This window comes from Pseudomonas baltica, assembly GCF_014235765.1.
GTDB classification, from domain to species: domain Bacteria; phylum Pseudomonadota; class Gammaproteobacteria; order Pseudomonadales; family Pseudomonadaceae; genus Aquipseudomonas; species Aquipseudomonas baltica.
On the sequence record NZ_JACMYH010000005.1, the window covers coordinates 1 to 111,794 of the forward strand.

Sequence of the window (111,794 nt, forward strand, 5' to 3'; positions counted from 1 at the left end):
AATAGACGGCAGGCCCGCTGAGCGACGTTTGTAAGCGATATCTGCGGCCGTATTAACCATCTTCGTCTCCTGCTCGCTCAGGCTGCTGACAAAGCCGCTGGGTAGGTACCGTGATTGGTTCATCCCTTCCTCCAGACATCCAAATGATCTGCCCAATCCTGCATCATCAGGCGGCGCTCGTCGAAGTACGTCGCATGATTATAGGCTCGACGGACGTTATTCTGATCCGCGTGAGCAAGCTGAGCTTCGATGGCGTCTGGGCGGTATCCGAGCTCGTTCAATCGAGTGCTACCAGTAGTTCGTGTGCCGTGGGGGCTGTATTTACCGCTCCACCCTATAACTTTCAAAGCTTGGCGCATCGATGCAACTGCCATCGGCATCTGTCTGTTGTCTCGGCCAGGGAATAGATGGTGCCGGGTGCCAGTGATGGTGTGGAGCCCCTTGAGCATCTGGATTGCCTGGCGGGGGAGGGGAACTACGTGCTCCTTGCGCGCCTTCATTCTTCGCGAAGGTATTCGCCAAATCGCTGCTTCAAGATCAAATTCCTCCCATTCGGCTTCGGCTACCTCGCTCGGTCGGCCTAGCGTCCACCACATCAGCTGGATGCAATAATTGAGCTGGAAGCTGCAACGGTGGTTGTCGAAATCACGTAATAGCTTGCCGATCTGATCCGTGGTTAGGGCAGTCTTATGCTGCGTTTTGTTGGTGGGCAGTGCTTTACGAACTGGCCAGACTGGATCGCTATCGGCTCGGAGCGTGGCGACGGCATACTCAAACACCGCAGACATGGTGCGACGAGCCTCTGCTGCTACGCTCGGAGCGCCGCGCTTGAATGTGGACTGGAGGATGCTGAGTATCTGAGCTGAGGTAACCTCGCGAACAGGAAGTTTTCCTATGTTGGGAAACACCACTCGCTCCAACATATCGAGGCGTCGATTTTTGGTGATGTCTTCCCAGTCTTTGGTCTGTAACCACTCTTTGGCTATGACATCAAATGTATTGGTCGCCTCGTTTGCTTGCCTAACCCGGTCTAGCTGCCTTTGCTGGGCTGGATTCACGCCCTCCTTGACCAGCTTACGTGCCGCTTCGCTTCGTTCTCGTGCTTCTGACAGTTTCACGGCCGGGTATTCGCCGAGTCCGATCATGCTGGACTTGCCATTCAGCGCGAAGCGATACCGCCATGCTTTCACGCCTGTAGGTTTGACCTCCAAGTACAGACCACGTTGGTCATTGAGCCGATATAGCTTTTCCTTCGGCTTGGCGCTGCGGCAGTGGGCATCGGTTAGCAATCTCAAGTCTCCGTGTGCTGTAAACCCACTGTACTCACCACTCTAGCGCTTAGCAAATTCACGTACTCAAAAACCTACTCACCTCTTGGATGAAAGCGGCAGAAACAAGATGCGACTTTCTGAAACAGAAAAACCGCGCAAAGGCGCGGTTTTAATGGGTTTTGGTCAGTTTCACAGTGTTTCAAAAAACACCGTGAAACTTAATATTCCGATCAGACGTTGAAGCGGAAGTGCATCACATCACCGTCCTTGACGATGTATTCTTTGCCTTCCAGGCGCCATTTGCCCGCTTCCTTGGTACCGGCTTCGCCGTTGTACTGGATGAAGTCGTTGTAGGCGATGACTTCGGCGCGAATGAAGCCTTTTTCGAAGTCGGTGTGGATCACACCGGCGGCCTGTGGCGCGGTGGCGCCGATCTTCACGGTCCAGGCGCGGACTTCCTCGACGCCGGCGGTGAAGTAGGTCTGCAGGTTGAGCAGTTCGTAGCCGGCGCGGATCACGCGGTTCAGGCCGGGCTCTTCCAGGCCCAGGGCCTCGAGGAACATGTCCTTCTCTTCGCCGTCGTCGAGCTCGGCGATCTCGGCTTCGATCTTGTTGCACACCGGCACCACGATCGCGCCTTCTTCTTCGGCAATCACCCGTACCACGTCCAGCAGCGGGTTGTTCTCGAAGCCGTCTTCCGCAACGTTGGCGATGTACATGACCGGCTTGGTGGTCAACAGATGGAAGCCGCGCACGACCGCCTTCTCGTCGTTGCCCATGGTGCGCATCAGGCTGCGGGCCGGTTTGCCCAGGGTGAAGTGGGCAATCAACTGCTCCAGCAGGCCCTTTTGCACCACCGCGTCCTTGTCGCCGCCCTTGGCGTTGCGCGCAACCTTCTGCAGTTGCTTCTCGCAGCTGTCGAGGTCGGCGAAAATCAGCTCAAGATCGATGATCTCGATGTCGCGCTTGGGGTCGACGCTGTTGGAAACGTGGATCACGTTCTCGTCTTCGAAGCAGCGCACCACGTGGGCGATGGCGTCGGTTTCGCGGATGTTGGCGAGGAACTTGTTGCCCAGCCCTTCACCTTTCGAAGCGCCGGCCACCAGGCCCGCGATGTCGACGAACTCCATGGTGGTGGGCAGCACGCGCTTGGGATTGACGATGGCAGCCAGTGCTTCCAGGCGCGCATCGGGCATCGGCACGATGCCGCTGTTGGGCTCGATGGTGCAGAACGGAAAGTTCTCGGCCGCGATCCCGGATTTGGTCAAGGCGTTGAACAGGGTGGACTTGCCGACGTTGGGCAGGCCGACGATGCCGCAGTTGAATCCCATGGTGAATCCCTCTTCGAAGAGTCAGGCCTTTTGGCTGTGCAGGTTTTTCATCGCGCGATTCCACTCGCCGGCGAAGATATCCGGCAGCACACCGAGGGCAAAATCGATACTGGCATCCAGCTTTTCCTGTTCGGCGCGCGGGGCGCGGCCAAGAACGAAATTGGACACCAACTTGCTGTCACCCGGGTGGCCGATGCCAAGCCGCAGACGGTGAAAGCCATTGTCATTGCCGAGCTGCGCGATGATGTCGCGCAGGCCGTTGTGCCCGCCGTGCCCGCCGCCCAGTTTGAGCTTGGCGACGCCGGGGGGCAGGTCGAGTTCGTCGTGGGCCACCAGGATCGCTTGCGGCGGTATGCGAAAGAAATTCGCCATCGCTGCGACGGATTGACCGCTGCGGTTCATGTAGGTGGTGGGGATCAACAGACGAACGTCATGGCCCTGATGGCTGAAACGCGCCGTCAGGCCGAAATACTTGCGATCGGCTACCAGGTTCACACGGTGTGCCTGGGCGATGCGCTCAACGAAAAGAGCCCCTGCGTTATGCCGGGTCTGTTCGTATTCGGGGCCGGGGTTACCCAGGCCAACGATCAGTTGTATGGCGGTCACGGCAGGGGCTCTTCCTTGTCGAGTCGTGGACGCCACCCGAGGGTGTCATCCACAGCTCGGCGTGCGAGTAAGATTACTCGGCAGCGCCTTCTTCGGTTTCTTCGTCGGCAACGATACGCGGAGCGTGGACGTTGGCAACTGCCAGGTCGGTACCATGAGCCAGTGCGACGAACTCGACGCCTTGCGGAGCCTTGAGGTCGGACAGGTGGATGATGGTGCCGATTTCAGCGTCAGCCATGTCGACTTCGATGAACTCGGGCAGGTCTTTCGGCAGGCAGGTGACTTCCAGCTCGGTCTCGGTGTGCGAGATCTCGCCGCCTTTCTTGACAGCCGGTTCCTGGTTCATGAAGTGCAGAGGCACGATGGCGGTCAGTTTCTGGCCGGCGATCACGCGTACGAAGTCAGCGTGCAGGACGTGACCCTTGGCTGGGTGACGCTGCAGTGCCTTGATCAGGACGTTCTGCTTGGTGCCACCAACGTTCAGTTCGATCACGTGGCTGAAGGCAGCCTCGTTTTCGAGCAGCTTGGCAACTTCCTTGGCCAGCATGCTGATCGACTCAGGGGCTTTTTCGCCACCGTAGACAACAGCTGGTACCAGGCTGGCGAGACGACGCAGGCGGCGGCTCGCACCTTTCCCCAGGTCGGAACGCGCTTCGGCATTCAAAGTGAAATCGTTCATGTGTTTCTCCAAAATAACCACGTTCGCCCAGCGTTTGCGACCAGCGCCAAGGCGATACGGGCAAAAAAGCCCCGGCCCGACAGAGTGTCGGGCCGGGGCGCTTTTCGTCAGAACGGTGCTCGCGAAGGGCAGAGCCCTCAGCGGAACATCGCGCTGATCGATTCTTCGTTGCTGATGCGACGCATCGCTTCGGCAACAACCGGGGCGATATCCAGTTGACGGATACGCCCGCAGGCTTGTGCGGCTGCGGAGAGCGGGATGGTGTTGGTCACCACCAGCTCGTCCAGCACGGATTTCTCGATGTTCTCGATCGCACGCCCCGACAGGACCGGGTGGGTGCAATAGGCGAACACCTTGGCCGCGCCATGTTCTTTCAAGGCCTTGGCCGCGTGGCACAGAGTGCCGGCGGTATCGACCATGTCGTCGACCAGGATGCAGGTACGGCCTTCGACATCACCGATGATGTGCATCACTTCGGAGTGGTTGGCCTTCTCGCGACGCTTGTCGATGATGCCCAGGTCGACGCCCAGCGACTTGGCCACGGCGCGTGCACGCACCACGCCGCCAATGTCGGGGGAAACGATCATGAGGTTCTCGAAGCGCTGGTCTTCGATATCGTCCACCAGAACCGGAGAACCGTAGATGTTATCGACCGGGATATCGAAGAAGCCTTGAATCTGGTCGGCGTGAAGGTCGACGGTGAGGACACGGTCGATGCCCACGACGGTCAGCATGTCGGCGACGACCTTGGCGCTGATTGCCACACGGGCAGAGCGCGGACGGCGGTCTTGACGAGCGTAACCGAAGTAGGGGATCACGGCGGTGATTCGCGAAGCCGAGGAGCGGCGGAAGGCATCGGCCATCAGCACCAGTTCCATCAGGTTGTCGTTGGTAGGCGCACATGTAGGCTGGATAATGAAGACGTCTTTACCGCGAACGTTTTCATTGATCTCGGTGCTGATTTCACCATCGGAAAACTTGCTGACGGAGACATCACCGAGAGGGATATGCAGCTGACGCACAACGCGTCGAGCCAGATCGGGGTTTGAGTTCCCCGCAAAGACCATCATCTTGGACACGCGCAGTACCTGCCGGCTGAGGGTATACCTGGATGAGTATAGGAAAATGGCAGGGGCGGCTGGATTCGAACCAACGCATGGCAGGATCAAAACCTGCTGCCTTACCGCTTGGCGACGCCCCTGTAGCTTGAAACTTCCGAGTGCCCAGCACTCGTTTCCTGTTACAGACTCTCTGTTACAGACTCTGCAGCTTGCGATGCAACATCGAAACGTTGCTTCCCTTGGCCACGAACCCTGTAAGGGTGTCTGCAAGAAGGTGCGAAACTCTATCAGCTTCCGCTTTGCTTGGGAAGGCCCCAAACACACAACTTCCAGTGCCTGTTAGCCGAGCTTCAGTGAATTTGCCAAGCAAATTCAGTGCGTTACGTACATCAGGGTAACGACGCTCTACTACTGGCTGGCAGTCATTACGACTGTTTCCCTCAAGAACGGGGCGCACTTTAATGGGCGCCGAGTCACGTGTCAACAACGGATCCGAAAAAATTTCCGCTGTACTTACAGAGACTTGCGGTACAAGCACGAGATACCAGGGCTGTGGCAGTTCGACCGGGGTCAGTTTCTCGCCCACGCCTTCGGCGAACGCCGCATGGCCGCGCACGAACACCGGCACATCGGCGCCCAGGGAAAGCCCCAGCTGCGCGAGCTGATCTTCACTGCAGCCGGTCTGCCAGAGGTGGTTCAGGGCGAGCAGGGTGGTGGCGGCATCGGAGCTGCCACCGCCGATACCACCGCCCATGGGCAGTACCTTGCGCAACCAGATATCGGCGCCCAGCGCCGTACCGGTCAGTGCCTGCAGCTGCCGCGCGGCCTTGACGATAAGGTTGCTGTCGTGGGGCACGTCGGCTATCTGGGTGTGCAGGCACACCACGCCGTCGTCGCGCAGGGCGAAATCCAGCTCATCACCGTGGTCGAGAAACTGGAACAGCGTCTGCAGCTCGTGATAGCCATCCGCGCGCCGGCCGAGGATGTGCAGCATCAGGTTGAGCTTGGCCGGCGCGGGCAGGGTCAGTACGGGGTTCATGGAAGTGCCTGCGCTCATGTCACTGCCCCAGCCGGCGCGGCTGCCAATCCTTGACCACCAGGGTCACGTCCAGGTCCTGGCCATGCAGCTTGATCCGCTCGGGCAGCCAGTAGCCATTCTGTTCGGTGTAGCTCAGGTATTCGACTTTCCAGCCGTCCTGGGAAAGTCCCGCGAGGCGGCTGTCGCCATCCAGGGTCAGTTGGCTCTTGCTGTCGGGGGCCGGCAGGCCGCGGACCCACCAGGACAGATGCGAAACCGGCAGTTTCCAGCCCAGTTGCTGTTCCAGCAGTTCTTCGGGGGTCGTGGCCTGATAGCGGCCCTGATTGGCCACCTCCAGGCTGACATCGCCCGGGCGTCCGGTCAGGCGCGCCGCACCGCGCCCCAGAGGGCCGGACAGGCGGATGTCGTAGTAATCCTGACGCTGCAGCCAGTACAGGGTGCCGGAACCGGAGTCCTTGGGCGCACGGATGCCGATCTTGCCGTTGATCTCCCAACCGTCGAGCTGGGTGAGTTGCTGTTTGTGCACTTGCCACTGTTGCGGGTTGCCCTGACCCTGCAGGGCTTCGTGGGAGCCCATGCCGGCGCAGCCGGTGAGCACGGCGATGAAAGTGGCAACCAGCAGGTGACGCATCATGTAGGAGGTAGGACGCAAAGACATGGATTAAAGATTCTCTGAACCGGTCAGGCGCAGGATGGTGCTGCGCAGGACAGGGCTGTCGGGTTGTTCTTGCAGGGCCTTGCCCCAGATTTTGCGCGCCTCGCGCTGCTTGCCGCTGGCCCACAGCACTTCGCCCAGGTGGGCGGCCACTTCGTGGTCGGGAAAGCGTTCCAGCGCGTCGCGCAGATAGCGCTCGGCGGCGTCGAGGTTGCCCAGTCGGTAATTGACCCACCCCAGGCTGTCCAGCACGGCTGGATCTTCGGGGTTGATCTGGTGGGCCCGCTCGATCAGGGTGCGGGCCTCCTCGAAGCGAGTGGTGCGGTCGGACAGCGTGTAGCCCAGGGCATTGAGCGCCATGGCATTGTCCGGCTCGCGCGCCAGAATGGCCCGCAGGTCCTTTTCCATCTGTACCAGGTCGTTACGCTTTTCAGCCAGCATCGACCGTGTGTACAGCAGGTTCAGGTCGTCCGGATTCTGTTTGATGGCGTTCTGCAGCACCAGCCAGGCGGCTTGGGTCTTGTCGTTGTTGGCCAGGGTTTCGGCTTCGATCAGGTACAGCTGGATTGCGTAGTCGGGCTGGGCATCGCGTGCCTCGGCCAGGCGCCGTGAAGCCTCGTCGGCGCGGCCGTTGGCGATCAGGATATCGGCTTGACGCAGCTGGGCGGGCAGGTAGTCGGTACCGACATCCACCTGGGCGTACTCATCGAGCGCTGTCTGTGGATCGCCGCGTTCTTCGGCGATGCGGCCCAGGTTCAGGTGTGCGGAGTCGACGTGACTGCCGCGCTCCACCAGTTGCTGGAGGTAATTGTAGGCTTCGTCCCAGGCCTTGCCTTCGAGGCACACCAGGGCCAGCGAATAGCGCAGTTCGTCGTCGTCCGGGTATTGCTGAACGAGAATCGCGAACTGCAGCTTGGCGTCGTCCATGCGGTTCTGTTCGACCAGCATGCGCGCGTAGGTCAGGCGCAGACGCTTGTCGTCGGGGATTTTCTTGAGGTTTTTTTCCAGCAGTGGCATGGCTTCGCTGCCGCGATCCAGCGCGGCGAGCAGACGGGCGCGCAGCAGGATGGGGGCGATTTCACCTTCCTGGGGTGGATTGCCTTCCAGCAACGCCAGGGCGCCTTCGGTATTGCCATCCTGTTGCATCAGCAAGGCCTTGCCGAAGATCAGCTGGCCGTTGCCGGGGTACTTGCCCAGCAGGCGATCGAAACTTTGCAGCAAGCCGCGCCGGGTACTTTCGTCGGTGTCGGCCGCCGACAGCGCAAGAAAGTCGAAATGGGTGTCACCCTGGCCCTGCAGGACCTTCTCCATGTACACCAGCGACTCGTCGTACTTGCCATTGCGCGCCAACTGAATGGCAGCAGCACGCTGCGCGTCGAGGTCGGTGGGGGCGTTTTTCGCCCACAACTGCGCGGTCTCCAGCGCTGGCTGATCGGCGCCCAGGTATTCGGCGATGCGGAAAGCGCGTTCGGAAATGCCCGGATCCTGCGTCTTGCGGGCCTGGGTCACGTAGTTGCCCAAGGCAAGATCGAAGCGATCACGCTGCCCGGCCAACTCTGCACTGAGCAGGCTGAACACGGTTTCCTCGCTGAACGAGCCGTAGACCTTGGGCGTCTCGTCCGGCGCAGGCGCCGGCTGCGCCACGGGAACCGGAGTCGCCTGCTCTTTGGGTGGCCATGACTGGCAGCCCTGCAGCAAGGCGAAGGCGAGGAGCAACGTGGAGGTTCTATTCATAGAGGGGATTTTGGCGGCTTACCTGCGGTCGGATCATCATGACACAAGCCACAGGTCAAACCCATAACTCGAGGTTGCCTATTAGGACAATAGATAGCGGTGGTTGTTCTGGGCCGGACGAAGTAGGACAATTACCGGCTTCTCGACATCATCAGCGACCTTGAATGGCCTTTCTCGCCCTCGGTATCAACCATAAGACTGCTTCGGTAGACGTGCGCGAGCGCGTGGCGTTTACCCCGGAGCAGCTGGTAGAGGCCCTGCAGCAGCTTTGCCGGCTGACCGACAGCCGTGAGGCCGCGATCCTCTCGACCTGCAACCGCAGCGAGCTGTACATCGAACAGGATCACCTGGCTGCCGATGCCGTGCTGCGCTGGCTGGCCGATTACCACCGTTTGAGTGTGGAAGAGCTGCGCGCGAGCGCTTATGTGCACGAAGAAGATGCGGCTGTTCGTCACATGATGCGCGTGGCGTCCGGGCTCGATTCGCTGGTGCTGGGCGAGCCGCAGATTCTCGGGCAGATGAAATCCGCCTACGCCGTGGCCCGCGAGGCCGGCACCATCGGGCCGCTGCTGGGGCGTCTGTTCCAGGCGACCTTCAGCGCTGCCAAGCAGGTGCGCACCGACACCGCAATCGGCGAGAACCCGGTTTCGGTGGCGTTTGCCGCCGTCAGCCTGGCCAAGCAGATCTTCAGCGACCTGGCGCGCAGCCAGGCCTTGCTGATCGGCGCCGGCGAAACCATCACCCTGGTCGCACGTCACCTGCACGAGCAGGGGGTCAAGCGCATCGTGGTGGCCAACCGCACCCTGGAGCGCGCCAGCACCCTGGCTGCGCAGTTCGGCGCCCATGCCGTGCTGCTTTCCGATATTCCCCAGGAGCTGGTCAACAGCGACATCGTCATCAGCTCCACCGCCAGCCAGTTGCCGATCCTGGGCAAGGGCGCGGTCGAGAGCGCGCTGAAACTGCGCAAGCACAAGCCCATCTTCATGGTCGATATTGCCGTGCCGCGCGACATCGAACCCGAGGTCGGCGAGCTGGACGACGTCTACCTGTATACCGTCGACGATCTGCACGAAGTGGTTGCCGAGAACCTGAAAACCCGCCAGGGTGCCGCCCAGGCCGCCGAAGAACTGGTAAGCGTGGGTGCCGACGATTTCATGCTGCGCCTGCGCGAGCTTGCGGCGGTGGACGTGCTTAAGGCCTACCGCCAGCAGGGCGAGCGCCTGCGCGACGAGGAGCTGCAGAAGGCCATGCGCCTGCTGGCCAACGGCGGCAACGCCGAAGAGGTGCTTGCGCAACTGGCCCGGGGCCTGACCAACAAGTTGCTGCACGCACCCAGCGTGCACATGAAAAAGCTCTCCGCCGAAGGCCGCGTCGATGCGCTGGCCATGGCCCAGGAACTCTTTGCCCTCGATGAGGGCTCAACGGATAAACCGCCGCAATGAAAGCGTCACTGCTCAACAAGCTGGACACGCTCCAGGACCGATTCGAGGAACTGACCGCCTTGCTGGGCGACGCTGAAGTCATTTCCGAGCAAACCCGCTTCCGCGCCTATTCCAGGGAATACGCCGAAGTCGAGCCCGTGGTGCTGGGTTACCAGCAATGGGCCAAGGTGCAGGCTGACCTGGAGGGCGCGCAGGCGTTGCTCAAGGACAACGACCCGGACATGCGCGAGATGGCTGCCGAGGAAGTGCGCGAAGCCCGCGAGCAGTTGGTGCAACTGGAGGGCGCGCTGCAGCGCATGCTGCTGCCCAAGGACCCCAACGACGGTCGCAACGTTTTCCTCGAGATCCGCGCCGGTACCGGCGGCGATGAAGCGGCGATCTTTTCCGGCGATCTGTTCCGCATGTATTCGCGCTATGCGGAACGCCGTGGCTGGCGCCTGGAAATTCTTTCCGAAAACGAAGGCGAGCATGGCGGCTACAAGGAAGTCATCGCCCGCGTCGAAGGCGACAGCGTCTACGGCAAGCTCAAGTTCGAGTCCGGCGCGCACCGTGTCCAGCGCGTGCCGGAAACCGAATCCCAGGGCCGCATCCACACCTCGGCCTGCACGGTGGCCGTATTGCCTGAACCGGACGAGCAGGTGGCCATCGAGATCAACCCGGCCGATCTGCGCGTGGACACCTACCGGTCCTCCGGTGCCGGTGGCCAGCACGTCAACAAGACCGACTCGGCGATCCGCATCACTCACCTGCCGACCGGCATCGTGGTGGAATGCCAGGAAGAACGCTCGCAGCACAAGAACCGCGCCCGTGCCATGAGCTGGCTGTCGGCCAAGCTCAACGACATGCAGAGCAGCGCGGCGGCCAATGCCATCGCCAGCGAGCGCAAGCTGCTGGTGGGGTCGGGCGACCGTTCCGAGCGCATCCGCACCTACAATTTTCCGCAGGGCCGGGTAACCGACCATCGTGTCAACCTGACCTTGTACTGTCTGGATGAAGTGCTGGCCGGCGGCGTCGATGCAGTGATAGAGCCGCTTCTGGCTGAATATCAGGCCGATCAGTTGGCCGCGTTGGGTGAATAGAACATGACCATCATTGCCAGTCTGTTGCGCGCTGTCGAACTGCCCGATTCCCCGACCGCACGCCTGGATATCGAGCTGTTGCTGGCCGCGGCACTGGGCAAGTCGCGCAGCTACCTGCACACCTGGCCCGAGCGCATCGTGCCCAGCGAAGCTGCCAACGCCTTCGCCGCCTTCATAAAGCGTCGCCAGGCGGGCGAGCCGGTTGCCTATATCCTGGGCCAGCAAGGGTTCTGGAAGCTCGACCTGGAAGTGGCCTCGCACACATTGATTCCGCGTCCCGAAACCGAGCTGCTGGTAGAGGCTGCGCTGCAATTGCTGCCGACCAGCTCGGCGCGAGTACTGGATCTGGGCACGGGTACGGGAGCGATTGCCTTGGCCCTGGCCGGCGAATGCAGTGCCTGGCAAGTCACCGCAGTCGACCGCGTCGCCGAAGCGGTGGCCCTGGCCGAGCGCAACCGGGTGCGCCTGAACCTGGGCAATGCCCGGGTGCTCGAGAGCCACTGGTTCAGCGCCCTGCAGGGCGAGCGTTTCGACCTGATCGTCAGCAACCCGCCGTACATCGCCAGTGCCGACCCTCATCTGCGTGCCGGCGACGTGCGCTTCGAGCCCGCCAGTGCATTGGTGGCCGGCGAAGACGGCCTAGACGACCTGCGCCTGATCATCGGCCAGGCACCTGCACACCTGCATCCGGGCGGCTGGCTGCTGCTCGAACACGGCTACGACCAGGCGCCAGTGGTGCGTGAGCTGCTGGCTCAGCATGATTTCGAGCAGATCGAAAGCCGCATCGATCTCGGCGGTCACGAGCGCATCACGCTGGGGCGGTTGCTGTGCTGACCGATCAGGAGCTGCTGCGCTACAGCCGGCAGGTGCTGCTGTCGCAGGTCGACATCCAGGGCCAGCTGAGGCTCAAGGGCAGCCGGGCACTGATCGTCGGCTTGGGTGGGTTGGGCTCGCCGGTGGCGCTGTACCTGGCTGCTGCGGGCGTCGGCGAGCTGCATCTGGCAGACTTCGATACGGTCGATGTGACCAACCTGCAGCGCCAGGTGCTGCACGACAGCACCTCGGTGGGTATCAGCAAGGTCGATTCGGCCATTGCCCGGCTGGGTGCGATCAACCCCGAAATCGCCCTGGTGGCGCACCGCGCCGCGCTGGATGAAGACTCGCTCAGTGCAGCGGTTGCTGCCGTCGACCTGGTGCTCGACTGTTCCGACAACTTCGCCACGCGCCATGCGGTGAATGCCGCCTGCTTTGCCGCCGGCAAACCGCTGGTCAGTGGTGCCGCGATCCGCCTGGAAGGGCAGTTGTCGGTGTTCGACCCACGGCGTCCGGAAAGCCCCTGCTATCACTGCCTGTACGGCGAGGGCAGTGATGCCGAGCTGACTTGCAGCGAAGCCGGCGTGGTGGGTCCGCTGGTGGGGCTGGTAGGCAGCCTGCAGGCGCTGGAGGCGTTGAAGCTGCTGGCGCAGTTCGGCGATGTGCTGGTCGGTCGGCTGCTGTTGATCGACGCACTGGGCACCCATTTCCGCGAAATGCGGGTCAAGCGCGATCCCAAGTGCCCGGTCTGTAGCATGCGGCATGTCTGAAGCGCCTGTCGGCGTGTTCGATTCCGGCGTCGGCGGCTTGTCGGTGCTTGGCGAAATCGAACGGCTGCTGCCTCGCGAGTCCCTGCTGTACGTGGCCGACACCGGCCACATTCCCTATGGCGAAAAATCCAGCGAATTCATCCGTGAGCGTTGTGCCACGGTTGCGCATTTTTTTCACGGCCAGGGCGCCAAGGCATTGGTGCTGGCCTGCAACACGGCCACGGTCGCTGCAGTGGCGGATCTGCGTCGAGGCTATCCCGACTGGCCCATCGTTGGCATGGAGCCAGCGGTCAAACCTGCCGCGGCAGCGACCCGCAGTGGTGTCGTCGGTGTGCTGGCCACCACCGGCACCCTGCGCAGCGCCAAATTCGTGGCACTGCTCGATCGTTTTGCCAACGAAGTGCAGGTCATCACCCAGCCGTGTCCCGGACTGGTCGAACTGATCGAAACCGGCGATCTGGACAGTCCGGCGCTGCGTCTGTTGCTGCAGGGGTACGTGCAACCGTTACTGGACGCTGGCTGCGATACCCTGATTCTGGGCTGCACGCACTATCCGTTCCTCAAGCCCCTGTTGGCCACCATGGTCCCGGCCAACGTGGCGCTGGTCGATACCGGCGCCGCAGTAGCGCGTCAGCTACAGCGATTGCTGAGTGCCGGAAACCAGCTGGCTGATGGGCCGGCGCGGCCCGCGCAGTTCTGGACCAGCGGATCGGTAGATATTTTTCGAAATGTCCTACCGAAGCTGTGGAATTTTTCTGACAATGTGCAAGTATTCACGTTGTAAAAAAAATGTGAAAAAAACGGGGTGTAACACTGAACTTACGTTCCAACTCCGATTCCATAGCATGTCCATTTTTTCGACAAAAATTCTTACAACTGCATTCGGTAGGATGTTTCTCATGAAGAGACTGTTCAGTTTGGCTGCGCTTGCGGCTTTGATGTTGGGGCAATCGGTGACCGCGAACGCGGCCGACCTATCGTTTTCCGCGGGCGAAACGGGCGAATCGTCCCAGGTCTATCGCATTGGCTTGCAATCCAACTGGGACAAGAGCTGGTTCCAGACCGACATCGGTCGCCTGACCGGCTACTGGGATGCCGGCTATACCTACTGGGATGGCAAGGACTTCAAGGACAACCACAGCCTGTCGTTCGCGCCAGTATTCGTCTACGAATTCGGCGGCGGTTCGATCAAGCCCTACATCGAGGCCGGCATCGGTGTCGCCGCCTTCGCGCACACGCAGATCGAAGGCAACAAGCTGGGTTCCTCGTTCAACTTCGAAGACCGTATCGGCTTCGGTCTGCGCTTCGGTGGCGGTCATGAGCTGGGTGTGAGAGCGATCCACTACTCCAACGCCGGCATCAAAGAGCCAAACGATGGTATCGAAGCCTACACCCTGAACTACCGCATGCCGCTGTAAGCTGTCCCTCGGCCAGCATTGGCCGTCGCGCGGGCAGGTTTCCCTGCCCGCGATTGCTTCAATCCTTCTTTCCTATTTGGCTTTGCGTGGCAGGTTCTTGAATGCCGCCAAGGCGCGTGCGCGTCCTTCCTTCAGATCCACGATCGGCCGGGGATAGTCGCTCTGCTTGAGTGCGTCACCTGACGGCGCATGGACCTGCTTGCGATCCAACCCTTCCAGTTCGGGCAACCATTGCTTGAGAAACACGCCTTGCTCGTCGAAACGCTGCGACTGGCTTACCGGGTTGAAGATCCGGAAATAGGGCACCGAATCGGTACCCGTGGATGCACTCCACTGCCAGCCGCCGTTGTTGGAACACAGGTCGCCGTCGATCAGATGCTGCATGAAGAAACGCTCGCCCTCGCGCCAGTCGATCAGCAGGTTCTTGCTCAGGAACATGGCGGTAACCATGCGCAGGCGGTTATGCATCCAACCGGTGGACACCAGTTGACGCATGGCTGCATCGACGATGGGGATGCCGGTGCGTCCTTCTTTCCACGCCTGCAACTCGCTGGGCGCCTTGCGCCAGGGCAGGGCGGCGTATTCCTCGCGAAACGGCCGGTGCATCGAGACGCGCGGATAGCCCACCATGATATGCCGGTAGAACTCGCGCCAGATCAACTCGCCGATCCAGGTCACGGCGCCGACGTTGCCGCTCTCGAACTCACCGCGATTGCTGTTGAGCGCCGCATGCAGGCACTGGCGTGGAGAAACCACGCCGGAAGTCAGGTAGGCGGAGATCTGGCTGGTCCCAGGGTGGGCGGGTAGATCGCGCTCGACCTTGTAGTCTTCGATCGGTTGGTCGGTGAAGGTGTCCAGGCGCTTGTGCGCCTCTTCCTCACCGGCCGGCCAGAGCTTGATGAGCGCCTTGTCGGGGACGGCGAAGCCCTTCACCTGATCGGGCACTGTGTCGGCGGCAATGTGCACCGGTTTCTGCGCGTGGGGCTTTTTCACCAGCGCCGGGACGGACTGGTGCAGGCGTTCGTAACAGACCTTGCGGAACTGGCTGAAGACCTGGAAATAAGTGCCGCCTTTGGTCAGTACGCTGCCGGGCTTGAACAGCGCCTGATCCAGATAACGATGCAGGGGAATGTCCACCTTGGCCAGGGCCGCTCCTACTGCCTCGTCGCGGCGGTTCTCGTTGACACCGAACTCGTCGTTGCAATGCACGGCCTCGATCTTGTGCTCGGCGCAGAGCGCGCTGATGACCTTCGGTGCCTTGTCCCAGGTATCGGCTTCACGCAGCAACAGGGGGATGTGCAGGGACTTGAGGCTGGCGCTCAGTTCCTTGAGATTGCGCAGCCAGAAGTCGACCTTGTTCGGTGAGTCGTCGTGCTCCAGCCATTGCTTGGGGCTCAGCAGGAACACGGCCAGGGTCGGGCCCTGCTCGCAGGCGGCCGCCAGGGCGGGGTTGTCGTGCACTCGCAGGTCGCTGCGCAGCCAGATCAATTGCATGAAAGCCTCGTCATTCGAATTCAGGGTTGCCGGTCGGCCAACACGCCAGACGCCTGCAGCAACTGCTGGGCGTGCAACGGATCGGTCGCCAGGTGCAGATCGGCAATGGGGGAAGGGCCGTCGCCTGCGGCGGCGCGGTGAATGAGCACGGCCGAGCCCACCAGCCATTTGGGGCACGTGCAACCGACCAGCAGCCGCCTCAGCGTCGCGAGGTTGAGGGCCTTGTCGGCGTACAGCACCAGAGCGCGTGCCTCAAGCTTGTCGCAGGCCAGGGCTAGCTCACCCGCCGGCAGCGGCGCGTCGAACACCTGCACCGGGCAATCGCTGCTGCTGATTAGCCAGGCGCCGAGCCACAGATAAGGGTCCGGAGTGACGTCGGCCTGATTGACCAACACCACGGGCGCGCCGTTCAGCTGGCGATTGTTGTGATAGAGGCGCGCACCCAGTTTGCTGCGCAGCCAGCCATGGAAGAACACACGTTGCATCTGCGCCCCGAACTGGCCGGCCCAGCGCTGCTCCAGATCGGTCAGCAGCGGCAGCAGCAAGTGCTCGCACAGGGTGGCGGGTGGATACAGGGCCATCGCTTGATTGAACAGATCATCCAGTTGACGCTCGGCCGTGTCGGCGATGGCCTGGATCAATGTCTGGCGCAGCTGCTGCCAATCGCTCTGGACTTGCGGCCGGGCATCGCGAGGAGCGTCGAGCAGTTGCTTCACCTGGCTGACGGCCACGCCCCGGTTGAGCCAGGTCAGCACGTGCTGGATCCGTGCGATCTGCGCGGCGTCGTACAGGCGATGGCCCTTGGCGGTGCGATGAGGCACGATCAGGCCGTAGCGCCGCTCCCAGGCCCGCAGGGTGACCGGGTGCACGCCGGTTTGCCGGGTGACTTCGCGGATCGGCAGCCAGTCGGTGCCATTGGCGTCAGATGGCATTGCGCAAGCTCAGGTTTTCCGGGTGCGGCTGAAGGTAGGTCTGCTGGGCGATGTACGGGTCCGGATGGATGCGGAACAGGTGCTTGAGCAGCGTCATCGGCACCACCAGCGGAACAATGCCCTCGCGGTACTGATTGATCAGTTGTTGCAGTTCTTGCTTGTCCTGCGCATCGATGTCGCGCTTGAGGTAGCCGCTGATGTGCTGCAGCACATTGCTGTGGGTGCCGCGAGTGGCGCAGCGCTTGAGCGCCTGCATCAGCTCACTGAAATACTGCGGGCCGATCTGCGCGGCATCGCCGCGGCCCATGCTGCCCAGCAGCTTGCCCAGAACCTTGTACTGCAGCGGGTTGTTGGCCATCAGCTGGTATTTGAAGCGCGAGTGGAATTCGGTCAGGGCGCGGCGCGTCAAGCCGTCCGCCAGCAGCGCTTGCCACTGGGCATAGGCGCCGACGCGCACGAGGAAGTTTTCCCGCAGCACCGGATCGCACAGGCGACCTTCCTCTTCCACTGGCAGATCGGGGTGGCGCGCACAGAACGCCTGGGCATAGATGCCTCGGCCACCTTCGCGCTGGGGAGCGCCGTTGTCTCGATAGATCTTCACCCGCTCCAGGCCACAGGACGGCGACTTCTGCATGAAGATGTAGCCACAGAGATCGGTCAGCTCGCCGGCCATCCGTTCGCCGTAGGCGGCCAGAGGCGCGGTGACGTTGATGTCGGGGTGTACGGTACCCACGGCCTGGGTGTGATCCTTGTCGCCGACCAGGCGAATCGGCTCGCGTGGCGTACCCAGGCCGATGGCGACCTCGGGGCAGACCGGGACGAACTCGAAATGCTCGACCAGGATCCGACTGCACCAGCGCGATTCCTTGTGCCCGGCGTTGTAGCGCACGGGTGCGCCGAGCAGGCAGGCGCTGATTCCGATCTTGGGTTTGCTGACGCTGGGCTCTTGCATGACGGACCTCTTCTGAAACCTGTACATACTGACAACGCTGTACAGCATAGTTTCATCTTAGGTCCGTATTTGTACAGGTCAAATGCTTTGTACAGAAATACAGCTCTTGGCAGGGTGTCACTGCCAGCCCATTTTCCAGTTCTGCATATCCTGCAAAGCCTGCCAGGGCATGCGCTCGGCACGGTGTGTGAGAACCGCCTGCAACTCGACCTCCAGCACGACGCCTTCGTCATCGCAGAACACTTCGCTGACCAGGAAATGCTTTTCCCGGTTCAGCGGACGCACGGCGGTCCACTTCGACAGCAACAACTTGCGCGGATTGAGCCGATGCCGGGCATTCATTGCAGGTGCTCGAGCAGGCGCCGCGCGGCTTCCTGGCCACTGAGCCAGGCGCCTTCGACGCGGCCTGACAGGCACCAGTCGCCGCACACGTACAGGCCCAGGTCGGGGTCGGCCAGCGCACCCCATTCATGGGGCTGAGCCGGGCGCGCGTAGAGCCAGCGATGGGCGATGCTGAAGCTTGGCGCAGGCATCGGGCAGTTCACCAGCTCGGCGAAGGCGCCATGCAGCTGTTCGATCACCGCCTCGCGGGACAGGTCGATGTGCTGCTTGCTCCACGCGCTGGTGGCGTGCAGTACCCAGGTGTCGCTGCTGTCGTCACGGCCGGGCTTGCTGCCGCTTCGCGCCAGCCAGTCCAACGCACTGTCCTGCACGAAGCAGCCCTGCATCGGCGTGTCCAGCGGCGTAGCGAAACTCAGCGCCACCGACCAGGTAGGGTCCATCTTGACCCCGGCCACCTGCGTGGCGAGCTTGGGCGCACTGGCCAGCAGCGCCGTGGCCTGGGGCGCCGGCACAGCGAGCACGACGTGGCTGAAGGGTCCATGGCTGGTGCCCTCTGCATCCAGCAGCTCCCAGAATTCCTCGCCCTTGAACACCTCGGCGATGCGGCAGGAAAAAGCGGCAGGCAGGTCGACGGCCATGGTCTTGGCAATGGCGCTCATGCGTGGTGCGCCGACCCAGCGTACCTGCTCGTCCGGCGACGGGCTGAGGCGACCCTGCTTGGCGTTGTACAGCGATGGCGACCACGGCTGCACGCAACCTTCGGCCTGCCATTGCTGGACCTGCGCCACGAAGCGCCGGTCGCGGGCCGTGAAATACTGCGCGCCCAGATCGATGGAACCGACCTCGCTGCGTTTGCTGGACATGCGGCCGCCCACACCGCGCGCCTTGTCGAACAACTGCACGGCATGGCCAGCCTTGTGCAACGCCTGGGCAGCGGAGAGGCCGGCCATGCCGGTACCGATGATTGCAATGGATACGGTCGCTGCAGGTCCAGTCGTCGTAGATGAAGTCGGCGTAGGTAAACTCGGCGTAGGTAAACTCATAGTGCCCTCGTAACAGCTTCGTAAGCGCTATGCGCACGTGTGTTCGGAAAAACAAACCTGTACAAAAGACTTAATAAGTATAAGTTAACGGGATCCTTTTTGCTCAGGTGTCCTATGGTTCATGAGAGAGGCACGCGGATGGAAAGTGCCTGTCTCATGAAAATAGACTAGCGCTGCAGACGCAACGCCACATTGGAGAAACCTTATGCACATATTGCTGACCGGCGGCACCGGGCTCATCGGCCGCAAGCTTTGCCAGCACTGGGTAGGGCAGGGGCATCGGCTGACGGTGCTCAGTCGCCAGCCGGGACAGGTCAAGCAGCTGTGCGGAGCCAGCGTGCGTGGCGTGGCGCAGCTCGAGGAAATCGGCGACGAAACCGTGGATGCAGTGGTCAATCTGGCCGGCGCGCCGATTGCCGACCGTCCGTGGACGGCGCGGCGCCGGGCGTTGCTGTGGAGCAGTCGGATCACCCTCACCGAGCGCCTTCTGGCATGGCTGGAAAGCCGTGCGCAGCGGCCCGAAGTGTTGATTTCCGGCTCGGCGGTAGGCTGGTATGGCGATGGTGGCGAACGTGAATTGAACGAGACTTCGCAGCCGGTCAAGGAGGACTTCGCCAGTCACTTGTGCATTGCCTGGGAAGAGACGGCCCTGCGCGCCGAAGCGTTGGGCGTGCGGGTGGTGCTGGTACGCACCGGGCTGGTGCTGGCAAGTCAGGGCGGCTTTCTCAAGCGCCTTGTGCTGCCGTTCAAGCTGGGGCTGGGAGGCCCGATCGGCAGTGGCCGGCAATGGATGCCGTGGGTTCATATCGACGATCAAATCGCCTTGATTGATTTTCTCTTGCACCAGACCCAGTGCCGCGGTCCCTATAATGCCTGCGCGCCGGAGCCGGTGCGCAACCGTGAATTCGCACGACAACTGGGACGTGCCCTGCATCGCCCGGCTTTCCTGCCGCTGCCGTCGCTGTTGCTCAAGGCGGGGCTCGGCGAGCTGTCAGGGCTGTTGCTCGGTGGCCAGCGCGCACGCCCGGTGGCGCTGCAGGCCGCAGGTTTCAATTTCCGCTACAGCGAACTATCCGCCGCCCTGACCGAACTGTCGCGGCGCCTCTGAGCTCTAAACGACGAACCTGAAATAGGACGCTGCATGACCGATCACGCCCTGCTGCTGGTCAACCTGGGGTCGCCCGCATCGACCCAGGTGGCCGATGTACGTAGCTATCTCAACCAGTTCCTGATGGACCCTTATGTCATCGACGTGCCGTGGCCGCTGCGGCGTCTGATCGTGTCGCTGATTCTGGTCAAGCGCCCCGTGCAATCGGCACACGCCTATGCCTCGATCTGGTGGGAGGACGGCTCGCCGCTGGTGGTCCTGACCCGGCGCCTGCAGGCGGTCATGGCCGAGCAGTGGCGCCATGGTCCGGTGGAAGTCGCCATGCGTTATGGCGAGCCTTCGCTGGATACGGCGCTCGCGCGCCTGGCCGAGCAGGGGGTGCAGAAAGTCACCCTGGCTCCGCTTTATCCTCAGTTCGCCCAGAGCACCGTGACCACGGTGATCGAGCAGGCACGCAAAGTGGTGCGCGAGCGCAAGCTGGCCATGCAATTCAGCGTGCTGCAGCCCTTCTATGACCAGCCGGAATACGTGGATGCCTTGGTGGCCAGTGCCAAGCCCTACCTGGCGCAACCCCATGACCACCTGTTGATGAGCTTCCACGGACTGCCCGAACGGCACCTGACCAAGATCGACCCTACCGGCGGCCACTGTCTGCGTTCCGCCGACTGCTGCCAGAATGCCCCGCCTGAAGTGCTTGCCGTCTGCTATCGCGCGCAGTGCCTGCGTACGGCCAGTGCCTTCGCCGAGCGCATGGGCCTTGCCGACGGTAGCTGGTCGGTGTCCTTCCAGTCGCGACTGGGCCGGGCCAAGTGGATCGAGCCCTACACCGAGGCGCGTCTGGATGAACTGGCCAAACAAGGGGTGAAGAAGTTGCTGGTGATGTGCCCGGCGTTCGTCGCCGATTGCATCGAGACCCTGGAGGAGATCGGCGACCGTGGGCGCGAGCAGTTCTGCGAGGCGGGGGGCGAGGAGTTGGTGCTGGTGCCGTGCCTGAATGATCACCCGCAATGGGGTGAAGCGTTGAATACCCTGTGCGAGCGGGCACCCTTGATGCTTTGACGCTGAATCTGCCAGCAGGGAGCGCCGCCATGGCGCTCCCTGACGGCTTCAGGCCTGCGAGTCCTTTTTCCAGTCACCATGCCCCGGCAGCAACAGGTTCAGGGCAATCGCCACCACGGCGCACAGGGCAATGCCCTTGAGGCCGAAGTCATCGGGCCCGGTTCCGGTGCCGACCAGCACCCCGCCGATACCGAACACCAGGGTTACCGAGACGATCACCAGGTTGCGCGCCTCGGCCATGTCGACCTTGTGACGAATCATCGTGTTCAGGCCCACCGCTGCGATGGAACCGAACAGCAGGCACAGGATGCCGCCCATCACCGGTACCGGAATGCTCTGCAGCAGCGCGCCGAACTTGCCGACGAACGCCAGGCTGATCGCGAAGATCGACGCCCAGGTCATGATCTTGGGGTTGTAGTTCTTGGTCAGCATGACCGCGCCGGTCACTTCCGCATAAGTGGTATTGGGCGGTCCGCCGAACAGGCCGGCGGCAGTGGTGGCAATGCCATCGCCCAGCAGGGTGCGGTGCAGGCCGGGTTTCTTCAGGTAGTCACGACCGGTCACGCTGCCCACGGCGATCACGCCACCAATGTGCTCGATGGCCGGTGCCAGCGCCACGGGCACAATGAACAGGATGGCCTGCCAGTTGAACGCCGGCGCCGTGAAGTGTGGCAGGGCCAGCCAGGAAGCTGCGGCGATCTTGGCCGTGTCCACCACACCGAAGACGAATGCCATGGCGAAGCCCACCAGTACCCCGGCGATGATCGGCACCAGGCGAAAGATGCCCTTGCCGAACACGGCGACGACGATGGTGGTGAGCAGCGCCGGCATGGAGATCCACATGGCTGTGGCGTAGGGGATCAGTTCGGTGCCATCGCCGGCCTTGCCCATCGCCATGTTGGCGGCGATCGGCGCCATCGCCAGGCCGATGGAGATCACGACCGGGCCGATTACCACGGGCGGCAGCAGGCGATCGATGAAGCCGGTGCCCTTGATCTTCACTGCAAGCCCAAGGAAGGTGTAGACGAATCCGGCCGCCATGATCCCGCCCATCGTCTCGGCCAGGCCGAACTGGCCCTTGGCGAGAATGATCGGTGTGATGAAAGCAAAGCTCGATGCCAGGAATACCGGCACCTGACGACCCGTCACCAGTTGGAACAGCAACGTGCCCAGGCCCGCAGTGAACAGCGCCACGTTCGGGTCCAGGCCAGTGATCAGCGGCATCAGTACCAGCGCGCCGAACGCCACGAAGAGCATTTGCGCGCCTGACAGCACCTGCCGCCAGAGCGGATCGTTGAACTCGTCCTGCATGGGTCAGGCGTCCTTCTGCTTGGTGCCGAAGATCTTGTCACCGGCATCGCCCAGCCCGGGGATGATGTAGCCATGCTCGTTCAGGCGCTCGTCGATCGAGGCGGTGTAGATCTGCACGTCGGGATGTGCCTTTTCCACGGCGGCAATGCCCTCGGGGGCAGCCACCAGCACCATGGCGCGGATTTCCTTGCAGCCGGCCTTCTTCAACAGGTCGATGGTGGCAACCATGGAACTGCCGGTGGCCAGCATCGGGTCGATGATCATCGCCAGGCGCTCGTCGATTTCATCGACCAGCTTTTCCAGGTAGGTGTGCGCCTGCAACGTATCTTCGTTGCGCGCAACGCCGACGGCGCTGACCTTGGCACCCGGGATCAGGCTGAGCACGCCGTCGAGCATGCCGATGCCGGCGCGCAGGATGGGCACCACGGTGATTTTCTTGCCCGCGATCTTTTCGACCACCACCGGGCCGGCCCAGCCTGCAATTTCGTAGTTTTCCAGGGGCAGATCCTTGGTGGCCTCGTAGGTGAGCAGGGCTCCCACTTCCTGGGCGAGCTCGCGGAAGTTCTTGGTGCTGATGTCGGCACGGCGCATGAGGCCGAGCTTGTGGCGGATCAGCGGGTGGCGGATCTCACGGATAGGCATGGGGAAAGGCTCCGAACGGGCAAAAAAACGGCGGTAGATTAATCTATTGTATCGGGCTGTCCTATAGACATACTGCACGTTAGTGCATGAAAGCCTGGATTGTGCTTGATTCATGCCAGGTGTGTGCGTACCTTTGCCCGCTTTTCTTCCACCGCCCCCCTTGGAGAGCGTCATGTCCGCTGATCTCGAGCACATCCGTCAAGTCATGCGAGAGGCCGACTGCCTGTACACAGAAGCCCAGGTCGAGGCTGCCATCGCCAAGGTCGGCGCGCAGATCAACGCTGAACTGGCTGACCGCAACCCCGTGGTGTTCTGCGTGATGAACGGCGGGCTGATCTTCTCCGGCAAGCTGCTGACCCATCTGGATTTCCCACTGGAGGCGTCGTACCTGCACGCCACCCGCTATCGCAACGAAACCCGCGGCGGCGATCTGTTCTGGAAGGCCAAGCCGGAAATCTCTTTCATCGACCGCGACGTGCTGATCATCGATGACATCCTGGACGAGGGCCACACGCTCAGCGCCATCATCGATTTCTGCAAGCACGCCGGCGCCCGCGCCGTGCACACCGCCGTGCTGATCGACAAGGACCACGACCGCAAGGCCAGTCCCGACCTCAAGGCCGACTTCGTGGGTCTGCCGTGCATCGACCGTTATATCTTCGGTTACGGCATGGACTACAAGGGCTACTGGCGCAACGCTGCGGGTATCTTCGCCGTCAAGGGGATGTAAGGCCTCCCTCCCGAGACCGACCCCGGGTTTATTGCATTCCTCCAGACCCATGGCACGCACCGCCGACGCGGCTCGCGCCGCTGCTACAGGGATTGCGGGCGCTGTCGGACGTGGCTTGCGCCGCTGCTACAGGGGTCGCGGGCGCTGTCGGACGCGGCTTGCGCCGCTGCTACAGGGATTGCGGGCGCTGTCGGACGCGGCTTGCGCCGCTGCTACAGGGGTTGCGGGCGCTGCCGGACGCGGCTTGCGCCGCTGCTACAGGGATTGCGGGCGCTGTCGGACGCGGCTTGCGCCGCTGCTACAGGGATTGCGTCGTTCTTGTAGCAGCGGCGCGAGCCGCGTCCGGCCTCGCTGCAGACCCGCCCTCCTTACAACATGCTAAAGTCCGCGGCTCTTCCACAAGGAGCCGCCCATGCGCCTGACCGTTGCCGCCATTGCTTTGCTGACCTGTCTGCCGCTGGCCGCAGCGCCTGTGCATGGACTCGTACATGAACAGTTCCTGCCGCCCGATGAGCAGTCCCTGCGCGAAGGCGATCCGCAGCAGCAACTGGTGCAGGTGACCAGCTACTCGGTGGTCATGGGCAATCAGCGCCTTTCCAACCAGCAGCCCATACCGGTGACCGCGCCCATGCTGTTGCGCTTGAAGGGCAAGGCATTGAGCAAGGACGCGAAACTGGCCGAAGTGCTGATCACCTTCGATGGCGAGAGCAAAAGCCTGAAGCGGCCAGCCTTCGATGCGGCCACTGGCACCTTGGCCCTGACCTATCCGCTGAGCCAGTACCGGATCCTGCTCGACCTGCTGCGAAACGACACCGTCTACGTGCAGTTCCTCAGCTACCCCAATGGGCATGTCTGGGCCGATCTGCACACCGGCAGCCTACGCGCGCGTTGAGCCCATCGCCAAGCCGAGGGTAAACTGCCTGCCCCGTGAATGACCGTGATAGCGAGTTGGAGTCGGTAATGCGTAAAGACAAGAAGCAATTGATTGGCGACGAGATCGGCGATGAGCAGATCAAGCTGTTCCTGAATTTCGAGCCGGTCGATGCCACCTCGCCGTCGCTGCACAAGCTGATCAAGGCGTACCGTGGCCTGCGCGTCGATGATTTCGCACGCTTTCTGGTGTTCTTCAAGGAAGCCGGTTACGAGCTCGACGGCAAGGACGAGCACGGCAACGATTTCATCACCTTGATTCGCAACCAGCGCAACGCCCAGGAATACATCGACCTGATCCAGCGAGCCTGAAACGACCCCTGTAGCAGCGGCGCAAGCCGCGTCGGCGGCACGCGCGGTTGTCTGTAGAAACGCGGTGAGCCCGGACGCGGCTTGCACCGCTGCTACAAGGGCGGTGTGCACGGACGCGGCTTGCACCGCTGCTACAAAGGCGGTGTGCACGGACGCGGCTTGCACCGCTGCTACAAGGGCGGTGCCACCGGACGCGGCTTGCACTGCTGCTACGGGAGCGATGCAATTCCCTGTAGCAGCGGCGCGAGCCGCGTCGGCGGTACATGCGGTGTATCAGGCGTAATGCTGCACGCCGTCCGCTTTTTCCGCGAGCTCGAGCGCCACGTCGCTGTCATGGCTGACGCGACGGTAGGTTTCGGCATCGTTCGCCAGCACCTGTTCACGTGCAGGGAAGATCTCCGACAGCTTGGTCGCCCACGCCTGTGATCGGGTCTGCTCGGGGAAGCAGCGTTCCAGCAGGTCGAGCATGATCGACACGGTCACCGAGGCACCTGGTGATGCACCGAGCAAGGCCGCCAGCGAACCGTCGGCGGCAGACACCAACTCGGTGCCGAATTGCAGCACGCCGCCTTTCTTCGGATCCTTCTTGATGATCTGCACGCGCTGGCCAGCCACCTCCAGGCGCCAATCCTCGGCCCGGGCCTGCGGGTAGAAGCGCCGCAGCGAATCCAGGCGCTGCTCCATGGACTGACGCACTTCGCTCATCAGGTACTTGGTCAGGTCCATGTTGTCGCGGGCCACGGCCAGCATCGGGCCGATATTCGCCGCGCGCACCGACAGCGGCAGGTCGAGGAACGAGCCATGCTTGAGGAACTTGGTAGTAAAGCCGGCGTAAGGGCCGAACAGCAGCGACTTGTTGCCATCGACCACGCGAGTGTCCAGGTGGGGCACGGACATGGGCGGTGAGCCCACCGCCGCCTGGCTGTAGACCTTGGCCTGGTGCTGCTTGACCACTTCGGGATTGTCGCAGCGCAGCCACTGGCCGCTGACCGGGAAACCACCGAAGCCCTTGCCTTCTTCGATCCCGGACATCTGCAGCAGTGGCAAAGCAGCACCGCCTGCGCCGAGGAATACGAATTTGGCGTCGATCTCGCGGGTATTGCCGGTGTTGACGTCCTTGACGCTGACCGTCCAGCCAGTGCCCTTGCGCGCCAGGCCGGTGACCTTCTTGCAGTACTTCACCTGCGCGCCGGGTGCGCTGGCCAGATGAGCCAGCAGTTTGTTGGTCAAGGCGCCGAAGTTGACGTCGGTACCGCCCATCACACGGGTGGCACTGATGTGCTGGTCGGCGGGACGCCCCGGCATCATCAGCGGCATCCACTCGGCCATCTTTGCCTTGTCTTCGGTGTATTCCATGTCGGCGAAGGCATGGTGGGCCTTGAGCATTTCATAGCGCTTCCTGAGGAAGGCCACACCCTTGTCACCCTCGACATAGCTCAGGTGCGGGACCGGGCTTATGAACGAACGTGCCGAGCCGAAGCTGCTCTTCCTGCTCAGGTAGGCCCAGAACTGCTTCGAGACCTCGAACTGAGTGTTGATCTGTACGGCTTTCTTGATGTCGATGGAGCCATCGGCGGCCTGCGGCGTGTAGTTGAGCTCACACAGGCCGGCATGGCCGGTCCCGGCGTTGTTCCACGGATTGGAGCTCTCCGCGGCACCGGAGTCCATGAGCTCGACGACTTCCAGCTTCAATGCCGGGTCGAGTTCCTTGAGCAGTACGGCCAAGGTGGCACTCATGATGCCGGCCCCTACCAATACCACGTCGACTGCTTCGTTTTGCGCCATTTAACGCGTCTCCAAAATCTTCAGCACCCATTGACAGCATGGGACCCCGGTACGTCTGTGCAGGCCTGGGTCGCCATGTCCGAATCTTCGCAACTGCATCGCTGAAATGGCCTGTGCCGACAAGTCTGCCGGGCATTGCCCATGAACTCACGTTCGGCCCGCCAACGCCATAGGACCATGGTTGATACGTGCGTTCAGCGAACTGGAGCCATCATGCGAAGCGTTCGATCCTTTCTCGTTGGGCTGTTCGGGACGCAGATAGTGCTGGTACAGATCCAAGACTTTTCATTTGCTCGCCACACTCTTGTGAAGTTGTGAAACCCGTTTATTTCACGCTCTTTTGGAGTCGTGAACCTCAAGAAGGCTGCTTGGAGGATCGGCAGCGGCAGGGTGGCACGAGCGAATGGAAACGCCAGCGCGTGACCTGCGTGGGCGGCTCTCTGTGGGCGGTGCGGAGGCCAAGACGAGTGTGTTGGCAGTGCTGCGAGGCCCGATCAGGAGACGTCCTTATAATCGGGGGAAGATTATAGCGATGAAACGCGGCGAGTTGATCGTTATTTACAGGCTTTTGGTGACCGGCCGGTCAGGCGTGCACGGCCCGAATCCCGCCAGCCCCCGTGGCACGGGAGCTGACGCGGGCATGGGCAGGCAATGGCTGGCCCAGCCATTGTGGGCGAATATCGCCAACCTCGACCCAACCCTCGCCGACGGGCGCCTGCTGGCACTGCTTGAAGGCGCGGCACAGGCCCTGCTGGTCGAGCGCGACGTAGCAACGGTAGGGCTGGCTGGCGCTGAACAGAGACTTGAGAAAACCCATGAGCGATTCTCCGTGCGGTGGCGTGCGGTGGACTGTAGACGCGATACTGCCCGCCGACGGTGACAGGCTGATGACACGGACCGCACCGCACTGGCCTGCACGCGTTTCATGGCTGGTCCATTGCCCGCAGGCCCCGCTATACTCGCGGCTTATCCACTGCCCGTTGCCGGAGAGATGCGCATGTTGCACCGCCTGTTGTTCGCTATGATCGCTGTGACCAGTCTGACGTTGGTCGGTTGTGCCAACAGCCCGCAACAACTCAGCCCTCAGCCGCGCCTGACCTCGCAGTTCGCCGCCGTTGGCCAGGGCCAGGCAGTGGCCGTGCGTGTGGTCGACGGTCGACCTTCGCCGACCCTGGGCACCCGTGGCGGCCTGTATCCGGAAACCAGCGCGGTCAGCGTTGCCGCCAACGACGTGCTGCCCAAGCTGCAGGCCCAGGCCGAAGCGGCCGTGCGCCTGCTCGGCTTCACGCCCACCGGCAACAACGGCAGCGCACCCACGTTGACCATCACCCTGGCCGAGCTCAAGTACCAGTCGCCCAAGGACAAGATGTACGTCACCGAGGCCAACATCGGCGCCACGTTCAAGGCCGACGTGACCAACGGTGGCCGCCACTACAGCGGCCGCTATGGCGCTTCCTTGAACCAGCGTTTCGGCATGGCGCCGAACCAGGAAACCAACACCAAGCTGGTCAGCGATGTGCTGAGCGATGCGCTGACGCGCGTGTTCAAGGACGCCACCATCGGCCAGACCCTGTCCCAGAGCAATTTCTGACAGCCTCTGCCAGCCATGAAAAAGCCCGCGATGTTCGCGGGCTTTTTCATGGGCCGGATTCGACTGCGTGCAGGCTTCAGGCCGCCTGCATGTGAAAGTCGAGCACGCTGATGCCCGTGCCCAGGTCCAGATCGGGCCAGTCACCGTGCTGATGACCGCCCAAAGCGCAATACACCAGCCACTGTCGGTCCTGGACATTGAACGCCAGCGCGTCGATCAGGGCTTCCTGCTCGTCGCTGGCGGTAATGTGGTAGAGGCGATCCTGGTTCAGGGCGTGCAGCATGACGGGCATCCGAAGCGTGTTGGGTGAGGGTGCAACACGATGCCTGTTTTGTATGAAGGGCTAATGACGGTGCCATGACGGCCGCATTACATCCTGCACGCTGGCTGACCCTAGAGCGGCAGCCCTGCCTTGACGCGATACTGGTTGCGCACCGGCGTGGCGTATTGCACCACCAGGAACGGTCGTTGTTCCACCGGGCACTCGCGCAGCCGTCGCAGCCATTCGGCACGCGCCTTTTCCAGCTCGGCGGCCGGAAATACATCGGCTGCGACAGGCACCTGCAGTTCGGGATCAGCATCCGCCCACTGCGCGTAGGCCAGGTAGTGCACCGGGAACAGGCGATAGCCGCCCAGGATCTGCCGATCGATCTCCATGGCCAGCTGCTTGGTGTCTTCGAACGACTCGGTGATGGGCGAGGCAAAGTTGATGTGCACGCGGCCCTTGTAGCCGGTAATGCCCTGGGCAATGCTGACGTCGTCTTCGCCAGGTGCCTTGTTGTAGGCGCCCTTGGTTGCACGGATGTACAGCTCGCGCGCCTTGGCCTGATCGCAGGGGTCGTATTCGTAGCTGATCGACACCGGCGTCAGGTTCAGCGCCTTGATGGTTTCGCCGAAAGGCTCATCCTTGCGGCTCATGTGAAACATCTTGAGGATCGCCGAGTCGGTGCGGTCGTCGCCGTCCTTGGCGCGGCCTTCGGCCTGGGCAATCCAGATCGAGGCGCAGTCGTGGCGGATCGAGTGGTTGATGTAGGCCGAGAGCAGCTGGTAGGACGCCAGCTTTTCACGCCGCCCAACCAGCGAGCGATGAACGATGAAGCTTTTGTTCAGGCGCATCAGGTCGCTGACGAAAGGCTTCTGCAGCAGATTGTCGCCGATGGCAATGCGCGGCGTCGGCAGGCCTGCGTGGTACACGGCGTAGTTGACGAACGCCGGGTCCATGACGATATCGCGATGGTTGGCCAGAAACAGGTACGCACTGCCGGACTTGAACTGCTCGACACCGGTGTAGGTCACACCGTCGGTGGCGCGGTCGATGGTGTGGTCGACGTAGAATTCGACCTTGTCCTGCAGAGTAGCGACGTTGTTGACATCCTTGAACTCGCGGCGCAGGCGCCGTGCGATCAACGGCTTGAGCAACCAGCCAAAGGTCTTGGCCTGACGCGGGAAGCGGAAGTGGGTGAGGATATCCAGAAATGCCGGGTCGCTGAGCAGCCGTGCCAGAACGGCAGGTACTTCGGCGTCGTCGTACGGTCGGATGGCATCGAATTCGCCCATCATGCTCTCTTGTTGGAAACGGCTAAGGTAAAGGTACAGGCGCAAGGTTGTGGGCAAAGGGTAGGGGCCCATGTAGCCAACGGCCTGCAAACAGAGTGGCGATTATACGCACAAGTGAGCCGTGGAGGCCGCGATGCTGGAAACCCAAGATTACGATTGCCCCTATTGCGGAGAGCCGGCCGAAGCGGTGCTCGACCTGTCGGGTGGTGATCAGCACTATATAGAAGACTGCCCGGTGTGCTGCCGCCCCATCGTGTTCGCGTTGCACACCGACGGCGAGCAATGGTCGCTGCACGTGCGCAGCGAGAACGAGTGATGCAGCGCATCTACGAGCCTGCGAGCCTGCTCGAAGCGCAGATGCTTTTGGGCATGCTGGAGAACGAAGGAGTGGGTGTGCATCTGGCTGGCCGGGATCTGGTTGGCGGCATGGGCGACCTGCCCGCGATGGGCCTGCTGGGTTTGCTGGTGGCCGACGAGCAGGCCGATTACGCACGGCAGTTGATCGGTGAGTACAATGCCGCGCTGCCCATGTCGGGCGACGAGCCCGACAGTTTCCCCGGGGTTCTGCTGTGCTAACCCCTCAAGAGTTTTTGCCTGATGTGTGGACGTTTTGCCTTGTTTCGCTGGTCACCCGGTTTCGCCGCACAGGAGGGCTTTCCCGAAGGCCAGCAGGCGCAGTGGAATATTTCCCCGGGTGATTCGGTGCTGATCCAGCGTCGGGAGGGAGAACGCTCGACCCTGGCCAAGGCTCGTTGGGGGCTGACCCCGCCGTGGCTGACCGATCTGTCGCGAACCCCCGCCCATGCACGGGCCGAGACGGTGGCCGAGCAGCCGATGTTTCGCGAGGCCTTGCGTCTGCGGCGTTGCCTGATTCCGGCCAACGGCTTCTACGAGTGGCGGGGCAATGTGCGCAAGCGGCCTTTCTGGCTGACGCCAGGGGAGGGTTCATCATTGTTTTTCGCGGGTATCTGGGAAGCCTATCCGGTGCAGGAGCAAGTCTGGTTGAGCACTGCAGTGGTGACTCAGCCGGCCATGAGCCAGCGCCGGCCGTTGATCCTCGATGCCGCCGGGCAGGCAGCCTGGCTGGACCCGGAAACCCCCTTGGCTGCCCTGCAGTCGTTGCTCGCCGCACCTCAGGCCGCCCTGCGCGAGCGTCCGCTGGCCAATCTGGTCAACGACCCCAAGCTCAATGCCCCGGAGTGCCTGACCCCGGCGTGAGTCTTTGCACAGACCGCGTCGCCTGTTCGCGGCCACGGACCGCTCCTACGGGCGCGCGCGGGGTACAACTGTACCGACCGCGTCGCCTGTTCGCGGCCACGGACCGCTCCTACGGGCGTGCGCGGGGTACAACTGTACCGACCGCGTCGCCTGTTCGCGGCCACGGACCGTTCCTACGGGCGCGCGGGGTGCAACTGTACCGACCGCGTCGCCTGTTCGCGGCCACGAACCGCTCCTACGGGTTCGCGCGGTGCAACTGTAGGAGCGGTCATCGGCCGCGAAACAGGCACCGCGGTGCATCGGCCGGACTGCTTGCGCAGGTGTCGTGTCCGATACTCACCGTGTAGGATACCCGCCAGGTTTCCCAGGAGAGTCCCAATGGGCAAGTTCTTCATTCCGGCCACCTTGGCCGTCAGCCTTCTGCTGGCCGGTTGTCAGGCCGTCAACACCACCAGCTCCGGCGCCGTGGGTGTCGATCGCAAGCAATACATGTTCAGCATGTTGTCCACCGATGAAGTGAACAAGATGTACGCCCAGTCCTACCAGCAGACCTTGACCGAGGCCAGTGGCAAGGGCGTGCTCGACAAGACCAGCGCCGAAGCCAAGCGCGTCCAGGCGATCGCCGATCGGCTGATCGCCCAGGCGCCCAAGCTGCGCCCGGATTCGGCACAGTGGCAATGGGAAGTGAACCTGATCAAGAGCGACGAGCTCAACGCCAACTGCGGTCCCGGCGGCAAGATCATTTTCTACACCGGCCTGATCGACAAACTGAAACTCACCGACGACGAGATCGCCGCCGTGATGGGCCATGAAATCGCGCATGCCTTGCGTGAGCACGGCCGCGAGTCGATGTCCAAGGCCTACGGCATCCAGATGGCCCGCAACGGGGCAGGGGCGCTGCTGGGGCTGGGCGAAGACAGCCTGAAGCTGGCCGATACCGTGGTCAACTACAGCCTGACCTTGCCCAACAGCCGCGGCAACGAGAACGAAGCCGACCTGTTCGGGCTGGAGCTGGCGGCGCGTGCAGGGTACGACCCCAATGCCGCCATCACCCTGTGGAACAAGATGACGGCGGCAGCAGGCAGCAATTCGCCACCGGAATTCATGAGCACACACCCGGCTTCAGCCAGCCGGATATCGTCACTGCAGGCGGCCATTCCCAAAGTCATGCCGCTGTACGAGCAGGCGAAGAAATCCTGATGGATCGCGGCGCCTGATTCGCGGGCAGAGACCCGCTCCCACAGGGGACTTCCCATACAAGAATCCCCTGTAGGAGCGGTCAGCGGCCGTGAAAGCCGCGCCGCCGCTCCGAGCACCTTACACCCAGCCGCTGACCTTCATCGCCTGATACACCGCAACGAACGCCAGAATGAAAAACGCCCCCGAGGCCAGCCGGCGGATCAGCGTCAGCGGCAGCTTGTCGGCGGCAAAATTGCCCGCCAGTACCACCGGTACATTGGCAATCAACATGCCCAGCGTGGTGCCGATGATGACCATCAGCAAGTGCGGGTACTGCGCAGCCAGCATCACCGTCGCGACCTGGGTCTTGTCGCCGATCTCGGCAATGAAAAACGCGATCAGCGTGGTCATGAACGGCCCGTAGCGCCGCGCGGTGTTGGCTTCGTCGTCGTCGATCTTGTCCGGTATCAGGGTCCACAGAGCGGTCGCGGCGAAGCTTGCCGCCAGGATCCAGTGCAGGGCGGCGTCGGAGAAGAAGCCGCTGAACCAGGCGCCTACTGCACCTGCCGCCGCATGGTTGGCCAGGGTTGCGGCGACGATGCCGGCGATGATCGGCCAGGGCTTGCGAAAGCGTGCCGCAAGGATCAACGCGAGCAACTGGGTCTTGTCGCCAATTTCGGCCAAGGCCACCAGCCCGGTAGGGACAAGCAGGGATTCCAACATCAGGAGCGTTCCTATGGGGGCGGGTCGACACGGCTATGACACGAACAGCCTCCCCGCCCCGGGTAAGGTGTGCGTGTCATAGGTCTTGTCAAACCCGGGCCGTCTGTGCGGCCGCTGGGTCGCACGCGCCATGGCCTGAGGGCCAAGTATGTTGACGCGTGCCATGCGAGCTGGCGCTCGCGGGAGACTACTCCCCTAGGACGGTGCGGATTCTGCCTAGGCAATCACGATAGGGCAAGCGAAGATTTGGCTATTTGATGGCACGATAGACCTTGAAGCCGCGCCCCTCGGACAGCGTCTGGCAGCGCCCGAAAGCGCCCTCGATCAGCGGTTGATAACGCAGGAAACTATTGGCAACCAAGCGAAGTTCGCCGCCTTTTTTCAGATGTTGGCTGGATTTTTCCAGCAGATTCTCTGCGGCGTGGTAGCTGGTGTGCACCCCGGCATGGAACGGCGGATTGCTGATGATGGCATCCAGATGCAGCGGCGCGGCGTCGATACCGTCACCGGTAATGACATCGGCATCCAGCCCGTTGGCCGCCAGGGTCAGACGGCTGCTGGCGGTGGCGAAGGCATCGACATCGAGCAAGGTCAGCTGGTTGTCCGGGTAGCGCCGCTTGAGACTGGCGCCGACCACGCCGGCGCCGCAGCCGAAGTCCAGCAGATGGCCGCGAGGAAGGCCACCGATGTGATCGAGCAGCAGTTCGGTACCACGGTCCAGCCGACCATGGCTGAATACCCCCGGCAGGCTGATCACGGTCAACGGCTCACCGGCGATCTCCAGCTCATAGCGCTGCGCCAGGCTTTCCAGGTCCACGGCCGCTGGTGCCTGGTCGACAGTCACCTGCCACAGCTGGCAATGCCGTGCGCTGTCCAGCTTGCGCGGTTTGCCGAAGGCATGCAGCAACTTCGCCGCGCCCTCGATGCCGCCACGCTTCTCGCCCACCAGGTACAGCTCACGCCCCTGCAACCGAGCGGCCAGGGCATTGAGCAGGTAGCTGGTCAGGTCGCGGGACTTGGGCAGGAACAACACCGCGCCATCGAACGGCGTCTCGGGGACGTTGACGCCGAAATGGCTGCGACCCTCGAAGCGCGCGTCCAGCGCTGCCTGGTCGCCGGCATGCCAGCACCAGCCGGCGGCGTTCGGCAACTGGCCGAAGAGGTCGTCGGCAGGCAGCCCGGCCAGCAGCAGTTGCCCTTGAAACAAGTTGGCCTGACGAAGCAGCACTTCACTGCGCGGGTCCATGGGAGGGCTCCTGGCAAAAGCGCGGATTCTAGCAGACCAGGGCCGGTTTCAGACGCTGCGGATGGGCTGGCCAGCGAAGAAGGCCGTGGCATTTTCCGCCAGTTGGCCAATGATGCGCTGGCGCGCCTCGACACTGCCCCAGGCACTGTGCGGGGTAATGATCAGGCGTGGGATATCGTCGGCCAACAGGGGGTTGCCGTCTACCGGTGGCTCGACGCTGAGCACGTCGGTGGCCGCACCGCCCAGGTGGCCACGACGCAAGGCATCGGCCAGGGCCTGCTCGTCGATGATGCCGCCGCGCGCGGTGTTGACCACGAAGGCGCTGGGCTTGAGCAGCGCCAGCTCGGGTGCGCCGATCATGTGTCGGGTGTGCTCGTTGAGCGGGCAGTGCAGGGTCAGCGCGTCGATCTGCGGCAGCAGTTCATGCAGCGGCAGGCGATCTGCGCGTGCCGGGCGGCCGGGAATCTGCCCCGACAGCACGCGCATGCCGAAGGCTTCGGCCAGCCTGGCAACCGCGCCGCCCAGCTCGCCATGGCCCAGCAGGCCGAGGGTCTTGCCCTCCAGTTCGACGATGGGGAAATCCAGCAGGCAGAACTGCTTGGCTTGCTGCCATTTGCCGGCCGCGATGGCGCGCTGATAGTCGGGCAGTCGGGTCGCCAGGGCGAGCAACAGCATCAAGGTGTGCTGGGCCACCGATGGGGTGCCGTAGCCCTGACAGTTGCACACGGTGATACCCAGCTTGCGCGCGGCCGCAAGGTCGACGTTGTTGGTGCCCGTGGCCGACACCAGTACCAGCTTGAGGTCCGGGCAGGCCTGCAGGGTCGCGGCATTCAGGGCGATCTTGTTGCTGATGACCACGTTCAGGCCGCGCAGGCGCTCGGGCAGTTGCGCAGGCGTCGTGCTGGGGTAGAACTGCAGGTCTTCGAAGCAGGCCTTGAGCGCGGCAGGGTCCAGGTCACCCAGGTCCAGGGAGCTGTAGTCGAGGAAGGCGGCACGGGTAGCGGGCATGGGTGAACCTCTTGAAGGGGATGTGGATGTTCTACCATAGCTGCTGGATGAAAATCTTGTGGCCCTGGCCTGCTGACCTGAGGTAGCGTCCGGGGCTGTTTTTTGCAATCACCGTGTTTGCATCTGCCGCGCCTGGAGCCTGCCGTCATGTACTGGACCGAATTTCTCACCGTTGCCTTCATCCACTTGCTGGCGGTGGCCAGCCCGGGTCCGGATTTTGCGGTGGTGGTGCGCGAAAGCGTCAGCCACGGACGCCGGGCCGGTCTGTGGACCGCGCTGGGGGTGGGCACGGCGATCTTCGTCCACGTGGGCTATTCACTGCTGGGGATCGGCCTGATCGTGTCCCAGTCCATCGTGCTGTTCAATGTGCTGAAGTGGGCCGCTGCGGCGTACCTGCTCTACATCGGTTTCAAGGCCCTGCGCGCCAAGCCGGCCGCGGTCGACGTGCAGGCCAGCAGCGCGGCGCCGGTCCAGCGCACGCCCAAGGGCGCGTATGTGGCCGGGTTCATGACCAATGGCCTGAACCCCAAGGCCACCTTGTTCTTTCTTTCCCTGTTTACCGTGGTCATCAGTCCGCACACGCCGCTGCCGGTGCAGGCCGGTTACGGCGTGTACCTGGCGCTGGCCACGGCGCTGTGGTTCTGCCTGGTCGCCATGCTGTTCAGCCAGCGCCGGGTGCGCGAAGGCTTCGCGCGCATGGGCCATTGGTTCGACCGCGCCATGGGCGTGGTGCTGGTGGCGCTGGGGGTGAAGATCGCCCTCAGTGAAATACGCTGAAACCTGCCGCGCGCTGGCGTCGGATAGCGCTTCTGGCTGGCTATAATGGCGGCGCAGTGCCCCTTGCCAGCACCCTAACGAACAGAGAACAGCGGAACATGGATCAGCGTCGATGAACTCAGTACACCTGTCCTGTCGCCGGGCCAGATTACCCCTGGCAGTTGGTCTGGCGACGCTTGCCGGGCCGGCGCTTGCCGTCAGCTTCAACATCGGCGAAATCGAGGGGCAGTTCGATACCGCGCTGTCGGTCGGCGCCAGCTGGTCCACGGCCGGGGCGAACCGCAACCTGATCGGCGCCAACAATGGTGGCTCGGGCCTGTCGCAGACAGCCGACGACGGTCGCTTGAACTTCAAAAAGGGCGAAACCTTTTCAAAGGTCTTCAAAGGGCTGCACGACCTGGAACTGAAATACGGCGACAGCGGCGTGTTCATTCGCGGCAAGTACTGGTACGACTTCGAACTCAAGGACGAAGGCCGTCCCTTCAAGGACATCAGCGACGTCCATCGCAAGGAGGCCGCGCAGTCCTCCGGCGCGCAGCTTCTCGACGCGTTCGTCTACCACAACTACGCCATCGCCGATCAGCCAGGCGGCGTTCGTCTGGGCAAGCAGGTGGTCAGTTGGGGCGAGAGCACCTTCATCCAGAATGGCATCAACGCCCTCAACCCGATCGACGTCTCGGCCTTGCGCCGACCCGGTGCCGAGATCAAGGAAGGGCTGGTCCCGGTCAATCTGTTCTACGTCTCGCAGAGCCTGACCGACAACCTCTCGGCCGAGGCCTTCTACCAGCTCGAATGGGACCAGACGGTGGCTGACAACTGCGGCACGTTCTTCGCCCGGGCAGACGTTGCCGCCGATGGCTGCAGCGACAATCTGCGCCTGCTGAGCAAGCGCTCGGGCCTGCCTGCCGCTGATCTTCCAGCGCTTGCCGCTGCCGGTGTGAATGTCAACGAGGAGGGGGTGCTGGTGCGCCGCGGTGCGGACCGCGATGCGCGCGACAGTGGCCAGTTCGGCGTGGCGCTGCACTACAACTACGACCCCCTGGACACCGAGTTCGGTGCCTACTTGATGAATTACCACAGCCGCCTGCCGCTGTTCAACGCCACCGGCGCATCGACCGCGACCTATGCGTCAGCGTCGCGCGCCGGGGCCTTGGCGCCGTTGCTGGTGGCCGGCAATTCCAGCTACTTCTACGACTACCCCGAAGACATTCGTCTTTACGGGCTGAGCTTTTCCACCACGCTGCCTACCGGCACTGCCTGGAGTGGCGAAGTCAGCTACCGGCCCAATGCACCGGTGCAGCTCAACACCACCGACATTCTCTATGCCGGTGCGCGCCCGCTGGGCGGCACCTACAGCAATGCGTCGCTGCTCGACGGCACGCCCGGCCAGGACTTGAAGGGCTACCGCCGCAAGGAAATCACCCAGCTGCAGACCACCCTGACGCATTTCTTCGATCAGGTCATGGGCGCAGATCGGTTGACCGTGGTGGGCGAGGTAGGCGTTACCCATGTCGGTGGCCTGGAGAGCAGTTCGCGCAGGCGCTACGGTCGCGACGCGGTGCATGGTCCCGGTGCGTTGCCCGCCACCAATGGCCTGGACACCTGCGCAACCCTGCTCAACAGCGCTACCCTGGCCGCTGCGGGTCCAGGTGCCTCGACCAGCAATCGTTCGCGCAACTGCACCGACGGCGGTTTTACCACCAGCACCGCATGGGGCTATCGTGCCCGCGCCATCTGGGACTACAACAGCGTGCTCGCCGGGATCAACCTGCGCCCCAGCGTGGCGTGGTCGCACGATGTGTCCGGCTATTCGCCGAGCCCCGGCGGCAACTTCGAGGAAGGTCGCAAGGCGGTCAGCCTCGGGCTCGATGCCGAGTACCAGAACACCTACACGGCGAGCCTGTCGTACACCAACTTCTTCGACGGCAAGTACACCACGGTGGATGACCGCGACTTCCTCGAACTCAGCTTCGGCGTGCATTTTTAAGCGGCTCTTTGCAAGCTGCAGGCGTCGAGCCTGGTCGGCCCGGTGTGGGGAATCTTTCCCGGGGTTTGCCGTCCAAAGCAGTCATAGGTCCATGACCCGCCGTATTTTGTTTTGCAGATTTCCGCCTTCTTGTAGTAGGAGTTGCCCATGTTTACCTCGCGTCGCTTGATCACTGCCGCCGCTGCCATCGCCCTGTTGTCCGGGTGCGCGTCGCAGAATCCGTATGAAAACCAGGGCCAGGCCCAGGGTTCGTCGGGCATCAGCAAGACCGCCAAGTATGGCGGGCTGGGTGCACTGGCCGGTGCCGTGGCCGGTGCCGCCATCGACCACAACAACCGCGGCAAGGGTGCCTTGATCGGCGCTGCCGTGGCGGGTGCCGCTTCGGCAGGCTATGGCTACTACGCCGACCGCCAGGAAGCCGCGCTGCGTGAAAGCATGGCCAACACCGGGGTCGAAGTGCAGCGCCAGGGCGATCAGATCAAACTGATCATGCCGGGCAACATCACCTTCGCCACCGACTCGTCGAACATCTCCAGCAGCTTCTACTCGCCATTGAACAACCTGGGCAATTCGTTCAAGCAGTTCAACGAGAACAACATCGAGATCGTCGGCTACACCGACAGCACCGGCAGCCGCCAGCACAACATGGACCTGTCGCTGCAACGCGCCCAGGCGGTCAGCAACTACCTGACCTCCCAGGGTGTCGATGGCTCGCGCCTGTCGGTCCGCGGCGCAGGTCCCGACCAGCCGATCGCCAGCAATGCCGACGCCAACGGCCGCGCCCAGAACCGCCGTGTCGAAGTCAACCTCAAGCCGATTCCAGGCCAGCAATACCCGCAGCAGTAATCACTGCTTCGGCCATGAAAAATCCCGCTCTGACAGCGGGATTTTTCATGGGTGATCAGTGTGTCTCGAGTCGCTCGAGCGTCGCGTCCTTCTGCGTCCACAGCGCGTTGACCCATGCCTGGAAGCGAGCCCGGTACTCGTCGTCCTGATCGTAGCTGTGGCCGATGAATTGCGCCGGAATCGGCAGCTCTTCGAACAGCACATGAATCTCGCCCACCCGACCGCACAGCAGATCCCAGAACCCGGGGGCGCCCTTGGGATAGAACACCGTCACGTCGACCATCGACTGCAGTTGCTCGCCCATGGCATCGAGCACGAAAGCAATGCCACCGGCCTTGGGCTTGAGCAGGTGGCGAAACGGTGATGCCTGGGCCGCGTGCTTGGCCGGGGTGAAGCGCGTGCCTTCGGCGAAGTTGAAGATGGCGGTCGGCTTGCCGCGAAACTTGGCGCAGGCGCGCCGCGTGGTGAGCAGGTCTTCGCCTTTCTTTTCCGGGTGCCTGGCCAGGTAGGCCTTGGAGTAGCGTTTCATGAACGGGAAGCCGAGCGCCCACCAGGCCAGGCCAATGACCGGCACCCAGATGAGCTCGCGCTTGAGGAAGAACTTCAGCGGGCGAATGCGCCGGTTCAGCACGTATTGCAGCACGAGGATATCGACCCAACTCTGGTGGTTGCTGGTCACCAGGTAGGAGTGCTGGTAGTCCAGGCCCTGCAAGCCCTCGACTTTCCAGCCGATACCGCCGAGCAGGTTCATCCAGGCCTTGTTGTTGCTGATCCAGGCTTCGTGGATGTGGCGCATCAGTTCGTCGGTCACACGCTGCGCCGCCGCGAACGGCAGGCACAGCTTGATCAGGCTGACGATGAACAGCGGCGTGCAGCAAACGAGGGTGTTCAGCGCTAGCAGCAGCGCGGCGCACAGGCCGGTAAGCGTTTTCAAGAGAAGGGTCCTAGAGGTCGATGGTGCGGTTGGCCTGGATGGCAGTCAGGGCAATGGTGTAGACGATGTCATCGACTTGAGCGCCACGCGGCAGGTCGTTGACCGGTTTGCGCAGTCCTTGCAGCATCGGCCCCAGGCTCACGCAATCGGCGCTGCGCTGGACCGCCTTGTACGTGGTGTTGCCGGTGTTCAGGTCGGGAAACACGAACACCGTCGCGCGGCCGGCGACCCGGCTGTCCGGGGCCAGTTGGCGCGCCACGTTTTCATTGGCGGCCGCGTCGTATTGCAGCGGGCCGTCGATCAGCAGGTCGCGCTGGATCTCCTGGGCCAACTGGGTGGCCTCACGCACCTTCTCGACTTCTTCGCCACTGGCCGAGTTGCCACTCGAATAGCTGATCATCGCCACTCGCGCGGCAATGCCGAAGGCTTCGGCGGAGTCGGCGCTCTGCAGGGCGATCTCTGCCAGTTCCGCAGCGCTGGGGTGCGGGTTCATCACGCAGTCGCCATACACCAGCACCTGATCGGGGAACAGCATGAAGAACACCGAGGACACCAGGCTGCAGCCGGGCGCGGTCTTGATCAACTGCAGGGCCGGGCGGATGGTGTTGGCGGTGGAGTGGACGATGCCCGACACCAGACCATCCACTTCATCCAGGGCCAGCATCATGGTGCCGATCACCACGTTGTCTTCCAGCTGCTGCTCGGCCATGGGCGCGTTCAGGCTTTTGCTCTTGCGCAGGGCAACCATCGGCTCCACATAGCGACCGCGGATGAGGTCGGGGTCGAGTATCTCGAGCCCTTCGGGCAGCGCGATGCCGTGGGCGCTGGCGACCGCCTGCACCTCGTCTGGCTTGGCCAGCAGCACGCAGCGTGCAATGCCGCGCGTCTGGCAGATGGCGGCCGCCTGGATGGTCAGGGGGTCGTGACCTTCGGGCAGCACGATGCGCTTGTCGGCCTGTTGCGCGCGTTGGATCAGCTGATAGCGGAATACCGCCGGTGACAGGCGCAGTTCGCGCGGGGTACCACAGCGCTGGTGCAACCATTGGGCATCCAGATGGCCAGCGACGAAATCGGTGATGATCTCCGCGCGCTCGCGGTCATCAATGGGGATTTCCTTGTTCAGCTGGTTCAGGCGCGTGGCGGTGTCATAGGATCCCGTGCTCACCGACAGCACCGGCAGGCCGGCCTGCAAGGCGCCCCGACACAGCTCGAGAATGCGCGGGTCGGGCAGGGTGTCGCTGGTCAGCAGCAGCCCGGCCAGGGGCATGCCGTTCATGGCGGCCAGGCTCACTGCCAGAATGATGTCGTCACGGTCGCCTGGGGTGACCACCAGAACCCCCGGTTTGAGCAGCTGCACGGTATTGAGCACCGTGCGCGCGCAGATGATGATCTTGTTCATGCGCCGCTGCTCGTAGTCACCGGCGTTGATCACCTGGGCGCCGAGCAGCTCGGCCACGTCGCGCGTGCGCGGGGCGTTGAGGTCGGCCTGATAGGGAATGCAGCCGAGCAGGCGAAAATCGCCGCCACGCAGCAGGGGCGAGTGTTCCTTGAGACGGGCGGCGAAGACGTCCATGCCTTCATCGGTGCGGACCTTGTTGAGGATGACGCCCAGCACCTTGGGATCACGCGGGCCCCCGAACAGTTGCGCCTGCAACTCGACCCGGCCGGAAAGCTCGGCGAGCACTTCGTTCTCGGCACTCGACACCAGAATCACGTCGGCATCCAGGCTTTTCGCCAGATGCTGGTTGACCCTGGCCGCATAACTGGCGTGGCGCGTGGGCACCATGCCTTCGACGATGACCACATCGTTGCCGACGCAGGCCTGCTGGTACAGCGTCAGGATCTCTTCGAGCAACTCGTCGAGCTGACCGTCGCCGAGCATGCGTTCCACATGGGCCAGGCCCAGGGGCTTGGGAGGTTGCAGGCCATGGGTACGGGCGACCAGTTCGGTCGAGCGTTCGGGGCCCTGATCGCCGGGATGTGGCTGGGCAATGGGCTTGAGAAAGCCGACTTTCAGGCCGGCGCGCTCCAGGGTGCGCACCAGCCCCAGGCTGATGGAGGTCAGGCCGACGCCAAAATCGGTCGGCGCGATGAAAAATGTTTGCATGCGAGCTTCTCGGGTGAGCTTCGGGCTGCACGCTACAAGCATCACGCCACGGCCCGCAAGTAGAAACGAATCGCGCCGCGGGCAGTCATAACCTCAAGATGCGTGCAGAAGGCCCAATGGCCGCGCGCATCGTGTCCGGTCGACCACTGGCCGAGTGGGTTCGCTTTCACGCCATCCCTTGGTTACACTTGGTCGTTCTACATTCTTATGCAAAAGGTCTTACCTCATGCTGATCGCCGCCAACAAGGCTGTCTCCATCGAATACACCCTGACCAACGACGCCGGTGAGGTTATCGACAGCTCCGCCGGCGGCGCGCCGCTGGTCTATCTGCAGGGCGCTGGTAACATCATCCCCGGCCTGGAAAAGGCGCTGGACGGCAAGCAGGTCGGCGACGACCTGGACGTCGCCATCGAGCCTGAAGATGCCTATGGCGAGTACGCGGCCGAGCTGGTCAGCACCTTGTCGCGCAGCATGTTCGAAGGCGTCGACGAGCTGGAAGTGGGCATGCAGTTCCACGCGTCCGCGCCTGATGGCCAGATGCAGATCGTGACCATCCGCGATCTGGATGGCGACGACGTCACCGTCGACGGCAACCACCCGTTGGCCGGTCAGCGTCTGCACTTCAAGGTCAAGGTCGTCGACATCCGCGACGCCAGCCAGGAAGAAATTGCCCACGGCCACGTGCATGGCGAGGGTGGTCATCACCACTGATCTGGGCAAGGCGCTCTTGCGAGCGGCCAGGCGCAGATGCAACAAGGGGCACGTCAACGACGTGCCCCTTTTTTTGCCCCGCCACATCGCTACCCCTGTAGGAGCGGTCAGCGGCCGCGAAGGGGCGCTGCGGTGTTGGCCAGGGCCACCGGAGACGTCACGTAGCACGCACCGCTCAGCTGCTTCTCGAACTGCTCGACGATGGCCGCCCAGCCCTGACGGCTGGCATGTCGGCGCGCATTGAGGCGGACCCGCCGCAAGTTCTCTTCATTTTCCAGCAACCAGCCCGCCGCCTCGAGAAACGCCGCCTCGTCGCCCGGCATGGCCAGGGCGCCACTGTGCCCGTGGCGAATGTGCTGCGCGGCGGCGGCCTCATCGTAGGCCACCACGGCCAGCCCTGATGCCTGTGCTTCCAGAACCACGTTGCCGAAGGTTTCAGTGAGGCTGGGAAACACGAAGATATCGCCGCTGGCGTAGTGTTCAGCCAGCACCTCGCCGCGCAATGCCCCGCAGAATATCGCTTCGGGCATTTTTTGCTGAAGGCTGCTTCGCCGCCCCCCGTCACCCACCACGATCAACTTCATCACGCGCTGTGGATACTGCGCCTGCAGGTGGCTGAAGGTGCGCGCGAGCAGGTCCAGATTCTTCTCTCGCGCCAGGCGTCCGACATGGATCACCGCCAGGTCGCCCTCCGCCAGTCCCCAACTCTGGCGCAACGTCAGGCTGCGCCGCGCAGGATGAAACAGCTGACCATCGACGCCGCGCGCCAGCAGATGCAAGCGCTCGAAGCCGCGTCGTTGCAATTCCAGGCGTTGGCCGTGGCTGGGCACCAGGGTCATGTGCGTACGGTTGTGAAACCAGCGCAGATAATGCGTCACCACACGCGTCAACAGCCCCAACCCACTTTGTGCTGCGTATTGCTGGAAGTTGGTATGAAAGCCGCTGACCACCACGATACCCAGCAGCCGTGCCGCGCGCAGTGCGCTCAAGCCCAGTGGACCCGGTGTGGCGACATACACCACATCGGGCCGCCTCGAGCGCCAGTGCCGCACCAGCCGTCGCCCGGACGACTCGCCCCACTGCAGCCCCGGATAGCCGGGTATCGGCCAGCCGCGACACAACATCACATCGTCGCCGAGGCCTCTGTCCTGTGCCTGTCGCGGACGCACCACATCCACACGGTGCCCGCGGCTGCGCAACCCTTCGCACAGATACTCGAGCGTACTGGCGACCCCGTTTATCTCGGGGGCGAAGGTTTCGGTAACCAGGGTGATATGCAGAGAGGGAGCTGTCATCAGCTTAGTTTCGAAGCGTTGTGTTGCGCGAGTGTGGCGCTTTCATGAGGTTTTTATGACTTCAAGTTTCCAGTCGAACAGTATTTCGCGTAATTCCTGCCACGGATGTTGTGGCTCGCAACTGTCATTAGCGCATTTCGCCATGTGATTCGAATTGAAAGGCTGAGAAGAGGTTGAATACGTTTGCAATCCGCCGCACTCGACGCAAAAGATTTCACGTTCCATGATATGCCAGGAAACATGCCAGTGCTTCAGTCGTTTATCAGCGGAAAAAGTCGGAATCATCACAGCCTCGCGATGGTTGCAATTGCGACGTGGGAGCAAGCGTACAGTATCTTGATAGAGTTTCATGACGAAGCGACCGAGCCTACACATGAGCGGGAATCTTCAGATCATTTTTCTCGCCCATGGCTCTGCCCACCCAGCCTCCGATCAATCCGCCCATGATCGGCGCGAGCCAGAACATCCAAAGCGCTGCTGCCGCGGCTCTCGCTCCAGCAACCTGAGCCAGTACGTAGGGCAATACTTCACTGGAAGAGATCCTGCCACCGGCCCACAGTCCAACGGTGACGGCAGGGTTGAAGTGCCCCCCCGAGATAGGCCCTACCGCATACGCCATGGTGAGCACGGTCAAACCGAACGCCAGCGATACACCCGCGAATCCAATACCCAGTTCCGGGAATTTGGCGGCGAATATGGCACTTCCACACCCCCCGAACACAAGCCAGAATGTGCCCAGGAACTCAGCTGCCAGTTTCCGATTCATATTGATGATGCTCCAGTAGTTCAAGGTGATAGTTGCAAATCAACCTGACTACTGGAATGCACAGGTTACATCTTGAAGGCGCGATGTAAGGCAGTGGGATGTTACCGTTGCCAACCGCTGTGCGCGGCGTGGCTGGAAAGAACTGAAGAAACGTGTCAGGCGTTTGTCAATGACGCAAACGTTTCTGGGTAGAGGTAGAATAGTCGATTATGAACTGGCCGTAATCATTAACGACCAGTGGTTATCGCCAAAGACTTATTGTCGCTCGCGCACCCAGAACAATGTCGCGCCTGCCACCGCTGCAGGCATCATCAAAACGTTTACTCCCGGGATCAGCAGTGCCAGGTAAACGATGCCGCCGAAACTGAGGCTGCGCCAGCGCTTCTGCCGCAGCCAAGCGAGCATGTCCTGCCAACTCATCTTGTGGTTGTCGGCGGGGTAGTCGATATATTGAATAGCCATCATCCAGACCCCGAACAGTAACCACAGAGGGGCGGCGATGATATTGAGCATCGGGATGAACGACAGCACGAACAGCGCCAGTGCGCGCGGCAGGAAATAGCCGAGCTTGCGCGCTTCGCGGGCCAGCGTGCGCGGGATCATTTCGAACAGTTCGGTCCAGCGGAAGGCGGGGAAATCGTCCTTGCCCCGCGCAACTACCTCGACCTTCTCGGAGAGAAACCCGTTGAAAGGGGCAGCGATGATGTTGGCCAGCATGGTGAAGCTGAAGAACACCATGAAGGCTACGAGCACCGCAAACAGCGGCCAGAGTATGAAGCTGAGGAAACCCAGCCAGTTGGGCAGGCTTTGGATCAAGTGGTCGACCCACCCGCTGAACAGGTGGCCGGCGAAGTAGATCAGGCCAACGAACAGCACCAGGTTGATGCTCAGTGGCAACAGTACAAACAGCCGCAGCCCGGGAGACAAGACCATTTTCAGGCCCTCGCGCAGGTATTGCGGGCCGGACAGTGCAGGGACAGGCATGGACAACTCCGAGACAGGGGAAACGTGCTGACAGTACCGGCTTTGCCGACGCTCGGGAACCACGGCAATGACCGGTAACAACCTTGCGTGCTCTGCACGAATGGCCCGTTCGCGTATAGACGAGGGCTATGGGTTGGATTGCCAAAGGGTATTTCCCTAATCGGGCCCACCTCGTTAAGCTTGGACACATCGAATTTCAACCCTTTCCCATCTTCGCTTCCAAGGAGTTCTTCATGAGCATTCTGGTCAACCGCCAAGCCCCTGACTTCGACGCCGCTGCCGTACTGGGCGACGGCTCGATCGTCGACAGCTTCAAGTTGTCGTCCCTGCGTGGCAAGTATGTGGTGCTGTTCTTCTGGCCATTGGATTTCACTTTCGTGTGCCCGTCGGAAATCATCGCCCACAACAACCGCATCGCCAAGTTCCGCGAGCTGGGTGTCGAAGTGGTCGGGGTGTCCATCGATTCGCAGTTCACTCACCACGCCTGGCGCAGCACGCCGGTGGAGAAGGGCGGTATCGGTGAGGTCGAATTCACCATGGTCGCCGACGTCAAGCACGAGATCGTCCGCGCCTACGGCGTCGAGCACGAAGATGGCGTGGCTCTGCGTGCCTCTTTCCTGATCGACCAGCAAGGTGTCGTGCAGCACCAGGTGGTGAACAACCTGCCGCTGGGTCGCGATGTCGACGACATGGTACGACTGGTCGAAGCGCTGCAGTTCACCGAACAGCATGGTGAAGTCTGCCCGGCCGGCTGGCGTCCGGGCCAGAAAGGCATGAAGGCCGATGCTCAGGGCGTCGCCGACTACCTGGCTGGAAATGCCAAGAGCCTGTAAGCGCTGACCCTGCCTGGATTTCACGGGCAAGTTTCTGGGCTGGCGGCGTTGAACCTTCCCCAAGGTGCCTTGCCAGTCCTTTTTATTCCAGCCGCACCGGATCGGCGCCAACGTCCGGCAGTCAGGAGTTAGTCATGTCTCAAACCCGTCATTCCCGCGTGATCATCCTGGGCTCCGGCCCTGCCGGTTACAGCGCTGCCGTGTACGCTGCGCGCGCCAACCTCAAGCCGCTGCTGATTACCGGCATGCAGGCAGGCGGTCAGTTGACCACCACTACCGAAGTCGACAACTGGCCGGGCGACCCCCATGGCCTGACCGGCCCGGCCCTGATGGAGCGCATGCGCGAGCACGCCGAGCGCTTTGAAACCGAAATCGTCTTCGACCACATCAATGCCGTTGACCTTGCTGCCCAGCCGTTCACCTTGACGGGTGACAGCGCAACCTACACCTGCGACGCGCTGATCATCGCCACCGGCGCCAGCGCGCGGTACCTGGGCTTGCCGTCGGAAGAGGCGTTCATGGGCAAGGGCGTTTCGGCCTGTGCCACGTGCGATGGCTTCTTCTATCGCAACCGTGAAGTCGCGGTAGTGGGCGGTGGCAACACGGCGGTCGAAGAGGCGCTGTACCTGGCCAACATCGCCAGCAAGGTGACCCTGGTCCATCGTCGCGATACCTTTCGCGCCGAGAAGATCCTGATCGACAAGCTGCACGCTCGCGTGGCCGAAGGCAAGATCGAACTCAAGCTCAATGCCACGCTGGAAGAGGTGCTGGGCGACAACATGGGCGTGACCGGTGCGCGCTTGCGCAACAACGATGGCATTGCCGAAGAGCTGAAGGTCGATGGCGTGTTCATCGCGATCGGTCACACGCCGAACACTTCGTTGTTCGACGGGCAATTGGCTCTGAAGGACGGCTACATGGTGGTTCAGGGCGGGCGTGAAGGCAACGCCACCGCGACCAGCGTCGAGGGCGTATTCGCTGCCGGCGACGTGGCTGACCACGTGTACCGCCAGGCAATTACCTCGGCCGGTGCCGGCTGCATGGCAGCGCTGGATGTAGAGCGTTATCTGGATGGGCTGGCCAACGCTTCGTTCTGATCCAGAACCGCAGCGCGGCTTTCGCGGGTAGAACCCGCTCCCACCGGGGGCAGTGTCCCTCACTGGCCATGCAAGACCTGGTGGGCCAGGGGCAGTGCCCTTCACGGGTCATGCAGTTCCTTGTGGGAGCGGGTTCTACCCGCGAAGAGGCCCCAAAGCCGGGCACAAAAAAACCGACCCCTGCAGGTCGGTTTTTTCATGCCTGCCCGTTAGCCCCGCCGGGTCAGCGGCAGTTCGGAAAACTTCACCCCTGCCAACCCATGCGCCATCAGGTTGCGGATATTACCGTGATCACTGCCCTCGGGCGTCGCCACCACCGAACGGTAGTGTTCGCCAAACGCCAGCAGTGCCTCTTCATCGCTCAAGCCTTCCAGCAGTGCCAGGCCCAGGGTCTTGCAGGACCCTTCGTTCTGCCCGGCAGCATTGTCCAGAGCGCCGTTGCTGAATGCCTGTGGCTCATAGGCATAGTGCTCGGCGACGAAGGCCAGCGTCGCGGCGAACTGATGTTCACCGCTGGCCAGGCTGGTGCGCAGCGAATTCACATCACGCATTGGGCGTCCCCTTGGCGAAGGCCGCCTGCTGCTCGGCGCTGGCTTCCTGCTGGTATTGCGCCTTCCACTGCGCATAAGGCATGCCGTAGACGACTTCTCGCGCCTCATCGAGGCTGACCTCGACCTGCTGCTCGTCGGCGGCCGCCTTGTACCACTTGGACAGGCAATTGCGGCAGAAGCCTGCCAGGTTCATCAAGTCGATGTTCTGCACGTCCTTGCGTTCGTCCAGGTGCTTGACCAGGCGGCGGAAAGCCGCTGCTTCCAATTCCAGGCGTTGTTGTTCGTTCATGTCGCTCTCCTGCTGGGCGGCAACCGGTCAGCGGCTGCCGGCGAGGGTGATCGAAACCGATTCGGCGAAGCGCAGCGCATGGGGCTTGTCGACTTCCACTTCGGCATAGCGCACGGCGGTGTTCTGCATGACCAGATCGAGAATCTCCTGGGTCAGGCGTTCGAGCAGGGCAAACCGGTTGCCCTCCACATGCTGGATCACCGCCTTGGTGATGGTGCGGTAGTTCAGGGCATGCTCGATATCGTTGTCGCGCACCGCTTCGAGCGCCGGATACAGGACGGTGAGGTTGATCAACACATCCTGCTTGTTGACGATTTCGTCTTCGTTGATACCGATGAAGGTGCGCAAGCGCAGGTCCTTGACCCGGATGCGTGCCATTCCTGGCTGCAGTGGTGCCATCGTTGTGTGCTCCGCAGAATGTTCGGGGCCAGCGTCGTGCCGAACCGACGCAGGCATGCCTATTTTACGTGTCTGCCGCCGTTGACGGTCAAGGTCGTGCCCGTCACGTAGGGGTTTTCCAACAGGTAGCGCAGGCTCTGGTAGATGACCTCGGCACCCGGCTCGATGCCCAGCGCCGACTTGGCCAGCGATTTGTAGCGATAGTCGGCATCGTCATCCGGGTTGAACAGAATCAGCGCCGGGGCAATCCCGTTCACTTTGATCGCGGGCGCGAACCGCGCCGCGAACGACAGCGTGAGGTTGTCCAGTCCCGCCTTGCTCGCGCAATAGGCCATGTGCTTGGCGCTGCCCTTGCGCGTCACGTCATCGCTGATGTGCACGATGTCGGCAGGTTTCGACGCGCGCAGCAGGTCGGCGCAGTGCAAGTTGATCAGATAGGGCGCCAGCATGTGCACATTGACCATCTGCTGGAACGCGGCGGCTTCGTCTGCGGCGCTGTCCGCGATCCAGGCCGAGGCATTGTGCACGATGGCGCGCAGCTGGGTGGTCTGCGCCTTGAGTGCGTCGATGAAGGCCAGGATGCCGGCTTCGCTGGCGAAGTCGGCATGGATGGTCACCGCGCCCATCTCGCGCAGGTGCGCAACGGTTTCGCGCTCCTGGCGATAGCTGATGATGACCGGTTGGCCTTCGCCCAGCAGGCGTTCGGCACAATGCAGGCCGATGCGCTGGCTGGCGCCGGTAATGAGGATCGGGTGAGGCATGGGGCGAGCTCTTCGTCGGCAGGTTGCTGCGCCGATTTATATCACAAAGCGCAGCAGGTCCGGCCGTTCACGCCACCTTGGCCTTGGGCAGCGGCGCCCGGCTCGGCGTGGCGTGCAACCAGCCGCGCAACAGGCGCGTCGACAGCGGAATGAAAAAGAACACCATGAGCGGGGTCAGGGCCAGGGTACTGAGCATGACTCTGGGCACCAGGCTGATCTCGTTCAGCACGTGACCGAACAGGAAGTTGAAGATCAACGACACCGGAAAGAACGCCAGCCAGATGGCCACCGCCTGTTTCCAGCGCGGCGGGCGCTGCAGGCCACTGTCACCGAACCAGCCTTCGGTGCCGCTGACCCGGTGCACGTGTGGCTGGGCGAACAGTTCACTGCCACGGCCAAGCCAGGAGCGACGGGAGGCAGAATGCTCCCATGCATGCAGCGTGGTTTCATCGGCAAAACGGAAGATGATCTGGAATTCGTCATCGCCCGGCGCGGGCGCCAGAACGCCTGAACCCAGGTAACCTGGAAAATCGGTCGCCAGTTGTTCGCCCTCATGCAGCCAGGCGATCAGGTCCTGATATTTGCCATCGGCCACGCGGCGCGCAACCATCAGGGTAACGGGGGAGGTAGACATCGTGTATCTCCAGGCAGTCTGGCGCTCCGGGTAGGAGCCTCCATCGAATGCAGCGCCGGGGTGGTGGCGTGCATCTGAAATCAAGCAAGTATTATTCCCGAAAACCGCTGCGTGCACATCTACCGTCGGTTGGATCATCCACAAACCCCAAGCCTCTGCCAGCGGTTACACTGTGCGTTCCTGTTCCTGGCGGCGGTTGACTAGCAATGAGCGAATCCGGCACCCGATTGCCCGGCGTGCAAGACCACGCGCTGGACGAGCTGTACCCCATTCGCGAGGTGGCCCGGTTGACCGGTATCAACCCGGTCACGCTGCGTGCGTGGGAGCGCCGCTATGGTCTGGTGCAGCCTACCCGCACCGAAAGTGGGCACCGCTTGTACTCCCTGGCCGATATCGAAGAGGTGCGCAGTATCCTGGGCTGGATAGAGCGGGGCGTGGCGGTGAGCAAGGTGGGCAAGATCCTGGCGCGCACCCAGCAGGCCAGAACCGCTCTGCCCGGACCCTGCGACGAGCACGGTGAATGGCAGCAGTGGCAGGAGCGGATTCGCCAGTGCGTACGTGAGTTTGCCGAAGCTCGGCTCGATCAGGTCTACGGCCAGGTGTTTTCCAGCTATCCGCTGGCCGTGGTATTCGAACAGGTGCTGATGCCGGTCTGGCAGGAGCTGCTGGTGCATCAGGGCCACTTTGGCCAGGCCAGCGAATGGTTGTTCCTCGACACCTTCCTGCGTGCCCGCACGCTGCAACGGCTGCGCCTAGCTTCCGATCAGGGCCAGGACAGCCGGGTATTGCTGGTGGCCATACCAGAGCAGTGTCGGGAACTCGAGCTTCAGGTCACAGGCCTGCTGCTGGGCGGACCGCAAGTCGAAGTGCAACTGCTCGGTCTGGGCCAGCCGCTCGAAGAGCTGAGCCTGGTCTGTGAAAAGCTCGCGCCCCAGGCAGTGGTGCTGTTCTCCAATCGCCCAGCGCCACCGGCACTGCCACGGCAGCTGGCCAGACTGAACAACGCCCTGAGCTGCCCGTTGCTGTTGGCCGGAGAGCTGTCCGAAATCATGCAGGACAGCCTGCGATCCACTGAGATCGCCTGCCTGGGCAGCGATGGCCGTTTGATGCAACGGCGTTTGCAGCAGTACCTGGCCGGGCATCTGGACAGCTGATTCGGCGCATTCAGGTGTGCAGTTGCGGATGCACCAGTTGGTGGTGCATCAGAATGAACTGGCGCAAGGACTCTATCGCCTTGGCGTTGTTCTGGCTGAGCCGGTAGGCAAACAAGCCGTGCTCGGCCTCGCGAATCATCGAACCGCGCAACGGGATCGGTGCGCACCCTTCGGGGGTGAACCACAGCTGGAATTGCGAGGGGGCCTGTGCCCCATTGCGGACCTCGAGCAAGGCGCCCTTGAAGGAAATGTCACGGACCCAGAAGTCGCTGTCACGCCCTTCGCCGTCGCGCAGCACGATCGGCTGCGCGAGGCTCAGCCGCCACGGGCGCAACATCGGTCCGTCCTCATAGATGCTGGGTGCCCCCAGCTCCAGGTGCGCCGCCTGGAACTCGTCTTCCACGACCTGCAGCGGAAAGCTGATCTGCTGGTTTTCCAGGTGTGCTTCGATGGTGACCTGTTCGTGGGATGCCAGGCGCATCAGCAGATCGCGAACCTGCGGTCCACCCTTGATGGAAAGGTTGAGCAGGGTATCGCGAACATTGAGCTGCGGGTTGGCCTGCATCGCCCGCAGAAACTCCAGTTCGTCCTGGGTCAGCAACACATCAGGCGGCATGGCGTGCACTCGCGGCAAAGGGTGACTCGAAGCAACATTGGAAAACGCCCATGGCGGTCATACCGCACCGGGCGGGGCAGGGGTTTCGAGTTCGACGATGCGCTGTTGCAGCGCCGCCACCTGCTGCTCGAGCGCGACGATGCGCTGCTGCGCTTCGACCTCGCTGCTGACATCCTTCTGGATGCCGATGTAGTACATCAGTTGATCGCTGTCGTTGTGTACCGGGGTGATCGACAGCTCATTCCAGAAGAAACTGCCGTCCTTGCGGTGGTTGCGCAGCACCTCACGGCACGCCAATCCCTGGTCGATCGCCTCGCGCACGCGCTGGCGCGCAGGCTGGTCGCGGTCGTCACCCTGCAGCAGGCGGCAGTCCTGGTAGAGCATTTCCAGTGACGTATAGCCGGTCATGCGCTCGAACGCCGGATTGACGTAGATGAGGATGTTGTCCTCGCCTTCCTGTTCGGCGACGACGATGCCGTCGTTGGACGCATCGATCACCAGTTGCAGCAGCTTCGCATTGATCATGTCAGGGTTCCCTAGCGTGCAGCGTAGTCTAATTCATACGGGCTGCGGGAGGGATCCCAGTACGTCAGATCCTGTCTTTCAATGCGCGGTCGGGCTGGTAAGATCAGCGCTTTCAACGGTCCGAGACAGTCATCATGAAAGTTGCCATCCTCAGCGGTTCGGTCTATGGCGCGGCCGAGGAAGTCGCCCGGCATGCCGAGCAGCTGCTAAAGCGACAGGATATCCAGGCCTGGCACAACCCGCGAGCCACTCTGCAGGACGTGCTGGCATTCGCGCCCGAGGCTGTTTTGGCGGTGACCTCGACCACCGGCATGGGCGAACTGCCGGACAACATCATGGCGCTGTACGCTCAGCTTCGCGATGAACTGCCGGCGGCGCTGCGTGGCCTGCCCGGTGGTGTGATCGCGCTGGGTGACTCCAGCTACGACACCTATTGCGGCGGCGGCGAACAGTTGCGCGAGTTGTTTGCAGAGCTGGGCGTGCACGAGGTTCAGGACATGCTGCGCCTGGACGCCAGCGAAAGCGTCACCCCGGAAACCGACGCAGAGCCCTGGCTGGCCGAGTTCGTGCAAGCGCTGCAGGCCTGACGATCAGGCCTGCTCGGCGGGGTCGGCCGTCGCCGTGAGCAACTCGTTCAGGGCATCGGGCTGACTCTTGAATGCCTTGGCGAAGATGTCGCGGTTTTTCGCCATGTAGATACCGGCGTCTTCGACCTGTTTGTCATCGAGTGACGGCACGGCTTTTTTCAGTACGTCTGCCAGCAACTCAGCCAGCTCGAGCATTTTGTCGTGACGATCGGCTTCAGCTTTGTCCATAAACAGGCGCTCCAGATCTCGGCTGCTGCGGTATACCACTTCGACGGCCATTGACCACCTCATTTGCCTAGGGAATGGTTTCAGTACAACTACTGTTCGTTTATACAGTGCCAAGCATAAGGCAAATCGGCAGGCTTGAACAGAGGTGCCGACGAGGGGCCCTGCGACAGTCTGGCTGCTTCTCACCCGCCATGCCTGGCCCTTATGCTGCATGCCCTGAACGAGCATAGGCGTTCAGGCGCATCTCACCATCGGTTGGCAAAAGGAATACAGGCAATGAAATGGGCCGAAAAACTTCGCGGGAGTCTGCACGCCCAGGCCGATTCGCTGGGCAATCTGTGCGTCGAGGCGTTCCACTATCTGGCGCTGTTCGGCATTGGCGCCATCACCGCCTGGGCGGCTGTCAGCGCTTTTCTGGGAATGGTAGAGAAGGGCAGCGTGAGCGTGGACGACATTCTGCTGCTGTTCATCTATCTGGAGCTGGGGGCGATGGTGGGGATCTACTTCAAGACCAACCACATGCCCATCCGCTTCCTGCTGTACGTGGCAATCACCGCCCTGACTCGCCTGCTGATCGGCGATGTCTCGCACCACAATGCACCGGATCTGGGCATCATCTACCTGTGCGGTGGCATCCTGCTCCTGGCTTTCGCCATTCTGGTGGTGCGCTATGGGTCTTCGCGCTATCCATCGGTAAAGGAGAAGTCCGACAGCTGAGCCGCACGGCGGCTCATTGCAGGCTGGCGGCGACCGGCGAGGTGTGCGCGGCGTTGGCGCGAAGGACTGGCTTGCTGCCCAGCTTCTCGATGTTGCCGGCATCGGTCATCGCCGCCAGGATCTGCATGGCGCTGCCACCTTGCTCGATGGCCATGCCGAACTGGATGCTTTCGATCAGCCGGCGCATGCGCTTGGGGTCGTTGCGCTGTTCGGCGGTGATCACGCGCTTGGCGGCAACGCCGCGCTCGTTGGACAGGGTCAGCATGATGCTGCCATCCAGACGCTGAATGCTCAGGTTGACGCGGTACTCGGGTTGGAACGCATCGCTCAGGGCTTGGAATGGATTATCCATCATGTACTACCTGCAATAGTCGAACTTCGTTAATGGACTAGGCGATTAGTTACTGGTTCAAGACCGCCGGTCGGCGCCGCGTTTCATCTTTTGCTATATGTAACTGCGCCTTACTTCCCCACAATCGATGTAGCAATCGCCGTGCCCAGACGGAAAGGCTTGTTCGCAGGCAATAAAAAAGGCGAGCTCGAGGCTCGCCTTCTTGCACGTTGCAGCGCTCAGGACTTGCTGTTGAGCACCTGTTCGTTTTCCAGAAACTCTTCTTCGAGCAAGGCTTCGTTCGGACCATCGGGAATGGTTTGCTGGTTGGCTGCACGCTTGTTGCGCAGCCTGCCGAACATGTGCTCCAAAGCGTGGCTGAGCTTCTCGGCGGCGCCATCGACCGCCAGGTCCAAGGTTTCTGCCTTGTGCGTCACGGAAATGGGCTGGTGACCTTTTGGACGCGCTTCCATCTGGCAGCGCATGTCGTCGGGCCCGGATTTCTGGCCGTTTTCGTCGGCGAGATGAACCTCGATACGGGTGAGATCCTCCTGATAATGCTCGACTGCGTTTTCCACTACGGTGCGTACCCACTCCTGCAGGCGGGCATCGCCTTGAATATGGTTATCGCTATTGACCTGGATCTGCATAGTTCATCCCTTATTCGGCTTGCTAGCTAGAGATTCGATGACACTGATATTCATCGCCTCTTGAAGTACAAGGTCAGGGAGTTGAAGAAACAATTCAACCCCCTGACGAAGATAAATATTCAGTAACTTTTTCGAACTTTTTCTGAAATAAGTGCGAAACCCGAAACTCTGCGTGGTGCAATCCTGGCCTCCGACCCGCTGCCACAGGGGTTCAACGGCAGCAGGCGCACGCTGCCAGCGTCAGAAGGCGACGGAGGTTTGCACGTAGACGGTGCGCGGCTCGCCCACGTACTTGCCCTTGTTGTTGTCGTCGAAGGAACGGGTGTAATACTGGTGATTGAAAATGTTCTTCACGCCCACCGCGACGTTCAAGTCGGACAATTGCGGGCCGAAGTCGTAGCCGGCGCGGCTGCTGAAGAGCATGTAGCCTGGGATGCGCCCGGTGCTGCCATCGGCGCTTTCGGCCTGGGTGTTGGCGTTGTCGGCGAACTGGCTGCTCTGGTAGCTGCTGTCCAGGTCGAGCTTCCACGGGCCCTGGGTGTACCCAACGCCCAGGGTGCCCTTGTGGCGTGACGAGAATGGCACGCGGTTGCCCTTGTTCGGGCCGTCTTCGCGGATGGTGGCATCGACGAACGCGTAGCTGGCGTGAACGTCGAAACCGGCCAGGGCCGGGCTCAAACCGTCCAGTGCGTAGTTGATGCTGGTCTCGATACCCTGATGGCGAGTCTCGCCGCGAGCGATCACCGTGTCGTTGGTCTGGTTGCTGTCGTACTGGTTGTCGAAGTTGATCAGGAACGCACCGATTTCCGCGCGCAGATTGCCGTTGTCGTAACGCGTCCCCAGCTCCCAGGTCCGGGCCTTTTCCGGCTTCACTTCGCCGCCGGTCACACGGTTGGGCATCTGGCTGTACTGCACACTGCCGAACGAGCCTTCGGTGTTGGCGTACAGGTTCCAGTTCTCGTTGACGTGATAGAGCACGTTCAGGGCCGGCAAGGCGGTGGTGTAGTCGCCCTGGTATTTGACGTTGGTGAGGTTGTTGGTCTGCTGCGAGTCGATCATCTCGTAGCGGATGCCGGGCGTGAACGTCCAGCGGCCGATATCGATGCGGTCGTCGACATAGAAGGCGTGGGCCTGGGTGCCGCCGCGGGTATCCCGGTCGTTGCGGCTGTCGGTGCTGGGCAACTGCTGGTTGGCACTGATCGGCGTGCGGTAGCGCAGCTCATGGCCCGCCTCGCTGATGTAGCGGTAGCCCACGCTCATTTCGTGCTGTGTCTGGCCCAGATCGAAGCCTTGGGAGAAGCGCGTCTCTACACCGCGTACCCAGTACTCGCGGGGCGACAGTGAGAGAAAGTTGCCCTGGTCCAGGTAGCCGCTGCGCAGGGTCTTGGTGAAGAAGGTGTTGGCGGTGAATTCGCGGCGATCTTCCTGGTAGCGGTAGCCGAAGTTGACCATGGTGCGGCGCCCCCAGAACTTGTCGTAGCGGCGGGTCGACTGATAGGGGTCGGCCTTGTAGTCGGCTGCGCTGAGGCCACCGGGCATGTCGGCCTCGCCTTCGTAGTACTGCGCCTGGGCATTGAGGCTGTTGGCTTCGTCGATCTGGTATTTGCCCTTGAGAATCAGGTCGTCGATCTGGGTATCGCTGTGCTCGCGCCAGTCGCCGCCGCGCACGCCGGAGTAGAGCAGGGCGCCGCCCAGGCCGTTGTCGGCAGTACCGCCCGCCAGCAGGTTGCCGGTGGTCTTGAAGCCGTCCTGGCTCGACGAAGGGCTGGCCTGGGTCTGCAAGCCGCCCTTGATGGTAGGTGCATCGGGAATCGCGCGGGTCACGAAGTTGACGATGCCGCCGACGTTCTGCGGGCCGTAGCGCACCGCGCCGCCGCCGCGCACCACGTCCACGGCGTCCATGTTGCCCATGCTGACCGGGGCGAACGACAACTGCGGCTGGCCATAGGGCGCGAACGGCACCGGGATGCCGTCCATCAGCACCGTGGAGCGGGTCGCCAAGCGTGGGTTGAGCCCACGGATGCCGAAGTTCATCGCCATGTCATGGCTGCCCGTGCCGTTGTTCTGTGGTGCATTGACACCCGGAATGCGGTTGAGGACATCGCGCGCGCTGGTGGCGCCAGTGCGTTCGAAGTCTTCGCGGCGCACCACGTCCCGGGCACCGGCGTGCTCGAACACGTTGGTCTGTTCGGCGGCGCCGAGCCAGTCGCCCACGACACTGGACGCACCCAGTTCGACCGCAGCACCGGCGCTGCCAGGCTGGGCCACAGGTGTGGCTTCCAGGCTGTAGGCGCCATCGCCCAACGGCTGCGCGTGCAAGCCGGTACCTTCAAGCAGTACCGCCAGTGCCTGTTCGACGCTGTAGCTGCCTTGCAGGCCACGGCTGGGCTGGTCTGCCAGGGTCGTCGAGCCGAATGAAATCAGTACACCTGCCTCGCGGCCGAACTGATTGACCGCGCTTTCGACCGACGCGGGCGCGATGTGGTACTCGCGGGTAGAGCCCTCGGCGGCCATGGCGTGCGGCAGTTGAGCCACGCTCACGGCAGTGCCGAGCAACAGACAGCGCAGGGCGCGGGCGAGTGGGGTGGGCAGGTTGGACATTCGGCGTTTCCAGGCAGGATGTAGTGGGAGTTACCCTGTCTGTCACGCGAGCAAGGCAAAACGGCTCACCGAGGGTGTAAATAAATGCTCGCCGCCAAACCTGGCATGGCTAGACCCGGGATTGCACCGTGACCCAATAGCGGGTGAAGCGCCGGACTTTCACTGGCAGCGCCGCCTCCAGTGAATCGAGAATTTTCTCGGTATCGCCCAGGGGGAAACTGCCGGAGAGCAACAGATTGGCAGCGCGGGCGTCGCAGTCCAGCTGGCCGCGGCGATAACGGCCTACCTCGGCCAGGAAGTCGCCCAGGCGCATGCGCGCGGCGATCAGCATGCCGTCGACCCAGGCGCCACTGTTGGCGTCCAGTGGTCGCGCCGGATTGAAGCGCTGGCGTTCGAACTCGAGCTGCTGGCCTTCGGCCAGGCGCCGTGGCTCATCGTGCAGCCCGGCGGCCTCGAGGGTGACGGCGCCCTGCAGTGCCTGCACCTGGGTGCTGCCCGGCAGTTGGCGAACATTGACCTGCCCCCGGCCAGCGGTGATCAGCCCTTGGTCGGTGCCGATGAGCAGGGGCCGCGCATCGGCACCCGCCGTGAGCATGATCTCGCCTTCGAGCAAGTGGATCAGGCGCCGACCCGCATCGAAGCGCACGTCCACGGCGCTGGTGGTGTTGAGGTGGATCCGGCTGCCGTCGTCCAGTTGCAATTGGCGGCGCTGGCCCAGCGGGCTGCGGTAGTCGGCCACCAGCGGCGGCAGCCAGTGCTGTTGTCGCAGGGCCAGGGTGGTTGCACCGGCCATTCCCAACAGCAACAGCGCCTTGAGGGCGCGTCGGCGGCCGGGCGAGTGGGGTGCGCCCACGGTAGCCTGCGCCAGGGAAGCGGGCAGGCCGGCGAACTGCTGATTGACCTTCTGGATGTGATCCCAGGCGCGACGGTGCTCGCCGTCGGCGTGCAGCCAGCGCTGCCATGCCTGCTGCTGGCGCGGATCGAGCGGGCCTTGTTGCAGTTCAAGCAGCCACTGCACGGCCTCTTCGGCCACGTGCGGAGAAAAACTGCGGGCTTCGTTCACAGCGCGAAGTAGCAGCGCAGGGCTGCCTTGTGCAGATGGCGATTTACCGTAGCCAGGGATATACCGAGTTCACTGGCGATTTCGCGGTAGCCCAGGCCATCGACCTGTGCCATCAGGAACGCACGCTTGACCGTGACCGGCAGACCTTCGAGTACCGCGTCCAGCTCGAGCAGGGTCTGCAGGATGATCGCCCGGTGTTCTTCGCAGGGTGCAAGGGGCTCGGGCATCTGGCTCAAGGCCTCCAGATACGCGCGCTCCAGATCCTGGCGACGGTAGTGGTTGAACAGCACGCGCTTGGCCACCGTGGTGAGAAACGCCCGCGGTTCACGGATGGGCGTGACCTCGCGCGCGGTCAACAGGCGCATGAAGGTGTCCTGGGCGAGGTCGGCAGCGTTGTCCGGGCAGCCCAGACGGCTGCGCAGCCACTCGGTCAGCCAGCGGCGATGGACGAGGTAGAGGCCCTCGACCGAATGCGAGGCAGGGGAAGTCACAGGGCTCACCGCGAACACTCCGGCGCCATGGGGTGCGCAGCAGAATAAGAATTGTTCGTATCTTACGGATGAGCCGCCGTTTGGGCAAGGTCGACAGCCGTCCCAGCGTCGGCAAAAAGTGTTGCAGCACAAGATAAACGTCAACGGTCTTTGCGCATGAGAATATTTATCATTATTATCAGCACGATTCAGTGCCGCGTTCGTACGTTTGAAGGTCTTTCATGAGAAGCAGAATCGGCGGGGTACCTGCCTCGTATCGTTGGGCAGTGGCCTCTCGCATCGTCGCGGCCGTATTTGGCGGCTACGTGCTGGCGGCACTTGCAAGCGTATGCATCGCCTGGCTGCTGCCCATGGCACGCGGCGAGGCCGTGGTCAGCGCCATGATGCTGTCGTTCCTCGTGTATCTGGTGGCCGTGCTCTGGTGTTTCGCCTCGCACAGCGCCGGTCGAGCCTGGCTGGGCCTGGCCATTCCGGGACTGATACTGGCCGCGATGGCGGGTCTTCTGCACTGGCAGCACCTGCCGTGAGAGAAGGCTTCCGCCAGGCGATGGCGTGGTTGCATACCTGGGCGGGGCTGGTGTTCGGCTGGTTGCTGTTCGCCATCTTCCTCACCGGAACATTGTCCTATTTCAAGGACGAGATCAGCCATTGGGCACAGCCCGAAGTGCCGGTGCGCGTGCTCGACGCTCGGGCCAGCCTGACGCAGGCGCAGAGCTACCTGCAGGCCAATGCCGGGCAATCGTCGCGCTGGTTCATCAGCCTGCCGGACGCGCGCGAGCCAGCGCTTTCGGTCATGTGGCAGGACCCGAACAAAAGCGGGCGCGGCAGCTTCACCCGGCAGACCCTGGACCCGCAGACCGGGCAGCGAATCGAGGCGCGCGACAGCCGCGGCGGCGACTTCTTCTATCGCTTCCACTACCAGCTGCAAATGGGCTACCCCTGGGGCCGCTGGCTGAGTAGCCTGGCGGCGATGGTCATGCTGGTGACGCTGGTCACCGGCATCATCACCCACAAGAAGATCTTCAAGGAATTCTTCACCTTCCGCCCCGGCAAGGGCGCGCGTTCCTGGCTCGATGGACACAACGCGATCGGCGTGCTGGTGCTGCCTTTTCACCTGATGATCACCTACAGCAGCCTGGTGATTTTCATGACCATGCTCATGCCGGCGAGCATCAACAGCCGCTACGATGGCGATACCCAGGCGTTCTTCAGCGAGATCTATCCGGGCAACCAGCGTTTGGTCGCCGCCGGGCAGCCTGCGCCGCTGGTGAATCTGGGAGGGCTGTACGACCGTGCGCTGCAGCAATGGCCCGGAGGCAGCATCGGCCGGGTGTCGGTGCAGATGCCGGGCGATGCCAACGCTCAGGTGCAGTTCAGCCGCCATGACGGCGATAGCGTGAGCCGCGACCTAGGCGCAGCCATCACCTTCGCCGGTACCACGGGCGCGGTGCTCGAGCAGCCGCGCGAAAGCTCCACGCCAATAGCCATCGCGGGCACGTTCTATGGGTTGCACATGGGGCTGTTCGCCGGGCCCGTGCTGCGCTGGCTGTATTTCTTCTGCGGCCTGGGCAGCACCTTGCTGATCGGTACGGGCCTGGTCATGTGGCTGGGCAAACGTCAGCTCAAGCATGCCCGCAGCGGTGTGCGGCCCTTCGAGCTGCGTCTGGTGGAAGTGTTGAACGTGGCCGGCATGGCCGGGCTGGTACTGGCGGTGGCAGGCTTCATGTGGGCCAACCGGCTGCTGCCGGCGACCTATCCGGAGCGTGCCGGCATCGAGGTCGACAGCTTCTTCGTGGTTTGGCTATTGAGCATCGTGCATGCCGCTGTGCGCAGTGGCAGCAAGGCCTGGATCGAGCAATTGGGTCTGGCGGCGATTGCCCTGGCGAGTGTGCCGTTACTGAGCCTGCTCACCACCAACCATGGCCTGCCGGCGTCCATCGCCGCCGGCGACTGGGTATTGGCAGGCGTCGATCTCAGCGCCCTGGGCTGCGGCCTGGTGCTGGCGTGGGTGGTCATGAAGATACGTCGCCGCGCTGTGCTGGCGGCATTGCCGGTGGCGCGGACGGTGCGTGCGCGTCCTACCATGCCTGGCGAGGTGCACTGATGTTGGCTGCAGGTTTGCTCAGTTATGCCGGCTTCAGTGCCCTGTGCCTGGCCATGGAACGTCATCATCAGGAAATGCTCGGGCATCGACCCAGTCCTTCGCGCAAGGTGCAATTGCGCATGGCAGGCTGGGCTTTGCTGGCCTTGTCGCTGTGGGTCTCGGTGCTCAGCGCTGGCTGGGCCATGGGGCTGGTGCGCTGGACCGCAGTGTTGATGGGCAGCGCGGTATTCCTGGTGTGGCTGTTGCCGTACCGACCACGCTGGGCCCTGGCATTGGCCGCAGTCGGCCTGCTGCTGGGGCCGTTGGCGGCAGTGGCACACTGGTAGCGCGAGCTGCTCGCCAGTCTGCCGTCAGGTGCCAGCCAGGCGATATTCGCCTGGGGATACCGCACTTGCCTGGCGAAACCGATTGCTGAAGTGACTGGCGCTGGCGAAGCCGCATGCCAGCCCCACCTCGCCCAAGGGCAGGTGCGTCTGGCGCAACAGCGTGCGGGCGCGGGCGATCCGTCGAGCCAGCACGTATTGATGCGGCGGCAAGCCAAAGCTGGTGCGAAACATCCGTGCGAAGTGGTACTCCGACAAGCTGCACAAGGCTGCCAGTTGGCCGAGGCTCAGAGGTTCGGCCAACTGCGACTCGATGAAGTCGCGAAGCAGGCGCCGCTGATGAGCTGCAAGCCCACCTTTGAGGCGTAGCTGCGGACGCGCGACCGCTTGGCTGAGCAGGGCGTGAGCAAGCATCTCGTGGGCCAGGCTGCTGGTCAGCACGCGCTCCCCCGGTTCGTTCCAGTTCAACGTGATCAGACGAGCGAAGCGCCGCGCCTGTGCCGGGTCTTCGAGGAAGGTATTCTCGCGCAACTGCATTTCCCGGGGCTCACGGTCCAGCAGCGTCACGCAGCCCAGCGCAAACTGCTCGGCGCTGAAATAGAGATGAGCCAGGCGGATGTCACCGTTGATGACCCACGCCGACTCATGCCCGGCCGGCAGGATGCACTGCTTGCCGGGCGCGCCTTTCTCCCAAGGGCGATCGCGGCGAAAGGTGCCCGTGCCGCCGCCGATGTAGCACGACAGAGTGTGATGGGTCGGCGCCTGATACTCCTGGGCATCGTGGTGATTGCTCCACAACGCCGCCACCATCGAGTCGCCCAGTTCGGCGCTGTGCTCGAGGCGCGCGTGGCGCGAGTTGTGCAGCGCCTGAAACACTTGCAGGTCCAGCAAAGCAGTCATGGTCGATACCTCCGTGGCCATGGTACTGCGTCGCGGGAAAGCTGCCAGTGCAGCGGCAGAAAAAGCGCAAGTTTGTGCAAGCCGGGATCGGCCGCTGCTCGGACAATGGGCCCCTGACCCCGGAGGGCCTTGCCATGAACCTATCGTTGTATCTGCTGACCGTACTGATCTGGGGAACGACCTGGATCGCCCTCAAGCTGCAACTGGGCGTGGTCGAGATTCCCGTGTCCATCGTCTACCGGTTCGGCCTCGCCGCGCTGGTGCTGTTCGTGATCCTGCTGGCCACCCGGCGACTGCAGGCCATGGGTCGGCGTGGTCACTTCATCTGCCTGGCCCAGGGGCTGTGCCTGTTCTGCGTGAATTTCATGTGTTTTCTCACCGCCAGCCAGTGGCTGCCGACCGGGCTGATCGCGGTGGTGTTCTCCACGGCGACCTTGTGGAATGCACTCAACGCGCGGATCTTTCTGGGGCAACGGATCACCGCCAGCGTGATCGGTGCAGGTGGTCTTGGCCTGCTTGGCCTGGGCCTGCTGTTCTGGCCGGAGCTGGCCGGCCATGATGCCAGCCCGCAGACCCTGCTCGGCCTGGGCCTGGCGCTGCTGGGCACCTTGTGTTTCTCGGCGGGCAACATGCTCTCCAGCGTGCAGCAGAAAGCCGGGTTGAGGCCGCTGACCACCAATGCCTGGGGCATGTTGTACGGAGCGCTGCTGCTGGGCGGCTATTGCCTGCTGCGCGGCACGCCGTTCACCATCGACTGGAGCATGCGCTACGTCGGCTCGCTGCTGTACCTGGTGATACCCGGCTCGGTGATCGGCTTTACCGCCTACCTGACCCTGGTGGGTCGCATGGGCCCCGAGCGCGCCGCTTACTGCACGGTGCTGTTCCCGGTGGTGGCGTTGAACGTCTCGGCCTATGCCGAAGGGTACCAATGGACCGCACCGGCCCTGGGCGGGCTGGTACTGGTGATGCTTGGCAACGTGCTGGTGTTTCGCAAGGGCGCCAGGCCGGCGACGCCCCCGTCGACTGGGTCGCTGGGGGCGCAGCCGGTGCCGGGCAGCGCGGCGCTGGTTCGCCCTAGCCCTTGAACGCCTGCGGGTTGACCAGATCCTGAGGGCGTTTGCCGAGCAGCGCCGCCGTCAGGTTGTCGATGGCGCGATAAGCCATGGCATCACGGGTCTGCGCCGTGGCCGAGCCGATATGCGGCAGCGTCACGACGTTGCCCAGCTGGAACAATGGCGATTCGGCCAGCGGTTCCTTCTCGTAGACATCCAGGCCGGCGCCGCGCAAGGTGCCGTCGCGCAGCGCCTGCACCAGCGCCGCTTCATCGACCACCGGCCCGCGCGAGATATTGACCAGAATGGCGCTCTTCTTCATTTGCGCCAGCTCGGCGGTGCCGATCATGTGCCGCGTCTTGTCGCTGAGCGGCACTACCAGGCAGACGAAATCCGCCTCCGCCAGCAGTTGCTCGAGGCTGCGAAACTGCGCACCCAGTTCCTGCTCCAGTTCAGGCTTGCGGCTGTTGCCGCTGTACAGGATGGGCATGTCGAAGCCCAGCCGTCCGCGGCGTGCCACTGCCGCGCCGATATTGCCCAGGCCGACGATGCCCAGCGTCTTGCCGTACACATCGGTGCCGAACTGGTCGGGGCCGACGCTGGCTTTCCAGTTGCCGGCCTTGGTCCAGGCGTCCAGTTCGGCCACGCGCCGGGCGCTGCTCATGATCAGGGCGAAGGCCAGGTCGGCGGTGCTTTGGGTCAGTACGTCAGGGGTGTTGGTGAGCATGATGCCGCGCTCGTCGAAATAGCTGACGTCGTAGTTGTCGTAGCCCACCGACACGCTGGAAACCACCTCCAGGTTGGCGGCGTCGGCCAGTTGCTTGCGGCCCAATGGCCGGCCGGCGCCGATCAGGCCGTGGGCCTTGGGCAGCGCCTCGTTGAACTGCGCGGCGATGTCACCCGCCTTCGGGTTGGGCACGATGACGTCGAAATGCGCTTCGAGCCGCTCGACCATGGCAGGAGTGATACGGCTGAACGCGAGGACGGTTTTTTTCATTGGGCGTGTGCTCGTCGGGAGGTAATGAGAGCACGCTAACATTCCCGATCGAGCAGAAACAATCCCGGTTCAGTTGGCGATCTGCAGGTCGAAGGTCTGCAGGTCGGCGTCGTGCGCCGCCAGAATGTCGGGCAGCGAACCGCGCAGGTATTCCACCCAGGTCTTGATCTTCGCATCCAGGTACTGACGGGACGGATAGATGGCGTACAGGTTCAACTCCTGCAGGCGGTACTCGGGCAGCATGCGTACCAGCGTGCCGTTGCGCAGGCCGTCGATGGCCGCGTAGATGGGCAGCACGCCCACGCCCATGCCACTGCTGATGGCGGTCTTCATCGCATCGGCGGAATTGACCTGGAACGGTGCGTTGCTGATGTTGACCATTTCCTGACCATCGGGGCCCTGAAACAGCCATTTTTCCAGTTGCACCACCGGGCTGACCAGGCGCAGGCAGGCATGGTCGCGCAGATCGCCGGGCGTGCGCGCCGAGCCATGAGCCTTCACGTATTCGGGGGAGGCGCAGACGATGCTGTAGGTGATGCCCAGGCGTTGCGAGACGAAGCCCGAATCGGGCAGCTCGCTGGCCAGGACGATGGACACGTCATAGCCTTCGTCGAGCAGGTCCGGGACCCGGTTGGCCAGGGTCAGGTCGAAGGTCACGTCCGGATGGGTACGCCGGTAGCGCGCGATGGCGTCGATCACGAAGTGCTGGCCGATGCCGGTCATGGTGTGCACCTTCAACTGCCCCGAAGGCCGCGCATGGGCGTCGCTGGCCTCGGCCTCGGCTTCCGCCACATAGGTGAGGATCTGCTCGCAGCGCACCAGGTAGCGTTTGCCGGCCTCGGTCAGGGCAATGCGTCGGGTCGTGCGGTTGAGCAGCCGCGTCTGCAGGTGGGCTTCGAGGTTGGACACCGCGCGCGAGACGTTGGCGGTGGTAGTGTCCAGTTGCGCGGCGGCGGCGGTGAAACTGCCGGCTTCGGCCACACAGGTGAACGCACGCATGTTTTGCAAGGTGTCCATGATTCGGTCTCTGGTTCGACGGACAAATTGTCGCATGAAGCAACAATTATACAGAAGGATTATCACCGGTTCGGTAACAAAGATTCGCAGTAATTCCAGCTTATCGCCGCTGTGCACCCGCTCTAGAATGCCGGCCCAGACCCCTCCGCACGCCTACCCCCTTTCCGGAAATCGCCGCAGTGCCGCGCCGCCTCATCGACGAGTTGAAAACCCTCAGTATCTGGATCTTGACCCTGGCCTTGACCGGCTGTATCGGCACTGCCGGCATCGCTCCTGAGAGCGAAGCCTTGTCGGCCGATGCGCTGGCCACCGACGCTGCCATTCAAACCGCCGTCCAGGATGCTCGCTGGCCTGAGGGCCAATGGTGGCAAGCGTATGGCGACAAGCAGCTCGATGCCTGGGTGAGCCTGGCCTTGCTCGGCAGCCCGAGCATGGCCATGGCGGCCGCCCGCGTGCGCCAGGCCAAGGCCATGGCGGGGCTGGCGGAGTCCGCCGAATCCCTGCACATCGACGCCAGCGCTCATTTGCATCGCCACGCCTGGCCTGCCGACCCCTTCTATGGTCCCGGCGACCTGTCGCGCCAGACCACGTGGGACAATGACGCCGGTCTGGGCTTCACCTATGCGCTGGACCTGTGGGGCCGTGAGCGCAATGCCAGCGAGCGCGCCGTCGACCTTGCACACATGAGCGTCGCTCAGGCGCGGCAGGCCCGGTTGGAGCTTGCGAGCAACGTGGTGCAGGCGTACATCCAGCTCTCATTGCACTATGCCCAGCGCGACATCGTGCACAGCACACTGACCCAGCAAGAGCAGATCCTGGCGCTGGCGCAGCGGCGTCTGCGCGGCGGCATCGGCACCCATCTGGAAGTCAGCCAGGCCGAGACCCTGCTGCCGGAAACCCATCGGCAAATCGACGCCCTGGATGAGCAGATTGCTCTGGCCCAGAACCAACTGGCCGCACTGGCGGGCAAAGGGCCGGGGCAGGGCAGCCAACTCATGCGTCCAGGCCTGTCTCTGCAAGCGCCGCTTGGGTTGCCCTCGGTGCTGCCCGCGCAGTTGCTGGGGCAGCGCCCGGATGTGGTCGCCAGCCGCTGGGCGGTGGCGGCGAACGCACGGGGTATCGACGTGGCCCATGCCGGCTTCTATCCCAATGTCGATCTGGTCGGCAGCCTGAGCTATTTGGCCACTGGCGGCGGCATGCTGGAGTTCCTCGCCGGCCGCAAGCTGAGCTACAACGCCGGCCCCGCATTGAGCCTGCCGATCTTCGATGGCGGTCGGCTGCGTGCCCAGTTGGCCGATGCATCGGCCGGCTACGACCTGGCGGTGGCACGCTACAACCAGACGCTGGTGGAGGCGCTCAAGCAGATCTCCGACCAGCTGATTCGGCGCGCCTCCATGGACAAGCAACAGGCCTTCGCCGAGCAATCGGTGGCTTCGGCGCGCAAGAGCTACGACATTGCCCTGATCGCCTACCAGCGCGGTCTGACCGGCTACCTGGAAGTGCTCAATGCACAGACCCTGCTGTTGCGCCAGCAGCAGATCGAGCAACAGGTGCAGGCTGCGCGGCTGGCGGTGCATGCGCAGTTGGTCACGGCCCTGGGCGGTGGTCTGGGGGCGGGCAGCGATACCCCTGCCGCGCAGCGTCTGCAGGTTCCCAAGCCACTGGTGGTGATCGGTAGATGACCACTTGGCTGGGCAGCCTGCCCTGGCGCCGGGGTTTCTTCGACTGGGCACGCAGCGATGGCGTCACCTGGATCTACATCTTCAAGGTGCTGCTGGCCGCATTCACCACGCTGTGGCTGGCCATGCGCCTGGAGCTGCCACAACCGCGTACCGCGATGATCACTGTGTTCATCGTCATGCAGTTGCAAAGCGGCCACGTCTTCGCGAAAAGTTTCTATCGTCTGCTGGGCACCCTGGCGGGATCGGCGGTGACGGTGGTGTTGATCGCCCTGTTCGCGCAGAACACCGAGCTGTTCCTGTGCGGCCTGGCGCTGTGGGTCGGCCTCTGCTCGACCGGTGCCATGCGCTGCCGCAACTTCCGCGCCTACGGCTTCGTCTTGGCCGGCTATACCGCGGCCATGGTCGGTCTGCCGGCCCTGGCCCATCCGGACGGCGCCTTCATGGCGGCGGTCTGGCGCGTGCTGGAGATTGCCCTGGGCATTCTCGTCGCGACGGCGGTCAGCGCGGCCATTCTTCCGCAGTCGGCCTCCGCTTCGATGCGCAACGCCTTGTATCAGCGCTTTGGCGTGTTCGCCCGGTTCGCCGCCGATGGCCTGCGCGGTGACAGCGCACGGGAACAGTTCGAAGCCGACAACGTGCGCTTCATCGCCGAAGCGGTGGGCCTGGAGAGCCTGCGCAGTGTGACGGCCTTCGAAGACCCGCACATGCGCCGACGCAATGGTCGGGTCAGCCGACTGAACAGTGAATTCATGGCGGTGACGACCCGCTTCAATGCGCTGCACCAATCACTCGAGCGTATCCGCGCGCGCGGTCATCGCCAGGTGGTAACCGCCATCGAACCGGCCTTGCAGGCATTGACGCACGTGCTGGACGACTTCGCCGGGCAGGCCTTGACCGATGCCGATGCCGCACGTTTGGCCCGGCGCATGGTGCAGTACAAGGACGCGCTGCCAGCACAGGTGCGCAGCTTGCGTGACAGCTTCGAGCAGAGTGGTCCGGAAGATGACGACCTGCTGGACTTTCACACCGCTTCGGAGTTGCTCTATCGCTTCGTCGAAGAACTGCACGGCTATGCCCAGACGCATGCCTCGCTGGCCGAGCATCGGCATGCCCGCGAGCGCTGGGACGAGCCGTACCGGGCGCAGACCAACTGGCTGGCCAGCGCCGCCGCCGGTATTCGCGGCGCGCTGGTGTTGCTGCTGCTGGGCGGCTATTGGATAGCGACGGCCTGGCCCAGCGGCGCGACCATGACCCTGGTGGCTGCAGCCACCGTGGGCCTGTCGGCGGCGTCACCGAACCCGCGGCGGATGTCGTTCCAGATGGCCTGCGGCACCTTGCTGGGGGCGCTGGTCGGCTTCTACACGACCTTTTTCGTGCTGCCGTGGATCGACGGCTTCGCGCTACTGTGCCTGACCCTCGCGCCGGTGCTGACGCTGGGCGCCTTCCTTGCCTCTCGACCTCGCTTCGTTGGCTATGGACTGGGCCTGCTGATCTTCTTTTCCATGGGCTCGGTGCCCGGCAACCTCACCCAGTACGATCCGTATGCGTTCATCAACGACTACATTGGCATGGTCCTGGGGATGCTGTTCTGCGCTGCCGCTGGCGCGGTCATCCTGCCGCCCAACAGTCGCTGGATGTGGCAGCGCCTGGAGCAGGACCTGCGCGCCCTGGTGGTGTTCGCCATCAGCGGCAAGCCGCGCGGCCTGGGCTCGGCCTTCGAGAGCCGGACCCGCGACCTGCTGCATCAGGCCTATGGCCTGGCGGCCGGGCAGCCACAGGTGCAGCGCAACCTGCTGCGCTGGATGTTCGTGGTGATGGAGGTGGGGCACGCCATCATCGAGCTGCGCCGCGAGCAGGAGCGCTTGCCGGTGCACCCGGCCTATGCCCCGTGGCAGCCGTGGCGCCAGTCGATCCGGGTGCTGGGGCGTGCGCTGATTCGCCTGTTCATCCAGCCCCAGTCGGGCAACCTCCAGCGCGCGTTGGCGGCCGTGGAGCAGGCCATTCACCTGGTCAGGAACACCGACGAGCCCTTCGCCCGACATTTCGATACCTCGGCGCTGCGCCGGGTGCAGAGTTACCTGCACTTCATCCGCAGTTCGTTGCTGGACCCGCAATCACCCCTTGCCGAACTGGCCGCGCCTGGAGCCGAGCATGCCGCGTGAGATCGCCTTCCATGGTCTGTACATGCCGACCATGACCCTGTTGTTCGTGCTCGCCGCCGGGTTGGCCTGGGCCTTCGACCGGCTGTTCGCCAGCCTCGATGTGTACCGATTCTTCTGGCACCCGGCGCTGTTGCGCCTGAGCCTGTTCGTCTGTCTGTTCGGCGCCATGGCGCTGACTGTCTACCGGTGAGAACCTGCGCAATGAAAAAGTTTTTCAGCCTGTTGGCGACCCTGCTGGTGCTGGCACTGGCGATTTTCATCGGTCGCCAGTTGTGGGTGCACTACATGCAAACACCCTGGACCCGCGACGGACGCGTGCGCGCGGACATCGTCAACGTCGCCGCCGATGTGTCGGGCTACGTCACGGCGGTGCCGGTGCGCGACAACCAGCGTGTGCGCAAGGGCGACGTGCTGCTGCAGATCGATCCGGCGCACTACCGCCTGGCGGTCAAGCAGGCGCAGGCGCTGGTGGCGTCGCGCAAGGCCGCTTGGGACATGCGCAAGGTCAATGCCAGCCGTCGTGCCGATCTCGATGAACTGGTGATCTCCAGGGAAAGTCGCGAGGACGCCAGCAACGTCGCCGCCTCGGCGCTGGCCGACTATCAACAGGCCGAAGCGCGCCTCGAGGCCGCGCAGCTGGACCTGGACCGCACCCGTGTGTTGGCCACGGTGGATGGCTACGTCACCAACCTCAACGTGCATGTCGGTGACTACGCGCGGGTGGGTGAGGCCAAGCTGGCCGTGGTCGATGAACATTCGTTCTGGGTCTACGGCTATTTCGAAGAAACCAAGCTGCCCCATGTGCATGTCGGCGACGCGGCGCAGTTGCAGATGATGAGCGGCGAGACCCTCAAGGGCCATGTGGACAGCATCTCGCGCGGCATCTATGACCGCGACAACCCGCAAAGCCGCGAGCTGACCGCCGACGTCAATCCGACCTTCAACTGGGTTCGCCTGGCGCAGCGAGTGCCGGTGCGCATCCAGCTGGACGAGGTGCCCGAAGGCATGCTGCTGGCAGCCGGCACGACCTGCACGGTGATCGTCACGCCCGCACTGCGGTGATCACTGCGCAAGCGTTCGCCATTGCCGATGCTTATTGGGAAAAACTGCCCTGCAAGCGTTCGGCGCGGAATTCCAGGGTCTGCGGGCGATAGCCGGGGCGCAGTGGCGGCAGTGGCAGGCAGTCCTGCCAGTCGGCACCGGCCTGCAGTTCACCAGGGCCGCGGTAGCGAGGTGCGGTGTAGAGGTTTTCGGCCAGGTTGGCGGTCTGGCCGGGCGCGTAGGCAGCTATCTGCCACTGCAGTTCCTGCATCGGTACGTTGTTGCCGTTGTTCAGGTTCAGGCGCAGCGGACGGTCGCCCGGACAGCCCTGCGGATCGTAGGTGATGCGCATCTCCAGGCGTGCCAGGCGGTGGGCTTCGCGGGTGTCGCTCCAGATGACCCACAGCGAGAGCAACGCCAGGCTGAACAGGGCAGCACCGGAGATCGGCAGCGCCTTGGACGGGTAGCGGACCAGCAAGACGATCCAGGTGATGACCAGAAAGATGCCGATTAACATGACTGCCAGCCTTGGTTGGGAAGAGAGGGGTATCGTACAGAACGTTGGCGTGTCAGTGGCAGGCGCACCCACGCCAGGTCAATCATCCGGGTGATCGCGCAGAAACACCAGGTGGTCGGGCCGTGACTGCTCGGCGCTGTAGCGATAGCCCTGGCGGTCGAAGTCCTTGAGCTGCAGGGGGTCGTGGAGTTTTTCGTCGATCACGAAACGCGCCATCATGCCGCGGGCTTTCTTGGCATAGAAGCTGATGATCTTGTACTGGCCATTCTTCAGGTCCTTGAAGTCGGCAGTGATCAGGCGCGCCTGCAAAGCCTTGCGCTTGACCGCCGAGAAATACTCGTTCGACGCCAGGTTGAACAGCACGTCGTCGCCTTGTTCGGCCAAGGCCTGGTTGAGCCATTGGCTGATGCGCTCGCCCCAGAACGCATAGAGGTCCTTGCCGCGCGCGTTGACCAGCTTGGTGCCCATCTCCAGTCGGTACGGTTGCATCAGGTCCAGTGGCCGCAGCAGGCCATAGAGGCCCGACAGCATGCGCAGATGTTTCTGCGCGTAGTCGAAACCCGCTTTGTCCAAGGTGGTCGCGTCCAGTCCGGTGTAGACGTCGCCCTTGAAGGCGAGCAACGCCTGCTTGGCGTTGGCTGGCGTGAAGTCGGGTGTCCAGCTGCCGAAGCGTGCCGCGTTGAGGCCGGCCAGCTTGTCGGAGAGATGCATGAGCTCGGCGATCTGCGCGGGGCTGAGCTCGCGCAGTTGTTTGATCAGCACCTGGGAATGGTCGAGAAATTCAGGCTGGGTGTGGCGCTGGATGACCGGCGGGGTATCGAAGTCGAGGGTCTTGGCGGGGGATATCACCATCAGCATGCAGAGGTTCTCCTGTGAGCGTGGGCAAATTCTGGAGCAGTGCCCGGAGCGCGTCCACCATTAAGCGTGGGGGCATCCAGATGGACCGCAGCGACCCCGGACGCGGCTCGCGCCGCTGCTACAGGAGATCGCTTGTGCCGTTGGTACGGCGTTCCTCTGTAGCAGCGGCGCAAGCCGCGTCCGGCCACACCGCGAACCCTCTGGCACACCACCCACCCCCAACCGTATTGACGCCATCGATCCCACTCCCCCACAGTGCCCGGAAAAAGGAAATCCGCGCATGGACTACGCACTCATCGACTGGAGCATCATGCTTCTGGCAATCGCCGCCGCCTACATCGTCTTCGGCATTGCCGGCTTCGGCACGGCACTGGTTGCAGGCCCGGTACTCATCCACTTCATGCCGCTGGCCACGCTCATCCCGCTGTTGGTCGTACTCGATTTCATCGCTGCCTTCGGCAATCTGCTTCCTGCCCGGCAATCGGTGGTGGGCGTGGAGCTCAGGCGGTTGCTACCGTTCATGGCGCTGGGCTGCTCCCTGGGCGTAGTCTTTCTGCTCAACCTGAAATCCGACCTGCTGTTGCTGCTGATGGGCCTGTTCATCACCGGCTACGCCCTGTACATGCTGCTGACCACGGCGCGACCCGCACGGTTGTCGCCCTGGTGGGCCGTACCGATGGGCACCATCGGCGGGCTGTTCGGGGCCTTGTTCGGCAGCGGCGGGTTTCTCTATGCGATCTACCTGGGCGCGCGGCTGGACGACAAACAGCAGGTGCGCGCCACGCAAAGCGCGCTGATCAGTTGCAGCACCATCGTGCGCCTGACCCTGTTCATCATTGCCGGGGTCTACGCCGACACCCAGCTGCTGCTGACTGCCCTCTGCCTGCTTCCGGCCATGGCAGCAGGCCTGCTGATCGGACGACGATTGACCCTGCGCATGTCCCGCGAAGCGTTCGTGCGGCTGGTGACCTGGCTGGTGCTGGCCAGCGGCCTGGCGTTGCTGTACCGCTATTTCAACCCTTGACCTGCACGCGCAGGGGACTATCCTGCCGCTTTTGCGTACTGTCGGGCCCTTGCATGAACACTCAGAACATTCTCGTTCCGCGCCTCTCCACCCTGCCGGTGCACGAGCCGCGTGCGCGGGCAATCCTGCGCTGGCTGGTACGCAAGGACATCGTCGAAGAACAGCTGAGCACCTGTGGCCGCAGCGGCAACCGCATGGCCTACGCCATCGGCCCGGGCGCGCGCCAGGTCGTCGAAAACCCTGAGGTGCTGCCCTACGGACAAACGGTCAACGGGCTGGAAGTGGTCACCGATCGCTGCATTTTCACGCCCGTGGACGGTTTTCTGCACGAGGCCGGCTGCCCCGAATGCCGTCAGGAAGTGGGTGAAGCGCTGTTCGACAGCCTCGAGGAATGGATGCCCGGCCTGACCGACAACTTCACTTGCCCGCTGTGCGGCCATGAAGATGACATCAATGGTTTTCTGTTCCTGCAGCCCTGCGCCTTCTCCAATCTGGGTTTCATCTTCAATAATTGGGGCCAGACCCCCTTCAAGGCGGAGTTCATCGCCGAATTCGCCGATTGGCTCGACCAGCCGATTGCGCAGGTGCTGGTAAAGTTCCAGGACAATTGACCGCCAGGCCATCTTTGCCTTTCTTGTAGGGGCATGTGTGGGTATAATGGCGCGCTTCCATTTTCCCGCTCGGGAGCCCCCGCATGCTGCGTATCAGCCAAGAAGCCCTGACCTTCGACGACATTCTTCTAGTGCCCGGTTATTCCGAAGTACTGCCCAATGAAGTCAGCCTCAAGACCCGTTTGACCCGCGGCATCGAGTTGAACATCCCGCTGATCTCCGCGGCGATGGACACCGTGACCGAAGCCCGCCTCGCCATTGCCATGGCTCAGGAAGGCGGCATCGGGATCATCCACAAGAACATGACCATCGAGCAGCAGGCTGCCGAAGTGCGCAAGGTCAAGAAGTTCGAGGCCGGCGTGGTCAAGGACCCGATCACCATCGAAGCTGATGCCACCGTTCGCGACCTGTTCGAACTGACCTCGCTGCACAACATCTCCGGCGTGCCGGTGCTGCACGACGGCAACCTGGTGGGCATCGTCACCTCGCGCGACGTGCGCTTCGAAAACCGCCTGGAAATCCCCGTCCGCGAAGTGATGACGCCCAAAGAGCGTCTGGTCACCGTCCGCGAAGGGGCCGACAAGGACCTGGTCCGCGACCTGCTGCACAAGCACCGCATCGAAAAGGTCCTGATCGTCGACGCCGAGTTCCATCTCAAGGGCATGATGACCGTCAAGGACATCGAGAAGGCCAAGGCCTACCCGCTGGCGAGCAAGGATGACCAAGGTCGTCTGCGCGTCGGCGCGGCCGTCGGTACCGGCAAGGACACCGGCGAGCGCGTCAGCGCCCTGGTCGCCGCCGGCGTCGACGTGGTCGTGGTCGATACTGCCCACGGTCACTCCAAAGGCGTGATCGACCGTGTGCGCTGGGTCAAGCAGAACTTCCCCGACGTGCAGGTCATCGGCGGCAACATCGCCACTGGCGAAGCCGCCAAGGCCCTGGCCGAAGCGGGCGCCGATGCCGTCAAGGTCGGTATCGGCCCGGGCTCCATCTGCACCACCCGTATCGTTGCCGGTGTCGGCGTGCCGCAGATCAGCGCCATCGCCAACGTCGCCGCAGCCCTGGAAGGCACCGGCGTGCCGTTGATCGCCGACGGCGGCATCCGCTTCTCCGGTGACCTGTCCAAGGCCATCGTCGCTGGCGCCTACTGCGTGATGATGGGCTCGATGTTCGCCGGTACCGAAGAGGCGCCAGGCGAAATCGAACTGTTCCAGGGTCGCTCCTACAAGGCCTACCGCGGCATGGGCTCGCTGGGCGCCATGTCCCAGGCCCAGGGCTCTTCGGACCGCTACTTCCAGGATTCCTCGGCCGGTGCCGAGAAGCTCGTGCCTGAGGGTATCGAAGGCCGCGTTGCCTACAAGGGCGGCCTGTCGGCGATCATCCATCAGTTGATGGGTGGCCTGCGTTCTTCCATGGGTTACACCGGCAGCGCCGACATCCAGGAAATGCGCACCAAGCCCGAGTTCGTCCGCATCACCGGCGCCGGCATGGCTGAATCCCACGTCCACGACGTGCAGATCACCAAGGAAGCGCCCAACTACCGCGTGGGCTGACCCCGGTAGTCCGCCTGCCGCCCGGTGCACACCCGGCGGCAGACGGAAATTCAATCCAGCGGGGCTGTTCACTACAGCCCCGTGTTGTTTCCGAATACATCTGACGAGAATGAGTCATGGCCCTCGACATTCACGCCCACCGTATCCTGATCCTCGATTTCGGTTCCCAGTACACCCAGCTGATCGCCCGCCGCGTGCGCGAAATCGGCGTGTACTGCGAGCTGCACCCGTTCGACATGGACGATGAAGCGATTCGCCAATTCGCCCCGCGCGGCGTCATCCTCGCCGGCGGGCCCGAGTCGGTCCACGAAGCCGACAGCCCGCGCTGCCCGCAGGCGGTGTTCGACCTGGGCGTGCCGGTATTCGGCATCTGCTACGGCATGCAGACCATGGCCGAGCAGTTGGGCGGCAAGGTGGCCGGTTCCGATATGCGCGAGTTCGGCTACGCGCGCGTCGACGTGGTCGGCAAGAGCCGCATCCTGGAAGGCATCGAAGACCACATCGACGCCGATGGCGTGTTCGGCCTGGACGTGTGGATGAGCCACGGCGACAAGGTCACCGAGATTCCCCAGGGCTTCAATGTGCTGGCCAGCACCCCGAGCTGCCCGATCGCCGGCATGTTCGACGACGACCGCCACTACTACGGCGTGCAGTTCCACCCGGAAGTGACCCACACCAAGCAGGGCGAGCGCATTCTTTCGCGCTTCATCATCGACATCTGCGGCTGCGAGGCACTGTGGACCCCGTCGAAGATCGCCGAAGACGCCATCGCCCAGGTCCGCGCCCAGGTGGGTACCGACAACGTGCTGCTGGGCCTGTCCGGCGGCGTCGACTCCTCGGTGGTCGCGGCCCTGCTGCACAAGGCCATCGGCGATCAGCTGACCTGCGTGTTCGTCGACAACGGCCTGCTGCGCCTGCACGAAGGCGAGCAGGTCATGGCCATGTTCGCCGAGAACATGGGCGTCAAGGTGATCCGCGCCAACGCCGAAGACCAGTTCCTCGACAACCTGGCCGGCGAAGCCGACCCGGAGAAGAAGCGCAAGATCATCGGCCGCACCTTCATCGACGTGTTCGACGCCGAATCGTGCAAGCTGGACAACATCAAGTACCTGGCCCAAGGCACCATCTACCCTGACGTGATCGAGTCGGCCGGTGCCAAGAGCGGCAAGGCCCACGTGATAAAGTCCCACCACAACGTCGGCGGCCTGCCCGAGGAGATGAACCTCAAGCTGGTCGAGCCACTGCGTGAGCTGTTCAAGGACGAAGTCCGCCGTCTGGGCCTGGAACTGGGCCTGCCGTACGACATGGTCTACCGCCATCCATTCCCCGGCCCAGGCCTGGGCGTGCGCATCCTGGGTGAAGTGAAGAAGGAATACGCCGACCTGCTGCGTCGCGCCGACCACATCTTCATCGAAGAACTGCGCAAGGCCGACTGGTACCACAAGGTCAGCCAGGCGTTCGTGGTGTTCCAGCCGGTCAAATCGGTCGGCGTCGTCGGCGACGGCCGTCGCTACGCCTGGGTCGTCGCCCTGCGCGCCGTGGAAACCATCGACTTCATGACCGCTCGTTGGGCGCACCTGCCGTACGAGCTGCTGGAAACGGTGAGCGGCCGCATCATCAACGAGATCGAAGGGATTTCGCGGGTGACCTACGACGTGTCGAGCAAGCCGCCGGCTACGATTGAGTGGGAGTAAGGCTGGATCATAACTATTTGATTTTATTTAAAAAAATAAAATTGAATGGTTATGTTTGATACGTCATCAATGGCGTTTTTAATGGCGCACATCGTACGTATGTGAGGGAGCTACATCGATACCATGTCATGGATAAGGAATGCCGACATGGTATCGACAACGCTTAGTCGCGCAGGTGTCAGCAATAAGTATTTACCAGTCTCCACTATGGTGTTGGCGTGTGTTTTGGAGAGCTTCACGCGCAGATTTCGAGCTAGAAGTTATCAAGCGCGTTGCACATCAAGCACCTTCTGATAGCTGTCGCCCATATTTACCCCAGGCTCGCCGGTGATCGCGGCCGAAGAGGCACAACCGCCCAGCGCTGTTGCCTTCAGGGCCAACGCGGCGCCACACAGTCCGTTCTTCTATAGATTGTTCATTTCGTGTGTCTTTTGGGTGATGGATTAGCGACGGCCTTCGCACACCGGCGACTCGCCAATGCGGCCTAGCTTGCACAGGTCGAGATTATCCCTGCGCTTGAACCCTGCCTCCTTCATACAGTAGCGAGGAAAAATACTGTGTAGGCGGTTTACCCAGGGCTTTCTTGAACATCGTGATGAAGGCATTAACAGAGTCATATCCCAGAATGCCCGCCACACGCTGCACGGATACCCCCTCCGCCAAATGGCTCAGTGCGATCATCAAATGCAACTGTTGGCGCCAGCGTCCGAAGCTCAGCCCGGTCGCACTTTCTACAAGCCTGGCCAGCGTTCGTTCGCTGGTTGCAAGTCGAGTAGCCCACTCGCGCAAAGTGGTTCTGTCTCCAGGGTCTGCAAAGAGCGTATCCGCGATTTGTTTGATCTTGGGGTGGGCTGATATCGGCAAATGCAGCTCTTTCAGTGGGGCATCGGAAAGCTGCTCAAGCAGCACCGCAACCAGCCGCGCTGTCTTGCCCTCGGAATGGTAAGCAGGTTCCTGTTCAGCGAGATGCAGGATCATCTCCCGAACAAGGGGCGTAATGGCAACCGTGCAGCATTCTTCAGGCATGGCTGCCGCACCGGGCTCAACGAACAGAAAGCAGGTCCGGGCGTTTTCGGTCACTCGGCAACTGTGCGGCGTGCCGCCCGGGATCCATACGGCGTGCTGGGGAGGGACAAGCCATAGTGCATTTTGCACCTCACAGCTCACTGCGCCATGCAAAGACAGGATCAGCTGGCCTTTGCGATGATCATGCGGGCGGGCACCCGAATCATTGAGGTCAGGCGCAACATTGAGGGCAATCGCTGCCTGGGCGAAAAGGTCTGAATCAAAATCTTCCGGCGAGGAAACGACATTTTTTGAGCTTGGCATAATTTAGGTATCAGGTGTCTTGATATCTATATTAGACAGTTCTGAAGTTCTCTACAGTTGTCTTCTTTTAAGAGGACAGATAAAGAATATGTCAGATACAAAAAACAAGTGGCATGCCATCGCGCTCGTCGCAGGCATTCTGCTTATCGCCGTGAACCTGCGCGTTCCCTTTACCAGCATCGCGCCCGTCTTGCCGCTGATCCAGAATGCTTTTGGCTTGAGCGCCTCAGCTCTAGGCCTGCTTACTTCACTGCCATTACTTGCCTTTGCCGCCTTCTCCCCGCTCAGCGCATCGGTCGCCCGCAGGTTCGGCATCGAGCGCACGCTTTTCGGTGCACTGTTGGTCATTTCAGCGGGCATACTGCTCCGCTCCGCAGGCAGCGCGTGGGCGTTGTACGCCGGTACGATATTGATAGGCACTGGGATCGCCCTGGCCAACGTGCTGCTGCCCGGCCTGATCAAACGCGACTTCTCGACAAAAATGGCGTCCATGACCGGCGCTTATTCCATCACGATGGGCGCAGCGGGCGCTGTCGGTTCAGCCGTAATAGTTCCGCTGACCCAATCATGGGGATGGCCGATTGCCCTGAGTTTGTTGGTCGCAGCCCCATTGTTGGCGCTGGTGGTGTGGCTGCCGCAGTTGAAAAAACACGAACACGTAAATCTGTCCGGTCCGAAACAAGCGCCAACCGTGGCCGTCTGGCGTTCGCCGCTGGCATGGCAGGTCACACTGTTCATGGGGCTGAACGCGATGCCTTTTTATGTCGCCGTCGGCTGGCTGCCGACCATTCTGATGGACCATGGCATATCCCCGGAGCAAGCAGGCACGGTACACGGCACGCTTCAACTGACCACGGCCATTCCCGGCTTGATTCTGGCGGCCACGCTTCGCCGTCTCAAAGACCAGAAACTGGCAGCCGCTACCGTCAGCCTGTTAACCGCCTCATCCCTGATCGGGCTCATTTACGCGCCAGACTACGCCATGTTGTGGGCCGCGTTCCTGGGCTTCGGCTCTGGTGCCAGCATGATGCTCGGCCTGACCTTCATCGGCTTGCGCACAAAGAATGCCGGTGACACGGCGGCACTTTCAGGAATGGTGCAGTGCGTCGGCTACCTGATGGCAGCCGCAGGCCCCTTGCTGCTGGGCCAACTGCACGACTGGACCGGTGGCTGGACAGCACCGCTGCTGATCACAGCCGCAATCTCCGTAGCCGGCGCATTCACTGGCATGCTGGCCGGGCGCAACGTTCAACTTGAACATGCTGAATCATCGTCGCGAACAAGCCCGGCAATCCAGTCAGCGAATGCACTCACGGCTGGCGAAAGAAAGCGCTGATGAGGGTATAGCAGGTGCACAGGAACCGATGCAGGCTGCCAGTCAGCAAGCACTTCGACCAGCCGCCCTTCTCGCAGATGCTCGCTGACCACGTTCTCGGCGAGCTGCACCAACCCAAAACCTTCAAGGCACATTTTGATGTAGAGCCCAGTCTCGTTGACGGCCGCTGTGCCGTTGACCGGGACTGAGACCTTTTCAGTGCCACGGGCAAAGCGCATTTCACCTGCTTGCCTTGCGCGGCCTGAGAAGTAATGAATGGATCGATGGTGAGACAAATCTTGCGGGGTTTGCGGAGTACCGTTCTCTTCGAGATAGGCGGCAGACGCACAGGTCACCCAGCGAAACCGTCCGAGTGGGCGCGCAACGAGCGTTGAGTCATCGAGCTCGCCTGTACGAATGACGCAATCGACACCCTCCTGAATCAGATCAACCTGCCGGTCATTGACGCCTATCATCAGATAGATATCCGGGTAGCGCCGGTAAAAGTCTTGCAGATTTGGCATGACGATGAAGTGTGCAATGCCACCCGACATATCGACACGCAAACGCCCCTGTGGCCGTTTTACGGAATCCGTCAGGCTGTTCTCTGTGTGTTCGATCAGCTCCAATATTTCCCTGCATTGCGCCAGATATTGAGCGCCCTCAGGCGTCAGGCTGACTCGCCGCGTTGTTCTGTTCAGCAGGCGCACCTGCAAGTACTTCTCAAGATTTTTAACGCTGCTGGTAACTGTCGAGGCCGGCAGAGAGAGCGTCTGCGCCGCCTGGATAAAGCTTCCTGCTTCAGCCACACGGACGAAAACCTGCATCGCTTGAATACGGTCCATGACTGTTAGCAGCCTCAAAGCAGTGATCGGGAAAGGTCTTATTATTCGTAGAAATTGGATAATTAAAACAGTTTTACCACCTTTTTCCCGCAGTATCGCCTTGCGTACATTACTTCCGACGAAATTTGAAGAGGTGTACAGAAAATGGCTGAATATAACCGCAGCATCGTGCAAGGCCCAGCCGCTCCGGCCGGCCGCACACTTATCCGTGGCGCCACTGTGCTGAGCATGGATGGCGATATCGGCAATCTGGCGCGCGGCGATATCCTTATCGAAGGCAGCACCATCACGGCCATTGGTGAAAACCTCGAGGCAGGCGATGCTGTTGTTATCGAAGCATCCGGCATGATCGCCATGCCGGGCATGGTCGATACGCACCGTCACTCCTGGGAAGGGCAACTGCGTCGAATCAATCCAAATGCCGAAACCCTTGAAGACTACTGCAACGCCACGCACTTCTCGTTCGCTAAATACTATCGCCCGGCTGACATGTATATCGGCAACCTGCTGACTGCATTGGGCTGCATCGATGCCGGCATCACCACCGTGGTCGATAACTCGCACAACAGCCGTACCGGCGCGCATTCCGACGCCGCAGTCGAGGCATTGCTCGATGCTGGTATCCGCTCTGTACACGCGTCCGGTGCGCCAATTTCCGGCGAGTGGGACAAAGCCCACTGGCCCGGCAACCTGGAGCGCCTGCAGGAAAAATACGTCAAGAACGGCGACAACCCACTGCTCTCGCTGGCGGTGATGGCGCAGCTGGAGCTTGAGCTGTGGGCTGAAGCCCGGCGTCTGGGGCTGCCGATCATTACCGAATTTTTCGGTGGGGACATGGCAGCTGAGCTGGAGGGTTTGCATCGCGAGGGTCTGCTGCGCCCCGATAACATCTTCAACCACTGCACCTCGCTGCCGGACGCCGGCTGGAAAATCCTTCGCGAGGCTGGCGTGCGGGTCAACGTATGCCCGCGTTCAGATGCCCACTACGGCATTGAAGATGGAATGTTCGCCATGCAGTCGGCCCAGCGTCACGGCATCAGTCCGGGGCTGAGTGTCGATAACGAAACCTCCTACAGCGGTGACATGTTCATGGAGATGCGGGTGGCGTTCTACCTGCAGCGCGTCATGGGCATGCACCAGCAGCGCTGCTGCGGCGCAGAACATCATCCGGTGACCCAACCTGCTCATGGCCTACTGAAAGCCGCCACTCTCGACGGCGCTACCTGTGCCGGATTGCAGGACAAAGTCGGCAGCCTGGCCCCCGGCAAACAGGCCGACCTGATCCTTATAAACGCGCAGGACATCAACCTTTACCCGTCAGGCAACGCATTCGGCACCGTTGTACACGCGGCCGAACGCAGTAATGTCGATACCGTCATTATTGGCGGGCGCATCGTCAAGCAGAGCGGCAAGGTGCTGGGCGTGGACAGCGAAAGGCTGCGTGCGGCGATCGACGAATCCCGTGAGCATCTGTTTGCTGCTGCAGGCTATCAGCCGGATATGTTTGCCGAGAAATTCCTGCCGCTTGAGTCAGCCAAGTAAGGAGGCGTGAGATGAACGCAGCCTACTACCTGCTGGCCGTCTGCGCAGGGCTTGGCATCACCCTGCAGACCACGCTGAATGGCCAACTCGCTAAAGGCGTGGGTGGAGATTCGGTCGCGGCGGCGCTGTTCTCTTTTACTGCCGGTGCGTTATGCCTGAGTATCTTTTCATTGATGCGCGGCGGGATAGTGGTCTCACTGGCGGCTATACCTGCCCAGCCCTGGTGGAGCCTGCTGGGCGGTCTGCTGGGTGCCGGCGCGTTGCTTAGTTATGTGGTGCTTGCGCCAAAAATCGGTCTGTCAGCCCTGCTGGGCCTCGCTATCGCCGGGCAGATTATTTCGTCACTGGTTATCGATCACTTCGGCTTGATGGGGGCATTGGAAAGGCCGGTGTCTCTCGTCAAGTTGGCCGGGGCAATGGTGATGCTCGCAGGCCTGGCCATCGCTCTGTTCGGTGACAGGTGGTTAGCGCTTTTCTCCAACTGACTGCCTTGTTTATCCCATCCTGTTTCGTAGGACGCAACCATGTTTAAAGCCCTAACCGACACCACCAGTCTTCTTGGCGAGTGCCCTGTTTGGTGTGAAAGAACCGAACGCCTGTTCTGGACCGATATCCCCGGCTGCGAGTTGTGTGCTCTGTACACCGAAAACGGCGAAGTGCAGCGTTGGTCCCTGCCAGAGCCGCTAGGGTCATTTGCCCTCACGGCAGACGAAGACATATTGCTGATGGGACTGGCATCCTGCTTGGGCTACTACAACCTGAGCTCCGGTCGTTTCAGCAAAGTCACAGCCACCCCTGGCGTGGCAGGAACCCGGATCAATGATGGCCGCTGCGACCGTATGGGAAACTTCGTATTCAGCACGATGGACACCGGCGAGCCGGTGCAAACCATAGGCAGATTTCACCGGCTCAATGCCGCGACGCTCGAGACAGAAACGCTGGACCTTCCCGAAGTGGCGATCCCGAACAGTATCTGTTTTAGCCCGGACGGTTTCACCATGTATTACGCGGACTCCCTGCAAGGATGCATTTTCTGCTGCGATTACCCATCGCTAGAAAACCAGCGTGTATTCACTACAGTCAACGGTCAGGGTGCTCCAGACGGTTCTTGTATTGATGCGCATGGTTTTCTCTGGAGTGCGGAATGGGGCGGTAGCAGAGTCGTGCGTTACGCGACAGACGGCAAAGTTGACAGCGTGATCGGCTCCCCGTGTATTCAGACCACTTGCCCGGTCTTAGCGGGACCTGGTTATGAAACGCTTTACTGCACCAGCGCAAGGATAGGGCTGGATAAGCCGGCAGATTTCGATGGCACGCTGATAAAAGCCGAAGCGATTGTCGCTGGGGGACTGCCAGAAGAACGATTTACAGGGCTACTGAACTGATTGGCTAGTTCTAATCTGTCGCATCGTTCTGAATGCCCCCAATCAGGTAGAGGTGTCTGTGACCGGTTATGACTGTTCTCTGTCAGCCGTGACAAGCAGTGCCGGCCAGAAGCGGGTGGATTCAGGCTATTCTTGAGGCTCAGGGCATCTACAAAACAGGGGCGATTGATGAAGGACCGTAGTCACGATGAGGCAATGGCAGAGCTTTTCCGGGCTGATCCGGCGTACGCGGCTGAGCTGCTGGCCGAGCTTGTTCGTGATGGTGATGCGGAAGAGTTAGTCATCCTATGGCGGCAGCTATCGGCAATCGTTGGCACGATAGAGGCTAATCCGGCTTCTTGAACGTTTTACTTGGTATGGCATTTTTCATGGTTTTTAATTTTTCATATTTCTGAGTTCTCTGTTTTATAAGGCTTTTTTTGGTTAATTGATAATAGAGTGGGAGTGATGGGGTGGCCGGTATCTTCCGGCACTCGTTGGTAAGAAATGCCCTGGAGCCCGCGTAATTGCGGGCTTTTTGGTTTTTGGGTTCAGAGTTTTTCAGCTCTTTCTATGCTGCAGCTGAGAGTGGTCTGTTCGGGAGATACCACCGCAAACCTCGATTCCAGCGGGATCATCAGACGAACGAAATGCCATCAGTTGTCCCGTTGCTTGCAGATTGCTAAAGTGCAAGCAATCGCAGCAGCTAAGGGGTATGAAAGATGCCATCTGTTACCGTTCGAAATGTTTCCGATGAGGTGCACCGTGCTATCCGTGTCCGGGCTGCTCAACATGGCCGCAGCATCGAAGCCGAGATGCGCGACATTCTAGAGTCTGCGGTGAGGCCGGAAGGTCGGGTCAAGCTAGGCTCTCTGCTGGCCCAGACCGGCCGCAAGGTCAAGCTGACGGATGAGGAGTTCGCTGCCTTCGAAAGCGCGCGCGATAAAGCCCCCGCCCGCGCAGCGAGCTTTGAATGATCCTGCTCGATACCAATGTGATTTCCGAGCCTCTACGCCATTCGCCCGCGGCGTGCGTCATTCAATGGATCGACGAGCAGGCATTGGAAACGCTTTACCTGTCCGCCATGACCGTGGCTGAGCTACGTGCAGGTATAGCGTTGATGCCGGTTGGGCGACGCCGTTCGACGCTGCACGAAAGTCTCGAAAAGCAGGTGCTGCCCATGTTCGTTGGGCGCGTTTTGCCTTTTGATCTGGCCTGCACGCAGGCTTACGCCGAGGTGCTGGCCAAGGCGCGCAAGGCCGGTAGTGGGATCGAGGCTGCCGATGCCTGCATCGCTGCGGTCGCTCTTGCCAATGGATTCATTGTCGCCACTCGCGATACTCACCCGTTCCGGGCTGCAGGTCTGGCGGTCATCAATCCTTGGGAGCTATAGAGCAAGCCTTGCTGCGAAGCCACGAAATGACAGGAAAAACGTAGGGCGCCGTGGTCGATGACCAATCAGCTCACTTCAACACATGCCCCGCAATCAGCCGCGAAATCTCCACCATCGACGTCTTCCCCGAGAACTCGAAGCGCACCTTCCCCAGCGCCGAAAAATACACCTCCAGCTCCGAATCCAGATCGAACGTGCCCGACGTTTCGATCGAGTACGCCACGATGTTCTTGTAGGGCAGGGAGGTGAAGTCCTTCTTGCTGCCGGTCAAGCCCTGCACGTTCACCGCGATGATCCGTTTGTTGGTGAACACCACGCCGTCGCGCATCGACTTGTAGGCGTCGACCACCTGCTCGTCATCCAGCAGCAGGGCGGTGACGCGTTCGGCGTATTCGGCGTTTTGCTTGAGTTTGAAGAAGCCTTTGTTGTTGAAGTCGATCATGGCCTGGAGTCCTTTATATAGGGGTGGCCAGAGTTTACCTTGATGACGGTGGCAGCAAGTGTGTCGGGTCGTAGTGAGGTGCCTGAATGGTGAGGCCAAATATGTAGGCCAGGAGGGTCCAGGGCACTTGCCACACTCGCAGTTCCTTCAGAAACCGATCCCTTTGATATGACTGATGTACTTCCCAATACGCAATTAGGCGATGTGCTCGCAGGCATCGCACGGCAGGTCACACAACAAGTGCCGGATCTGCACCAAATGGCTGTCGCCACCGCCACCCAACTGCTCGCGTCCATGGCCATCGACACCCACCCCGACGCCTTTTACTGGCATCGCTTCGACAATGCGCAGTCCAGCCATCGCTCATTCAGTGGCTACGCGCACATGGGCCCGCCCAGTGAAACGATGACGTTTACCGAACTGGTGATGCGGCGGTTTCGCGCGAGCGACCAGGATAATGCCGACTTGCTGCATGTCATGGGTGGGTTCTACACGGGCGATGCGCGGGCAGGCTGGTTCGATGAGCGCAACGAGGTAAGACTGGCGCCCGACAAGGTGCTCAACGCGTTATGGCACATCGATTTCGCGGCGGCCTATCGCCAGGCGCTGGCGACGTTCTGGACCGACAATGGGCCAGGGGTGCAGACGCTGATCCGCATCAACTGCCTGCGCGCCGCCGTGGATGCAGCTCAGGCCGGGGCCATGATGCGCCAACAGGTGCAATGTGTGTTCGACGGTCTGGGTTGCGAGTACGCCATGGCACCGACCTTGGCCGACTTGACCGGTAGCCATCCGCCGAGCCACGGCGTTACGGTCAGCACGCTGCAGATTGCCGGCCACGGGTTCGCCAGTGTGTTGTGTTTCAAGGCCAGCGGGGGCGAGTGTCTGTTGTACCTGGCCGGTCGCGACAAGGCGTTTGAAGTGTTCGCCGATGTGAAAGCGGCGCAGGCATGGTTGCACCAGCAGCTGCAGGACGTGCAGCGCCGGGAGCGCTTGCTCGACCACGGCAGGCTGCTGGAGCCGGCGGCTGCATTGGCGCGTGCGCGCAGCCTGGCGCTGCTGGCGAAGAAGCCGCTGGCGCTGTTCGCAGCAAAGGTGTCTTGGCCATCCATCGCAGCCGATGCGGCCCACTGGCTGCAAGGGCAAACCCGCGAGCAGATGCTGGCCGAGGCCAACCTGCAGTTGCACAGCAACAGCGAGTTGCGCCAGCAGTTGTGGATCGGTTATCTGGGTGCAGGCGTGCACTTGTTCGGCGCGGCAGCCATGGTCAGCTGGCCGATCGCATTGATCGTGGTGGTGGCGAGCGCCGGAAAATTCGCCCTCAATGTGGAACGTGCGGTGAATGCGGGCGCCGCCACGGACCGTCGCGCCGCCTTGTATGCATCGATATTCAGCGGTATCGAGTTGCTGCTGAACATGACCCTGCTGATTCCCCAGCGAGCCCCGCAGAGCGCCGAACTGCAGCCACTGCAGTCGCGACCTCAGGTGTCCGCGCTGACGCCTTTGCTGCCCAGTGCCGAAGGGCTGCTGGCAGTCGAGGGGGAGCAGATGATCCGCTTGCACGGCGATCTGTATCGCGTGCGCTACGACCCCAGCCTGCGTTACTGGTTGATCGTCGATCCGCAGCGCCCCTATGCCTTCACCGGTAATTACCCGGTGCGTTTCAACGACCAATTGCAATGGGAACTGATGCCGACCGGTTGCCTGCGGGGCGGTGGCGGCTGCCTGAGCGTGTCACGGCAAATGGAACTTGAACCGCCACCGGTGAGCTACGTGCAGTTCGAGGTTTCGGCCACTCGCTACGAAGTACCGCTGGTGGCTCGCGCTGCCACCGGCGAGCTGTTGGGCGACCAGTTTCGCAAGATGCTCTCCGGTGAATACTTCGACCCCTACACGCCGCTCAATCCGGTGCTCGACAGCCTCAACAAGCTGCGTGTTCAACTGATCGAGGACGCCAACGCATTCATCGCCGAGTGGCGCTCGCCCGGCAGATCGCCGTTGCCTGTGCCCGATGCTTCGCTGCCGCCCTATACCGCCGTGCGCCGACTGTTGGACGAATCCGGGGCACTGGTCATCGGTGAGTCTCATCAGGCTATCGCCAGCAAGCGTTTCCTGATCGAGAACATGCGGGCGCTGGCCGGCGACGGTGTCGACACGCTGTACATGGAGCACTTGATGACCGATCTGCATCAGGCCGATCTGAACCAGGTGGCCAGTGATGGCCGGCTGCCCAGTGGGCTGCAGGACTATCTGCGCGATCAGGATCTTGGCCATCGTACCGATCCGGCTCGACAGTACAACTTCACCACGCTGGTGCAGGCTGCGCGGCGCGAGGGTATCCAGGTGCGCGCCCTGGATTGCGCGGCCAGCTATCGACTCGATGGTATGGACGACCTCTACGGCGCCGGCCAGACGCTGCGCCAGCGGGTGTTCAGCTACCACGCCAGTCGCGTCATTGCAGCACGCACCGCATTGCCCGGCCGGGGCAAATGGATCGCCCTGGTCGGTGACACTCACGCGTCCACCTACAAGGGTGTTCCAGGTCTGGCGCAACTGCACGACGTGACAGCACTGCGCATCGTCGATGCCGGTGCCGGCCAGCAGACCAACATCACCCTGGACCCCGGCGAGTACTACCTGCCGTCGATGGGCCGCGGCGACGGGGTGGTCAAAGCGGACTGGCGCTTGGCGCTGACCGTACGCGAAGCGCCGTTCACCTACCTGGATCCGTCCCTGGCCCCATCCGGCGTGATCAGGCCATGACGTACAGGGCCAGACATCATGTGCCCCTGTAGCAGCGGCGCAAGCCGCGTCGGCGGTGCATGCGATCTGTCCGACACCCAACCGCGCGGCGGCGCAAGTCTTAATCTTTCTCAATTGCAGGTGTATGGTGTCGGCCTTTCACGTTCATCACGCAGGTGCCCATAGCCATGTCTTTCACTCGTCGACGATTCCTCGGTGGCCTGGCGGGCGTTGTCGCGGTCGGCGTGGGTGCCGGGGGCGCTGCCCGTTATTGGTTGGGTACGCCTGTGGACCAGGCCGGCGTGGACTATCAGCTGATTGCCGCGCCGCTGGATGTCGAGTTGGTGGCAGGTCATCAGACCCCGGCCTGGGCGTTCGGTGGTTCGGCACCCGGGCGTGAGCTGCGGGTGCGCCAGGGCGAATGGCTGCGGGTGCGTTTCATCAACCAGCTGCCGGTGGAAACCACCATCCACTGGCATGGCATTCGCCTGCCGCTGGACATGGACGGCGTGCCCTACGTGTCGCAGTTGCCGGTCAAGCCCGGTGAATACTTCGACTACCGGTTTCGTGTGCCGGACGCCGGCAGCTACTGGTATCACCCGCACGTGGCCAGCAGCGAGGAACTGGGCCGCGGCCTGGTCGGGCCGTTGATCGTCGAGGAGCGCGACCCCACCGGCTTCGCGCACGAAGCGGTGCTCAACCTGAAGAACTGGCACGTGGACGAGGAGGGCGCGTTCCTGCCGTTCAGCATCCCCCGCGAAGCGGCGCGCAACGGCACCCTGGGCCGGCTGTCGACGATCAACGGGGTACATCGGGCGACGGTCGATCTGCCGGCGGGTCAAGTCGTCAGGGTGCGCATTCTCAACCTGGACAACACAGCCACCTATCGCCTGAACTTCCGTGGCAATGCCGACATGCGCCTGTATGCACTGGACGGCAACCCCATCGAACCGCGCGCGTTCGGCAAGGATTACTGGATGGGCCCCGGCATGCGGGTTTGCCTTGCAGTCAAGATGCCACCTGCCGGTGAAGAGATCGCCATACGTGACGGTCCGGTTCGCCTGGGCACGCTGCGCTCGGTGCAGGCCGCAGCGGCGCCGAGCGATTGGCCGCCGGCGTTACCGCCCAATCCGATCGCCGAGCCGGACCTGGCCAATGCCGAGAAGCTCAATTTCAACTTCGAATGGGTCGGCGAGGTGTCGGATACGACCGAGGGCAAGCCGCCCAGCCTGTGGCAGATCAACGGCATCGCCTGGGACATCACCGACAAGACCTGCGCCGACCGCCCCATCGCCAAGCTGCAGTTGGGCAAGAGCTACGTGCTGGAGTTGAAGAACATGACTCAGTACCAGCATCCTATCCACCTGCACGGCATGAGTTTCAAGGTGATTGCCTCCAACAGGCGCAAGATCATTCCTTATTTCACCGATACGTTCTTGCTGGGAAAGAACGAGCGTGCCCAGGTGGCGCTGGTGGCGGATAATCCTGGTATCTGGATGTTCCATTGCCATGTGATCGATCACATGGAAACCGGACTCATGGCGGCAATAGAGGTTTCCTGAACGTTGAAACAACCCAAGATCATTGATCGCAGCCGCGATCGGTTTTTCATGGCCCAGGCGCTAGAGCTGGCCGCCCAGGGTGCGGCGCTGGGCGAAGTGCCTGTGGGCGCAGTCGTGGTGCAGGACGGCGAGATCGTCGGCCGCGGCTTCAACTGCCCCATCAGTGGCAGCGACCCCAGTGCCCATGCCGAGATGGTGGCCATCCGCAACGCCGCGCAGTCCGTGCACAACTATCGCCTGCCGGGCAGCACCTTGTACGTCACCCTGGAGCCTTGCAGCATGTGCGCCGGGCTGATCGTCCATGCGCGCATCGCCCGGGTGGTGTTCGGCGCGCTCGAACCCAAGGCGGGCGTGGTGCAGAGTCAGGGGCAGTTTTTCAGCCAAGGCTTCCTGAACCATCGGTTGATGGTGGAGGGTGGCGTGTTGGCTGAAGAGTGCGGGGCGATATTGAGCGAATTTTTCAGGGCGCGTCGGGCGAAGGGCTGAGATTGAAGGAGGGAGTGCTGCCGAGGGCCTTTTCGCGGGCAGAGCCCGCTCCCACAGGATCACTCGGGTGCTCTTAGAGCGGCGGCGTCTGCTGTGTGGGCTTTGACTGGTCCACACCAGGCACGTGCAGGTTGCCATCGGCGACCTGGCTGCCTTCGAGCTGTGGCTGGGTCACCCAGGTGAGGATGTCGTAGTAGCGGCGGATGTTGGCCACGAAGTGCACTGGCTCGCCGCCGCGGGCATAGCCGTAGCGGGTCTTGCTGTACCACTTCTTCTGCGCCAGGCGCGGCAGCATCTTCTTCACATCCAGCCACTTGTTCGGATTCAGCCCTTCACCTTCTGCCAGCTTGCGCGCGTCGTCGAGGTGGCCACTGCCCACGTTGTAGGCCGCCAGGGCGAACCAGGTCCGGTCGGGTTCCTGAATGCCGGCGTCGAGCTGATCCTTGACGTAGGCGAAGTACTTGGCGCCGCCATTGATGCTCTGCTTGGGGTCCAGGCGGTTGCTCACGCCCATGGCCTGGGCAGTGTTCTGGGTCAACATCATCAGGCCCCGCACCCCGGTCTTGGAGGTCACGCTGGCCTGCCACATGGACTCTTGATAACCGATGGCGGCCAGCAGCCGCCAGTCGACCTTCTCCTGCTTGGCCGAGGCCTGGAAGGTTTTCTCGAACTTGGGCAGGCGCTGCTGCAGGTGCTGGGCGAAGGTGTAGGCGCCGACGTAGCCGAGCACATCGACATGGCCGTAATAGCGGTCCTTGAGGCGCTGCAGGGTGCCGTTGCCCTTGACCTTGTCGATGAAGCCGTTGACCTCGTTCAGCAGGCTGTTGTCTTCGCCCCCGGCAACGGCCCAGCGCTGGTCGCGGCCATCGCCCAGGTCGAAGGCGACCCGCACGTTGGGGAAGTACACCTGGTTCATGGCCACTTCGTTGGAATCGACCAGAGTCAGGTCGATCTGCCCCTCGTCGACCATGCGCAGCAGATCCACCACCTCCACCGCGTCGGACTCTTCGTACTCGAGCGCCGGGTACTGCAGCTTCAATTTGGCCAGTTGCTCGGCGTGGCTGCTGCCCTTGAGCACCATGATCTTCTTGCCCACCAGCTCGGCGGCATCGGTGGGGCGGTTCTGGCCGTTGCGATAGATGACCTGCGGCGTGACTTCCAGATAGGGGTGCGAGAAGCGCGCCTGTTGTTCCCGCGCCTCGCTGGTGACCAGCCCCGCAGCCGCCAGCACCGGGCCCTGGGGCTGGCTCAGGCCGGCGAAGATATCGTCGAGGTTGTCGGCGGTTTCGATCTGGAGTTTCACGCCCAGGTCATCGGCGAAGCGCTTGACCAGCTCGTACTCGAAGCCGGTTTCGCCATTGCGATCCTGGAAATAGGTGGCCGGGCTGTTGCGGGTTATGACGCGCAGCACGCCGTCCTCCTTGATCCGTTCGAGTGTGCTGGGTTTATCAACGCAGCCACTGAGCAGCAGGAGAAGTCCGGTTGCGAAGAGCCATTTGGCGCAGCGCGAGCGTAAGACGGTCTGGGTGAGCATGGGTGCAGTATACGCAAACGGTCGCTCGAGCCATATCTCGACAGCAGGCGAAGGAGTCTGGTAGAGCGAAGCGCAACCTCTTACTGGCCCCCAGCTAGGGATCTGACGAACGATCGCGCTGTTTTTCCATCCGTCGGGTGCCTAGGTGAACGGTTTAGGCTAGAATGCACGGCCTCCAAGCACACCCCCTTTCGAGGCTGTCCCGACGATGTTGATCCTGCGCGGCGCTCCTGCCCTTTCTGCCTTTCGCCACGGTAAATTACTCGAGCAACTGAGCCAGAAGGTCCCCGCTGTTACTGGCCTGTATGCTGAATTCGCCCACTTCGCCGAAGTCGAAGGCGAGCTGGCCAGCGACGACCGGCAAGTCCTTGCCCGTCTGCTCAAGTACGGTCCCAGCGTTCCCGTTCAGGAGCCCACCGGGCGGCTGTTCCTGGTGCTGCCGCGCTTCGGTACGATTTCGCCGTGGTCGAGCAAGGCCAGCGACATCGCGCACAACTGCGGCCTGACCCAGGTTCAGCGTCTAGAGCGCGGCATTGCCTTTTATGTGTCTGGTGATTTCAGCGAAGCCGAAGCCGAGCTGATCGGTGCCGTCCTGCACGATCGCATGACCCAGGTGGTGCTGGCCCGTCTGGAAGACGCCGCCGGCTTGTTCCGTCACGCCGAACCCAAGCCACTCACCGCGGTGGATATCCTGGGTGGCGGTCGTGTCGCGCTGGAACGGGCCAACGTCGAGCTGGGCCTGGCCCTGGCCGAAGACGAAATCGACTACCTGGTCAGCAGCTTCCAGGGGCTGGCGCGCAATCCGCACGACATCGAGCTGATGATGTTCGCCCAGGCCAACTCCGAGCACTGCCGCCACAAGATCTTCAACGCCAGTTGGGACATCGACGGTCAGAGCCAGGAAAAAAGCCTGTTCGGCATGATCAAGAACACCTATCAGATGCACAGCGAAGGCGTGCTGTCAGCCTACAAGGACAACGCTTCGGTCATCGTCGGCAGCGTCGCCGGGCGTTTCTTTCCGAACCCTGAAACCCGCCAGTACGGCGCGGTGCAGGAGCCGGTGCACATCCTGATGAAGGTGGAAACCCATAACCACCCGACGGCGATCGCGCCCTTTCCGGGCGCCTCCACCGGCTCCGGCGGCGAGATCCGCGATGAAGGCGCGACCGGCCGCGGCGCCAAGCCCAAGGCTGGCCTGACCGGTTTCACCGTGTCCAACCTGAACATTCCCGGTTTCGAACAGCCGTGGGAAAAACCCTACGGCAAGCCCGAGCGCATCGTCACCGCGCTGGACATCATGATCGACGGCCCGCTGGGCGGCGCGGCGTTCAACAATGAATTCGGTCGCCCGGCCCTGACCGGCTATTTCCGCACGTTCGAGCAGCGCATCGACACCCCCCACGGTGAAGAAGTGCGCGGCTACCACAAACCGATCATGCTCGCAGGCGGGATGGGCAACATCCGCGCCGAGCATGTGCAGAAAGGCGAGATCACCGTCGGTTCCAAACTGATCGTGCTCGGTGGTCCGGCCATGCTCATCGGCCTGGGCGGCGGCGCTGCTTCCTCCATGGCCACCGGCACCAGTTCGGCGGACCTGGACTTCGCTTCGGTACAGCGCGAAAACCCGGAGATGGAGCGTCGCTGCCAGGAAGTCATCGACCGTTGCTGGCAGCTGGGCGACAGGAATCCCATCAGCTTCATCCACGACGTAGGCGCGGGCGGCCTGTCCAACGCATTCCCCGAACTGGTCAACGACGGTGGCCGTGGCGGCCGCTTCGAGCTGCGCAACGTGCCCAACGACGAGCCTGGCATGGCCCCGCTGGAAATCTGGAGCAATGAATCCCAGGAACGCTACGTGCTGGCCGTGGACGCCGCCGACTTCGAGCGTTTCCAGGCCATCTGCGAGCGCGAGCGCTGCCCGTTCGCCGTCGTCGGCGAGGCCACTGCCGAGCCGCAATTGACCGTCACCGACAGCCACTTCGGCAACAACCCGGTCGACATGCCGCTCGAAGTGCTGCTGGGCAAGGCGCCGCGCATGCACCGCAGTGCCGTGCGCGAGCAGGAGCTAGGCGATGACTTCGATCCGGCCCAGCTGGACCTGGCCGACTGCATCGAACGCGTCCTGCATCACCCTGCGGTGGCCAGCAAGAGTTTTCTGATCACCATCGGCGACCGCACCATCACCGGCCTGGTGGCACGCGACCAGATGGTCGGCCCGTGGCAGGTACCGGTGGCCGATGTCGCTGTCACCGCCACCAGCTTCGACGTCTACAGCGGCGAGGCCATGGCCATGGGCGAACGCACGCCGCTGGCGCTGCTCGACGCCCCGGCTTCGGCACGCATGGCGGTCGGTGAAACCCTGACCAACATCGCCGCGTCCAGCATCGCGAAAATCTCCGACATCAAGCTGTCCGCCAACTGGATGTCCGCTGCTGGCCATCCGGGCGAAGACGCGCGTCTGTACGATGCCGTGCAAGCGGTCGGCATGCAGCTGTGCCCCGAGCTGGGCATCACCATTCCGGTCGGCAAGGACTCCATGTCCATGAAGACCCAGTGGAGCGAAGAGGGCACCGACAAGAGCGTGACCTCGCCGATGTCGCTGATCATCACCGGCTTCGCGCCCGTGGTCGACATTCGCAAGACCCTGACTCCGCAACTGCGCATGGACAAGGGTGAAACCGACCTGATCCTCATCGACCTGGGGCGTGGCCAGAACCGCATGGGCGCCTCGATCCTGGCCCAGGCACACGGCAAGTTGGCCAGCCGCGCGCCGGACGTTGACGATGCCGAGGACCTCAAGGCGTTCTTCGCTGTGATCCAGGGCCTCAACGCCGACGGCCACTTGCTGGCCTACCATGACCGTTCCGACGGTGGCCTGCTGGCCAGCACGGTGGAAATGGCCTTCGCCGGTCACTGCGGTCTCAACCTGCAACTGGCCACCGTGGCGCACAGCCGCGAGGAAATCGCGGCTGTGCTGTTCAACGAGGAACTGGGCGCGGTCATCCAGGTGCGTCAGGACGCTACGCCGATGATCCTCGCGCAGTTCAGCGCCGCTGGCCTGGGCAACGACTGCGTGGCGGTGGTCGGCCAGCCGATCAACAACGGCGCGGTGAACATTCGCTACCACGACGACGTGCTGTTCAGCGGTGAACGCCGCTTGTTGCAACGCCAGTGGGCCGAGACCAGCTACCAGATCCAGCGTCTGCGTGACAACGCTGCCGGTGCCGATCAGGAGTTCGACGCGCTGCTCGAAGAAGACAATCCAGGGCTGAGCTTCAACCTCAGCTTCGACGTCAACGAAGACATCGCCGCCCCGTACATCAAGAAAAACGTACGCCCACAGGTGGCCGTGCTGCGCGAGCAGGGCGTCAACGGCCAGGTCGAAATGGCTGCGGCCTTCGACCGCGCCGGCTTCAACGCCATCGACGTGCACATGAGCGACATCCTTGCCGGACGTGTCGACCTGAACGAGTTCAAGGGACTGGTCGCCTGTGGCGGTTTCTCCTACGGCGACGTCCTGGGTGCCGGTGAAGGCTGGGCCAAGTCGGCACTGTTCAACGCCCGTGCCCGTGATGCGTTCCAGCAGTACTTCGAGCGCAGCGACAGCTTCACCCTCGGCGTGTGCAACGGCTGCCAGATGATGTCCAATCTGCACGAGTTGATTCCAGGCAGCGAGTTCTGGCCGCACTTCGTGCGCAACCGGTCCGAGCAGTTCGAGGCGCGGGTTGCCATGGTCCAGGTGCAGGAGTCCAACTCGATCTTCCTGCAGGGCATGGCCGGTTCGCGCATGCCGATCGCCATCGCCCACGGTGAAGGTCATGCCGAATTCGCCACCGCGGACGCCTTGGTGCAAGCCGATGTGTCGGGCTGCGTGGCGCTGCGCTTCGTCGACAACCACGGCAAGGTCACCGAGCAGTACCCGGCCAACCCGAACGGCTCGCCGCGCGGGATCACCGGATTGACCAGCCGCGACGGCCGCGTGACCATCATGATGCCGCACCCGGAGCGGGTATTCCGCGCTGTGCAGAACTCCTGGAAGCCTGAGGAGTGGAACGAGGACGGCGCCTGGATGCGCATGTTCCGCAATGCCCGCGTGTGGGTGAACTGACAGGTCGGTGAACCAGCAGATGTTCAAACTGGCCTTCTTCGTTCCCGACAGCCATGTCGAAGCCGTCAAGAGTGCCGTATTCGCCGCCGGTGGCGGTCGCATCGGTGCTTACGACAACTGCGCATGGCAGGTGTTGGGGCACGGTCAGTTTCGGCCATGTGATGGCAGCCAGCCATTTCTGGGTCAGGCCGATACACTGGAAAAGGTCGAAGAGTGGAAGGTCGAGCTGGTAGTGGCCGATTCACTCATTGAACCGGTGGTCCAGGCATTGCGCCTGGCCCACCCGTATGAAACCCCTGCCTTCGAAGTGTGGCGACTGCACGATCTGTGAGTCGCCACGTTCCCCTCAGCGGATGCGTACCTGCTCATATAACCGCTTGACCGCCTCCAGGCCTGTGTTGCCCGTGGCTAGCTTGTGGCTGGTCTGCAGTTCATGGGCGCCTGCTGCCATTGCGTGAGTCGTGCCTCGTGCAACTTTGAGGCTCATGGGCTCGCTGCTGAACATTCCGGATTGTTCGCTCACGCCCGTTTTGTCGGTGCGGGTGAACTCGAAATTGGCCTGTTCGACTTCGCCTTTGCCAGCGTTTGGCTGCTGCGCCAGAGCTTCCTTGACCGGCGAATTCCACTTGCCGCCCAGCGCTGCCACTTCATTGAGCATTGTGCCTGGAGCCGTACCTTCGGCCAGCACGACACGCCCCTCGACACCGAGGATTTGCGTGCTGTCGGCGCGATGAGTGATCGCCAGCTTGCCCTTGACGTTGCCGCTCAGGTTGTCGGCCTGCAGACGTGCGCCATCCAGACGTGCATCCATCTGGCTATCGAGCCTGAGCGTCGCAGCTCGCAGTTGCGCATTGTGCTGTGTCTGCTGCTGCTCGTTGCGGTAGCTGAGGCCAAGAGCCGGCTTGAGCGGATCACTGGCATCGGCGCTCAGTTGCTTGCGGTCCGATTGACGCTGGTCGCTGGCGCTTTCCAGATAGACACCGCCTGCGGTGGCCGCCAGCTTCATGCTGGCTGCGTCGGCCTGGACACCCTGCAGGTGCAGGGCGCGAGCCTTGCGGGCGCCGGCCTGCAGCGCCATGTCGCCCTTTACCTGCCACTGATTGCCTTGCTGATGTTGCGTGCTTTCGTCTCGTTGACCGAAGCTATGCAGACCTTCGGCTCTCCTGGATTCACCGCCACCCTTGAGGGTTGTCTTGTCCACGGCCGCGAGGCTGGTGAGGGTGCCTCCCGCCGTCACCTTCAGACTGCCAGCGGGCTTGTCCAGCGTGCCTATGTCCACACCGTTGAGCTGCACATCGCCGCTGGCGCGCAGGATCACGTCGCCTGGCGCATCGATCCGCGCCTTGCTCGCCGTGCGTTGCTGGTAAGCGCCGTCCTTGCCCATGCGGTCGAGGGTGGCGTGGGCCGGGTTGAACGCCAGGTTGGCACCGGCGTCGATCTGCACCGCGCCTTGCGAGGTGCCGATGCGGGTGCCTTCGTAGCGTCCACTGCCGGTCAGGCGGATGTCGATACCTTCGGCAGCGCTCAGGCTGCCGGCCTTGGCTGTGCTGGTGGTTGCCGCGCCCGCCTGGACCTTGTGCATGGCCGCTTTCATCTCATGGCTGTCGGCATGGATGGCGATCTTGCCCAGGGTGCTGGTGTACTCGGTGCCGGTATCAGCCAGTTTGCCGCTGATATCCAGCGATACCGTGCCGCCCTGCAGGCGACTTGAGCCGGTATTGACCATGGATGCCGCGTTGACCTTCAACAGGCCGCCGCTGTTGATCTCCGCACCCTGGCTGCGCACACCGTCGGCGAGCAGGCGCACATCGGCTTCGCTGGCCAGGCGTGCCGTGCCCAGGTTGAGCTGACGGCCGGCTGCCAGGTGGATCTCGCCCGCTCCGCCGTGCAGTTCGGTGGGGGTCTGTGGCTTGCCGGCGCGCGCAGGTGCATGCAGCGTGAGGTCGCCGGCCGATTCGATACGGATGCCTTGACCGGCCGTGAGTCGAGCGCCTGGCATCTTGATACCCGCGCCTTCCTCACTGCTGACGATGCGGATGCGCTTGTCTGTGGCCATCGCGCCGAGCAGGTTGGCATCGATGAGTTTGGTCGTGCGCGTGCTGCCGATCACACCATTGCTGGCGTAGTCGACGACATTGCTGCCCAGCACCAGGTCGATATCGGCGCCTGCGGCCATTGGCCCGCTGCTGACGATACTGGGTGCTATCAGCGCCAGGCTGCCGGCCGGGTTGCTGACACCGCCGCTGTCGACACGCAGCAACTGGTCGGTGGCCTGCGTATCGAACGTTGTCAGCCGACCGTCCTGGACAGTGGCCGCGCCGACCACGAAGGTGGCTCGTGGCGCGTTGACCAGGCTGGCGCCGTTCAGCGTGATGCCATTCGGGTTGGCCAGGACATAGTCTGCCGCCGCGCCGAAAACCACTTGCGGGCCGTTGATGTTGGAACGGTCGTGGCCGACCACCTCGTTGAGGATGGTGCTGGCGGCCATGCCGCCCAGTTGTGGATTGGCCTTCAGCTCGCCGGCCATTTCACTCTTTCCTGCCACCAGGCTGTTGTTGAGCACGACGCCCTGGGTACCGACGTTGTATTCGCTGTAGACGTTGTGCGAAAGGCCGTTGGCATTGGGCGCAACGATGTCGATGACCGGTACTTTGTACTGGCCGTTGATGATTGGCGCCGTTTCGCCACCCGCAAACGCGGTCAGGCCATCGGCCCAGGCAGGGGAGCAGGGCACCAGCAGCGCGCTGGCGATGGCCAGCGGCAGCGAGCGCAGGGTCAGGTGGCGCAATTGTTCCATGGTATGAGGCATCGAGGTCTTTCCTTAGGTCGAGGATTGGCTGTGCATCGACCTGGGGGCCGATGCACGAGAGCTACCTTAGGAAGGGTGGGTCGGACGCGATAGCGGCAGCGCGCGCGGCCCATCGTAGGATGCGGCCCAAACGGATGTCGGGCCGGCGGAGAGTCATGCTCAGAGCGCGAGTTTTTCCACGCCTCCTGTCAGATACTGAGTGCGGTTGTGCCCGCCTGCGCGGAACAGTCCGGTATCGATCATCACCTCTTCGGGCTTGTCCTTCTGCAGATGGCTGTACAGGTCCTTGATCGCACCCAGTGACGGCGTCAGCGCCAGCAGGGAGACCGTTACCAGTCGGTCGCGCGCAGTCAGGTCACTGGTCTGCATCGAGTTCGGGTCCGGGTGCAGCGCAGTGCCGCTGGTCTGCAATTGTGCGCCGACCAACTGGGTTGTCCCCAGGACCTCCAGGCCCAGGGTGTCGCGGCCATTGAGTACGGTACTCTGGGTCACGGTATCGCGCAGTTCGCGACGCATGTCGAAGCCCAGCTTGGCCGAGATATCGGTGGAGTAGGCCGCATTCAACTGGTCCAGGCGCTGCTTGCCCTTGCTTCCCCACTCGCCTGCCAGCTTTGCCAGGCTGCCGATCGCGCCCCACGGATCGCCACCCTTGCCGACTTCGGCCTCGGCATTGACCTTGGTCGCGTCAACGTTGTCCCTGACGCTGACTGCCCGCAGGCTGCCCACCGAACCGCTTATCATGTCGGCATGCACTTGCGCACCGGCCAGCAGCAGCTCGCCCGGGCTGTTGTATTCCACTGTGCCCGCGGTGAGCCTGGCGTTGGCATAGGTGTCGCTCTTGAGCTTGTCGTAGTCGAGCTTGAACTGAACGTTGAACTCATCGAGTGCGTAGGACTGCTTCGCGCCGCCTGAATGGCCACCGAGGCTGAAGGTGGCGGAAATCAGCTTGTTGTCGCGATCGCTGGTCGACCGCGCGGCGATCACGGCGATCCCCCCCTTGCGTGCGTCCAGCTTGATCCGGTCGGCCGTGGCGTGCAGGCCTTCGAGCAGTATCGCTGCCGCATGGTCACTGCCTGCCGTGACCGCCATGTCGTTGAGCACATGCCACTGTGCGCCGCGACGCAGTGCCGAATCCTCCGCAGTCTGACCGAATTCGAAGCCTGCGCTGCCTGCCACCGGCAAGCCGCCTGCCGATGGCCTGGCGCTGACCTTGAGCGAACCGCTGCCGCCATAGACATTGCCTTGGGCCCTGGCAGTGTCGATGCCGGCCAGTGCCACGACACTCTGGCCAGCGTCGATCGACAGGCTGCCCACCGGCGTCTGTTGCGAGCCGATGGCAGTGCCCTGCAGCATCACGTTGCCTTGCGCGCTCAATGTAACGGCGCCGGGGGTGTCCAGCCTGGCGCCGACGGCGAAGGTCTGGGTACTGTCGAGTACGGTGTATTGCCCGCTGCCGCCGATGGCGCCACCCTGAACCACAGGGGCTGGTGCGACCACCCCATTGAGCTGCGCTGCGCCGCGCCCGCGCGTGCCATCGTCATGCTTGACGATACTGTTGCCGGCTTGGAGGAACTGCAGGTTACCGCCGCTGTGGATCTGGATTGGCCCCTGCACACTGCTCATGACCGTGCCTTCATACAGGCCATCGGTGCCCAGCTGGATACGGATACCGTTGTTGCCGAGCAGACTGCCGACTACTGCCGTATCCACCGTCTTGTATTGTGCGCTGCTGTGACCGCGGGCTGCGGCGCCCATGGCCCAGTCGGAGCCGGTCGAGGTTTCCAGCCTGGCAATGGCATCCACCCCCAACGCGTCGATTGCGCTACGCACGCTGTTTCTGGCAGCGTCCATGACATGCCTGTCCGCGCTCAGCGCGATGGCGCCGATCGTGCTTTCGTACTGGGTACCGATATCGTGCAGCTTGCCGGTCACAGCGATATCGAGCTCACCCCCCTTGAACTGCGACACCCGGGCAATGTGCGTCAGCGACTGGGTATTGCGGTCCAGGTAGTCACCCTTGAGATTGATGCCCACGCTCCACGGCAGCAGGCCATCCTCCAGGCCACTGGCATACAGGCTGGTCTGGTCGACCCCGCTCCACAGCTTCTGTACCTGACGGGTAATGGCGCCGTAGTCCAGCGAGCTGCCCGCACTGAGCTTGATCTTGTTGTAGTCCAGGGCGGTCTTGGTGCTGTCGGTAACGGCCTGATTGTGGACACGGTCGGCGCGCACCTTCAACAACTGGCCTGCTTCCACCTGCGCTGCCTGGGTGGTCAGTGCCTTCGCGGTCAGGCGTACGTCGTTGCCGGCCTTGATCGAGCTGCGCGTGTGTACGTTCTCGCTGCGGCCGTCGGTGTCGGTCTGCAAGGCGAAAGCGGCGCCGGTACCGAAACGGTCAACGCCCGCAGTGATCTCGTAACCCACCGATCTTCCGGTTTCCTGGTTGCGGAAACTGCGTTGCGCCTCGGTGGCCAGAATGCGCATGTCATCGGCATCGAGCAGCACGTTCTGTTCGGCTTGTACCGACGAGCCGACGATGGCCAGGTCCTGCCCGGCCTCGAGTGCGACGTTACCGCCCTTGAGCTGGCTGGCTTGATGCGTGTTCAGCCGGGCGGTGTCCAGCGTCCACTGTTGGCGCATCCCGGCACCGGCGTCCCACTGCCCGGCAGATCCCTGTGCGTCGCCTGGCTGGCCGGAGCCTGGCGTGGTCTGTTCGCCGAAAACGGTCAGTTTCCAGTCCTTGCCCTTGAGGGTGGATTCGCTGCTCTGCTGGCCGGCAGCGACCATCAGGTTGCGCTCGGCCTTGACCGTCAGATCGCCAGCGGTGGCAAGGCTCGAGCCCACGATCAGGGTGTCGCGCTTGCCGTCCAGAAGCAGGGCGCCGCTGGCGCTGAGGGAACTGCCTTGATAGGTACTTTGCCTGCGGTCGTAGCGGCGGTCGGACGCGCTGAACAGCGCGGTGTCCTGGCGCGCATTCTCGATACGCTGGTGGGCTTGGGCACCTTGTACCCTGAGGTCTTGCGCAAGGCTTCGCAGGTCAATGTCCCGGGCCTCCAGCTGCGCGGCTATCAGGTCCACGCGATCGGCCTGGGCGGCGAGCTTGCCATTGCCTGCGGCAAGCCGGCTGCCGCGGTGGTCCAGGGTCTGCTCGCGGTCGTGCAGTTCGGTCGCCGAACGGCGGACGATCACGTGGCCCTCGCGACTGTCCTGCGCAACCGAGCCATGCAGAACGACGGTACCGATCTCCACCGCTTCGGTTGCTGCGAGGTTGAGGTCGCTGCGACTGTTCAAGTCGCTGCCCATGACTGTTATTGCCCGTCCCGTGAGGCTGATCGATTGGCCGTCGATCAGCGTCGACGCTGCGCTCTGAGTGGTCTGGGTGGCCGTGCTGTCCAGGCGTTGAGCGCCCTGGCGTCGGTTGCTGACGGTGACGCGGTCAAGCTTGCGGTCGACGTTGGCGGTCAGCTCCAGCGTATTGCCCGCGCCAATGTCTACGTCGCCGAGGCTGTTGACGTGGGTGGCGGCGAGCCTGGCATCGTTGCCCGCAGTCAGGGTCACGGACTGCGTGGCGTTCAGCGCATTCGCCAGATGCTCGGTATGCGTCAGCTCGACGGTGGTAGTGGTCGCACCTGCAGGCAGGATGTACCAGTCGTTCTCCACACCGCTCCTGCGGCTGGATTCGACGGTGCGGGTCAACGTATCCAGGTTCAGATCGGCACCGGCGTCGGCGCTGATCGACGCGCCACTGATCGCCACCGACTTGATGTTCAGGTTCGCTGCCGAGCTCAGCCGCACATCGCCAGCGCCGGCGTCGAGTACACCCTGCGTGGCCAAGCCATCGCGCTTGGCGGTGCTGATCATGTTCAGTGCGCCCTGCGAAGCGATCTCGATGCCTTCACACGCTGCGGTCCGACTGATGCCCATGTTGATGCCGGCACCTTCGCGGGTGCTCAGAATATTGATGCGATTGGCGTGCATGGCGCCCATCAGGCGCGCGTCGGTACTGAACGCGTTCTGCTGGACGTGGCTGACCTTCAGATCGCTGGCATCGACCTTGTGTGTGCCCAACAGAATGTCGAGCTTCTGCGCTGCGCTGATCGGCCCGCGCTGGTCGATCGTGGGGGAGATCAAAGCCAGCGAACCGCCGTTCACGGTCACCCCGCGGGTGTCTACCTTCAGCGCGGTGCGTGGGTCGATACCACCGTCGGTATTGAGCCCGGTGATCCTGCCGTTCTCGATCTGCGGCCGGCCGACCAGAAAGGTCGCCTGTTTGTCCATTTGCAGGTTGATCCGTGCGCCATTGAGCAAAATCCCGTTGGGGTTGCTCAGTACATAGTCGGCCGCTTGGCCGAAGATCACTTGTTCACCGTTGATGTCGGAGCGGCGTCGGCCGATCACTTCGTTGAGAATGGTGCTTGCCGCCTGGCCCTTGAACTGGCCGTTCGCCCGCACATTCAAGAATTCGCCGGCGACGTGCGCACGGCCGGCCTGCAGGCTGTTGTTCAGTACCACGCCGGGGACACCGACGTTGTATTGCTCGTAGCGGTTGTGCGAAAGACCGGCGGCATTGGGCGCCACGATGTCGACGATCGGGGCGGCACCGGCATTGGTCATGACGATCGGTTTGGCACCCGGCTCGAAGGCCGGCTGGATGACGTCGGCGCTGGCCATGTAAGGCGCCAGTACGACACCGGCGATTGCCAGGCGCAAGGCGTCGCGCTGAACACAACGTGATGGTTTGGTCATGGGGATATCTACCTGTTTTTCAGAAGACTTGCGAAAGCCCGAAGGTCCAGAAACCTGGTTCCGGCGAAGCGCTGGCACGCCGATGCAGGCCGCGCTGATAATCCAGAGTGATCTGGCCGTCTGCCCAGCTCAGGGTGGCCCCGGCGCTCAAGCCGATGGCGTGCTGGGTCTCGACCTGGTTGTACGTGTGCCGGCCCCAGCCAGAGTCCAGCCCCGCTTGGGGGGTCAGGTACAGGCCTTGGGCGAGTAGCTGCGAAGTGCTCAGGGTGTTGCGCAACGTGGCCCCCTTGGAGACCGGCTGGCTGTCCAGGCGATAGCCGCGCACGCTGGCGCTGCCGGCCAGGCGCATCTGCTCCAGGCTCGGTAGCGGGTCTGGGCTGTACTGCATGTCCAGTTCGCTGCTCCACGCCCAACGTCGATCGAGCAGATCGAACAGCGATCGGCGAGTGACGGTACCTCGGTATTTTTCGAAGTGCGGTTGCGGCGCGTCATGCCGCAGGGGTGTGCGATCGCCCCCCAGCCAACCCTGCCCGCGGGAGTAGCCGAGGGCGCCACTCCACACCGAATCACCCAGGTGAGTCAGGTTGAGCCCGACGCTGGCGACGCTCAGCGTGGTGCGACCGTTGCGTACGGTAGTGCCGTCGAACAGCAGATCGGTACGGGTCTGGTCCAGGCGCAGGTGCCCATTGAGCAGGGTCGTCTGGTTGCGCCACAGGCTGCGATCCAGCTTCAGGCCATAGCTGTCCAGGCTCTGCGCCACCTCATGGCGGTTGGGCAGCGGTGCGCGGGATTCGAAACGACTCGCCGAAGCGTTCAGGGTCCAGCGCCCGTAGGGTATTTCGTAGAACATCCCGCCTTGGCGACTGCGGCCCGATCCACCGTCCAGGCTGTTGGCATAGCTGGCAGCCAGCGAATCATTGAGACGAAACGGGTTGTCCAGGCTCAGGCTCAGCTGTGCCTGGTGGCGCCCCGATGCATCGCTGCCACGGTTGTTCAGTCCGGTGCCCAGGGTCCAGGATTTGTGCGTGCCCTGTGGGCGCAGAACGATTCGCGTACCCCCCACCTGCTCGCCGGGAGCGATGTCCAGGATCAGGTCGACGGAGCGCAGCCGGTTGAGCTGGTCCAGGCCACTTTCCACATCGGTGAGCTTGAGCGGGCGACCGATCATCCCAGGGAAAGCGCTGCCCAGCGCCAGGTCGTCACTGCCGTCGGCGATTTCAATGGATTCGATGAAGCCTTCGAGCATGGCGATGACCAGCTCGCCATCTGCTGCGGGCATGCGAACGATATAGGGCCTGGCGGCGATATAGCCGGCCTTCACGTAGGCACCGGTCAAGGCCAGCAGCATCTGGTTGATGTCATCGACGCCGCTGCATGGCGCCACCCATGGCTGCAGGACACCTTGCAGCGCAGCGGTGTCCAGCAGCTGGTTGTCCTGCACGCGCACCGCGGACACCGGCCAGCACTCGCCATCACCTTGCTCGACCCGCTGCGGTGCGCGGCTGGCTGGCTCCGCCGCGTCTTCACGAAGGGTTTCCAGCCGTTGCGCCTGTTCGGCAGCGGCGCGCTCGTGGCGCTGGGTATCGAACTGACGCAGGATCTGGTCATTCAGCGGTTGCGCGCCGGTTTCGCCCAGCGCCATGGCGGGTGCGAAAAGCAGTGCGGATAACAGCCGGTCCTTGCGGAAAATCGTCATTGCAGCCCAGCCCCAATCGTCGACCAATCAATAGGCGGCCACTTTAAGAGGGGGGACTTCCCAGGGAACGGGCAGGGGAGAGGGGTTGTTGGTAGGAAGAATCTGACAGACAGTAGGAAAGGGCGGATTCGAAAAAGGAACCAGTTGTAGGATGGTTCCTATGACAGCTGAAGGAAGGTCAAGGCTGGGTCGGTAAAGAGAACGCCGTGCTCACGGCCGGATCTCGATCATCGTGCCGTCCTTGACCAGGCTCCACACCTCCCGCATGTCGTCGTTCTTCATGGCGATACAGCCATCGGTCCAGTCCAGGGTGGCGAAGTACCATTCCGGGTACTCCTCGTCGATCGGCGTGCCGTGGATCATGATCATGCTGCCCGGTGGAACGCCCTCGCGGCGGGCGCGGGCCGAGTCGCTGATGTTGGGATAGGAAACGTGCATCGCCAGGTTGAAGCGATCGCTGACCTTGCGCCAGTCGAGCCAGTAGAAGCCCTCGGGCGTGCGCTTGTCGCCCTCGCGCGCCTTCGCGCCCTGGGGTTGCTTGCCCAGCGAGATGCGGTAACTCTTGAGCGGCTCGCCACCGCTGATCAACTGCAACTGGCGACTGGTCTTGAGCACCAGCACCTTGTCGATCGGGTCCACGCCCAGGCGCTTGCTCGATTGCACCGCAGGGGCGATCTGGTCGACCGGCTTGCGTTCAACGGTAACGGTGAAGGCAGCCTGGGCGCTCACGGCGAAGCACAGGCAGAACAGGGCGGTCAGGCAACGCATCTATGGGATATTCCTGCAATGGAAACGCGCCGCTGGCGCCGGTGCGATGGGTCAGGCCTGTGGCCAGCGCGCGAGCAGCGGCCCCAGGCACTCGTTGCGAACCGGGTAGCTGTGCTCCAGCCGGTCGGCGAAAAAGTATTCTAAGGTACGGCCGACGGTGGGGAAAGCCAGCTCCGCCCAAGGGATCTGATTTTGCGCGAACAAGCCCACTTCCAGGCTTTCCTCGCCCACGGCAAACGAAGGCTCGGACATTTCGGCTCGGTAGAACACCTGCACCTGGCTGATGTGCGGCAGATCGAACACGGTGTACAACGCAAGGTTGGTCACCTGTGCGCAGGCTTCTTCGACGGTTTCCCGGCTGGCAGCCTGTTGCAGCGTTTCGCCGTTTTCCATGAAGCCTGCCGGCAGGGTCCAGAAACCACGGCGCGGCTCGATGGCCCGGCGGCACAGCAAGACCTGGTCCTGCCACACGGCGATGCAGCCCGCGACCACTTTGGGATTCTGGTAATGGACGAGGTGGCAATGCCCGCAGACGAATCGGGGGCGAGTATCGCCGGTAGGGATGCGCAGGGTTACCGGGTTGCCGCAATGGCTGCAGAAATTCATGCTCAGATCCTTGATGGCTGCCGCTATCTTGGCCGTAGTGCCGAGGTGCCGCAAGCCTGCGGCACGGCAAATCGAGCTTGGGCTGCCAGCGGCTTTTGGTGCATCATGCCAGCAGGCCACGGATCGAGAAACGCCATGCTGGACGAGCTACTTCGCCGAGTGAGCAACCATACGCCACGCACACTGGAAACCGACAGCCGTTTTCCCGAAGCGGCCGTGTTGCTGCCCATCACCCGCAGCGACGAGCCCGAGCTGGTGCTGACACTGCGCGCCTCGGGGCTCTCGACCCATGGTGGCGAAGTGGCTTTCCCCGGCGGACGCCGCGACCCGCAAGACCCTGACCTGATATTCACCGCCCTGCGCGAAGCCGAAGAGGAAATCGGCCTGCCGCCCGGGCTGGTGGAAATCATCGGTCCGCTCAGCCCGCTGGTGTCCAAGCACGGGCTCAAGGTCACGCCATTCGTGGGCATCATTCCCGACTATGTCGAATACCGACCCAACGATGCCGAAATCGCCGCGGTGTTTTCCGTGCCGCTGGAGTTCTTTCGGCAGGACCCGCGCGAGCACACCCACCGCATCGATTACCAGGGCCGCAGCTGGTACGTGCCCAGCTATCGCTTCGGCGAGTACAAGATATGGGGATTGTCGGCGATCATGATCGTCGAACTCGTCAACCTGATGTATGACGCCCGGATCAGCCTGCATCGGCCTCCCGAGCATTACACCGCCATCTGACCGTCATCTGAACGTAGTGCGGCGGGGCGCCGTGCCGACCATTGCCGCGTCGAGGAGATCACATGAAATACCGTCTGGGCGACTCGCGCGTCGAAACCCATCCCGACAGCTGGGTCGCACCCAATGCCACCCTCATCGGCAAGGTGCGCCTGCAGGCCGGGGCCAGCGTGTGGTTCGGCGCCGTGCTGCGCGGCGACAACGAGCTGATCGACATCGGCGAGCACAGCAACGTGCAGGACGGCACCGTGATGCATACCGATGCCGGCGTGCCGCTGACCATCGGTCGCGGCGTGACCATTGGCCACAATGCCATGCTGCATGGCTGCACTGTGGACGACTTCAGCCTGATCGGGATCAACGCCGTCATTCTCAACGGCGCCAGGATCGGCAAGCACTGCATCATCGGCGCCAACTCGCTGATTGCCGAGGGTAAGGAAATTCCCGATGGATCGCTGGTCATGGGCTCGCCGGGCAAGGTCGTGCGCGAGCTGAGCGAAGCCCAGAAGCGCATGCTCGAAGCCAGCGCCGCGCACTATGTGCACAATGCCCAGCGCTATGCTCGCGAACTGATCGAGCAGGACTCGTGAATTCTCCGCCCAAGCCGGTCAAGTCTCCGTGCATCAGTGTCTGCGCCCTGGATGAGCAGGATGTGTGCACGGGCTGCCAGCGCACCGCCGCGGAAATTACCCAGTGGGGGCGCATGAGCGACGACCAGCGCCGCGCCGTGCTGCGCCTCGCCCACGAGCGAGCCGTGGCTCAGGGCCTGGTATTTGCGGGCGGCTGATCCAGCCCTTGCCTGTGGGCGGCGAGACTGGCGCACGCAAAGCCGTGTTGAGTTAAAATGCCCGCCCCTGTCGGGTTGGCCTGCGTGCTGCCCCTCGATCCAGACGATTCCCTGAGGACCTGAAATGACCCGTATCGGAACCCCCCTGTCGCCGACCGCGACCCGCGTACTGCTGTGCGGCTGCGGCGAGCTGGGCAAGGAAGTGGTGATCGAGCTGCAACGCCTGGGCGTCGAAGTCATCGCCGTAGACCGTTACGCCGATGCGCCGGCCATGCAAGTGGCCCATCGCAGCCATGTCATCAACATGCTCGATGGCGCCGCCTTGCGGTCGGTCATCGAAGCGGAAAAACCGCACTACATCGTGCCCGAGATCGAGGCCATCGCCACCGCCACGCTGGTGGAGCTGGAGTCCGAAGGCTTCACCGTGGTGCCGACTGCGCGCGCAGCCCAACTGACCATGAACCGCGAGGGCATTCGCCGCCTGGCCGCCGAAGAGCTGGACCTGCCGACCTCGCCGTACCATTTTGCCGACACCTTCGAAGACTACGCGCGGGCCGTGCAGGACCTGGGTTTCCCGTGCGTGGTCAAGCCGGTCATGAGCTCTTCGGGCAAGGGCCAGAGCCTGCTGCGCTCGGCGGCCGATGTGCAGGAAGCGTGGGACTATGCCCAGGAGGGCGGGCGCGCCGGCAAGGGCCGTGTGATCATCGAAGGTTTCATCGACTTCGACTACGAGATCACCTTGCTGACCGTCCGCCACGTTGGCGGGACGACGTTCTGCGCACCGGTTGGCCACCGGCAGGAGAAGGGCGACTATCAAGAGTCCTGGCAGCCCCAGGCGATGAGCCCGGTGGCCCTGGCCGAGTCGGAGCGGGTGGCGCGTGCAGTGACCGAAGCCCTGGGTGGGCGCGGCCTGTTCGGCGTCGAACTGTTCATCAAGGGTGATCAGGTGTGGTTCAGCGAGGTCTCGCCGCGTCCGCACGATACCGGCCTGGTCACCCTGATTTCCCAGGATCTGTCCCAGTTCGCCTTGCACGCACGCGCCATTCTCGGGTTGCCGATCCCGCTGGTCCGGCAGTTCGGGCCATCCGCCTCGGCGGTGATCCTGGTCGAAGGCAACTCTCGCCAGACCGCCTTCGACAACCTCGGCGCGGCACTGGCCGAACCGGATACGGCGCTGCGTCTGTTCGGCAAGCCCGAGGTCAATGGGCAACGGCGCATGGGCGTGGCCCTGGCCCGCGACGAATCGATCGAGGCAGCCCGGGCCAAGGCCACGCGCGCCTCGCAAGCGGTCAAGGTCGAACTGTAAGGTCTGAGTCGACCGGTGCCTGGCGAGCGGCGGCGCCGGTTTTGCGAGGGCGCGACACCGCCGTCACGCTGCTGGCAGGCTGCTCGCGTGCCATATAAGCACCCGTGACGCGCGGTTTTCCTCGGTCTCGAGAATTTCCATGCGATAGCGTCCGATCTTCAGGCACACCGCGCTGGCTGGAATGCTTTCCAGCGCCTCGGTGACCAGGCCGTTCAAGGTCTTGGGGCCATCGCTGGGCAGGTGCCAGCCCAGGCTCTTGTTGATGTCGCGAATGGAGGCCTGGCCTTCGACCACGAAGCGGCCATCCAGCTGCGGATGGATATGCGGATTGGCCAGCGCATCGTCATCTTCGAACTCGCCGACGATCTCTTCCAGAATGTCTTCCAGGGTGACGATGCCCTGCACCTCGCCGTATTCGTCGACGACGATGCCCAATCGGCGTTGCTGCTTGTGGAAATTCAGCAGCTGCATCTGCAGGGGCGTGCTTTCGGGCACGAAGTAAGCCTCATAGCAGGCGGCCAGCAAGGCCTCGATGGTGAGTTCGCGGTGCGGCAGCAGGTGGCTGATCTGGCGGGTATTGAGCACCCGTTCGACATGGTTGATGTCGTTGTGGAAGACCGGCAGGCGGGTATGGCGGCTGATCATCAGCTGGTCGATGATCTCGTCCAGCGAATCTTCCAGATTGATGCCGTCGATTTCGTTGCGCGGCACCAGGATGTCGTTGACGGTGATCTTGTCCAACGCATGGATGCTGTTGGCCAGGTGCGGTTTGTTGCTGCGCGCTTCGGCGGCCAGTTCGTCCAGCACACTGCGCGGTATGGCAGGCTCCTGCTGGGCGCCTTTGCCGGGTTCCTTGCGGGCGAACGGCACGACCAGCAGCCGCGCGGCGCCGTCCAGTAGCCATGCCAGCGGCCAGACCAGCTTGAGTGGCGGCGCCAGCAACGCATTGGCCATGCCGATGAACGGCCGCGGGTAGCGCTGGGCAAGGCGGCGTGGCAGGTAGTCGGCCAGCACCAGCAGGGCGAGCGTGGTGCCCAGGCCACCGAGCCAGGCGCCATGGGCGCCGCGCAGATAGATGCCAAGCGTTACCCCCAGGGTCACCGCCATGGCACGGGCCAGGGTATTGAGCAGCACTAGGCTGGGCAGCGGCGCCTGCAGCGCCGGTCGATCGCCATTGCGCCCGGTAGGGCGCTGTGCGGCCAGCGTGTGCAGCGCGGCTTCCACTGCGCAAAGCAGCGCGGCGAGGAGAATTGCCAGCGCCAGCGCGCCGAGCATCGGCCCTAGGGGCAGAGTGTCCATGGGTGACCTGTCAGATGTGCAGAATGTATTCGCGAACCAGCTTGCTGCCGAAATAGGCCAGCATCAGCAGGCAGAAGCCGGCCAGCGTCCAGCGAATGGCCTTGTGCCCGCGCCAGCCCAGGCGATTGCGTCCCCACAGCAGCACGCTGAAAACGATCCAGGCCAGGCAGGCGAGCAGGGTCTTGTGCACCAGGTGTTGCGCGAACAGGTTCTCGACGAACACCCAGCCTGAAATCAGTGACAGCGACAGCAGTGCCCAGCCGGCCCAGATGAAACCGAACAGCAGGCTTTCCATGGTCTGCAGCGGCGGGAAATTCTTGATCAGCCCTGCCGGATGCTTGTGCTTGAGCTGGTGGTCCTGCAGCAACAGCAGCAACGACTGGAACACGGCGATGGTGAACATGCCATAGGCCAAGATGGACAGCAGGATGTGCGTGAGAATGCCTGGCTCTTCGTGGATCAGCGGTGCAGTCCCGCCGGGCGCGAACTGGGCGATCAGGATGGTCGCCAGGCCCAGGGGAAACAGCAGCACCAGCAGGTTTTCCACGGGTATCTGGCTGGTGGCCAGCAGGGTCAGGGCGATCACCGCCACGGCGATCAGGCTGGCCGCGCTGAAGAAGTCCAGGCTCAGCCCCAGGGGGGTGAGCAACTGCGAGAACAACGCGCAGCCGTGGGCAATCACGGCCAGGAAGCCGAACAGGTAGAGCACGCGCTTGTCAGCCTTGCCGCCTTGGCCGATACGGGTTGCCTGATAGGCAGTCGCAGCGGCGTACAGGCAGGCGGCGGCGAGGGTGGGGATTAGACTGGGTGACAAGGGGAGCATAGGTCCTGTGGAGCACAAGCCGGAAAGTGCCTGAGTTTGGCATCAAATGCCCGCCGACGAAAGACTGCATACCGCGCAGTGTCCGTGGCACCCACTCTTGGTTATAATCGCCGGCCTGCTCTTGCCGCCACAACCTCGGCTCAACCAGAGCCAGAAAGGATCGCGACATGTTTGAAAACCTTACAGACCGCCTCTCGCAGACGCTTCGCCACGTTACCGGCAAAGCCAAGCTGACCGAGGACAACATCAAAGACACCCTGCGCGAAGTGCGCATGGCGCTGCTCGAAGCCGACGTCGCCTTGCCGGTGGTGAAGGACTTCGTCAACAAGGTCAAGGAGCGTGCGGTCGGCACCGAGGTTTCGCGCAGCCTGACCCCAGGCCAGGCGTTCGTGAAGATCGTCCAGGCCGAGCTCGTCGAGATGATGGGCGCGGCCAACGAGGAGCTGAGCCTGGCGGTGACCCCGCCGGCGGTCATCCTCATGGCCGGCCTGCAGGGTGCGGGCAAGACCACCACCGCCGGCAAGCTGGCGCGCTACCTCAAGGAGCGCAAGAAGAAGACGGTGATGGTGGTGTCGGCAGACGTCTACCGCCCGGCAGCCATCAAGCAGCTGGAAACCCTGGCCAACGATATCGGCGTGACCTTCTTCCCGTCGGACATCAGCCAGAAGCCCGTGGACATCGCCAACGCCGCGATCCGCGAGGCCAAGCTCAAGTTCATCGACGTGGTCATCCTCGACACCGCCGGGCGCCTGCACATCGACGCCGAGATGATGGGCGAGATCCAACAGCTGCACGCGGCGGTCAAGCCTGCCGAAACCCTGTTCGTGGTCGACGCCATGACCGGCCAGGACGCAGCCAACACGGCCAAGGCCTTCGGTGATGCGTTACCGCTCACCGGTGTGATCCTGACCAAGGTCGACGGCGACGCTCGCGGCGGTGCCGCACTGTCGGTGCGTGCCATCACCGGCAAGCCGATCAAGTTCATCGGCATGGGCGAGAAGAGCGAAGCGCTCGAGCCGTTCCACCCCGA

109 protein-coding genes, 1 tRNA gene, 1 pseudogene and 1 riboswitch (1 of these 112 running past the window's edge) are annotated in these 111,794 nt (G+C 62.8%); of the genes and pseudogenes, 54 read left to right on the plus strand and 57 right to left on the minus strand.

What is annotated here, in order from left to right; genetic code table 11:
- Positions 1-119: 119 nt before the first annotated feature.
- The 9 genes from H7993_RS16235 to H7993_RS16275 all read right to left on the minus strand — a co-directional run bounded on the left by H7993_RS16235 (position 120) and on the right by H7993_RS16275 (position 8,376).
- Positions 120-1,289: a tyrosine-type recombinase/integrase gene (locus H7993_RS16235; protein WP_057409487.1), complete on the minus strand. Its 1,170-nt coding sequence runs from the start codon at positions 1,287-1,289 to the stop codon at positions 120-122.
- Between the two features lie 212 nt (positions 1,290-1,501).
- The gene (gene ychF, locus H7993_RS16240) at positions 1,502-2,602 is read right to left on the minus strand and encodes a redox-regulated ATPase YchF (RefSeq protein ID WP_122475237.1); all 1,101 of its coding nucleotides are present in this window, start codon (positions 2,600-2,602) and stop codon (positions 1,502-1,504) included.
- A gap of 21 nt (positions 2,603-2,623) precedes the next feature.
- Positions 2,624-3,208: an aminoacyl-tRNA hydrolase gene (pth, locus tag H7993_RS16245; RefSeq protein ID WP_043192904.1), complete on the minus strand. Its 585-nt coding sequence runs from the start codon at positions 3,206-3,208 to the stop codon at positions 2,624-2,626.
- Between the two features lie 73 nt (positions 3,209-3,281).
- Positions 3,282-3,887 carry a 50S ribosomal protein L25/general stress protein Ctc gene (locus tag H7993_RS16250; RefSeq protein WP_122475235.1) on the minus strand — a complete coding sequence of 202 codons (606 nt, stop codon included), beginning with the start codon at positions 3,885-3,887 and terminating at the stop codon, positions 3,282-3,284.
- A 137-nt stretch (positions 3,888-4,024) separates the two neighbouring features.
- Positions 4,025-4,966 carry a ribose-phosphate pyrophosphokinase gene (locus H7993_RS16255; protein WP_043192909.1) on the minus strand — a complete coding sequence of 314 codons (942 nt, stop codon included), beginning with the start codon at positions 4,964-4,966 and terminating at the stop codon, positions 4,025-4,027.
- A gap of 47 nt (positions 4,967-5,013) precedes the next feature.
- Positions 5,014-5,088, minus strand: a tRNA-Gln gene (locus H7993_RS16260).
- Positions 5,089-5,141: 53 nt separating this feature from the next.
- Entirely contained in the window at positions 5,142-5,987 is an 846-nt protein-coding gene (gene ispE / locus H7993_RS16265; RefSeq protein WP_185795007.1) for a 4-(cytidine 5'-diphospho)-2-C-methyl-D-erythritol kinase, read from the minus strand.
- Positions 5,988-6,006: 19 nt separating this feature from the next.
- The gene (lolB, locus tag H7993_RS16270) at positions 6,007-6,621 is read right to left on the minus strand and encodes a lipoprotein insertase outer membrane protein LolB (RefSeq protein ID WP_185795117.1); all 615 of its coding nucleotides are present in this window, start codon (positions 6,619-6,621) and stop codon (positions 6,007-6,009) included.
- Positions 6,622-6,648: 27 nt separating this feature from the next.
- Positions 6,649-8,376 (minus strand): tetratricopeptide repeat protein, encoded by a 1,728-nt coding sequence (locus tag H7993_RS16275; protein WP_185795008.1) that lies wholly within the window; start codon positions 8,374-8,376, stop codon positions 6,649-6,651.
- A 164-nt stretch (positions 8,377-8,540) separates the two neighbouring features.
- Here H7993_RS16275 and hemA point away from each other — a divergent pair, with 164 nt between their 5' ends.
- From hemA to H7993_RS16305, 6 genes are all read left to right on the plus strand, one after another.
- Positions 8,541-9,818 (plus strand): glutamyl-tRNA reductase, encoded by a 1,278-nt coding sequence (gene hemA / locus H7993_RS16280; protein ID WP_122475232.1) that lies wholly within the window; start codon positions 8,541-8,543, stop codon positions 9,816-9,818.
- Positions 9,815-10,897: a peptide chain release factor 1 gene (gene prfA, locus H7993_RS16285; protein ID WP_122475230.1), complete on the plus strand. Its 1,083-nt coding sequence runs from the start codon at positions 9,815-9,817 to the stop codon at positions 10,895-10,897. Before hemA ends, prfA begins: the two co-directional genes overlap by 4 nt.
- 3 nt (positions 10,898-10,900) lie before the next feature.
- On the plus strand, positions 10,901-11,731 hold the full coding sequence (gene prmC, locus H7993_RS16290) for a peptide chain release factor N(5)-glutamine methyltransferase (protein ID WP_185795009.1): 831 nt from the start codon (positions 10,901-10,903) through the stop codon (positions 11,729-11,731).
- Positions 11,725-12,480 carry a molybdopterin-synthase adenylyltransferase MoeB gene (locus H7993_RS16295; protein ID WP_185795010.1) on the plus strand — a complete coding sequence of 252 codons (756 nt, stop codon included), beginning with the start codon at positions 11,725-11,727 and terminating at the stop codon, positions 12,478-12,480. Before prmC ends, H7993_RS16295 begins: the two co-directional genes overlap by 7 nt.
- A complete protein-coding gene (gene murI, locus H7993_RS16300; RefSeq protein WP_185795011.1) occupies positions 12,473-13,264 on the plus strand; it encodes a glutamate racemase in 792 nt (263 codons plus the stop codon). The genes H7993_RS16295 and murI overlap by 8 nt, the downstream gene beginning before the upstream one ends.
- 115 nt (positions 13,265-13,379) lie before the next feature.
- The gene (locus tag H7993_RS16305; RefSeq protein ID WP_122475223.1) at positions 13,380-13,898 is read left to right on the plus strand and encodes an acyloxyacyl hydrolase; all 519 of its coding nucleotides are present in this window, start codon (positions 13,380-13,382) and stop codon (positions 13,896-13,898) included.
- A 72-nt stretch (positions 13,899-13,970) separates the two neighbouring features.
- Here H7993_RS16305 and phrB read toward each other — a convergent pair whose 3' ends face one another.
- The 5 genes from phrB to H7993_RS16330 all read right to left on the minus strand — a co-directional run bounded on the left by phrB (position 13,971) and on the right by H7993_RS16330 (position 18,589).
- Complete coding sequence (gene phrB, locus H7993_RS16310; protein WP_185795012.1) at positions 13,971-15,392, minus strand: deoxyribodipyrimidine photo-lyase; 1,422 nt, start codon at positions 15,390-15,392, stop codon at positions 13,971-13,973.
- Positions 15,393-15,412: 20 nt separating this feature from the next.
- A complete protein-coding gene (locus H7993_RS16315; protein WP_185795013.1) occupies positions 15,413-16,324 on the minus strand; it encodes a MerR family transcriptional regulator in 912 nt (303 codons plus the stop codon).
- Positions 16,314-17,276, minus strand: coding sequence for a YbgA family protein (locus H7993_RS16320; RefSeq protein WP_122795335.1), 963 nt, complete (start codon positions 17,274-17,276; stop codon positions 16,314-16,316). The genes H7993_RS16315 and H7993_RS16320 overlap by 11 nt, the downstream gene beginning before the upstream one ends.
- Positions 17,277-17,393: 117 nt before the next feature.
- Positions 17,394-17,618 carry a TIGR02450 family Trp-rich protein gene (locus tag H7993_RS16325; RefSeq protein WP_122475217.1) on the minus strand — a complete coding sequence of 75 codons (225 nt, stop codon included), beginning with the start codon at positions 17,616-17,618 and terminating at the stop codon, positions 17,394-17,396.
- A complete protein-coding gene (locus H7993_RS16330) occupies positions 17,615-18,589 on the minus strand; it encodes an NAD(P)/FAD-dependent oxidoreductase (protein WP_342345057.1) in 975 nt (324 codons plus the stop codon). Before H7993_RS16330 ends, H7993_RS16325 begins: the two co-directional genes overlap by 4 nt.
- A gap of 277 nt (positions 18,590-18,866) precedes the next feature.
- Between H7993_RS16330 and H7993_RS16335 the strand changes: the two genes are divergently transcribed.
- Together H7993_RS16335 and hemH are read left to right on the plus strand one after the other, a co-directional pair.
- The gene (locus H7993_RS16335; protein ID WP_185795015.1) at positions 18,867-19,769 is read left to right on the plus strand and encodes a TIGR01777 family oxidoreductase; all 903 of its coding nucleotides are present in this window, start codon (positions 18,867-18,869) and stop codon (positions 19,767-19,769) included.
- A 33-nt stretch (positions 19,770-19,802) separates the two neighbouring features.
- Complete coding sequence (hemH, locus tag H7993_RS16340; RefSeq protein ID WP_122475212.1) at positions 19,803-20,828, plus strand: ferrochelatase; 1,026 nt, start codon at positions 19,803-19,805, stop codon at positions 20,826-20,828.
- A gap of 48 nt (positions 20,829-20,876) precedes the next feature.
- Here the strand turns inward: hemH and H7993_RS16345 are convergent, their stop codons facing one another.
- Positions 20,877-22,139 (minus strand): uracil-xanthine permease family protein, encoded by a 1,263-nt coding sequence (locus tag H7993_RS16345; protein ID WP_122475210.1) that lies wholly within the window; start codon positions 22,137-22,139, stop codon positions 20,877-20,879.
- Positions 22,140-22,142: 3 nt separating this feature from the next.
- Entirely contained in the window at positions 22,143-22,781 is a 639-nt protein-coding gene (gene upp, locus H7993_RS16350; RefSeq protein ID WP_122475209.1) for a uracil phosphoribosyltransferase, read from the minus strand.
- A gap of 172 nt (positions 22,782-22,953) precedes the next feature.
- Here upp and H7993_RS16355 point away from each other — a divergent pair, with 172 nt between their 5' ends.
- The 3 genes from H7993_RS16355 (at position 22,954) to H7993_RS16365 (ending at position 24,753) form a co-directional block, all read left to right on the plus strand.
- Positions 22,954-23,511: a hypoxanthine-guanine phosphoribosyltransferase gene (locus H7993_RS16355; protein ID WP_122475207.1), complete on the plus strand. Its 558-nt coding sequence runs from the start codon at positions 22,954-22,956 to the stop codon at positions 23,509-23,511.
- Between the two features lie 412 nt (positions 23,512-23,923).
- The gene (locus tag H7993_RS16360; protein WP_122475206.1) at positions 23,924-24,403 is read left to right on the plus strand and encodes a hypothetical protein; all 480 of its coding nucleotides are present in this window, start codon (positions 23,924-23,926) and stop codon (positions 24,401-24,403) included.
- 68 nt (positions 24,404-24,471) lie between these two features.
- On the plus strand, positions 24,472-24,753 hold the full coding sequence (locus H7993_RS16365; RefSeq protein ID WP_185795016.1) for a PA4642 family protein: 282 nt from the start codon (positions 24,472-24,474) through the stop codon (positions 24,751-24,753).
- A gap of 273 nt (positions 24,754-25,026) precedes the next feature.
- On the opposite strand, the gene mqo is transcribed toward H7993_RS16365, so the two are convergent.
- Positions 25,027-26,538, minus strand: a complete 1,512-nt coding sequence (mqo, locus tag H7993_RS16370; protein ID WP_185795017.1) for a malate dehydrogenase (quinone) — start codon at positions 26,536-26,538, stop codon at positions 25,027-25,029.
- A gap of 583 nt (positions 26,539-27,121) precedes the next feature.
- Positions 27,122-27,355, minus strand: coding sequence for a hypothetical protein (locus tag H7993_RS16375; protein ID WP_122475201.1), 234 nt, complete (start codon positions 27,353-27,355; stop codon positions 27,122-27,124).
- Between the two features lie 180 nt (positions 27,356-27,535).
- Here H7993_RS16375 and H7993_RS16380 point away from each other — a divergent pair, with 180 nt between their 5' ends.
- Complete coding sequence (locus tag H7993_RS16380; RefSeq protein WP_122475200.1) at positions 27,536-28,129, plus strand: YajG family lipoprotein; 594 nt, start codon at positions 27,536-27,538, stop codon at positions 28,127-28,129.
- A 76-nt stretch (positions 28,130-28,205) separates the two neighbouring features.
- Here H7993_RS16380 and H7993_RS16385 read toward each other — a convergent pair whose 3' ends face one another.
- The gene (locus H7993_RS16385) at positions 28,206-28,412 is read right to left on the minus strand and encodes a hypothetical protein (protein WP_122475701.1); all 207 of its coding nucleotides are present in this window, start codon (positions 28,410-28,412) and stop codon (positions 28,206-28,208) included.
- Positions 28,413-28,522: 110 nt separating this feature from the next.
- Positions 28,523-29,689 (minus strand): 1-acyl-sn-glycerol-3-phosphate acyltransferase, encoded by a 1,167-nt coding sequence (locus tag H7993_RS16390; protein WP_185795018.1) that lies wholly within the window; start codon positions 29,687-29,689, stop codon positions 28,523-28,525.
- Between the two features lie 130 nt (positions 29,690-29,819).
- On the opposite strand from H7993_RS16390, the gene H7993_RS16395 reads away from it, so the two are divergent.
- The 4 genes from H7993_RS16395 to H7993_RS16410 all read left to right on the plus strand — a co-directional run bounded on the left by H7993_RS16395 (position 29,820) and on the right by H7993_RS16410 (position 32,104).
- Positions 29,820-30,002, plus strand: coding sequence for a CPXCG motif-containing cysteine-rich protein (locus tag H7993_RS16395; RefSeq protein ID WP_122475196.1), 183 nt, complete (start codon positions 29,820-29,822; stop codon positions 30,000-30,002).
- Positions 30,002-30,262: a putative signal transducing protein gene (locus H7993_RS16400; protein ID WP_122475195.1), complete on the plus strand. Its 261-nt coding sequence runs from the start codon at positions 30,002-30,004 to the stop codon at positions 30,260-30,262. Before H7993_RS16395 ends, H7993_RS16400 begins: the two co-directional genes overlap by 1 nt.
- A 21-nt stretch (positions 30,263-30,283) precedes the next feature.
- Positions 30,284-30,904 (plus strand): SOS response-associated peptidase, encoded by a 621-nt coding sequence (locus tag H7993_RS16405; protein ID WP_185795019.1) that lies wholly within the window; start codon positions 30,284-30,286, stop codon positions 30,902-30,904.
- A 378-nt stretch (positions 30,905-31,282) separates the two neighbouring features.
- Positions 31,283-32,104: a M48 family metallopeptidase gene (locus tag H7993_RS16410; RefSeq protein WP_185795020.1), complete on the plus strand. Its 822-nt coding sequence runs from the start codon at positions 31,283-31,285 to the stop codon at positions 32,102-32,104.
- A 117-nt stretch (positions 32,105-32,221) separates the two neighbouring features.
- Here the strand turns inward: H7993_RS16410 and H7993_RS16415 are convergent, their stop codons facing one another.
- From H7993_RS16415 to H7993_RS16425, 3 genes are all read right to left on the minus strand, one after another.
- On the minus strand, positions 32,222-32,806 hold the full coding sequence (locus H7993_RS16415) for a TMEM165/GDT1 family protein (RefSeq protein ID WP_122475190.1): 585 nt from the start codon (positions 32,804-32,806) through the stop codon (positions 32,222-32,224).
- Between the two features lie 90 nt (positions 32,807-32,896).
- Positions 32,897-33,014, minus strand: a riboswitch (yybP-ykoY riboswitch).
- A gap of 42 nt (positions 33,015-33,056) precedes the next feature.
- On the minus strand, positions 33,057-34,052 hold the full coding sequence (locus tag H7993_RS16420) for a methyltransferase (RefSeq protein WP_185795021.1): 996 nt from the start codon (positions 34,050-34,052) through the stop codon (positions 33,057-33,059).
- 48 nt (positions 34,053-34,100) lie between these two features.
- Positions 34,101-35,060, minus strand: coding sequence for a 2-hydroxyacid dehydrogenase (locus H7993_RS16425; protein ID WP_185795022.1), 960 nt, complete (start codon positions 35,058-35,060; stop codon positions 34,101-34,103).
- A gap of 147 nt (positions 35,061-35,207) precedes the next feature.
- On the opposite strand from H7993_RS16425, the gene H7993_RS16430 reads away from it, so the two are divergent.
- From H7993_RS16430 to H7993_RS16440, 3 genes are all read left to right on the plus strand, one after another.
- Positions 35,208-35,837, plus strand: a complete 630-nt coding sequence (locus tag H7993_RS16430; RefSeq protein ID WP_122475185.1) for a LysE family translocator — start codon at positions 35,208-35,210, stop codon at positions 35,835-35,837.
- Between the two features lie 112 nt (positions 35,838-35,949).
- A complete protein-coding gene (locus H7993_RS16435) occupies positions 35,950-37,824 on the plus strand; it encodes a DUF1302 domain-containing protein (protein ID WP_185795023.1) in 1,875 nt (624 codons plus the stop codon).
- A 147-nt stretch (positions 37,825-37,971) separates the two neighbouring features.
- Positions 37,972-38,670 (plus strand): YiaD family glycine zipper/OmpA-like lipoprotein, encoded by a 699-nt coding sequence (locus H7993_RS16440; RefSeq protein WP_122475182.1) that lies wholly within the window; start codon positions 37,972-37,974, stop codon positions 38,668-38,670.
- A gap of 55 nt (positions 38,671-38,725) precedes the next feature.
- Here the strand turns inward: H7993_RS16440 and H7993_RS16445 are convergent, their stop codons facing one another.
- A complete protein-coding gene (locus tag H7993_RS16445) occupies positions 38,726-39,604 on the minus strand; it encodes an acyltransferase (RefSeq protein ID WP_185795024.1) in 879 nt (292 codons plus the stop codon).
- Positions 39,605-39,614: 10 nt separating this feature from the next.
- Entirely contained in the window at positions 39,615-41,711 is a 2,097-nt protein-coding gene (gene pta, locus H7993_RS16450) for a phosphate acetyltransferase (RefSeq protein ID WP_122475178.1), read from the minus strand.
- Between the two features lie 226 nt (positions 41,712-41,937).
- Between pta and H7993_RS16455 the strand changes: the two genes are divergently transcribed.
- A complete protein-coding gene (locus tag H7993_RS16455) occupies positions 41,938-42,423 on the plus strand; it encodes an FKBP-type peptidyl-prolyl cis-trans isomerase (RefSeq protein ID WP_043192958.1) in 486 nt (161 codons plus the stop codon).
- Between the two features lie 107 nt (positions 42,424-42,530).
- On the opposite strand, the gene H7993_RS16460 is transcribed toward H7993_RS16455, so the two are convergent.
- The 3 genes and pseudogenes from H7993_RS16460 to cysZ all read right to left on the minus strand — a co-directional run bounded on the left by H7993_RS16460 (position 42,531) and on the right by cysZ (position 45,468).
- On the minus strand, positions 42,531-43,718 hold the full coding sequence (locus H7993_RS16460) for a glycosyltransferase family 4 protein (protein ID WP_185795025.1): 1,188 nt from the start codon (positions 43,716-43,718) through the stop codon (positions 42,531-42,533).
- Between the two features lie 480 nt (positions 43,719-44,198).
- A pseudogene (locus tag H7993_RS16465) lies at positions 44,199-44,484 on the minus strand (aquaporin); the annotation flags it as partial.
- A gap of 255 nt (positions 44,485-44,739) precedes the next feature.
- Positions 44,740-45,468: a sulfate transporter CysZ gene (gene cysZ, locus H7993_RS16470; protein WP_122795313.1), complete on the minus strand. Its 729-nt coding sequence runs from the start codon at positions 45,466-45,468 to the stop codon at positions 44,740-44,742.
- A 233-nt stretch (positions 45,469-45,701) separates the two neighbouring features.
- Between cysZ and H7993_RS16475 the strand changes: the two genes are divergently transcribed.
- Positions 45,702-46,301, plus strand: a complete 600-nt coding sequence (locus tag H7993_RS16475; RefSeq protein ID WP_122475170.1) for a peroxiredoxin — start codon at positions 45,702-45,704, stop codon at positions 46,299-46,301.
- A 134-nt stretch (positions 46,302-46,435) separates the two neighbouring features.
- Positions 46,436-47,398, plus strand: coding sequence for a thioredoxin-disulfide reductase (trxB, locus tag H7993_RS16480; protein ID WP_122475169.1), 963 nt, complete (start codon positions 46,436-46,438; stop codon positions 47,396-47,398).
- Positions 47,399-47,607: 209 nt separating this feature from the next.
- On the opposite strand, the gene H7993_RS16485 is transcribed toward trxB, so the two are convergent.
- The 5 genes from H7993_RS16485 to H7993_RS16505 form a co-directional block, all read right to left on the minus strand.
- Positions 47,608-47,949: a HopJ type III effector protein gene (locus H7993_RS16485; protein WP_185795026.1), complete on the minus strand. Its 342-nt coding sequence runs from the start codon at positions 47,947-47,949 to the stop codon at positions 47,608-47,610.
- Positions 47,942-48,238 (minus strand): DUF1244 domain-containing protein, encoded by a 297-nt coding sequence (locus H7993_RS16490; protein WP_049861226.1) that lies wholly within the window; start codon positions 48,236-48,238, stop codon positions 47,942-47,944. Before H7993_RS16490 ends, H7993_RS16485 begins: the two co-directional genes overlap by 8 nt.
- A gap of 27 nt (positions 48,239-48,265) precedes the next feature.
- Complete coding sequence (gene folX / locus H7993_RS16495) at positions 48,266-48,637, minus strand: dihydroneopterin triphosphate 2'-epimerase (protein WP_049861227.1); 372 nt, start codon at positions 48,635-48,637, stop codon at positions 48,266-48,268.
- Between the two features lie 59 nt (positions 48,638-48,696).
- Positions 48,697-49,398 carry a dihydromonapterin reductase gene (gene folM, locus H7993_RS16500; RefSeq protein ID WP_122475165.1) on the minus strand — a complete coding sequence of 234 codons (702 nt, stop codon included), beginning with the start codon at positions 49,396-49,398 and terminating at the stop codon, positions 48,697-48,699.
- 67 nt (positions 49,399-49,465) lie between these two features.
- Positions 49,466-50,032 carry a putative antibiotic biosynthesis monooxygenase gene (locus tag H7993_RS16505; protein ID WP_122475163.1) on the minus strand — a complete coding sequence of 189 codons (567 nt, stop codon included), beginning with the start codon at positions 50,030-50,032 and terminating at the stop codon, positions 49,466-49,468.
- 206 nt (positions 50,033-50,238) lie between these two features.
- Between H7993_RS16505 and H7993_RS16510 the strand changes: the two genes are divergently transcribed.
- Entirely contained in the window at positions 50,239-51,186 is a 948-nt protein-coding gene (locus H7993_RS16510) for a MerR family transcriptional regulator (protein ID WP_185795027.1), read from the plus strand.
- Between the two features lie 10 nt (positions 51,187-51,196).
- Here H7993_RS16510 and H7993_RS16515 read toward each other — a convergent pair whose 3' ends face one another.
- Together H7993_RS16515 and H7993_RS16520 are read right to left on the minus strand one after the other, a co-directional pair.
- Complete coding sequence (locus H7993_RS16515) at positions 51,197-51,802, minus strand: hypothetical protein (protein ID WP_185795028.1); 606 nt, start codon at positions 51,800-51,802, stop codon at positions 51,197-51,199.
- Positions 51,803-51,859: 57 nt separating this feature from the next.
- Entirely contained in the window at positions 51,860-52,327 is a 468-nt protein-coding gene (locus tag H7993_RS16520) for a PAS domain-containing protein (RefSeq protein ID WP_122475159.1), read from the minus strand.
- A gap of 134 nt (positions 52,328-52,461) precedes the next feature.
- On the opposite strand from H7993_RS16520, the gene H7993_RS16525 reads away from it, so the two are divergent.
- Positions 52,462-52,914: a flavodoxin gene (locus tag H7993_RS16525; RefSeq protein ID WP_185795029.1), complete on the plus strand. Its 453-nt coding sequence runs from the start codon at positions 52,462-52,464 to the stop codon at positions 52,912-52,914.
- A gap of 3 nt (positions 52,915-52,917) precedes the next feature.
- On the opposite strand, the gene H7993_RS16530 is transcribed toward H7993_RS16525, so the two are convergent.
- Positions 52,918-53,193, minus strand: a complete 276-nt coding sequence (locus H7993_RS16530; protein WP_122475156.1) for a YebG family protein — start codon at positions 53,191-53,193, stop codon at positions 52,918-52,920.
- 225 nt (positions 53,194-53,418) lie between these two features.
- On the opposite strand from H7993_RS16530, the gene H7993_RS16535 reads away from it, so the two are divergent.
- Complete coding sequence (locus tag H7993_RS16535) at positions 53,419-53,859, plus strand: phosphate-starvation-inducible protein PsiE (RefSeq protein ID WP_043192974.1); 441 nt, start codon at positions 53,419-53,421, stop codon at positions 53,857-53,859.
- A gap of 13 nt (positions 53,860-53,872) precedes the next feature.
- Here the strand turns inward: H7993_RS16535 and H7993_RS16540 are convergent, their stop codons facing one another.
- The 5 genes from H7993_RS16540 to H7993_RS16560 all read right to left on the minus strand — a co-directional run bounded on the left by H7993_RS16540 (position 53,873) and on the right by H7993_RS16560 (position 59,004).
- On the minus strand, positions 53,873-54,211 hold the full coding sequence (locus H7993_RS16540; protein WP_122475154.1) for a DUF3509 domain-containing protein: 339 nt from the start codon (positions 54,209-54,211) through the stop codon (positions 53,873-53,875).
- A 218-nt stretch (positions 54,212-54,429) separates the two neighbouring features.
- On the minus strand, positions 54,430-54,840 hold the full coding sequence (locus H7993_RS16545; protein WP_122475152.1) for an HPF/RaiA family ribosome-associated protein: 411 nt from the start codon (positions 54,838-54,840) through the stop codon (positions 54,430-54,432).
- A gap of 240 nt (positions 54,841-55,080) precedes the next feature.
- Positions 55,081-57,441, minus strand: coding sequence for a TonB-dependent Fe(3+) dicitrate receptor FecA (fecA, locus tag H7993_RS16550; RefSeq protein ID WP_122475151.1), 2,361 nt, complete (start codon positions 57,439-57,441; stop codon positions 55,081-55,083).
- 109 nt (positions 57,442-57,550) lie between these two features.
- Positions 57,551-58,504, minus strand: coding sequence for a FecR domain-containing protein (locus tag H7993_RS16555; protein ID WP_185795030.1), 954 nt, complete (start codon positions 58,502-58,504; stop codon positions 57,551-57,553).
- A complete protein-coding gene (locus H7993_RS16560; protein WP_342345053.1) occupies positions 58,501-59,004 on the minus strand; it encodes a sigma-70 family RNA polymerase sigma factor in 504 nt (167 codons plus the stop codon). Before H7993_RS16560 ends, H7993_RS16555 begins: the two co-directional genes overlap by 4 nt.
- Positions 59,005-59,216: 212 nt before the next feature.
- Between H7993_RS16560 and H7993_RS16565 the strand changes: the two genes are divergently transcribed.
- Genes H7993_RS16565 through H7993_RS16575 form a run of 3 tightly spaced genes read left to right on the plus strand, consistent with a single transcriptional unit; the run spans position 59,217 to position 61,425 of the window.
- Entirely contained in the window at positions 59,217-59,522 is a 306-nt protein-coding gene (locus H7993_RS16565; RefSeq protein ID WP_122475147.1) for a DUF3649 domain-containing protein, read from the plus strand.
- On the plus strand, positions 59,519-61,099 hold the full coding sequence (locus tag H7993_RS16570) for a PepSY domain-containing protein (RefSeq protein ID WP_185795031.1): 1,581 nt from the start codon (positions 59,519-59,521) through the stop codon (positions 61,097-61,099). The genes H7993_RS16565 and H7993_RS16570 overlap by 4 nt, the downstream gene beginning before the upstream one ends.
- Positions 61,099-61,425 carry a DUF3325 domain-containing protein gene (locus H7993_RS16575; RefSeq protein WP_185795032.1) on the plus strand — a complete coding sequence of 109 codons (327 nt, stop codon included), beginning with the start codon at positions 61,099-61,101 and terminating at the stop codon, positions 61,423-61,425. Before H7993_RS16570 ends, H7993_RS16575 begins: the two co-directional genes overlap by 1 nt.
- A gap of 24 nt (positions 61,426-61,449) precedes the next feature.
- Here the strand turns inward: H7993_RS16575 and H7993_RS16580 are convergent, their stop codons facing one another.
- A complete protein-coding gene (locus H7993_RS16580) occupies positions 61,450-62,322 on the minus strand; it encodes a helix-turn-helix domain-containing protein (RefSeq protein ID WP_185795033.1) in 873 nt (290 codons plus the stop codon).
- Positions 62,323-62,456: 134 nt separating this feature from the next.
- Between H7993_RS16580 and H7993_RS16585 the strand changes: the two genes are divergently transcribed.
- Entirely contained in the window at positions 62,457-63,407 is a 951-nt protein-coding gene (locus H7993_RS16585; RefSeq protein ID WP_185795034.1) for a DMT family transporter, read from the plus strand.
- Here H7993_RS16585 and H7993_RS16590 read toward each other — a convergent pair.
- A complete protein-coding gene (locus tag H7993_RS16590; protein WP_122475140.1) occupies positions 63,397-64,371 on the minus strand; it encodes a 2-hydroxyacid dehydrogenase in 975 nt (324 codons plus the stop codon). The two genes, H7993_RS16585 and H7993_RS16590, sit on opposite strands and share 11 nt — an antisense overlap.
- Before the next feature lie 69 nt (positions 64,372-64,440).
- Positions 64,441-65,388, minus strand: coding sequence for a LysR family transcriptional regulator (locus H7993_RS16595; RefSeq protein WP_122475138.1), 948 nt, complete (start codon positions 65,386-65,388; stop codon positions 64,441-64,443).
- Between the two features lie 179 nt (positions 65,389-65,567).
- Between H7993_RS16595 and H7993_RS16600 the strand changes: the two genes are divergently transcribed.
- The 4 genes from H7993_RS16600 to H7993_RS16615 are packed head-to-tail and all read left to right on the plus strand — an operon-like array spanning position 65,568 to position 70,294.
- Positions 65,568-67,070 carry an efflux transporter outer membrane subunit gene (locus tag H7993_RS16600; protein ID WP_185795035.1) on the plus strand — a complete coding sequence of 501 codons (1,503 nt, stop codon included), beginning with the start codon at positions 65,568-65,570 and terminating at the stop codon, positions 67,068-67,070.
- Positions 67,067-69,232 carry an FUSC family protein gene (locus tag H7993_RS16605; RefSeq protein ID WP_185795036.1) on the plus strand — a complete coding sequence of 722 codons (2,166 nt, stop codon included), beginning with the start codon at positions 67,067-67,069 and terminating at the stop codon, positions 69,230-69,232. Before H7993_RS16600 ends, H7993_RS16605 begins: the two co-directional genes overlap by 4 nt.
- On the plus strand, positions 69,222-69,422 hold the full coding sequence (locus H7993_RS16610; RefSeq protein WP_122475134.1) for a DUF1656 domain-containing protein: 201 nt from the start codon (positions 69,222-69,224) through the stop codon (positions 69,420-69,422). Before H7993_RS16605 ends, H7993_RS16610 begins: the two co-directional genes overlap by 11 nt.
- Positions 69,423-69,433: 11 nt before the next feature.
- Positions 69,434-70,294, plus strand: a complete 861-nt coding sequence (locus H7993_RS16615) for an efflux RND transporter periplasmic adaptor subunit (protein ID WP_122475132.1) — start codon at positions 69,434-69,436, stop codon at positions 70,292-70,294.
- Between the two features lie 31 nt (positions 70,295-70,325).
- On the opposite strand, the gene H7993_RS16620 is transcribed toward H7993_RS16615, so the two are convergent.
- Both H7993_RS16620 and yaaA read right to left on the minus strand, forming a co-directional pair.
- Positions 70,326-70,790, minus strand: a complete 465-nt coding sequence (locus H7993_RS16620; RefSeq protein ID WP_122475130.1) for a multidrug transporter — start codon at positions 70,788-70,790, stop codon at positions 70,326-70,328.
- A gap of 78 nt (positions 70,791-70,868) precedes the next feature.
- Entirely contained in the window at positions 70,869-71,648 is a 780-nt protein-coding gene (yaaA, locus tag H7993_RS16625; protein ID WP_185795037.1) for a peroxide stress protein YaaA, read from the minus strand.
- 280 nt (positions 71,649-71,928) lie between these two features.
- Here yaaA and H7993_RS16630 point away from each other — a divergent pair, with 280 nt between their 5' ends.
- The 4 genes from H7993_RS16630 (at position 71,929) to guaA (ending at position 76,530) form a co-directional block, all read left to right on the plus strand.
- Positions 71,929-72,672, plus strand: coding sequence for a sulfite exporter TauE/SafE family protein (locus H7993_RS16630; protein ID WP_185795038.1), 744 nt, complete (start codon positions 71,929-71,931; stop codon positions 72,670-72,672).
- A 53-nt stretch (positions 72,673-72,725) separates the two neighbouring features.
- Positions 72,726-73,283, plus strand: a complete 558-nt coding sequence (locus H7993_RS16635; RefSeq protein ID WP_185795039.1) for a sugar ABC transporter ATPase — start codon at positions 72,726-72,728, stop codon at positions 73,281-73,283.
- An 83-nt stretch (positions 73,284-73,366) separates the two neighbouring features.
- Entirely contained in the window at positions 73,367-74,836 is a 1,470-nt protein-coding gene (gene guaB, locus H7993_RS16640) for an IMP dehydrogenase (RefSeq protein WP_122475125.1), read from the plus strand.
- 116 nt (positions 74,837-74,952) lie between these two features.
- Complete coding sequence (gene guaA, locus H7993_RS16645) at positions 74,953-76,530, plus strand: glutamine-hydrolyzing GMP synthase (RefSeq protein ID WP_185795040.1); 1,578 nt, start codon at positions 74,953-74,955, stop codon at positions 76,528-76,530.
- Positions 76,531-77,034: 504 nt separating this feature from the next.
- On the opposite strand, the gene H7993_RS16650 is transcribed toward guaA, so the two are convergent.
- Positions 77,035-77,859 carry an AraC family transcriptional regulator gene (locus H7993_RS16650; RefSeq protein ID WP_185795041.1) on the minus strand — a complete coding sequence of 275 codons (825 nt, stop codon included), beginning with the start codon at positions 77,857-77,859 and terminating at the stop codon, positions 77,035-77,037.
- A gap of 88 nt (positions 77,860-77,947) precedes the next feature.
- On the opposite strand from H7993_RS16650, the gene H7993_RS16655 reads away from it, so the two are divergent.
- The gene (locus tag H7993_RS16655; protein WP_185795042.1) at positions 77,948-79,195 is read left to right on the plus strand and encodes an MFS transporter; all 1,248 of its coding nucleotides are present in this window, start codon (positions 77,948-77,950) and stop codon (positions 79,193-79,195) included.
- Here the strand turns inward: H7993_RS16655 and H7993_RS16660 are convergent.
- Complete coding sequence (locus H7993_RS16660; protein WP_073163746.1) at positions 79,108-80,019, minus strand: LysR family transcriptional regulator; 912 nt, start codon at positions 80,017-80,019, stop codon at positions 79,108-79,110. The two genes, H7993_RS16655 and H7993_RS16660, sit on opposite strands and share 88 nt — an antisense overlap.
- Positions 80,020-80,163: 144 nt before the next feature.
- Here H7993_RS16660 and H7993_RS16665 point away from each other — a divergent pair, with 144 nt between their 5' ends.
- From H7993_RS16665 to H7993_RS16690, 6 genes are all read left to right on the plus strand, one after another.
- Positions 80,164-81,561, plus strand: a complete 1,398-nt coding sequence (locus H7993_RS16665; RefSeq protein WP_185795043.1) for an amidohydrolase family protein — start codon at positions 80,164-80,166, stop codon at positions 81,559-81,561.
- An 11-nt stretch (positions 81,562-81,572) separates the two neighbouring features.
- On the plus strand, positions 81,573-82,046 hold the full coding sequence (locus tag H7993_RS16670) for a DMT family transporter (RefSeq protein ID WP_124362181.1): 474 nt from the start codon (positions 81,573-81,575) through the stop codon (positions 82,044-82,046).
- A gap of 39 nt (positions 82,047-82,085) precedes the next feature.
- A complete protein-coding gene (locus H7993_RS16675) occupies positions 82,086-82,946 on the plus strand; it encodes an SMP-30/gluconolactonase/LRE family protein (protein WP_185795044.1) in 861 nt (286 codons plus the stop codon).
- A 168-nt stretch (positions 82,947-83,114) separates the two neighbouring features.
- Positions 83,115-83,288: a hypothetical protein gene (locus H7993_RS16680; RefSeq protein WP_175561657.1), complete on the plus strand. Its 174-nt coding sequence runs from the start codon at positions 83,115-83,117 to the stop codon at positions 83,286-83,288.
- 359 nt (positions 83,289-83,647) lie between these two features.
- Positions 83,648-83,902: a FitA-like ribbon-helix-helix domain-containing protein gene (locus tag H7993_RS16685; protein ID WP_185795045.1), complete on the plus strand. Its 255-nt coding sequence runs from the start codon at positions 83,648-83,650 to the stop codon at positions 83,900-83,902.
- The gene (locus H7993_RS16690) at positions 83,899-84,318 is read left to right on the plus strand and encodes a type II toxin-antitoxin system VapC family toxin (protein WP_185795046.1); all 420 of its coding nucleotides are present in this window, start codon (positions 83,899-83,901) and stop codon (positions 84,316-84,318) included. Before H7993_RS16685 ends, H7993_RS16690 begins: the two co-directional genes overlap by 4 nt.
- Positions 84,319-84,388: 70 nt before the next feature.
- Here the strand turns inward: H7993_RS16690 and H7993_RS16695 are convergent, their stop codons facing one another.
- Entirely contained in the window at positions 84,389-84,760 is a 372-nt protein-coding gene (locus H7993_RS16695) for a PH domain-containing protein (protein ID WP_122475122.1), read from the minus strand.
- A 168-nt stretch (positions 84,761-84,928) separates the two neighbouring features.
- Here H7993_RS16695 and H7993_RS16700 point away from each other — a divergent pair, with 168 nt between their 5' ends.
- The 3 genes from H7993_RS16700 to tadA all read left to right on the plus strand — a co-directional run bounded on the left by H7993_RS16700 (position 84,929) and on the right by tadA (position 89,550).
- The gene (locus H7993_RS16700; protein ID WP_342345054.1) at positions 84,929-87,523 is read left to right on the plus strand and encodes a dermonecrotic toxin domain-containing protein; all 2,595 of its coding nucleotides are present in this window, start codon (positions 84,929-84,931) and stop codon (positions 87,521-87,523) included.
- Positions 87,524-87,690: 167 nt separating this feature from the next.
- Positions 87,691-89,064, plus strand: a complete 1,374-nt coding sequence (locus H7993_RS16705; RefSeq protein WP_185795048.1) for a multicopper oxidase family protein — start codon at positions 87,691-87,693, stop codon at positions 89,062-89,064.
- Between the two features lie 3 nt (positions 89,065-89,067).
- Positions 89,068-89,550 (plus strand): tRNA adenosine(34) deaminase TadA, encoded by a 483-nt coding sequence (tadA, locus tag H7993_RS16710; RefSeq protein ID WP_206683065.1) that lies wholly within the window; start codon positions 89,068-89,070, stop codon positions 89,548-89,550.
- A gap of 73 nt (positions 89,551-89,623) precedes the next feature.
- Here tadA and mltF read toward each other — a convergent pair whose 3' ends face one another.
- Complete coding sequence (gene mltF / locus H7993_RS16715) at positions 89,624-91,084, minus strand: membrane-bound lytic murein transglycosylase MltF (RefSeq protein WP_185795049.1); 1,461 nt, start codon at positions 91,082-91,084, stop codon at positions 89,624-89,626.
- Positions 91,085-91,292: 208 nt separating this feature from the next.
- On the opposite strand from mltF, the gene purL reads away from it, so the two are divergent.
- The gene (gene purL / locus H7993_RS16720; RefSeq protein ID WP_185795050.1) at positions 91,293-95,192 is read left to right on the plus strand and encodes a phosphoribosylformylglycinamidine synthase; all 3,900 of its coding nucleotides are present in this window, start codon (positions 91,293-91,295) and stop codon (positions 95,190-95,192) included.
- A 19-nt stretch (positions 95,193-95,211) separates the two neighbouring features.
- Positions 95,212-95,523, plus strand: a complete 312-nt coding sequence (locus tag H7993_RS16725; RefSeq protein WP_122475694.1) for a YqfO family protein — start codon at positions 95,212-95,214, stop codon at positions 95,521-95,523.
- Between the two features lie 15 nt (positions 95,524-95,538).
- Here H7993_RS16725 and H7993_RS16730 read toward each other — a convergent pair whose 3' ends face one another.
- From H7993_RS16730 to H7993_RS16750, 5 genes are all read right to left on the minus strand, one after another.
- Positions 95,539-98,001 carry a two-partner secretion domain-containing protein gene (locus H7993_RS16730; protein WP_185795051.1) on the minus strand — a complete coding sequence of 821 codons (2,463 nt, stop codon included), beginning with the start codon at positions 97,999-98,001 and terminating at the stop codon, positions 95,539-95,541.
- Between the two features lie 159 nt (positions 98,002-98,160).
- On the minus strand, positions 98,161-102,747 hold the full coding sequence (locus H7993_RS16735; protein ID WP_185795052.1) for a hemagglutinin repeat-containing protein: 4,587 nt from the start codon (positions 102,745-102,747) through the stop codon (positions 98,161-98,163).
- A gap of 19 nt (positions 102,748-102,766) precedes the next feature.
- Positions 102,767-104,443: a ShlB/FhaC/HecB family hemolysin secretion/activation protein gene (locus H7993_RS16740; protein WP_185795053.1), complete on the minus strand. Its 1,677-nt coding sequence runs from the start codon at positions 104,441-104,443 to the stop codon at positions 102,767-102,769.
- A 210-nt stretch (positions 104,444-104,653) separates the two neighbouring features.
- Complete coding sequence (locus H7993_RS16745) at positions 104,654-105,211, minus strand: L,D-transpeptidase family protein (protein ID WP_122475109.1); 558 nt, start codon at positions 105,209-105,211, stop codon at positions 104,654-104,656.
- 51 nt (positions 105,212-105,262) lie between these two features.
- On the minus strand, positions 105,263-105,817 hold the full coding sequence (locus H7993_RS16750; RefSeq protein WP_185795054.1) for an NUDIX hydrolase: 555 nt from the start codon (positions 105,815-105,817) through the stop codon (positions 105,263-105,265).
- Between the two features lie 135 nt (positions 105,818-105,952).
- Between H7993_RS16750 and H7993_RS16755 the strand changes: the two genes are divergently transcribed.
- The 4 genes from H7993_RS16755 to purT all read left to right on the plus strand — a co-directional run bounded on the left by H7993_RS16755 (position 105,953) and on the right by purT (position 108,642).
- The gene (locus H7993_RS16755; RefSeq protein WP_122475105.1) at positions 105,953-106,552 is read left to right on the plus strand and encodes a CoA pyrophosphatase; all 600 of its coding nucleotides are present in this window, start codon (positions 105,953-105,955) and stop codon (positions 106,550-106,552) included.
- A gap of 62 nt (positions 106,553-106,614) precedes the next feature.
- The gene (locus tag H7993_RS16760; RefSeq protein ID WP_122475104.1) at positions 106,615-107,139 is read left to right on the plus strand and encodes a gamma carbonic anhydrase family protein; all 525 of its coding nucleotides are present in this window, start codon (positions 106,615-106,617) and stop codon (positions 107,137-107,139) included.
- Positions 107,136-107,336, plus strand: a complete 201-nt coding sequence (locus H7993_RS16765; RefSeq protein WP_122475102.1) for a DUF1289 domain-containing protein — start codon at positions 107,136-107,138, stop codon at positions 107,334-107,336. The genes H7993_RS16760 and H7993_RS16765 overlap by 4 nt, the downstream gene beginning before the upstream one ends.
- Positions 107,337-107,460: 124 nt before the next feature.
- On the plus strand, positions 107,461-108,642 hold the full coding sequence (purT, locus tag H7993_RS16770; RefSeq protein WP_122475100.1) for a formate-dependent phosphoribosylglycinamide formyltransferase: 1,182 nt from the start codon (positions 107,461-107,463) through the stop codon (positions 108,640-108,642).
- 63 nt (positions 108,643-108,705) lie between these two features.
- Here purT and H7993_RS16775 read toward each other — a convergent pair whose 3' ends face one another.
- Both H7993_RS16775 and H7993_RS16780 read right to left on the minus strand, forming a co-directional pair.
- Positions 108,706-109,941, minus strand: coding sequence for a transporter associated domain-containing protein (locus H7993_RS16775; protein ID WP_122475098.1), 1,236 nt, complete (start codon positions 109,939-109,941; stop codon positions 108,706-108,708).
- A 10-nt stretch (positions 109,942-109,951) separates the two neighbouring features.
- The gene (locus tag H7993_RS16780) at positions 109,952-110,764 is read right to left on the minus strand and encodes a cytochrome C assembly family protein (protein ID WP_122475097.1); all 813 of its coding nucleotides are present in this window, start codon (positions 110,762-110,764) and stop codon (positions 109,952-109,954) included.
- Between the two features lie 167 nt (positions 110,765-110,931).
- On the opposite strand from H7993_RS16780, the gene ffh reads away from it, so the two are divergent.
- Positions 110,932-111,794, plus strand: partial view of a signal recognition particle protein gene (gene ffh, locus H7993_RS16785; RefSeq protein WP_185795055.1) — the 5' portion only. 520 nt of this gene lie beyond the right edge of the window; the window shows 863 of its 1,383 coding nt (coding positions 1-863); it begins with the start codon at positions 110,932-110,934; its stop codon lies beyond the right edge, outside the window.

Bases quoted from the DNA above. Each gene is read 5' to 3' on its own strand.
- H7993_RS16690 (WP_185795046.1), top strand. From the start codon at position 83,899: ATGATCCTGCTCGATACCAATGTGATTTCCGAGCCTCTACGCCATTCG.
- H7993_RS16595 (WP_122475138.1), bottom strand. From the start codon at position 65,388: ATGGACACCTTGCAAAACATGCGTGCGTTCACCTGTGTGGCCGAAGCC.
- H7993_RS16520 (WP_122475159.1), bottom strand. From the start codon at position 52,327: ATGATCAATGCGAAGCTGCTGCAACTGGTGATCGATGCGTCCAACGAC.
- H7993_RS16250 (WP_122475235.1), bottom strand. From the start codon at position 3,887: ATGAACGATTTCACTTTGAATGCCGAAGCGCGTTCCGACCTGGGGAAA.
- H7993_RS16750 (WP_185795054.1), bottom strand. From the start codon at position 105,817: ATGAATTTCTGCAGCCATTGCGGCAACCCGGTAACCCTGCGCATCCCT.
- H7993_RS16275 (WP_185795008.1), bottom strand. From the start codon at position 8,376: ATGAATAGAACCTCCACGTTGCTCCTCGCCTTCGCCTTGCTGCAGGGC.
- H7993_RS16615 (WP_122475132.1), top strand. From the start codon at position 69,434: ATGAAAAAGTTTTTCAGCCTGTTGGCGACCCTGCTGGTGCTGGCACTG.
- H7993_RS16440 (WP_122475182.1), top strand. From the start codon at position 37,972: ATGTTTACCTCGCGTCGCTTGATCACTGCCGCCGCTGCCATCGCCCTG.
- ispE (WP_185795007.1), bottom strand. From the start codon at position 5,987: ATGAACCCCGTACTGACCCTGCCCGCGCCGGCCAAGCTCAACCTGATG.
- H7993_RS16590 (WP_122475140.1), bottom strand. From the start codon at position 64,371: ATGAAAAAAACCGTCCTCGCGTTCAGCCGTATCACTCCTGCCATGGTC.
- folM (WP_122475165.1), bottom strand. From the start codon at position 49,398: ATGCCTCACCCGATCCTCATTACCGGCGCCAGCCAGCGCATCGGCCTG.
- H7993_RS16305 (WP_122475223.1), top strand. From the start codon at position 13,380: ATGAAGAGACTGTTCAGTTTGGCTGCGCTTGCGGCTTTGATGTTGGGG.
- H7993_RS16425 (WP_185795022.1), bottom strand. From the start codon at position 35,060: ATGCCCGCTACCCGTGCCGCCTTCCTCGACTACAGCTCCCTGGACCTG.
- lolB (WP_185795117.1), bottom strand. From the start codon at position 6,621: ATGATGCGTCACCTGCTGGTTGCCACTTTCATCGCCGTGCTCACCGGC.
- folX (WP_049861227.1), bottom strand. From the start codon at position 48,637: ATGGCACCACTGCAGCCAGGAATGGCACGCATCCGGGTCAAGGACCTG.
- H7993_RS16620 (WP_122475130.1), bottom strand. From the start codon at position 70,790: ATGTTAATCGGCATCTTTCTGGTCATCACCTGGATCGTCTTGCTGGTC.
- H7993_RS16365 (WP_185795016.1), top strand. From the start codon at position 24,472: ATGCGTAAAGACAAGAAGCAATTGATTGGCGACGAGATCGGCGATGAG.
- cysZ (WP_122795313.1), bottom strand. From the start codon at position 45,468: ATGCCTGTCCCTGCACTGTCCGGCCCGCAATACCTGCGCGAGGGCCTG.
- H7993_RS16610 (WP_122475134.1), top strand. From the start codon at position 69,222: ATGCCGCGTGAGATCGCCTTCCATGGTCTGTACATGCCGACCATGACC.
- yaaA (WP_185795037.1), bottom strand. From the start codon at position 71,648: ATGCTGATGGTGATATCCCCCGCCAAGACCCTCGACTTCGATACCCCG.
- H7993_RS16375 (WP_122475201.1), bottom strand. From the start codon at position 27,355: ATGGGTTTTCTCAAGTCTCTGTTCAGCGCCAGCCAGCCCTACCGTTGC.
- H7993_RS16335 (WP_185795015.1), top strand. From the start codon at position 18,867: ATGCACATATTGCTGACCGGCGGCACCGGGCTCATCGGCCGCAAGCTT.
- H7993_RS16675 (WP_185795044.1), top strand. From the start codon at position 82,086: ATGTTTAAAGCCCTAACCGACACCACCAGTCTTCTTGGCGAGTGCCCT.
- upp (WP_122475209.1), bottom strand. From the start codon at position 22,781: ATGCCTATCCGTGAGATCCGCCACCCGCTGATCCGCCACAAGCTCGGC.
- H7993_RS16740 (WP_185795053.1), bottom strand. From the start codon at position 104,443: ATGACGATTTTCCGCAAGGACCGGCTGTTATCCGCACTGCTTTTCGCA.
- mltF (WP_185795049.1), bottom strand. From the start codon at position 91,084: ATGCTCACCCAGACCGTCTTACGCTCGCGCTGCGCCAAATGGCTCTTC.
- fecA (WP_122475151.1), bottom strand. From the start codon at position 57,441: ATGTCCAACCTGCCCACCCCACTCGCCCGCGCCCTGCGCTGTCTGTTG.
- H7993_RS16485 (WP_185795026.1), bottom strand. From the start codon at position 47,949: ATGCGTGATGTGAATTCGCTGCGCACCAGCCTGGCCAGCGGTGAACAT.
- pta (WP_122475178.1), bottom strand. From the start codon at position 41,711: ATGCAAACATTTTTCATCGCGCCGACCGATTTTGGCGTCGGCCTGACC.
- H7993_RS16760 (WP_122475104.1), top strand. From the start codon at position 106,615: ATGAAATACCGTCTGGGCGACTCGCGCGTCGAAACCCATCCCGACAGC.
- guaA (WP_185795040.1), top strand. From the start codon at position 74,953: ATGGCCCTCGACATTCACGCCCACCGTATCCTGATCCTCGATTTCGGT.
- H7993_RS16530 (WP_122475156.1), bottom strand. From the start codon at position 53,193: ATGGCCGTCGAAGTGGTATACCGCAGCAGCCGAGATCTGGAGCGCCTG.
- H7993_RS16475 (WP_122475170.1), top strand. From the start codon at position 45,702: ATGAGCATTCTGGTCAACCGCCAAGCCCCTGACTTCGACGCCGCTGCC.
- H7993_RS16580 (WP_185795033.1), bottom strand. From the start codon at position 62,322: ATGACTGCTTTGCTGGACCTGCAAGTGTTTCAGGCGCTGCACAACTCG.
- H7993_RS16775 (WP_122475098.1), bottom strand. From the start codon at position 109,941: ATGGACACTCTGCCCCTAGGGCCGATGCTCGGCGCGCTGGCGCTGGCA.
- H7993_RS16660 (WP_073163746.1), bottom strand. From the start codon at position 80,019: ATGGACCGTATTCAAGCGATGCAGGTTTTCGTCCGTGTGGCTGAAGCA.
- murI (WP_185795011.1), top strand. From the start codon at position 12,473: ATGTCTGAAGCGCCTGTCGGCGTGTTCGATTCCGGCGTCGGCGGCTTG.
- H7993_RS16725 (WP_122475694.1), top strand. From the start codon at position 95,212: ATGTTCAAACTGGCCTTCTTCGTTCCCGACAGCCATGTCGAAGCCGTC.
- H7993_RS16415 (WP_122475190.1), bottom strand. From the start codon at position 32,806: ATGTTGGAATCCCTGCTTGTCCCTACCGGGCTGGTGGCCTTGGCCGAA.
- hemH (WP_122475212.1), top strand. From the start codon at position 19,803: ATGACCGATCACGCCCTGCTGCTGGTCAACCTGGGGTCGCCCGCATCG.
- guaB (WP_122475125.1), top strand. From the start codon at position 73,367: ATGCTGCGTATCAGCCAAGAAGCCCTGACCTTCGACGACATTCTTCTA.
- H7993_RS16700 (WP_342345054.1), top strand. From the start codon at position 84,929: ATGACTGATGTACTTCCCAATACGCAATTAGGCGATGTGCTCGCAGGC.
- H7993_RS16540 (WP_122475154.1), bottom strand. From the start codon at position 54,211: ATGGATAATCCATTCCAAGCCCTGAGCGATGCGTTCCAACCCGAGTAC.
- H7993_RS16545 (WP_122475152.1), bottom strand. From the start codon at position 54,840: ATGCAGATCCAGGTCAATAGCGATAACCATATTCAAGGCGATGCCCGC.
- H7993_RS16345 (WP_122475210.1), bottom strand. From the start codon at position 22,139: ATGCAGGACGAGTTCAACGATCCGCTCTGGCGGCAGGTGCTGTCAGGC.
- H7993_RS16535 (WP_043192974.1), top strand. From the start codon at position 53,419: ATGAAATGGGCCGAAAAACTTCGCGGGAGTCTGCACGCCCAGGCCGAT.
- H7993_RS16430 (WP_122475185.1), top strand. From the start codon at position 35,208: ATGTACTGGACCGAATTTCTCACCGTTGCCTTCATCCACTTGCTGGCG.
- H7993_RS16505 (WP_122475163.1), bottom strand. From the start codon at position 50,032: ATGTCTACCTCCCCCGTTACCCTGATGGTTGCGCGCCGCGTGGCCGAT.
- H7993_RS16320 (WP_122795335.1), bottom strand. From the start codon at position 17,276: ATGCAAGAGCCCAGCGTCAGCAAACCCAAGATCGGAATCAGCGCCTGC.
- H7993_RS16755 (WP_122475105.1), top strand. From the start codon at position 105,953: ATGCTGGACGAGCTACTTCGCCGAGTGAGCAACCATACGCCACGCACA.
- H7993_RS16455 (WP_043192958.1), top strand. From the start codon at position 41,938: ATGCTGATCGCCGCCAACAAGGCTGTCTCCATCGAATACACCCTGACC.
- H7993_RS16565 (WP_122475147.1), top strand. From the start codon at position 59,217: ATGAGAAGCAGAATCGGCGGGGTACCTGCCTCGTATCGTTGGGCAGTG.
- H7993_RS16705 (WP_185795048.1), top strand. From the start codon at position 87,691: ATGTCTTTCACTCGTCGACGATTCCTCGGTGGCCTGGCGGGCGTTGTC.
- H7993_RS16380 (WP_122475200.1), top strand. From the start codon at position 27,536: ATGTTGCACCGCCTGTTGTTCGCTATGATCGCTGTGACCAGTCTGACG.
- H7993_RS16605 (WP_185795036.1), top strand. From the start codon at position 67,067: ATGACCACTTGGCTGGGCAGCCTGCCCTGGCGCCGGGGTTTCTTCGAC.
- H7993_RS16730 (WP_185795051.1), bottom strand. From the start codon at position 98,001: ATGCCTCATACCATGGAACAATTGCGCCACCTGACCCTGCGCTCGCTG.
- H7993_RS16420 (WP_185795021.1), bottom strand. From the start codon at position 34,052: ATGGACCCGCGCAGTGAAGTGCTGCTTCGTCAGGCCAACTTGTTTCAA.
- H7993_RS16390 (WP_185795018.1), bottom strand. From the start codon at position 29,689: ATGATGGGCGAATTCGATGCCATCCGACCGTACGACGACGCCGAAGTA.
- H7993_RS16515 (WP_185795028.1), bottom strand. From the start codon at position 51,802: ATGCCGCCTGATGTGTTGCTGACCCAGGACGAACTGGAGTTTCTGCGG.
- H7993_RS16490 (WP_049861226.1), bottom strand. From the start codon at position 48,238: ATGAACGAACAACAACGCCTGGAATTGGAAGCAGCGGCTTTCCGCCGC.
- H7993_RS16525 (WP_185795029.1), top strand. From the start codon at position 52,462: ATGAAAGTTGCCATCCTCAGCGGTTCGGTCTATGGCGCGGCCGAGGAA.
- H7993_RS16575 (WP_185795032.1), top strand. From the start codon at position 61,099: ATGTTGGCTGCAGGTTTGCTCAGTTATGCCGGCTTCAGTGCCCTGTGC.
- purL (WP_185795050.1), top strand. From the start codon at position 91,293: ATGTTGATCCTGCGCGGCGCTCCTGCCCTTTCTGCCTTTCGCCACGGT.
- H7993_RS16655 (WP_185795042.1), top strand. From the start codon at position 77,948: ATGTCAGATACAAAAAACAAGTGGCATGCCATCGCGCTCGTCGCAGGC.
- H7993_RS16780 (WP_122475097.1), bottom strand. From the start codon at position 110,764: ATGCTCCCCTTGTCACCCAGTCTAATCCCCACCCTCGCCGCCGCCTGC.
- H7993_RS16680 (WP_175561657.1), top strand. From the start codon at position 83,115: ATGAAGGACCGTAGTCACGATGAGGCAATGGCAGAGCTTTTCCGGGCT.
- H7993_RS16395 (WP_122475196.1), top strand. From the start codon at position 29,820: ATGCTGGAAACCCAAGATTACGATTGCCCCTATTGCGGAGAGCCGGCC.
- H7993_RS16460 (WP_185795025.1), bottom strand. From the start codon at position 43,718: ATGACAGCTCCCTCTCTGCATATCACCCTGGTTACCGAAACCTTCGCC.
- H7993_RS16670 (WP_124362181.1), top strand. From the start codon at position 81,573: ATGAACGCAGCCTACTACCTGCTGGCCGTCTGCGCAGGGCTTGGCATC.
- H7993_RS16665 (WP_185795043.1), top strand. From the start codon at position 80,164: ATGGCTGAATATAACCGCAGCATCGTGCAAGGCCCAGCCGCTCCGGCC.
- purT (WP_122475100.1), top strand. From the start codon at position 107,461: ATGACCCGTATCGGAACCCCCCTGTCGCCGACCGCGACCCGCGTACTG.
- H7993_RS16585 (WP_185795034.1), top strand. From the start codon at position 62,457: ATGAACCTATCGTTGTATCTGCTGACCGTACTGATCTGGGGAACGACC.
- H7993_RS16410 (WP_185795020.1), top strand. From the start codon at position 31,283: ATGGGCAAGTTCTTCATTCCGGCCACCTTGGCCGTCAGCCTTCTGCTG.
- H7993_RS16510 (WP_185795027.1), top strand. From the start codon at position 50,239: ATGAGCGAATCCGGCACCCGATTGCCCGGCGTGCAAGACCACGCGCTG.
- prfA (WP_122475230.1), top strand. From the start codon at position 9,815: ATGAAAGCGTCACTGCTCAACAAGCTGGACACGCTCCAGGACCGATTC.
- H7993_RS16360 (WP_122475206.1), top strand. From the start codon at position 23,924: ATGCGCCTGACCGTTGCCGCCATTGCTTTGCTGACCTGTCTGCCGCTG.
- H7993_RS16650 (WP_185795041.1), bottom strand. From the start codon at position 77,859: ATGCCAAGCTCAAAAAATGTCGTTTCCTCGCCGGAAGATTTTGATTCA.
- hemA (WP_122475232.1), top strand. From the start codon at position 8,541: ATGGCCTTTCTCGCCCTCGGTATCAACCATAAGACTGCTTCGGTAGAC.
- H7993_RS16745 (WP_122475109.1), bottom strand. From the start codon at position 105,211: ATGCGTTGCCTGACCGCCCTGTTCTGCCTGTGCTTCGCCGTGAGCGCC.
- mqo (WP_185795017.1), bottom strand. From the start codon at position 26,538: ATGGCGCAAAACGAAGCAGTCGACGTGGTATTGGTAGGGGCCGGCATC.
- H7993_RS16315 (WP_185795013.1), bottom strand. From the start codon at position 16,324: ATGCCATCTGACGCCAATGGCACCGACTGGCTGCCGATCCGCGAAGTC.
- H7993_RS16355 (WP_122475207.1), top strand. From the start codon at position 22,954: ATGTCCGCTGATCTCGAGCACATCCGTCAAGTCATGCGAGAGGCCGAC.
- H7993_RS16435 (WP_185795023.1), top strand. From the start codon at position 35,950: ATGAACTCAGTACACCTGTCCTGTCGCCGGGCCAGATTACCCCTGGCA.
- H7993_RS16630 (WP_185795038.1), top strand. From the start codon at position 71,929: ATGGACTACGCACTCATCGACTGGAGCATCATGCTTCTGGCAATCGCC.
- prmC (WP_185795009.1), top strand. From the start codon at position 10,901: ATGACCATCATTGCCAGTCTGTTGCGCGCTGTCGAACTGCCCGATTCC.
- H7993_RS16405 (WP_185795019.1), top strand. From the start codon at position 30,284: ATGTGTGGACGTTTTGCCTTGTTTCGCTGGTCACCCGGTTTCGCCGCA.
- H7993_RS16735 (WP_185795052.1), bottom strand. From the start codon at position 102,747: ATGACCAAACCATCACGTTGTGTTCAGCGCGACGCCTTGCGCCTGGCA.
- H7993_RS16685 (WP_185795045.1), top strand. From the start codon at position 83,648: ATGCCATCTGTTACCGTTCGAAATGTTTCCGATGAGGTGCACCGTGCT.
- H7993_RS16385 (WP_122475701.1), bottom strand. From the start codon at position 28,412: ATGCTGCACGCCCTGAACCAGGATCGCCTCTACCACATTACCGCCAGC.
- phrB (WP_185795012.1), bottom strand. From the start codon at position 15,392: ATGCAATTGATCTGGCTGCGCAGCGACCTGCGAGTGCACGACAACCCC.
- H7993_RS16635 (WP_185795039.1), top strand. From the start codon at position 72,726: ATGAACACTCAGAACATTCTCGTTCCGCGCCTCTCCACCCTGCCGGTG.
- H7993_RS16400 (WP_122475195.1), top strand. From the start codon at position 30,002: ATGCAGCGCATCTACGAGCCTGCGAGCCTGCTCGAAGCGCAGATGCTT.
- trxB (WP_122475169.1), top strand. From the start codon at position 46,436: ATGTCTCAAACCCGTCATTCCCGCGTGATCATCCTGGGCTCCGGCCCT.
- H7993_RS16325 (WP_122475217.1), bottom strand. From the start codon at position 17,618: ATGAATGCCCGGCATCGGCTCAATCCGCGCAAGTTGTTGCTGTCGAAG.
- H7993_RS16695 (WP_122475122.1), bottom strand. From the start codon at position 84,760: ATGATCGACTTCAACAACAAAGGCTTCTTCAAACTCAAGCAAAACGCC.
- ychF (WP_122475237.1), bottom strand. From the start codon at position 2,602: ATGGGATTCAACTGCGGCATCGTCGGCCTGCCCAACGTCGGCAAGTCC.